The sequence below is a fragment of the Psychrobacter sp. CX97 genome (assembly GCF_057396285.1).
Genome location: NZ_JBXYJE010000001.1, coordinates 173014 through 288356 on the forward strand (window position 1 = coordinate 173014; position 115343 = coordinate 288356).

82 protein-coding genes and 2 riboswitches (2 of these 84 only partly in view) are annotated in these 115343 nt (G+C 38.9%); of the genes, 35 read left to right on the forward strand and 47 right to left on the reverse strand.

Going from position 1 to position 115343, the window contains the following annotated elements:
* Window positions 1-404, forward strand: partial view of a DEAD/DEAH box helicase gene (locus AC2SLL_RS00725; RefSeq protein ID WP_486529751.1) — the end only. It extends 748 nt beyond the left edge of the window; only the last 404 of its 1152 coding nucleotides appear in the window; its start codon lies off the left edge, out of view; it ends in the stop codon at window positions 402-404.
* Between the two features lie 47 nt (window positions 405-451).
* Here AC2SLL_RS00725 and AC2SLL_RS00730 read toward each other — a convergent pair whose 3' ends face one another.
* The 7 genes from AC2SLL_RS00730 to ilvA form a co-directional block, all read right to left on the reverse strand.
* The gene (locus AC2SLL_RS00730; RefSeq protein WP_486529752.1) at window positions 452-1279 is read right to left on the reverse strand and encodes a sulfite exporter TauE/SafE family protein; all 828 of its coding nucleotides are present in this window, start codon (window positions 1277-1279) and stop codon (window positions 452-454) included.
* A gap of 141 nt (window positions 1280-1420) precedes the next feature.
* The gene (gene ccoS, locus AC2SLL_RS00735) at window positions 1421-1678 is read right to left on the reverse strand and encodes a cbb3-type cytochrome oxidase assembly protein CcoS (RefSeq protein ID WP_486529753.1); all 258 of its coding nucleotides are present in this window, start codon (window positions 1676-1678) and stop codon (window positions 1421-1423) included.
* A 163-nt stretch (window positions 1679-1841) separates the two neighbouring features.
* Complete coding sequence (locus AC2SLL_RS00740; protein WP_486529754.1) at window positions 1842-2609, reverse strand: YdcF family protein; 768 nt, start codon at window positions 2607-2609, stop codon at window positions 1842-1844.
* A 207-nt stretch (window positions 2610-2816) separates the two neighbouring features.
* Window positions 2817-3968 (reverse strand): UDP-N-acetylmuramate dehydrogenase, encoded by a 1152-nt coding sequence (gene murB, locus AC2SLL_RS00745; protein WP_486529755.1) that lies wholly within the window; start codon window positions 3966-3968, stop codon window positions 2817-2819.
* Between the two features lie 137 nt (window positions 3969-4105).
* Complete coding sequence (locus AC2SLL_RS00750) at window positions 4106-4618, reverse strand: low molecular weight protein-tyrosine-phosphatase (protein WP_486529756.1); 513 nt, start codon at window positions 4616-4618, stop codon at window positions 4106-4108.
* Window positions 4619-4852: 234 nt separating this feature from the next.
* Entirely contained in the window at window positions 4853-5272 is a 420-nt protein-coding gene (locus AC2SLL_RS00755) for an RNA-binding S4 domain-containing protein (RefSeq protein WP_486529757.1), read from the reverse strand.
* Between the two features lie 282 nt (window positions 5273-5554).
* On the reverse strand, window positions 5555-7108 hold the full coding sequence (gene ilvA / locus AC2SLL_RS00760; protein WP_486529758.1) for a threonine ammonia-lyase, biosynthetic: 1554 nt from the start codon (window positions 7106-7108) through the stop codon (window positions 5555-5557).
* Window positions 7109-7406: 298 nt separating this feature from the next.
* Here ilvA and rpiA point away from each other — a divergent pair, with 298 nt between their 5' ends.
* The gene (gene rpiA, locus AC2SLL_RS00765) at window positions 7407-8066 is read left to right on the forward strand and encodes a ribose-5-phosphate isomerase RpiA (protein WP_486529759.1); all 660 of its coding nucleotides are present in this window, start codon (window positions 7407-7409) and stop codon (window positions 8064-8066) included.
* Between the two features lie 650 nt (window positions 8067-8716).
* The gene (locus tag AC2SLL_RS00770) at window positions 8717-9337 is read left to right on the forward strand and encodes a hypothetical protein (RefSeq protein ID WP_486529760.1); all 621 of its coding nucleotides are present in this window, start codon (window positions 8717-8719) and stop codon (window positions 9335-9337) included.
* 220 nt (window positions 9338-9557) lie between these two features.
* On the opposite strand, the gene AC2SLL_RS00775 is transcribed toward AC2SLL_RS00770, so the two are convergent.
* The 3 genes from AC2SLL_RS00775 to nirB form a co-directional block, all read right to left on the reverse strand.
* Window positions 9558-11195 carry an alkaline phosphatase D family protein gene (locus AC2SLL_RS00775; protein WP_486529761.1) on the reverse strand — a complete coding sequence of 546 codons (1638 nt, stop codon included), beginning with the start codon at window positions 11193-11195 and terminating at the stop codon, window positions 9558-9560.
* A gap of 345 nt (window positions 11196-11540) precedes the next feature.
* Window positions 11541-11918, reverse strand: a complete 378-nt coding sequence (gene nirD / locus AC2SLL_RS00780; RefSeq protein ID WP_486529762.1) for a nitrite reductase small subunit NirD — start codon at window positions 11916-11918, stop codon at window positions 11541-11543.
* A gap of 168 nt (window positions 11919-12086) precedes the next feature.
* Window positions 12087-14729 carry a nitrite reductase large subunit NirB gene (gene nirB / locus AC2SLL_RS00785; RefSeq protein ID WP_486529763.1) on the reverse strand — a complete coding sequence of 881 codons (2643 nt, stop codon included), beginning with the start codon at window positions 14727-14729 and terminating at the stop codon, window positions 12087-12089.
* Between the two features lie 952 nt (window positions 14730-15681).
* Between nirB and AC2SLL_RS00790 the strand changes: the two genes are divergently transcribed.
* The 5 genes from AC2SLL_RS00790 (at window position 15682) to cobA (ending at window position 26673) form a co-directional block, all read left to right on the forward strand.
* Window positions 15682-17187, forward strand: a complete 1506-nt coding sequence (locus tag AC2SLL_RS00790; RefSeq protein WP_486529764.1) for a NarK family nitrate/nitrite MFS transporter — start codon at window positions 15682-15684, stop codon at window positions 17185-17187.
* 385 nt (window positions 17188-17572) lie between these two features.
* Window positions 17573-19966: a bifunctional protein-serine/threonine kinase/phosphatase gene (locus tag AC2SLL_RS00795; protein ID WP_486529906.1), complete on the forward strand. Its 2394-nt coding sequence runs from the start codon at window positions 17573-17575 to the stop codon at window positions 19964-19966.
* Window positions 19967-20059: 93 nt separating this feature from the next.
* Window positions 20060-21580, forward strand: coding sequence for an NAD(P)/FAD-dependent oxidoreductase (locus AC2SLL_RS00800; RefSeq protein WP_486529765.1), 1521 nt, complete (start codon window positions 20060-20062; stop codon window positions 21578-21580).
* Window positions 21581-21851: 271 nt separating this feature from the next.
* A complete protein-coding gene (locus tag AC2SLL_RS00805; RefSeq protein WP_486529766.1) occupies window positions 21852-25352 on the forward strand; it encodes a molybdopterin-dependent oxidoreductase in 3501 nt (1166 codons plus the stop codon).
* A gap of 427 nt (window positions 25353-25779) precedes the next feature.
* A complete protein-coding gene (gene cobA / locus AC2SLL_RS00810) occupies window positions 25780-26673 on the forward strand; it encodes a uroporphyrinogen-III C-methyltransferase (RefSeq protein ID WP_486529907.1) in 894 nt (297 codons plus the stop codon).
* Between the two features lie 112 nt (window positions 26674-26785).
* On the opposite strand, the gene AC2SLL_RS00815 is transcribed toward cobA, so the two are convergent.
* Window positions 26786-28321: a M16 family metallopeptidase gene (locus tag AC2SLL_RS00815; protein ID WP_486529767.1), complete on the reverse strand. Its 1536-nt coding sequence runs from the start codon at window positions 28319-28321 to the stop codon at window positions 26786-26788.
* 163 nt (window positions 28322-28484) lie between these two features.
* Window positions 28485-29939: a M16 family metallopeptidase gene (locus AC2SLL_RS00820; protein ID WP_486529768.1), complete on the reverse strand. Its 1455-nt coding sequence runs from the start codon at window positions 29937-29939 to the stop codon at window positions 28485-28487.
* 1462 nt (window positions 29940-31401) lie between these two features.
* Here AC2SLL_RS00820 and mnmG point away from each other — a divergent pair.
* Both mnmG and AC2SLL_RS00830 read left to right on the forward strand, forming a co-directional pair.
* Complete coding sequence (mnmG, locus tag AC2SLL_RS00825; RefSeq protein ID WP_486529769.1) at window positions 31402-33297, forward strand: tRNA uridine-5-carboxymethylaminomethyl(34) synthesis enzyme MnmG; 1896 nt, start codon at window positions 31402-31404, stop codon at window positions 33295-33297.
* 73 nt (window positions 33298-33370) lie between these two features.
* Window positions 33371-34330: an AEC family transporter gene (locus AC2SLL_RS00830; RefSeq protein ID WP_486529770.1), complete on the forward strand. Its 960-nt coding sequence runs from the start codon at window positions 33371-33373 to the stop codon at window positions 34328-34330.
* A 76-nt stretch (window positions 34331-34406) separates the two neighbouring features.
* Here AC2SLL_RS00830 and AC2SLL_RS00835 read toward each other — a convergent pair whose 3' ends face one another.
* Window positions 34407-35408, reverse strand: coding sequence for an LLM class flavin-dependent oxidoreductase (locus AC2SLL_RS00835; RefSeq protein WP_486529771.1), 1002 nt, complete (start codon window positions 35406-35408; stop codon window positions 34407-34409).
* A gap of 471 nt (window positions 35409-35879) precedes the next feature.
* Window positions 35880-36770 carry a LysR substrate-binding domain-containing protein gene (locus AC2SLL_RS00840; RefSeq protein WP_486529908.1) on the reverse strand — a complete coding sequence of 297 codons (891 nt, stop codon included), beginning with the start codon at window positions 36768-36770 and terminating at the stop codon, window positions 35880-35882.
* A gap of 266 nt (window positions 36771-37036) precedes the next feature.
* Between AC2SLL_RS00840 and AC2SLL_RS00845 the strand changes: the two genes are divergently transcribed.
* From AC2SLL_RS00845 to AC2SLL_RS00855, 3 genes are read left to right on the forward strand one after another with little or no spacing between them, the layout of a single operon-like run.
* Window positions 37037-38866, forward strand: coding sequence for an AmpG family muropeptide MFS transporter (locus tag AC2SLL_RS00845; RefSeq protein ID WP_486529772.1), 1830 nt, complete (start codon window positions 37037-37039; stop codon window positions 38864-38866).
* 53 nt (window positions 38867-38919) lie between these two features.
* Window positions 38920-39804 carry a peptide chain release factor N(5)-glutamine methyltransferase gene (prmC, locus tag AC2SLL_RS00850; protein ID WP_486529773.1) on the forward strand — a complete coding sequence of 295 codons (885 nt, stop codon included), beginning with the start codon at window positions 38920-38922 and terminating at the stop codon, window positions 39802-39804.
* Between the two features lie 28 nt (window positions 39805-39832).
* On the forward strand, window positions 39833-40120 hold the full coding sequence (locus tag AC2SLL_RS00855; protein ID WP_486529774.1) for a hypothetical protein: 288 nt from the start codon (window positions 39833-39835) through the stop codon (window positions 40118-40120).
* Window positions 40121-40779: 659 nt separating this feature from the next.
* Here the strand turns inward: AC2SLL_RS00855 and rlmKL are convergent.
* From rlmKL to trmB, 10 genes are all read right to left on the reverse strand, one after another.
* Window positions 40780-43242: a bifunctional 23S rRNA (guanine(2069)-N(7))-methyltransferase RlmK/23S rRNA (guanine(2445)-N(2))-methyltransferase RlmL gene (gene rlmKL / locus AC2SLL_RS00860; protein ID WP_486529775.1), complete on the reverse strand. Its 2463-nt coding sequence runs from the start codon at window positions 43240-43242 to the stop codon at window positions 40780-40782.
* Between the two features lie 442 nt (window positions 43243-43684).
* Entirely contained in the window at window positions 43685-44860 is a 1176-nt protein-coding gene (locus AC2SLL_RS00865; protein ID WP_486529776.1) for a mechanosensitive ion channel family protein, read from the reverse strand.
* Window positions 44861-45329: 469 nt separating this feature from the next.
* A complete protein-coding gene (locus AC2SLL_RS00870; RefSeq protein ID WP_486529777.1) occupies window positions 45330-46889 on the reverse strand; it encodes a dihydrolipoyl dehydrogenase in 1560 nt (519 codons plus the stop codon).
* A gap of 244 nt (window positions 46890-47133) precedes the next feature.
* Window positions 47134-47628 carry a peroxiredoxin gene (locus AC2SLL_RS00875; RefSeq protein ID WP_486529778.1) on the reverse strand — a complete coding sequence of 165 codons (495 nt, stop codon included), beginning with the start codon at window positions 47626-47628 and terminating at the stop codon, window positions 47134-47136.
* A gap of 217 nt (window positions 47629-47845) precedes the next feature.
* Window positions 47846-48193 carry a hypothetical protein gene (locus tag AC2SLL_RS00880; protein ID WP_486529779.1) on the reverse strand — a complete coding sequence of 116 codons (348 nt, stop codon included), beginning with the start codon at window positions 48191-48193 and terminating at the stop codon, window positions 47846-47848.
* Between the two features lie 442 nt (window positions 48194-48635).
* Window positions 48636-49373: a 7-cyano-7-deazaguanine synthase QueC gene (queC, locus tag AC2SLL_RS00885; protein ID WP_486529909.1), complete on the reverse strand. Its 738-nt coding sequence runs from the start codon at window positions 49371-49373 to the stop codon at window positions 48636-48638.
* A gap of 141 nt (window positions 49374-49514) precedes the next feature.
* On the reverse strand, window positions 49515-50294 hold the full coding sequence (locus AC2SLL_RS00890; RefSeq protein ID WP_486529910.1) for a DODA-type extradiol aromatic ring-opening family dioxygenase: 780 nt from the start codon (window positions 50292-50294) through the stop codon (window positions 49515-49517).
* Window positions 50295-51295: 1001 nt separating this feature from the next.
* Window positions 51296-52375 (reverse strand): hypothetical protein, encoded by a 1080-nt coding sequence (locus AC2SLL_RS00895; RefSeq protein ID WP_486529780.1) that lies wholly within the window; start codon window positions 52373-52375, stop codon window positions 51296-51298.
* 536 nt (window positions 52376-52911) lie between these two features.
* A complete protein-coding gene (rlmH, locus tag AC2SLL_RS00900; RefSeq protein WP_486529781.1) occupies window positions 52912-53400 on the reverse strand; it encodes a 23S rRNA (pseudouridine(1915)-N(3))-methyltransferase RlmH in 489 nt (162 codons plus the stop codon).
* Window positions 53401-54032: 632 nt separating this feature from the next.
* On the reverse strand, window positions 54033-54938 hold the full coding sequence (gene trmB, locus AC2SLL_RS00905) for a tRNA (guanosine(46)-N7)-methyltransferase TrmB (protein ID WP_486529782.1): 906 nt from the start codon (window positions 54936-54938) through the stop codon (window positions 54033-54035).
* Window positions 54939-55381: 443 nt separating this feature from the next.
* On the opposite strand from trmB, the gene AC2SLL_RS00910 reads away from it, so the two are divergent.
* Window positions 55382-56356: a DUF2628 domain-containing protein gene (locus AC2SLL_RS00910; protein WP_486529783.1), complete on the forward strand. Its 975-nt coding sequence runs from the start codon at window positions 55382-55384 to the stop codon at window positions 56354-56356.
* A 129-nt stretch (window positions 56357-56485) separates the two neighbouring features.
* Here the strand turns inward: AC2SLL_RS00910 and AC2SLL_RS00915 are convergent, their stop codons facing one another.
* A complete protein-coding gene (locus AC2SLL_RS00915; protein ID WP_486529784.1) occupies window positions 56486-58336 on the reverse strand; it encodes a monovalent cation:proton antiporter-2 (CPA2) family protein in 1851 nt (616 codons plus the stop codon).
* Between the two features lie 109 nt (window positions 58337-58445).
* Window positions 58446-59153: a hypothetical protein gene (locus AC2SLL_RS00920; RefSeq protein ID WP_486529785.1), complete on the reverse strand. Its 708-nt coding sequence runs from the start codon at window positions 59151-59153 to the stop codon at window positions 58446-58448.
* A 447-nt stretch (window positions 59154-59600) separates the two neighbouring features.
* Between AC2SLL_RS00920 and der the strand changes: the two genes are divergently transcribed.
* On the forward strand, window positions 59601-60998 hold the full coding sequence (gene der / locus AC2SLL_RS00925; protein ID WP_486529786.1) for a ribosome biogenesis GTPase Der: 1398 nt from the start codon (window positions 59601-59603) through the stop codon (window positions 60996-60998).
* A gap of 198 nt (window positions 60999-61196) precedes the next feature.
* On the opposite strand, the gene AC2SLL_RS00930 is transcribed toward der, so the two are convergent.
* Window positions 61197-62393 (reverse strand): D-alanyl-D-alanine carboxypeptidase family protein, encoded by a 1197-nt coding sequence (locus tag AC2SLL_RS00930; RefSeq protein WP_486529787.1) that lies wholly within the window; start codon window positions 62391-62393, stop codon window positions 61197-61199.
* A 382-nt stretch (window positions 62394-62775) separates the two neighbouring features.
* Entirely contained in the window at window positions 62776-63207 is a 432-nt protein-coding gene (locus tag AC2SLL_RS00935) for an MCR_0457 family protein (RefSeq protein WP_486529788.1), read from the reverse strand.
* A 1087-nt stretch (window positions 63208-64294) separates the two neighbouring features.
* Here AC2SLL_RS00935 and AC2SLL_RS00940 point away from each other — a divergent pair.
* Window positions 64295-65167, forward strand: coding sequence for a peptidoglycan DD-metalloendopeptidase family protein (locus AC2SLL_RS00940; RefSeq protein ID WP_486529789.1), 873 nt, complete (start codon window positions 64295-64297; stop codon window positions 65165-65167).
* Between the two features lie 293 nt (window positions 65168-65460).
* On the opposite strand, the gene AC2SLL_RS00945 is transcribed toward AC2SLL_RS00940, so the two are convergent.
* Window positions 65461-66804, reverse strand: a complete 1344-nt coding sequence (locus AC2SLL_RS00945; RefSeq protein ID WP_486529790.1) for a peptidylprolyl isomerase — start codon at window positions 66802-66804, stop codon at window positions 65461-65463.
* Between the two features lie 199 nt (window positions 66805-67003).
* Window positions 67004-70132 (reverse strand): LPS-assembly protein LptD, encoded by a 3129-nt coding sequence (locus AC2SLL_RS00950; RefSeq protein ID WP_486529791.1) that lies wholly within the window; start codon window positions 70130-70132, stop codon window positions 67004-67006.
* A 486-nt stretch (window positions 70133-70618) separates the two neighbouring features.
* On the opposite strand from AC2SLL_RS00950, the gene AC2SLL_RS00955 reads away from it, so the two are divergent.
* Entirely contained in the window at window positions 70619-71752 is a 1134-nt protein-coding gene (locus AC2SLL_RS00955) for an aminoglycoside phosphotransferase family protein (protein ID WP_486529792.1), read from the forward strand.
* An 80-nt stretch (window positions 71753-71832) separates the two neighbouring features.
* On the forward strand, window positions 71833-72621 hold the full coding sequence (murU, locus tag AC2SLL_RS00960; protein ID WP_486529793.1) for an N-acetylmuramate alpha-1-phosphate uridylyltransferase MurU: 789 nt from the start codon (window positions 71833-71835) through the stop codon (window positions 72619-72621).
* Between the two features lie 339 nt (window positions 72622-72960).
* Here murU and AC2SLL_RS00965 read toward each other — a convergent pair whose 3' ends face one another.
* Window positions 72961-73947, reverse strand: a complete 987-nt coding sequence (locus tag AC2SLL_RS00965) for a hypothetical protein (RefSeq protein WP_486529794.1) — start codon at window positions 73945-73947, stop codon at window positions 72961-72963.
* A 497-nt stretch (window positions 73948-74444) separates the two neighbouring features.
* Between AC2SLL_RS00965 and AC2SLL_RS00970 the strand changes: the two genes are divergently transcribed.
* Complete coding sequence (locus AC2SLL_RS00970; RefSeq protein WP_486529795.1) at window positions 74445-75389, forward strand: OmpA family protein; 945 nt, start codon at window positions 74445-74447, stop codon at window positions 75387-75389.
* A gap of 245 nt (window positions 75390-75634) precedes the next feature.
* On the forward strand, window positions 75635-76753 hold the full coding sequence (gene ttcA / locus AC2SLL_RS00975) for a tRNA 2-thiocytidine(32) synthetase TtcA (protein WP_486529796.1): 1119 nt from the start codon (window positions 75635-75637) through the stop codon (window positions 76751-76753).
* 302 nt (window positions 76754-77055) lie between these two features.
* Here ttcA and AC2SLL_RS00980 read toward each other — a convergent pair whose 3' ends face one another.
* The 6 genes from AC2SLL_RS00980 to ccoN all read right to left on the reverse strand — a co-directional run bounded on the left by AC2SLL_RS00980 (window position 77056) and on the right by ccoN (window position 82823).
* Complete coding sequence (locus AC2SLL_RS00980) at window positions 77056-77640, reverse strand: FixH family protein (RefSeq protein ID WP_486529797.1); 585 nt, start codon at window positions 77638-77640, stop codon at window positions 77056-77058.
* A gap of 70 nt (window positions 77641-77710) precedes the next feature.
* Window positions 77711-79129 carry a cytochrome c oxidase accessory protein CcoG gene (gene ccoG, locus AC2SLL_RS00985; RefSeq protein ID WP_486529798.1) on the reverse strand — a complete coding sequence of 473 codons (1419 nt, stop codon included), beginning with the start codon at window positions 79127-79129 and terminating at the stop codon, window positions 77711-77713.
* Window positions 79130-79375: 246 nt separating this feature from the next.
* Window positions 79376-80482 (reverse strand): cytochrome-c oxidase, cbb3-type subunit III, encoded by a 1107-nt coding sequence (gene ccoP / locus AC2SLL_RS00990; protein ID WP_486529799.1) that lies wholly within the window; start codon window positions 80480-80482, stop codon window positions 79376-79378.
* Window positions 80479-80661 carry a cbb3-type cytochrome oxidase subunit 3 gene (locus tag AC2SLL_RS00995; RefSeq protein WP_486529800.1) on the reverse strand — a complete coding sequence of 61 codons (183 nt, stop codon included), beginning with the start codon at window positions 80659-80661 and terminating at the stop codon, window positions 80479-80481. Before AC2SLL_RS00995 ends, ccoP begins: the two co-directional genes overlap by 4 nt.
* A complete protein-coding gene (ccoO, locus tag AC2SLL_RS01000) occupies window positions 80661-81299 on the reverse strand; it encodes a cytochrome-c oxidase, cbb3-type subunit II (protein ID WP_486529801.1) in 639 nt (212 codons plus the stop codon). Before ccoO ends, AC2SLL_RS00995 begins: the two co-directional genes overlap by 1 nt.
* Window positions 81300-81329: 30 nt before the next feature.
* Window positions 81330-82823, reverse strand: a complete 1494-nt coding sequence (gene ccoN / locus AC2SLL_RS01005) for a cytochrome-c oxidase, cbb3-type subunit I (RefSeq protein WP_486529802.1) — start codon at window positions 82821-82823, stop codon at window positions 81330-81332.
* Between the two features lie 633 nt (window positions 82824-83456).
* Between ccoN and AC2SLL_RS01010 the strand changes: the two genes are divergently transcribed.
* Entirely contained in the window at window positions 83457-83846 is a 390-nt protein-coding gene (locus AC2SLL_RS01010; protein WP_486529803.1) for an SCP2 sterol-binding domain-containing protein, read from the forward strand.
* A gap of 267 nt (window positions 83847-84113) precedes the next feature.
* Here AC2SLL_RS01010 and AC2SLL_RS01015 read toward each other — a convergent pair whose 3' ends face one another.
* Entirely contained in the window at window positions 84114-84509 is a 396-nt protein-coding gene (locus AC2SLL_RS01015) for a hypothetical protein (protein ID WP_486529804.1), read from the reverse strand.
* Between the two features lie 290 nt (window positions 84510-84799).
* The gene (locus AC2SLL_RS01020) at window positions 84800-85774 is read right to left on the reverse strand and encodes a hypothetical protein (protein WP_486529805.1); all 975 of its coding nucleotides are present in this window, start codon (window positions 85772-85774) and stop codon (window positions 84800-84802) included.
* Between the two features lie 714 nt (window positions 85775-86488).
* Here AC2SLL_RS01020 and AC2SLL_RS01025 point away from each other — a divergent pair.
* The 6 genes from AC2SLL_RS01025 (at window position 86489) to AC2SLL_RS01050 (ending at window position 95360) form a co-directional block, all read left to right on the forward strand.
* The gene (locus tag AC2SLL_RS01025) at window positions 86489-87724 is read left to right on the forward strand and encodes a lipoprotein-releasing ABC transporter permease subunit (RefSeq protein WP_486529806.1); all 1236 of its coding nucleotides are present in this window, start codon (window positions 86489-86491) and stop codon (window positions 87722-87724) included.
* 132 nt (window positions 87725-87856) lie between these two features.
* Window positions 87857-88549 carry a lipoprotein-releasing ABC transporter ATP-binding protein LolD gene (gene lolD, locus AC2SLL_RS01030; protein ID WP_486529807.1) on the forward strand — a complete coding sequence of 231 codons (693 nt, stop codon included), beginning with the start codon at window positions 87857-87859 and terminating at the stop codon, window positions 88547-88549.
* A gap of 80 nt (window positions 88550-88629) precedes the next feature.
* Window positions 88630-91881 carry a ComEC/Rec2 family competence protein gene (locus tag AC2SLL_RS01035; protein ID WP_486529808.1) on the forward strand — a complete coding sequence of 1084 codons (3252 nt, stop codon included), beginning with the start codon at window positions 88630-88632 and terminating at the stop codon, window positions 91879-91881.
* Window positions 91882-92355: 474 nt separating this feature from the next.
* Window positions 92356-93432 (forward strand): signal peptide peptidase SppA, encoded by a 1077-nt coding sequence (sppA, locus tag AC2SLL_RS01040; protein WP_486529809.1) that lies wholly within the window; start codon window positions 92356-92358, stop codon window positions 93430-93432.
* Complete coding sequence (locus AC2SLL_RS01045) at window positions 93432-94325, forward strand: alpha/beta fold hydrolase (RefSeq protein WP_486529810.1); 894 nt, start codon at window positions 93432-93434, stop codon at window positions 94323-94325. The genes sppA and AC2SLL_RS01045 overlap by 1 nt, the downstream gene beginning before the upstream one ends.
* Before the next feature lie 156 nt (window positions 94326-94481).
* Window positions 94482-95360: a CPBP family intramembrane glutamic endopeptidase gene (locus AC2SLL_RS01050; protein WP_486529811.1), complete on the forward strand. Its 879-nt coding sequence runs from the start codon at window positions 94482-94484 to the stop codon at window positions 95358-95360.
* A 92-nt stretch (window positions 95361-95452) separates the two neighbouring features.
* Here the strand turns inward: AC2SLL_RS01050 and dusA are convergent, their stop codons facing one another.
* The 3 genes from dusA to AC2SLL_RS01065 form a co-directional block, all read right to left on the reverse strand.
* Window positions 95453-96433 (reverse strand): tRNA dihydrouridine(20/20a) synthase DusA, encoded by a 981-nt coding sequence (dusA, locus tag AC2SLL_RS01055; RefSeq protein WP_486529812.1) that lies wholly within the window; start codon window positions 96431-96433, stop codon window positions 95453-95455.
* 134 nt (window positions 96434-96567) lie between these two features.
* A complete protein-coding gene (locus AC2SLL_RS01060) occupies window positions 96568-97869 on the reverse strand; it encodes an MFS transporter (RefSeq protein WP_486529813.1) in 1302 nt (433 codons plus the stop codon).
* Window positions 97870-98012: 143 nt separating this feature from the next.
* Window positions 98013-99629 (reverse strand): phospholipase D family protein, encoded by a 1617-nt coding sequence (locus AC2SLL_RS01065; protein WP_486529814.1) that lies wholly within the window; start codon window positions 99627-99629, stop codon window positions 98013-98015.
* Between the two features lie 713 nt (window positions 99630-100342).
* On the opposite strand from AC2SLL_RS01065, the gene AC2SLL_RS01070 reads away from it, so the two are divergent.
* The 4 genes from AC2SLL_RS01070 to AC2SLL_RS01085 all read left to right on the forward strand — a co-directional run bounded on the left by AC2SLL_RS01070 (window position 100343) and on the right by AC2SLL_RS01085 (window position 104619).
* On the forward strand, window positions 100343-101662 hold the full coding sequence (locus tag AC2SLL_RS01070; protein WP_486529815.1) for an O-succinylhomoserine sulfhydrylase: 1320 nt from the start codon (window positions 100343-100345) through the stop codon (window positions 101660-101662).
* A 336-nt stretch (window positions 101663-101998) separates the two neighbouring features.
* Entirely contained in the window at window positions 101999-102331 is a 333-nt protein-coding gene (locus tag AC2SLL_RS01075) for a YbaB/EbfC family nucleoid-associated protein (RefSeq protein ID WP_486529816.1), read from the forward strand.
* A gap of 180 nt (window positions 102332-102511) precedes the next feature.
* The gene (recR, locus tag AC2SLL_RS01080) at window positions 102512-103105 is read left to right on the forward strand and encodes a recombination mediator RecR (protein WP_486529817.1); all 594 of its coding nucleotides are present in this window, start codon (window positions 102512-102514) and stop codon (window positions 103103-103105) included.
* A gap of 170 nt (window positions 103106-103275) precedes the next feature.
* Complete coding sequence (locus AC2SLL_RS01085) at window positions 103276-104619, forward strand: ribonuclease D (protein ID WP_486529818.1); 1344 nt, start codon at window positions 103276-103278, stop codon at window positions 104617-104619.
* 41 nt (window positions 104620-104660) lie between these two features.
* On the opposite strand, the gene AC2SLL_RS01090 is transcribed toward AC2SLL_RS01085, so the two are convergent.
* From AC2SLL_RS01090 to gcvT, 5 genes are all read right to left on the reverse strand, one after another.
* Complete coding sequence (locus AC2SLL_RS01090) at window positions 104661-105365, reverse strand: esterase/lipase family protein (protein WP_486529819.1); 705 nt, start codon at window positions 105363-105365, stop codon at window positions 104661-104663.
* A 442-nt stretch (window positions 105366-105807) separates the two neighbouring features.
* Window positions 105808-108699, reverse strand: a complete 2892-nt coding sequence (gene gcvP / locus AC2SLL_RS01095; protein WP_486529820.1) for an aminomethyl-transferring glycine dehydrogenase — start codon at window positions 108697-108699, stop codon at window positions 105808-105810.
* 245 nt (window positions 108700-108944) lie between these two features.
* Window positions 108945-109724: a nitroreductase family protein gene (locus AC2SLL_RS01100; RefSeq protein ID WP_486529821.1), complete on the reverse strand. Its 780-nt coding sequence runs from the start codon at window positions 109722-109724 to the stop codon at window positions 108945-108947.
* Window positions 109725-109849: 125 nt separating this feature from the next.
* Window positions 109850-110230, reverse strand: coding sequence for a glycine cleavage system protein GcvH (gcvH, locus tag AC2SLL_RS01105; protein ID WP_486529822.1), 381 nt, complete (start codon window positions 110228-110230; stop codon window positions 109850-109852).
* Between the two features lie 327 nt (window positions 110231-110557).
* A complete protein-coding gene (gcvT, locus tag AC2SLL_RS01110; RefSeq protein ID WP_486529823.1) occupies window positions 110558-111706 on the reverse strand; it encodes a glycine cleavage system aminomethyltransferase GcvT in 1149 nt (382 codons plus the stop codon).
* A 226-nt stretch (window positions 111707-111932) separates the two neighbouring features.
* A riboswitch (glycine riboswitch) is annotated at window positions 111933-112075 on the reverse strand.
* Between the two features lie 48 nt (window positions 112076-112123).
* Window positions 112124-112223: riboswitch (glycine riboswitch) on the reverse strand.
* Between the two features lie 362 nt (window positions 112224-112585).
* On the opposite strand from gcvT, the gene AC2SLL_RS01115 reads away from it, so the two are divergent.
* The 4 genes from AC2SLL_RS01115 to AC2SLL_RS01130 all read left to right on the forward strand — a co-directional run.
* Complete coding sequence (locus AC2SLL_RS01115) at window positions 112586-112906, forward strand: YcgL domain-containing protein (RefSeq protein ID WP_486529824.1); 321 nt, start codon at window positions 112586-112588, stop codon at window positions 112904-112906.
* Between the two features lie 287 nt (window positions 112907-113193).
* The gene (locus tag AC2SLL_RS01120) at window positions 113194-113949 is read left to right on the forward strand and encodes a hypothetical protein (protein ID WP_486529825.1); all 756 of its coding nucleotides are present in this window, start codon (window positions 113194-113196) and stop codon (window positions 113947-113949) included.
* A gap of 198 nt (window positions 113950-114147) precedes the next feature.
* Window positions 114148-115020 carry an AAA family ATPase gene (locus AC2SLL_RS01125; protein ID WP_486529826.1) on the forward strand — a complete coding sequence of 291 codons (873 nt, stop codon included), beginning with the start codon at window positions 114148-114150 and terminating at the stop codon, window positions 115018-115020.
* A 130-nt stretch (window positions 115021-115150) separates the two neighbouring features.
* Window positions 115151-115343: the start of a vWA domain-containing protein gene (locus tag AC2SLL_RS01130; RefSeq protein WP_486529827.1), read on the forward strand. It continues 1061 nt past the right edge of the window; 193 of the gene's 1254 nt are visible here — the first part of the coding sequence; it begins with the start codon at window positions 115151-115153; its stop codon lies beyond the right edge, outside the window.

Sequence of the window (115343 nt, forward strand, 5' to 3'; positions counted from 1 at the left end):
TGGACGATGAGAGTTCAGAAAAAGTGATCGTTTTTGCTAATCGAAAAGATCAAGTTAAACGACTCTATAATCGATTAAATAAAGATTATAATGTGGTTATGCTTTCTGGAGATGTTGAACAGAACAAAAGAGAGCGTTATTTAGATAGATTTAAGAATGGTGAGGCTAAAGTATTAGTAGCTACTGACGTGGCGGGGCGAGGCATTCATGTAGATGATGTCAGTCATGTGGTTAATTATACCTTACCCGATCAACCAGATGATTACGTTCATCGAATTGGTCGTACGGGACGAGCAGGCCAAACAGGTATTAGTATCAGTTTTGTTAGTGAAGACGATGCGTTTAACCTGCCAGCGTTAGAAACGCATCTTGACACAAAATTAAAGTTAGAACAATTTAATTAGACTTTCTTAGTTTGAGCTATGTGACATATCATAATGACTATCGTTAGTCATGGTATGAGGCTCGGCGTCTCAGCGTCGTGACTCATTGGTGCATGGCTTGCCATATTGGAATGATCCATACCTTCATGGTTCATAGTTGAGTGATTCATCGTTGTGTTATCACTTACCATAGCTTGATGAGAATGTTGCATATGACCATGATTCATGTTTTTCATTAACATAGGCAAGGCAATAACCGCCAAACCAGATAGAATCATAATGACGCCATTAATTTGACGCAGTCTAAACTTCCCTATTTGCTTGTGTAACCAGCCCACTGTTTCTTGCGTAGCAACTAACATGGGCACTGTGCCTAGCCCAAAAGCGAACATGATTAAAGCAGCAGTTGAGACGCTTCCGCCAACCACAGCCATCAATAATGCACCATAAACCAGACCACAGGGTAAAAATCCCCATAATAAACCAGCAGTTAAGGCTCTTGGGAAGGTGGTTAATGGAAAAACCTTTTGACGAACTGGCGCTAGCTTTTTCCAAAGTCTTGCACCAACTTTTTCCAGACTATTCAAAAATCGTAGTCCAAGCATCGATAGTCCAATAATTACCAGCACAACACCCAGCAATATTCTTGGCGTGGCGTTACCCATCATAAGGGGTTCCAGAACTTTAGTACCTATTAAACCTGCGATTACCCCTAATATTGAATAGCTAATTAAGCGGCCAAAGTGATAAGTTGCAATGAGGCCACGTTTTTTTAACGGGCTGACTTCGTTCATCGATAAACCAAACGCAGTAACAATACCACCACACATACCTAGACAGTGCGGCGAACCAAAAAAACCCATAGCGAAAGCGGCGACAAGTAATGGGGCTGACATACAATGAATCCTAATTAATCAAGTTCAGTAAAATAAGATACGAACTTTATGAGAGGTAGGCCGAGTGTTTTATACAGTGATTAATTTAATGTTTTAACTCAAAGCAATCAAAAATTAGATCTGTACAACAAAAATTGATCATCAGTTATCAAGGTTGTTATTCAGGTTCTGATCTTTATTATTTGATTGCTTGGTTTTATCTTGATCTTCTGTTGGTATTTTAATTTCGGCCTTGGCGTTTAATGCTTGGCGACGCTCTTGCCTATCGTCCAAAATAACCCGCTGGGAAGCGTTATCTAAATCTTCGAATTGATTAGATCTAACAGCAAAGCGTACTGCCCATATGCCCACGACAAATAACATCAGGCTGAGCGGTATTAATAAATACATACTTTCCATAAACTCTCCAACATTGCTTATAGCAAAGTAGATGGTACAACGGATTTTTTAAAAAATAAGACCATTAAGGCAATAGGGTATTTTAGCATCTATTGCATTCAAACTAAATTGATTGTTTAGAGTAATTCTTAAATAAAACAAATTAATCTAACACATATGCTTATTACAATGCTTCATTTGAATTAGGCTTACGACTTTTCATCAATGTATTGAGGCTAACCTCTTCAGCAGTACGGCAGTTTTTTTGAGGGATGAAAATGTCACGAACGTATGCAGCTAACTCATATATAGTACGTCGGGAATGTATTAGATTCTGCTTAGGGTTTGCCCATCCTTTTTTTGCAGGTAATGGCGCGACGAGAGGAGTTGAGCGAATACCATTCAATGCAAACTGGCGACGCGCTCGAGTCATATGGTAGGCATCAGTAATGAGATAGACATTCGATAGATTCAATCGTTTGGCGGTAAAGCGGGCGTTTTCACAAGTATTCATGCTCGCATTTTCAGTAATAATATTATGAATATTATTTTCTAATAGCCAGTCACTCATCCAGGGGGATTCTACGCCTGTTAATACAATAGGCAGTGGTAAGTGCTTATAGTTAATATATGCCGTGTGGACTCGGCTTAAGCTATACTGATTTAACACGATGGCGCTTTGTGATTGAGCTTTATCAGCCTCTAACTTCGAAGATTGGGGCTTCATATATTCATCATTATTAGGTTTTAACTCGGTTAAACCTCCACCTAAAACAACATAGGCAGAGGGAATATCCTCCAATATTAATTGACTATTATTATGAGGCGCAGGGTTTTCTATGAAATTTGTCTTAATAGTAAAATTCTTTTGATGTTTGTGTGCATCTGGAATGGGTAACTTATTGAGTAAAGATAGCCCTGCTGAGGAAAAAATGGGGGTAAATAAACTCAAGTATAATATGACAGATATCATTGCTGCGATAAAGAGACAACAAAACAGTCGCCTTATTAGACATAAAGTATATTGTTTGAGGGCAGTCCACATGGCGAGCAAGCCTTAATGCCTTATTAAATTAAGTGATTTAAAAGAAAAGTCATCATTCAACAGGAAAGTCAGGATTTGAAATGAACTTTGCAATAAATGTTTGTATGCAAGGGTCTAAGGTACTGTCTCATAACTGGCAACTCTATCTACCCATACAGGTTCACGCTCCAAGCTTATATTATATTTATCTTTAATCACTTGTTGGATGACCTGTTGAGTTACGAAAACGTCATGTTGGGTAGCGGGTTTATTTACGCTAGCCTTTGCATGGTTAACCAAAACTAAGGCTTGTTTATCATGAGTTAAGATGGGGTTTATACCCTGTCCTTTTAAGCCTGCATTATCTATTAACCAGCCAGCTGCTACTTTAGTGTGTGTATCGTCAACTGTGTGGCCCACAATACTAGTATAAACTTCTTTGAGCGCTAAAAACTGTTGAGTTGGTATGACAGGGTTTTTAAAAAAGCTGCCACAGTTAGGCAGTTGACTGGGGTCAGGAAGTTTGGATTGACGGATATGAATAATGGCCTGCATAACATCAGCTGGTGTCATGTTGCCTACTGAACTGTCTTTAGATGGACTTGTACTTCTGTCATTAGCGTAGCTTGATGCCAGTGTGGCTACATCGCCATAATCCACTTTTACTTTGTGACTATCTTTATGAAGGCGAAAACCAACCCGAGTTATGAACCACTGACCAGCCTCACGCTTAAATTTACTATCACGGTAACCAAACTCACACGCATTAGTATCAAACTCATGCCAACTTTGAGTAGGCAAATGATAAGCACGTACATGAGTTAAGCAATCCTCCAACTGCACGCCGTATGCACCAATATTTTGTACTGGAGCAGCTCCCGTTAGGCCAGGAATTAAAGCAAGATTCTCAAGGCCAAACCAGCCTCTGTTCACGGTAGAGACCACAAGCTCATGCCAAATTTCACCTGCCATTACCTCAATGTCAACATACTCTGGCGTTTCCAACAAAACGTTAATGCCCTTCATGGTTGGTTTTATAACAGTGACATCAAGTTTTGGCGGCAACAGAACATTACTACCACCAGATAAAATAAACATTGGCTTGCCAAGATTTATGAGTTGACCAATAACCAAATCGACATCGGTTTCCTCACTCAACGTTATGAACTGCTCAGCTATGCAGGCAAGACGCATGGTATTCAAAGTTAACAAATCTGCATTATGTAACTGTTTAGAGCACGCATTGTTTACATTGGTAGGAGCAGAGACTGGGATGTGTTTGGTCATAAAATATTTATACCATAAGAGGGATATATCTATAATTTAAATAAAGTATAGGCACTTTACTTTAAATGCTGCGATGTTAACCTTGTTTTCTTGCCATTTTAACGATATCAATAGTCATGTTGTTGAGCTGACATTAGTCAAACTCTCCAGCTATCAATCCAGGCATCAACAGAGGATTCAATACGAGTAATGACATCGTCAAATCCTTCAGGGACTCCTAAATATGGGTCAGGCACATTTTGTTTATAGTAGCTTTGATCAACGTCACTTAATAAAGTGAGTGTCGCGAGAGACTCCTGAGGATACAATTTGGCAGCACTGTCCTTGATAACTTCAAGATCAGCTAAGTTTTGAGCATCCATGGCTAGCACTAAATCAAAGTCGTAGAAGTCTTTAGGGCTTACTTGACGAGCCACTAGCTTGCAAATATTGTAGCCGTGTTCTTTAGCATGCTTTTGCGCACGTGGGTCAGGGTTACAGCCAATATGCCAGTCACCTGTGCCTGCTGAATCAACTTTCATTGACAGACCTGCAATGGCAGCTCGCTGACGCAGAATTTCTTCAGCAGTGGGGGAGCGACATATATTACCAAGACAAACCATTAAAACAGATTTGGGTGCTGAATTAGAAACTGATTTAGAAATAGGCATTAGCTACTCATGTTTAAAGGGAGGTGCAAAAAAAGGTTGGTGTATTATTGTCACTTAAATAATCCACTATTTTAACAAGCTTTTCATGCCAACAGTAGGGCTTAATTATTTAAGTTAGCTATTTAAGTTAGTCATTTAAGTAAGTGATGGTAAGTAAGTTATGTGAGTAAGTTAGTCATATCAGCTAAATTTTGCGGGCGGATTGTTTAAAAAGCACCTACTATAATATAAGATTTAATCGTTTTGATATCTAAAGCGTTTTAAGTCGCGGCGCTGTTTTTTGTTTGGCTTTGTATCAGGTCGAGCCAAATTAGCCAACTTGCGCTGCTCAGCGTAGAACTCACGCCGTTTGATACTTTCTTCAGTTTCTTCATAGAGTGTTTGGGCAATCGTAGCATTACCCCGCTGGGTAGATAATGCTTTTACGATGATGCTTTTTTCACTCATACTTGTGGCTGAGCCTTGACGAATGGTTAGCTCATCGCCAACGCTGATTTCTTTACTGGTTTTCACTCGGCTTCCTGCAAAGTGTACCTTACCACCTTCAATTGCTTGTTTAGCAAGATTCCGAGTACGATAAAAACGTGCTGCCCATAGCCACTTATCTAAGCGCACTTTAGCGGTAGATGCAGGCGTATTTTGTTGTTTCGACATAGTATGCTTTTAATGTTTACCTTGTATGAGTTACCTTATAAATATAAATCTGAACTTTTTTAAAGTATAGTCGGTCAAATTGTAAAACTCTACGGTGTTAACCTTTAGCCTACCATTATCGTACTATTACTCGGTTGTCTTGCATCGATTTTTAAGGGCTTTAGTTATAGCCTAACTAAGCAAGTTGGATAAAATCTTTATTCTAAAATATCAGTCCTATTATAGAATAAAGATTTTAACGTATTATCGTACTTGTTTAAACGAGTTAGTCTAGATGCTAACTTATTTTAAAAACATTTGATAACCCACGTTATCAGTCACAGGAGTACATTCATATCCAATATCTTGAAGCGTATCTTGTAGCGCGCGCGAGTTGGTATCAGAGGCTTGTAGCCCCACCAATACCCGACCATCGGCTGCCCCGTGGTTGCGGTAATGGAACAATGTGATATTAAAATCTTGACCCAGCTTTTCTAAAAAGTTTAACAATGCTCCTGGACGTTCAGGAAAACTAACCTTAAAGATTTGCTCATCCTCTACGCCAGCATGGCCACCGATTAAGTAGCGTATATGAGATTTAGCAATGTCATCATCGGTTAAGTCTTGAGCGTCATAGCCAGATTCCTCTAAAGTAGTGGCAATGATTTGACGTTCTTTTTCGCCTTCTTTTAGCGCAATGCCGACAAATATTGTGGCAGGCTGTAGAGAGTCAGGTGCTTTATTACTACGAGTGCGATAATTGAATTCAGTAATATTACGACCTTTTAAACTACGACAAAACTCCAAGAAAGCGCCTGTGCGTTCTGGAAGCGTGACAGCAAAAATAGCTTCTTTTTTCTCGCCAATTTCTGTACGTTCAGCAATATAGCGTAATCTGTCAAAGTTCATATTAGCGCCAGAGATAATGGCAACACAGTTTTTATTGGTTATATGGTGCTTCATTAGGAACTTTTTCATGCCAGCAAGTGCCAGTGCTCCAGACGGCTCAACGATGGTGCGGTTCTCTTCAAATACATCTTTAACGGCAGCACAAACTTCGTCATTGCTACAAGTAACCACCTCAGACTCAATTAATTTACCTGAGCCATCGTTTTTTTGCATATTGACCACCTGAAAGGGTAGGTCGCCAATTTGAGCAACTGCGGTACCATCAACAAATAAACTAACTTGGGGTAAGATAACCCGTTCGTTGGCGTCAAGTGCAGCCTTTAGACTCGCTGCACCCTCTGGCTCCACAGCGATGACTTTAACGTGAGGTGCCACATCTCCTAGAAAAGCAGCAATACCAGCAATGAGACCACCCCCACCCACAGGCACAAACACATAGTCCATATCTCGCCATTGCTGATTGATTTCAAGGCCAATAGTGCCTTGACCTGCGATGACCAGCTCATCATCATAAGGTGGAATATAGGTCAGCCCTTCTTTTTTTGAACGCTCAATAGCATATTGGTTAGTAATATCGAAACTATCTCCATATAGATCTACATTGCCGCCTAATGCTTTCACAGCTTCTATTTTTATCTCAGGCGTAGTGGTAGGCATCACAATAATACTATTAAGACCAAGTTTACTGGCCGAGAACGCAACCCCTTGCGCATGGTTGCCGGCTGAAGCACAGATAACGCCACTGGATTTTTGTACATCAGATAACTGGCTAATACGATTGTAGGCACCGCGTAGTTTAAATGAAAATACAGGCTGCAAATCTTCGCGCTTTAAGCGGATATCGTTGTTAAAACGAAAGGATAGTTTTGGGGCGATGTCCAAAGGGGTTTGTATAGCGGCTTCATATACAGTTGCTTGAAGAATGTTGCGAACCCAGTTTGATAACATAGATAATCCTGCGAGACTCGATTTAAAGAAATTTTAATAACTGATAAGCCTATGCTGTTTTTAACAATCGTGCAAGGTTTAGGCTCCAATTAACCTATGCCAATTGGTTATTACCCTTATAATTAAAGATTAATTACTTACCCCACTAGATTTATTAGCTATTAGACAGGTATTCATATGCTTTAAAAATAATGAAGGTTAAATCACTAAAATATAGCTGTATAATGAAGTAAGGTATTTACCAGCAAACCCAACTAAAACATGCAGAACCTTATAATTAACATTCAATGGGGCAAATATGAGTGAACAATTGAAACTGAAGCAAGAAGTCGCTAAAGCGGCACTTAAGTACATTGATGATGGTATGGTTTTAGGTGTGGGAACAGGGAGTACGGTCAACTGTCTGATTGACTTATTACCACGAGTTAGGCTAAAAGGTGCGGTTGCTAGTTCAAAAGTTACTCAAAATAAACTTGAAGCCCTAGGTATTGAGGTAATGGATTTAAATATTACAGGCGAGCTTGACTTGTATATTGATGGTGCTGATGAAGTAAATCCAAACCTACAGCTTATCAAAGGCGGAGGTGGGGCGCTCACTCGTGAAAAAATAGTGGCGGCAGCTTCAAAGAATTTTTTATGTCTTGTTGATGACAGTAAGTGGGTTACTCAACTTGGGCGTGAGTTTCCAGTACCTATTGAAGTACTGCCACAGGCCCGATCTTATGTGGCACGAGAGCTTGTTAAACTAGGGGGAGAGCCTGTTTACCGTGAAGGCTTTGTCACTGATTATGGCAACGTTATTTTAGATACTTATCACCTTAATATTCAAAGTGCCAGTGATATGGAAAAAACACTCAATAATATCGTTGGTGTCGTGTGTAATGGTATTTTTGCCGCCAATCAAGCAGACACACTATTAATAGCAAAGTCTAGCGGTGTAGAAGCAGTGACCAGATAACATTAGGGTATTACTAACTTTAGCGAACTTAGCGAACTTAGCGAATGTTGCAGAGTGAGTATTAATAAAATTCAACATATACGCTGATAAAATAACAGGGCAGAGGATGCCAATACGTTGTCACTTCTGACTATAACTCATCTATATCTTTCAATAGATTGCAAGAGATGAGTTATAAGCAGTGTTAACAACTTCAATTTGTCTTCAATAAGGCCAAGTATAAAGGTGCTTGAGTTATCTTGTGCAACCCCTTTTTTTCATCAATACATTCTTATACCGCTTATCTTATAGCTCCCATAACTCTTAACTCTCATAGCTCTCATAGCTCTTATAACTCCTATAACTCTCATAATATCGATTATCGCTAGCAAAACAATGAAACAATGAAATATTGCTAAGATGTCAGACAAGCTTAACTCACATCATGACGCCCATTTTATGGTTTTATTATGATGATTTTATATTTATACATCTCATAAAGCTGCTTAACTGCTAGATTTATTTATAATTTAAGTCAACCTATAAAATGTAACTAAACTGTATGTAATATCTTATTAGGACACCATAGATGGTATAATAAGCAATCATTTTAACAAATTAACTATATAAATTTTAGTATTAAAGATTGCTATTAAAAAAAGGGGCACTGTTTGAAATCTAAATTACCATCAGAACCTCTTGTATTGAGTTTCTTCTTGCTTACGCTCATTATAAGCGCCTGCAAACCTTTGAAGTCCGAAGAAGGGGATTGGAAGGATGCGTCTATAGTGGGTTTGCCTGAAATTTCTGAAGGGTACTTAACTCGATCAAATGCTCCCATTAGCCCAATGATCGCAGATAAAAATCACTATGATGTTAGTATGCCTCAGGTGGTTCAGCCAGTGCAGATACCCTCTACAGCAGATGAGACAAAAGAAGCATTTTCAGAATCTTTGGAGATAAGCCAAGCCCGTTTTGCTGCCCGTCGTCACGATAAATGTCCTAAGCTAATTGCCACAGAAGTGGATTCAAACAGAATTGTCAGAACTAAAGAGGTCTTAAAAAAGAACTATTGCGATTATTTTATTTTCGCTAGTAAAGGCGATCGTATTACTGTTGACGTTCAGCCAGATGACTTTGACGCTGTCTTAATATTACCGGTCACACATCACTTCTCAAACAGTAGTTTTGAGGTTGAACAAAATGACAAATATGTGGTGCGAGTAAGTTATGAAGGCAGCGAATATCGCAACGGTCCACTAACATATGATATTGTGGTAGAGCTAAACTAGCGTAGACGATAGAGGCGGGTAATTTGGTTTATTTAAGTGCTCAAATCAACTTTATCCTTCTTTAACTTTATCCTTCTTTGATGTTGTAAACCATGATTCGAAGATGAGTCCTTTTTAGGGCTCATCTTTTTTTGGGCTTGCATTAAATGTCTTAAAGTTAAAACCATGTCTGTTATAGTCAAAGTAATGCTAAACAAGCAATCCTAGACGGCTGATCATTCTAAGACAGCTGAGACTTTTTAACACCTTCTGCTCTTTTGCTCGGCGATAGGGCGGGTGGGTTAAACATCGGCGCTGTTTGCTGACCTTCGACCAGATGATTGGTATCAACCTGCGTGTACAACCCTTTGGCATAATAGCAAATGGCATTGCGGCGAATTAGGGTTCTAACAAAATACCATTCACATTGGAATTTTTGTTTGGTAATATCAAGAAGCATATAGCCGTGATCGAATTGGTTATTAAACTTTTGATGCGGGTTGAGTAGGGGGCCGGCAATTTCAGGAAAGGTGCCTGAAGTGAGGGCGGGGCAGACAAACTCTACCGCAATTGAGCCTTTACCTGTGTCTGAGTTATACGTTTGTTTATTAAAGGGATCTTGGCATATATCAAACGCGAATGAAGCGTGATAATCACCGGTTAAAACTATGGTGTTGTTAATTTTATTAATGTCAATAAAATCTAGCAGGCGCTTACGAGCGCTGGCATAACCATTCCATAAATCACTTGAAAAGGTGGCAGAACTGCCTTTGAATGGTGCAAGAATGACTTGCTGACCCAAGACTTGCCAAGTTGACCCTCGATGTTTACTCTTTAAAAGACTTAGATAAAGCCAGTTTTCTTGCTCAAGCCCTAACAGTTGTCGTTCTGGCTCGTTACTGGCTGCCGCATCAGGCTTTTGACGGCCAAAAATACGGGTGTCAAGCATGTTTAAATCAAAGAGTTTGCCGAATTCAAAGCGCCTATAGATACGCAGCTGGGGGTCGAGTTGATTGCTGGTATCACTGCGAATAGGCATCCATTCATGATAGGCGCGAACCGCTGCCATTTTACGTTCTATATAATCGCCTTCTGTTGCTTGGTGGTTTTGTGCCCCGTCTTTCCAAGCGTCATTTGCAATTTCATGATCATCCCAAACAGCAATGAAGGGGTGCTGACGGTGGCATTCTTGCAAATCAATATCGGTGCGATAACAGGCGTATCGACGACGATAATCCTCTAAGCTAATAATCTCGTGCTTAGGGTCTAAGGGTCGTTTACTAATGAGAAAAGGGTCACAGTAAAACCCTTGCTGATGTTCGTAGATATAATCGCCTAAATGTAAGACAGCGGTTATATCAGGTTGGCTGGCAATATCGGCATAGCCATTGAAGTAGCCAAAGCCATAGTTAGAGCATGAGACGACGGCCAAACGTATACGTTCAACCTCATTAGCGGGTGTATCGGGATGTGGAATTGTGCGAGTTCTACCTACAGGAGAAATATATCCTAGTGCTTCGAAGGCGTAGTAATAGGTGGTGTTCGCTTCAGGCAGAAGAGGGTCAACCTTAACTGTAAAATCAGTTTCAAGGCTGGCGGTGGTTTTACCTTTCGCGACGACCTTTTTAAATTCTGGATCGGTGGCAACCACATAACCAACTGGAATAACAGGGGCGTCAATACTGCCATCATTGGTAATTCGCGTCCATAATATCACTCTGTCATATAAGGGGTCGCCGCTAGCAACACTATGCAGAAAAGGCATAGCACCCTCATAGCCTAAGTCATCTATGTCAGGTAAGCAGGCAGTCAGTTGGGTAAGGACAGCACTTGCTAGAGTAACTTGGCCACTTAGCTTCAAAAAATCACGTCTTTTCATTATTAACGCCTTAATCTTAAAAGATATAATATTATAAGCGTATCATAATGCTTAAATATATCAGTTAGATGAAATCAAAAATGCTAATTAAAGGTAGGTAATAGAAGGTAGGTAAAAAGTTAAATTTTATCCCAAAACCCCTATCTTTCGACATTTTTGATTAATTTAATGAAATAGTAATTATACTAAGCTAACCTTAAGCTAAATCAAGGTCTATAAGTAAGTTATCGTACTTTTAAACACTCCAGCTTTGAAATAATGTGACCTTCAAATATTAGGGCTTTCAAATAAGCAAGACTTTAAAACTGAAACCTTACTTTGATTCAATATTTATTATTTAAACTTTTAAGCGGGCACCTCATTTTTTAAACTGATTAACACGCTATCTCCTTCAAGGGCAACAGGGAAGATGCTTAACTTAACGCTGTCATCATCTAAGCATTGACCCGTGGCCAAGTCAAAGCGTTGTTTATAGATGGGAGAGGCGACATAAAGGGTCTCACCCTTATCGATGCTTCCGTCTTCACGCTGTATTTTATTCATAGTGCTGCCAATTAGACCTCGAGATAGCACATTGGCTTTGCTAAAAGGATCAAAATTATCAATGGCAAACAGTTCGTCATTTTTAGTGCGAAATATAGCCACTTGTTTACCTTCTAATAGGGCGCAAACACCGCCATCTGGGATAATGTCATCAAGCTTACAAATATGTTGATAGGTCATAAGACTGTCCTTTATAGTGTGTTGTTCAATAGGAGGCGCAACTTATTACCGGATCTAATAAATGACAATAAGTTGCATGAAAATAAGTTATGTGAGAATAAGTGGCCTAAACAGTGGGATAGTTAGGCAATGTGATAAGATAACGTGACTTAACTTAGTGACGACGTATTAAACCGTTGCTTCCAGTGCTTTCTTTTCGGTTTCAGTAGCTGGGCGAATTTGCTTACGCTCAGTCACAAATACGACGTTGTCATCACCGAGTTCACTGTTTACAAAATGACGAAAGCGTTTGAGTTTCTCTTTGTCGGTAATGGTCGCCTTCCATTCGCAAACATAGTTGTCAACGAGGAGCTGCATTTGATCTTCAAGCTCTTGGGCGATGCCGAGGCTGTCGTCGATGATGACCTGTTGTAAATAATCGAGACCGCCATCCAAGCTTTCACGCCATTTTGAGGTGCGTTGCAATTTATCGGCAGTTTTGATGTAAAACATGGTAATGCGGTCGATATATTTAATTAGAGTATCTGTATCAAGGTCAGTAGCAAATAGCTCGCCATGACGGGGCACCATGCCGCCATTTCCGGCAACATAAAGATTCCAGCCATTTTCGGTAGCAATTACCCCAAAGTCTTTTGATTGGGCTTCGGCACATTCACGAGTACATCCTGATACCCCCATTTTAATTTTGTGCGGTGAGCGTACGCCTTTATATCGGTCTTCCAGCGTTAGGGCTAGGCCAACACTGTCAGCCACTCCATAACGGCACCAGTTATTACCCACGCAGGATTTAACGGTGCGTAACGATTTGCCATAGGCGTGCCCTGTTTCAAAGCCAGCATTGACTAAGCGTTCCCAGATGTCTGGCAGTTGTTCAAGACGAGCACCAAATAAGTCCACACGCTGACCGCCTGTAATTTTGGTATACAGGTTAAAGTCTTTGGCGACTTGACCTAATACTATTAGCTTGTCAGCCGTTATTTCCCCGCCAGCCACACGGGGTACAACAGAGTAGGTACCATCTTTTTGAATATTACCAAGGTAGTAATCATTAGTCTCTTGTAGAGGGGCTAGTTCTGTTTTTAATATATAGTCGTTCCAACAAGAAGATAATATAGAGGCAACAGCAGGCTTGCATATTTCACAGCCGCGGCCATGACCATGACCTGTAAGCAGCTCATCAAAGGTCTTATAGCCATGCACACGTACCAAGTTATATAAATCTTGACGAGAGTAATCAAAATGCTCACATAAGTTATTATTCACTTCAAATCCAAGTTCGGTAAGCTGATACGCTAGAATATCTTTTACCATTGGCGCGCAGCCACCACACCCTGTGCCTGCTTTAGTCTCACTTTTCACATCTATTAAAGAATACGAGCCATTATCTACGGCGTTGCATATAGCGCCTTTGCTGACATTGAAGCATGAACAAATGGTTGCGGTATCGGGTAGGTTATCAACACCCATTGCCGGTTTTTCGACATTAGGTAGAATTAAACTTTCAGGATGTAAGGGCAAGTCTATATCATTTAAGAATAGTTGTAATAGGTTGTTATAATCTTCTGTGTCGCCAACCATTACCGCACCCAGTAGCTTTTTATTATCGCTACTAGTAACCAATTTCTTATAAATGCCTTCATTGGGATTTTGATAAATATAGCTTAGGCAACCTTCAGTTTTGCCTTGAGCATCACCGATACTGCCTACGTCAACACCCATCAATTTAAGCTTGGTACTCATGTCAGCACCAGTGAAGGTTTTGTCAGTCTCTCCGGCAATTTGAGCAGCACAAATGCTTGCCATTGCGTAACCAGGCGCAACTAAACCAAATATTTTATTTTCCCAAACTGCACATTCGCCAATGGCATAAATGTCATCATTGTTAGTCTGACAATGGTTGTTAATTAATATACCGCCACGTTCGCCTATCTGCACGCCGCACTCAGGATTATTTTTCATGATGGCATCTTGTGGCCGTATACCGGCACTAAATACAATCATATCGGTATCGAGCTCAGTACCGTCGGTAAATTGCATAGTAAGACAGGTTTCTTTAACTAGGTTTACTTCGTCTTGTTTGTCTTTTTGGTGAATATCGTAGTTAAGTGACACACGGCGATTATGAATAATCTCTTTGGTGTTTTTACCTGTTAAAACGGTAACCCCTAAAGCCTCAATTTTCTTTTTAAGTATGTCGCCGCCCGCAGGGTCAAGCTGAACCCCCATCAGCTGTGGAGCAAATTCTACTACGTAGGTTTCAAGGCCAAGGGTTACCAATGCTTTAGCCGCTTCAAGACCGAGTAAACCACCCCCCACCACCACGCCTTTCTTGACATTTGGTTGCTCGGCTACTTCTAAAATGTTATTCAAGTCAGCAATGGTTCGATATACCTGACAATGTGAATGGTCTCTGCCTTCGATAGGTGGAACAAAGGGGTAGGAGCCTGTGGCTAATACCAGCTTGGCATAATCTACTTTATCACCTTGTGCGGTAGTAATGGTTTTGCGGTCACTATCAATATCGACAATGCGCTGTTGCAGATGGAGCGTAATGTTTGCTGATTCATAATCTGCTAAGTCGACTAGGTTTAGTTTACTGGCATCTTTGTGTTCAAAATAGCTTGAGAGATAAACACGATCATAGGCAGGACGATCCTCTTCTCCAAATACATGAATGTCGTATTGTTTGTTTAAGCCAAGTTCAATTGCTTTTTCAATAAAATGATGGCCGACCATTCCATTACCGACAATAATTAATTTGCCTTGTGACTCTTCATTATTTGCTGTGTTACTCATAGTTGCCTTACTCATGTTTATATCCTTTAGGTAGAGGTTAGGTGGCAGTCTCAATAACTCTTAAGGGGGAGTTTGTTGTCAGGGTTAGATTGTGATAAGGAATGGCCTGTTGTATGAATGGCTAGTGGTAAAGGGAGGCTTGCTACCTAGTGCCTATCTTAACTGCATTCAATATTCGTGCCAGTGGTTATAAAAGGCGAAATGACCGTCATGAAAGTCAGTTTGTCATAACACCGATAAATTATAAGATTAGGGAGTTGGTCAGTAGGTATTAGGCCTATTTATAAAGGGTTTTAAAGCATGAGGAAAAATGATAGTACAGTCAGAAGGTAGGGGATTATATTAATTTATGTTAGAAAGGTAAAAATGAATCGTCAATAGTTTAATTGCACTATATTGATGCTTAATTCGTATTTAGCTGTACTTTTGCGCTTTTAAAGTGCATTTTATTGAGTTGATATCAAACTATAGAGGTTATCAATAACGACTAGTAATAAATGTATTACTTATTAATATAAATAGGTGTTATCAGCAGATTGATAAAGAGCATAAATCTTGTCGAAACCTAGATACTGTATAGCAGAAATATTAAAGTTTAATCATGCACTCAGATTAGCTGCTTAGACTATATGCAATAAGTAGGAATGCATTTGCAAATAGTTTCTAGATAGGATGATTACGAAAAATTGTTTCATACGAATTAACCAGAAACAGAGGTAGGAGGCAATATAAATAAGGACTATGAGAAGGCACTATATATAGCATAAGAAGGGGTTTAGATATTGTGATTCGTCAATTAAAAAAGCGGGTGGCATAGGGATTGCAAACTTTAAAACAAGGTTACTGATTTGTTCATAAATTTTGTTTAGATTATTTTTTATTTAGATTAACTAACAAAAGGTAACTATTGTGTAGCTAAATTCAAAGCTGCATATCATAACTTCTCATCCGATTTAAGGAAGCCTGTATGTCATCAGCTAATACCGTCCCTCCAAGTAAAGGTAAGTTGAACATCTTATCTTTCGCTGGAAAAAATAAAATCCTCCACTTAGGCTGGATGGCATTTTTCTTAACCTTCTTTGTATGGTTTAACCATGCTCCTTTCTTGTCAGCCATTGGTGACACATTAAACTTATCAAAACAACAAGTTAAAACCTTATTAATTCTAAATGTTGCTTTAACGATTCCAGCAAGGGTCATTATCGGCATGTTGACCGATAGGTTCGGCCCTCGAATTGTCTACACCTGTATCTTAGCGCTAGGCGCTATACCATGTTTTACTTTCGCATTTGCGCAAGATTATACGACCTTAGCTTTATCACGCTTCATATTAGGTTTTGTTGGCGCCGGCTTCGTAGTCGGTATTCGCTTAATGAGTGATTGGTTTCCTGCTAATGAACTCGGTACTGCTGAAGGTATTTATGGCGGTTGGGGCAACTTTGGTTCGGCCGCCGCAGCAATGTTACTACCGACGATGGCAATTGGGTTTGCGGCATGGTTCGGTGGTGATGAAGGCTGGCGTTATGCTTGTGCGACTTCTGGCGCAGTAATGGCGTTATACAGTATTCTTTTCTATGCGAAGGTTCGTGATACACCAAAGGGGCATACTTACTTTAAACCTAAGAAGCATGGTGCGATGACAGTGACCTCAAAAGGTGACTTCTGGTTAATGATGGTGTTTAAGATTCCCATGTATTTTGCTCTAGCGCTGCTGGCATGGAAATTATCGCCAATAGGGGTAAACTTATTAAGCCAATTTTGGGTCAATGTTATCTATGTCGCTTTAGCATTATTATATGTCTATGAGTTTATTAGTAGCTATCGCTTTAATAAGGACGTATTTACCACCCCTATACCTGAAGCACAGCGTTACGATTTTAAACAAGTGGGTGTCCTAAACATACTTTACTTTGCTACCTTTGGTTCAGAGTTAGCGGTTGTCTCTATGCTACCTTTATTTTACCTTGAAACTTTTGAGGTATCGGTCGTCGCTGCAGGTTTATTAGCGTCATCTTATGCCTTTATGAACTTAATGTCTCGCCCAGGTGGCGGTTGGTTAAGTGATAGATTTGGTCGTAAGAGTACGCTTCTTATTTTAACGGCTGGATTAGCGATTGGTTATTTCTTGATGGGATTAGTGGATTCATCATGGCCTGTATTTTTAGCGTTAATCATTACGATGTTCTGCTCATTCTTTGTACAGGCCGGTGAAGGTGCGGTATTCGCAGTCATACCGTTAATTAAGCGAAGCATGACAGGCCAGTTTGCGGGTATGGCAGGTGCTTATGGTAATGTTGGCTCAGTGGTTTATCTCACTGTATTGAGCTTAGTAAGTTATCAAGTATTCTTTATGGTCATTGCAGCGACAGCAGTTGTCGGCTTCTTAGCTTTATTCCTCTTAAAAGAGCCCTCAGGAGTTATCTTAGAAGAAATGCCAGATGGGTCATTCGCTGAAATTAGAGTGGGCCATTGATTTATTAACAATACTAAGAACTGTATTCATAAGCCAAAGTTAGGAGATTTTTAGAATAAAATGAGTCAATACGAGGCACGATTAAGTTAAAAGCTCGGATTGAATAGTCATTCTATTTAATCCTAATTTTAACCAAGTAGTGGTGTATTTTAGCTAAAAATAGCCAATTATAGGCTTTGAATACAGGTTCTACTCTAATTAAACAGGTTTTGTTAAGTGGTTTAACACTGAGCAGACCTATTCTTAAACGTTAGGATGAATGTGTTATCAGGAGAAACAGTTGAGTATTATTAATGGCCCTGCTGAACAGAGTGAGAATCAGTCTCAAATTAAATCGAGCCACCAATTTGTCTCACATGCAAGTTGGTGGCTTGATTTTTATTCGATGGCAGGACGTAAGTCTGAGAATCAGGACAGTTTGATTATTACTACCTGTTTGACAGGATATTTTCCAAAAGCTAGTAATAAGACTGAAATTAGAGATAACGTACGGGACAATAGCTCTCTAATTGCGCCGTTAATCAAATCTGCTAATCAATATAATGTTGACTCCAGAATTACTGACAATTATCCTCGTAAGAAGGGTGACCTTAATCATGAAACCAATATTAACCAATGTTACCACTCTTTAACTGATAAAAGCCCTGCTGATAATATTCAAAAAGCTATTGATTCCAGTAAGTTACCTGTATTGGCAGTATTGTCTGATGGAGTAAGTGCCTGCCAGTTCCCTAAGCAGGCCAGTCAAATAGCAGTTGAAATAACGGTAGAGGCTATCATTGAAGGGCTACAAAAATTACAACAACAGAGTGTCATCGAATCCAGTCATTTCGGAAAAGATGCTTATAAAGTCATCTTAGATGATGATAGTGTTGCAGGGATTATTAAGTCTGCCCTGATTAAAACCAACGACTCCATGTATTTCTCTCAAGCTTATCAGCGGGTGCCGCCTTTGCTCGCCACTATATCTGGCGTGCTTTGTATTGGCGACCGTGTGCATCTGTTTCACACTGGCGATTCAAGAATTTATCGTGTTGGCGCTGATAATTTGACTGTGCTTACCGAGGATCATCGCATTCATCATGGGCAAGACAAAGGGGCATTATCGGCTGCTATTGGGGCTGATAGCCGTTTAGATTTACAGCAAATGGTATTTACGCTACATCAGAATGAATACTTGGCGCTCATGACTGATGGAGTCTATGAATTTATAGATCCCGTTGAAATGCAGTTTGAATTTAGCGCTGCAGTCTCACATTTAGAGAACACGCCAGATTGGAATCAATTAACTCACTGGCAGCTGAGTCGCCATTTATGCCATATTGCGTTGACTGAGGGCAGCAATGATAACTTAAGTATGATTATGCTAGGTATGGGGGCGCCACCTTCTCCAAACACCGAGTCTAAAGCTCAACTCAAAATAAACAGTAAAAAAACAGTGACTTCCAATAAGCCAAGTAACTTAACGGTATTTACTAATAAAAGTGATTTAACTGTGTTTAAAGATAAAGATAAAGATAAAGATAAATCAAACATAAGCGATGACATAGATGGCTTAATGTTGACCCAGAGTAGGCAAATGGACGCAGATAAGCGTAAAGAGCATGATAATGAAGATCTTAGTGATGATAAGTATAGCAATGTTCAACTGGATAGAAGTACTACCTTATCAAATGATAGGTCATTAAATGATAGTGAAGCGCGTTTATTTTCTGACTCTACTATTGCACCAACTCGCTATCAACTGCCTACTGGGCTTGAGGTAGGAGATCAAGTCGATGGTCTCATAGTGGATAGTATTATTGCAAGAACAGCCCGTAGTGAAGTCTATCTGGTGCATGATAATGTAGGGAATCAATATGCTTTAAAATCGCCTAGTCTTATGACAGTTGACGATGGCCATTATCTGCGTGATTTTTTAAAAGAACGAAAAATTGGTCTTAGTCTCTCAAAACACCGTCGTGCAGGCGAAGTCGCTTACAATCAAGCCAACCCAAATCAAAGTCCAAAAAGTAGCGAAAATAATACCCAAGTACCAGTAGGATCGGGGCTGGGCGAATCAGGATTGCTGCGCTACTATCCAGTACCAGCAAGTTCAACTTATTTATATCATTTAACCGAGTATATCGAGGGGGAGAGTTTACGGGCTTTTATGGAACGCAATGGCCCATGCGATGTATGGCAAACCTATGATTTACTGACTAAGATTGGTATGGCAGTTCGGGTTATGCATCGCAATTATCTCTTGCATCAAGATATCAAACCAGAAAACATATTACTTACAAAGTCGGGTGCGGTAAAGCTCATTGATTTTGGATCTGTCGCATCTTCTATAATAAGAGACAACACCAGACCCCCTGTTGGAGATTTACACTATGCTGCACCAGAATATTACACTGATGCACCAAAAGGGGTAAGTTCTGATTTATTTTCAATTGCAGTTATTGGTTTTGAGTTATTAACTGGAGAGCGTCCCTTTGCTTCTCAAAGGTTAATGAGTGCTCATGATGCCTTAATAGTTCCTACAGACTTGCTACAAAAAAAACGGGTGCCAGCGACCAGTCAGCAAGCGTTACTAAGAGCACTTCATCGTAATACCAATGCACGTCATCAAGCAATTGGCGAGTTTTTACAAGACTTTAATCCGGATAATAGTGCGTCATTATCTGATCCGCAACCACTGATCAAACGAAACCCATTATTGGTATGGCATGGCATTTGCTTGATACAAAGTATCATCATTATACTTTTATTAATCAAGTATTTACCAACAAGCTAGTTTTGTCATTGATATTGTTGAAGGCAGCAGCGTTGTTTATAAACTGGTTGATAATGCCTATTTCAGTCGCCGCATCAGTAGCTAAGGTCTTTTATGTCAGATCCTGTCATTGCTCATTCACAGTCATTATGTGGCACCCATTTACTAAATGGCAAATCAACTTTATCCCCCTCTCTATACCAACCTCAATCCTCATTTGAGGAGGTTGTCATTGTCGGTGCAGGGATGGCAGGCAGCCGTTTGGCTGTACAACTTGCTACTGCATGGCAATCTATCCAATCTAGACAGACACCTGTACGTATTACCTTAATCAGTAAAGAGCCAGAAGTGGGTTATAACCGTATTATGTTGTCGCCCGTATTGGCAGGAGAGACTGCGTTTGATGATACTTATTTATATGATAAAGGCGAATATGAACGTCTGGGTATTAAGGTAATGTCAGGTGTTAGTGTTGATCACATTGATACCAATTCGCAACTACTAAAACTTAATGATGGACAAGTCTTGAGTTATGCCAAATTGATATTAGCAACTGGATCTAAGGCTCGAGTGATACCGTTACCCAATCATGATGCTAAAAATGTCCACGTATTTCGTGAAGTGTCTGATATGTCTGTGCTCAGGGAGTATGCGAAACAAGGTAAGAAAGGTCTTGTTATTGGCGGTGGTGTATTGGGGGTAGAAGTAGCCTGTGCTCTGGCGTCACAAGGCGCAAAGATGAGTGTAATACATGTAGATCGCTATGTTTTAAATCGTCAGTTAGATTTAACTGCGGCGGTAATGTTACAACAAGAGCTGACTAAGCGTCAGGTAAGACTGGAACTATCAGCCATGTCTAGTGCCATTGAAATCAACAAAACACGAGAGGTCACAGGGCTAACCTTAAAAGATGGCCGTACTCTTAAGGCGGATTTTATTGTGATGGCAGTCGGTATTATACCCAATACCAAGTTGGCAAAAGATAGTGGTATTGAAGTGAATCGAGGTATCGTTGTCGATAACTATATGCGAACTAGCTGTGACAACGTATACGCCATTGGCGAGTGTGTTGAAATTAATGAAGAGCTTTTTGGCATGGTATCTTCAGTTAATCAACATGTGGAAACCTTAAAAAGTGTAATGATTCATCAAGCGAGCCCGTCGCAATGGCAACCGTTTGTTAGTGCGCCATTATCTTTAAAATTAAAAGTCTCTGGGGTAGCCGTATTTTCTGCAGGACAAATCCAGTTTAAAGATACTGAAAGGGAGGGTATCGAAAAAATTATCTATCGTCAGTTTAATAGCAATCATTATCAATGTTTGTATATACGCAATAATTTTTTAATCGGGGTGGTATTGTACGGCGAAACAAGTGATGGGAACTTTTATAGTCAGCTGATAAATGATGAAATTGACATATCTGATATTAAAGACTCGTTGATTTATGGTGCCGCTTATTGTGGATCAGTGCTAGATGCAAGCTCTCAATCTATACATGAAATAGATAATGGGGCTGCTACGGTTACCATTGAGACGGACATAATAGAGGATGGCTCAATGGATTCCATCAGCCCTTTATTACGTAGTGATTCTTCAAATCATAACAGTCTAAGCAATAGCACACTGAGCAACTAATAAACTAATAAACTAATGGCGTAAGGGACTAGGTTTTAACAGCACCTTAGAACTTAGGACATGACATTAAGAGGGAACCTTCTTTAATCCTTGTTAAAAGAGGTCTAAATAAAGAAGGTAAGAAGATAGATGGTAAAAAAGATAGAAGGTGCTAAAGGCATCGGCATTATTTTTAAATAATATACAGATTGAAAATACATACTGCAGCAAGAGTGAGAATACTATCAACATTAGCGAAAAAACAATCCACACTAATAAGCATGACAAACAGATGTACACAATGACCAATGACAGTACTAATGTAACTCAAAATAGCTTAAACAGCTTGAATACAGCCATTTCTCTAAACGAGGCTTCTGGTAAGCAGTCTACGCTTAGTCGTATGGATGTCATTCCTGTACTAACGATTAGTGAGGATAGAGTTGCAGGTAATCCAAACGATAGCGTCATAAATAAAGTACGGACAACTTGTCCGTATTGTGGGGTTGGTTGCGGTGTATTAGTGACGGTAAACACGGTTACGGGTAATATTGATGTACAAGGCGATCCAGAGCATCCTGCCAATTTTGGTAAATTGTGCTCTAAGGGCAGCAATTTAGCAGAGACTTTGAGCACTGATCGGCGCTTAACAACCCCTTATTATCAAAATAAACACCTATCTATGCCATCCTCGTTCGGTGCCATTAAAGCGGATACCATGCGTCAAGCAAAATCAAAGAAACAAGGTGTTTTTAGTCAACAGTCACAATGGGATACTGTCCTTGAAGATATTGCGGTTCGATTAACGGATACCATTGCCGAACATGGTGCTGACAGTGTGATGTTGTATGTGTCAGGTCAGTTATTAACGGAAGATTATTATGTGGCCAATAAGTTTGTTAAGGGCTTTATTGGGAGTAACAATATTGATTCAAACTCGCGTCTTTGCATGTCTTCCGCTGTGGCTGGACACAAACGTGCCTTCGGAGCAGATTTAGTACCTGGCAGTTATACTGATTTTGAAAGCTGCGATTTATTGGTGCTTGTCGGCTCAAATATGGCATGGTGTCATCCCGTTTTATTTGGACGCTTTTTAAAAGCCAAGCAGCAAAACCCCAATAAAAAACTCATCGTGATCGACCCACGTCGTACCGATTCTTGTGAATTTGCGGACTTGCATCTGCCACTTGCCCCAGGCACTGACACGCATTTATACAATGGGCTTCTTAAATACCTTAAAGAAAGTGGTTGCCGAGATGATGACTACGTCGCACAGTGCGAAAATATAGAAGCGGCATTAAGAGCGGCTGACTCATGGGATATTGAGGCAGTCGTCAAAGCAACCCAAGTAGACGCCGATACGATTAAGCAGTTTTATCAAATGGTAGCTGACACTACTAAAACGGTGACAGCCTTTAGTATGGGTGTTAATCAATCTAGCAGTGGTACGGACAAAGTCAATGCCATTATTAATACGCATCTATTCACGGGACGGATTGGCATTGAGGGTGCATCTCCTTTTTCACTGACGGGTCAGCCCAATGCTATGGGAGGGCGTGAAGTAGGGGCGCTCGCCAACCTACTTGCAGGGCATTTGGATTTAGCGAATAGTGAGCATCGTGAAGCAGTTGCTCAGTTCTGGCAAACCCCGCAAAAGATAGCTTCCAATGTAGGGGTAACCGCATGTGAGGCCGCAGATGCCATACTAGACGGACGTATTAAAGCTATTTGGATTATAGCCACTAACCCTGTCGTCAGCTTGCCAGAAGCTGAAAAATTTCGACATGCCCTTGCTAAATGTGATTTGGTCATTGTCTCAGAATGTTCAAAAGACAGTGACACCATACGGTGTGCGGATATCGTTTTGCCGGCACAAGGGTGGGGAGAAAAGTCGGGAACCGTTACCAATTCTGAGCGTTGTATTTCTCGGCAACGCAGTTTTCTACCTGCCGTAGGCGAGGCCAAGCCTGATTGGTGGATTTTATCGCAGGTTGCAAAGCGAATGGGTTTCAAAGGTTTTGATTATGAGCACCCAAGTGAAATCTTTAATGAACATGTGGCACTTACCAGTTATAAGAATAGCAAATACCCAAGACATCTTGATTTAGCCAGTGAGATAGGCCGCTTAGTAGAGAGTAACTCGTCCGATCGGTCTGATCCCGTTGAGTCTCACAAATCATCTGCAAAAACAGATTCCTCTATTAAATCTGTCATTACACCCTCCATTACACCAACCTCGACTACTTTAGCTTCCACTACAATAGCTGCAATGGCTAAATTGACGCCTAATAGCTATGAGCTGATGTCGCCGTTTCAATGGGGTGGTAAACATATTAACGTTATTGCTAAGAGTTTTAGGCATTCAGCGCCTAAATTTATTGGCATAGAGCCTCCACAAGGCGCTGGAGCAATACATCGTTACTCTAATAGAATGAATAAGCGTCAGGTTCTACCCAAAGATTATGAAGATTATCAACAATTAACAAAGCTTAAACGTCAACCTTCGCGCGATGCTATGGCTCATGATGGGTTAACTGATATTAAATGGCCACATTTTAATACTATTAATAGTCGCTCAATAAACTTGCGTTTAATTACTGGTCGACTGCGTGATCAATGGCATACCATGACTCGAACGGGTCTAGCACCAAAATTGAATCAACAAAAAACGATGCCTATGATCACCCTGCATCCTGAGGATGCTCAGGAGTTAGGGTTAACAAATGAACACTTTGTCTCTATAGTGCCGCAAGTACATTTTGAGTCGTATTCCAAAGACAAAAAGTTAACTGATGTTAATAAGGTTATCGCTCAAGTTGACATTAGCGATAATGTGCGAAAAGGCGATGCCTTTATGCCAATGCATTGGAGCGAAGCATTTGCCAATCTTTCCAGAGTAGGTGTGGTTATTCCTAATAAAATAGACCCTATTTCATCGCAACCTGAACTTAAAAACTCAGCCGTGACTGTTGAAGCGATCGCAATGCACACAGTCGGCCGTATTTTAGTGCACCCTGAGTGGTTAGACGTTGTTTTAGTACAATTGCGTTTTTTTGCTGCAAAAGGTATGTCTAATAATTCAAAAGAAGTTCAGGATAAAAAACCATTCAATGCAACGCCTCACTTTAAATACCCTAATATAGTCTGGAGTCTTAGCCGGCAGCAAGACAGTATTCTAATTAATATTGCTACGCCGCAACAAAGCATGAGCATTGCTTGGTTAAAATCTGAATTTTGGCAAGGCTTTATCAATAAAATAATATCTAGTTCTGCTCAAGCCGATGTATGTAAAGCCATGATTAAACCAAAACTATTAGATACCAGTATTATGGTTGATAGCGTTGCTAGAGAGTTACGTTTGGTGGTATGCCGGCAGGGCAATCTTGATAGTGATATAAGCAGTAGCCAGTCTTCTAATAGCCAATTAGATAGCGATGCAACTAAAGCTATAAATAACGTACAGACTACCCCCATCTCTCGGTTATTGTTTGCGGTTTATATTGCACCTGAATATAAACAGTTGCCTAGTACCCATTGGTTAAATAATTGTTTTGTTGATATGAGTGAAGTACCGTCGGTTAAATGGCTACTTGCTGGACGCCCCGCTAGCGGTTATGTCGACCCCGGTCCTATCGTATGCGCCTGTATGGGCGTTGGTAAAAATATAATCGTTAATGCCATAAAAAAAGATAAATGTACAGATGCTGTAAGTGTCGGAAAGTTATGTGCAGCAGGAACCAACTGTGGTTCTTGTGTTGGTCAAATCAATGCGCTTGTTAAACAGTATGCTTAGCACTGGCATTCTAAAATCATAGCTTTTTGATAACTTTTAACAACTATGACATATCAATTGACTTCTAATTGAACGAGCACTTCTAAATAACTAATTAGCGACCCAAAATCTATAGGTATTACAAATAAGTTTTGCGTAGGATCTGATCAGTTATAGCCAATCATGTACGATTCATCATAAACTCAGATCCGTTTACTCTGAATATTCGTAGGAGCGACCAAGCATGACCCCATTCTCTTCACTACCTTTTACATTACGTACAAAAAGTATGGCAATGATATCGAACAATGATATTAACCCTAACGATAACAATGTTAATGAGCATAAGCAGTGCTCTATGAATACGGGGGTTACTGCTCTTTTGGTCTCTAAACCTTATACTACAGATAATGTTAAAACTGAATTACTTCCCTCTCTGTACAGTGATATGCTCCCCAAACAGACTGAAAAAGGGGCCGTTTATTTGGTTGGAGCAGGTTCAGGTGATCCTGAGCTACTGACCTTAAAAGCGTATCGAGTGATGCAGCAAGCAGAAGTGGTGCTATATGATAGCTTGGTATCAGAAGACATATTAGATATGTGTGCGACAGGGGCTAGAAAAATATTTGTCGGTAAGCGTCGAGACAATCATGCGATGCCACAACAAGATATTAATCAGTTATTGGTTAAGCATGCCAAGGCTGGTAGGTGTGTGGTACGTTTAAAAGGGGGCGACCCTTTCATTTTTGGTCGGGGTGGGGAGGAGTTGCAGACAGTGGTACAGCATGGAATTTATTTTGAGTCTATTCCGGGTATTACCGCTGCTAGTGCTGCCTCTAGCAGTACTGCTATTCCTTTGACCCATCGAGATTGTGCTCAGTCGGTTAAATTTATCACTGCGTATAAAAGATCCCATAGCCCAAATGAGGATTTTAAAGAGATGTTAGACCCTACGCAAACGGTTGTACTTTATATGGGGTTACACCGCCTGCCCAGCTTAACAGAAGGCTTGATTGAAGCTGGACGTGCGCCAAGCACACCTTTCGCAATTATTAGCCATGCCAGCTTGCCAACCCAGAAAACCTTAATTGGGACACTTGAAAGTATTGTCGCGCAGCAAGCTGTTGCGAAATTGCCTACGCCAGCATTATTGGTAATGGGCGATGTGGTTAAATTACATGCACAATTATCGCCTTATAATCTTAGTGATCCCCGCAATAGCAATATTAAAAATCATATTATCGATAGCAATAATATTGCTAATACCCTTAATAATAAAGACGGTACAGAAGATAAACAACGATTGCAAAGCGTCGTTGAATTGCTCGAGCAGGTAGGTTAGCTGTTCACAAGTAGGCTACCCTATGACTAGATTCTAATGGCAATTTGCTAACATCTTAACTCAGACTCATACCGTCTTATAATTTGGCTACGCTAGCTAGTATTATCATTTATTATTTAAGTGTGTGCAGGGGGGATGACTTATCTATTTGCGGCTTGCCTACGGTCACAATGATAAATCTATCTGGGTCAATAGTCTCACTAAGCGTTTGATTAACAGAGTCAATAGTGGTGTTATCAATCCGATCAACATAGTCGCTTACATAGCTATTTGGTAAATGGTTAAAGTTCAAAAAACCTAGCATACGGTTTATACCTGCATTACTGGCAAAACCCATAGGAAAACTATTAATCAGACTTTCTTGGGTTAGATTAAACTCCTCTTTGGTTACTCCTTCTTCAAGCGTCTGATGAATGGTGTCTAAGGTAGCGGCAATCGCCTCATCCGCTTTTTCATTACGCGTTGAGAAACTAAAAGAATAAGGCCCCTCGACTTGCATAGCACTCATGTTGCCGTAAATGCCATAAGTGTAACCGAGCTCTTTTCGTACCTTACCCATCAAGCGTGAGTTGAACCCACTGCCTGCGAGTATATCGTTACCGATAGCAAAGGCAGATTGACGTTTTAAGGCGATGTCATCACTCTTAAGGGCGTAACCAATTTGACCCATCACAATACTTGTCTGATCGCTATCGTAATCTATATGTACCCACTTTGATTTATCCATAGCTTTTGGCTTTGGTAGTTTAGGTGCTGGGCTTCCAGAAGGTAGGTTCTTACTAGCAATCTCTGCTACTTTTTTTGCGTCTGATAAGCTTAAATCTCCAGTAATGCTCAACGTGGCATTTTTTGCGACAATATATTTGTTATGGAACTGTTGCAAATCTTTTGTGGTTAAAGTAGGTACGCTACTGACCGTACCGTAAGAGGAGTGAGCGTAAGGGTGATTACCATATAACACTTCGCTAAATGTGGTGCTGGCAATAAAAGAGGGGTTTTGATTCATTTGCCTAAGCCCTAGCACTTGTTGGGCTTTATTACGTTCCAAAACGTTTGCATCAAACCTAGGTTCTGTCATTACTTGGCTCAGTAGGTCAAGTGCAGGGTAAAGATTCTCGCTGTTTGACATGCTGCGTAAGCTAACAATAAGCTGGTCTTTGTAGGCAGCGGCATCCAACTCAATACCCAATTGCTCACTTGCTTCAGCATACTGAGTTTCGTCTAGTTTTATAGTGCCTTTGGTCAGCATATTAGCCACCATATTAGCCAATCCAAAACTATTATCTCGGATACTGCTATCTCTTGCACTACCGGCATTAAAGCGAATTTCAATATCCACGATAGGCAACTGATTTGTCTGAAAAAATATAACTTGAATGCCATTGCTGGTTGTGAAACGTTGAAACTCTGGCATCTGCATGTCTAAAGAATCTTCATTCTTAAGACTATCAAGATTTTTGATAGAAATAATGGGTTGCGACGTATCAACATTTGAGGTTGAGTGTTCATCACTGAGCATATCAGGGGTGGTCGCCATAGCCGCTGTGCTAGAGACGATACAGGTAAACGCTAAAGTAGCCGTCAAAATGGCTTGATTTAATTGGCTAATTTCTTTTTTTTGGGTTAAAACAGGCTTAACTGAGTTCATTTTTTTAATCCGTTGCTATCGTTTTGCATTGCCAATAGAGGGTTTAATTTTTGCTCATTTAAATACTAGATGAGAAGACTTTTATTTGTCTGGACCATATGACAATATTTTCGACATTGAGTATAAAAGGTCAACATGAGTCATCAAAATTGCTATTTTGGCTTTACTTTATATTAGCTTTTTTTTGTGGCTCAATATGCATGACGGTCAAGTTATCATTAACAAGATATTTACGGGCTATGTCATTAAGATCTTGACTGCTAATCTTCGCAAGCTTTTCGGGCAGCTGACTCATATGGCGATCATCAATTCCACGAGATTGTAGGCTACCAATCATCTGGGCTTGACCGGCCATGCTGTCTTGCGAGAAAACAAAACCTTTTAATGCGTTATTACGTGAACGTTCAATCTCATCTTGTGCAATAGTTTGTTGTTTAAACTTATCAATTTCAGCTATAATAGCATCTTGTGCCTCTTGCAAGCTAACACCTTCACGGGGTGTAGCTTGCACCAAGAATAAACCATCCCCCCGCTCGTAGATATTGTAATATGACATGACTGAGGCCAGTTTACCTTGGTCACGCACAAGATTTTTTTCAAATCTTGCGGCATGTCCACCGTCTAAGGCAAATTGAAGCATAAGAAGTTTGTAAATATCAGCTTCTTTTGACTTATCTGATATTCTTGTACTCGGTAATGTGGGTACGTTAAAAGCCATGATCAAGGTAGGGACGTTGATCGTCTCGGTTATGCTTTTTTGTTGGTAGCCGCGCATGTTTTTTTGACTAACAGAGGGACGATTTGGGAGCGGTTTACGCGGTAACCTCCCAAAATAGTGCTGAACCTTTTTCATTGCAACATCTGGTGTGATATCGCCAACGATGACCAAAGTAGCGTTATTCGGGACATACCATTTTTTGTACCATGCTTCTAAATCATCTATATTAATATTTGCAATTTCATTCATAGGCCCAATCACGGACCGACCTTTTGGACTATCAGGTAATGCCAGGACACGGAACTTCTCATAAGAACGCGCCAGTGGGTTGTCATCTGTACGCTGGCGGCGCTCCTCCATGACAACCTCACGTTCTTTGGTAAATTCATCCATAAATTCTTGACTGTCAAACTTTAAATTAGTCATTCGGTCTGCTTCTAGCTCAAGCGCTAATTCTAAGCGGTTGCTAGGAAACATCTCATAATAGCCTGTGTAATCATAGCTGGTAAACGCATTATGATTACCGCCAAACTTTGCAACTAACCGATCAAAATCTGCACCTGATACTTTCTCAGTACCTTTGAACATCATATGCTCAAGCAGGTGTGATATGCCGCCTTTATTATCAGGCTCATCGGTTGATCCTACGTTGTACCATATTTGCGTCATTACAACAGGCGCTCTATGGTCTTCTTTGATAATGACTTTGAGTCCATTATCAAGCTGATATTCATGGCGTGAGTTGTCTGAACTAATCTGGGTGTAGGGTTGTTGACTAGAATTAATGGTTGATGCTGTCGTACTTGGCGTGTGAATGGAAGAGGTTGATATATTGCTACAGGCAAATAAACAAGGTAATACAACCGATAAAAATAAGGTGTTTATTAAAGGTTTAAGCATGCGAGTTTTTTGGAACCTATAATTTTTAAATTTATAAAATGAAGGGCGGGAGGAATTTGCTTTGCTAAAATTTGAAGTTTTTATGGAGTACATACTATCCTCAAGATAGGCGATATTAATTATAAGTAAGGTTTTATTAGAGGTTACCAGTCAATGTTTTAACGAATCATGATGCTGGTTTGTATCTAACTAAGGGTTATCTAGGCATAAGCTAGGTATGCTAAGCAAGTCATTAATACTAGGGTCTGTTGAACATTCAAATATTAGGACTGCTGATAGCTACCCATTTATCAAAGTTGTGTTCCAAACTAGGTGTAAACCGACGATAACGTCTAGACCTTAGCTAGGTTTATAACAACGTTTGGGGCAATTTTAGCATCAGCCCCGCCAGTTCCACATTTGAATGTTCAACAGACCCTAATATATAGTGAATGAATTCTAAAGGGCTACTGTGTAAATCCACTTTGGTATACAACTCTACTATAAGCGCGCAGTTGGCTGGTAACTATTTTAGGTTGTTCATAAAGGTATAACATAATAAATAACTATAAAACGGTTAAAACGGTTTGGTAATACGGTAATACCCTATTCTGCCAATAGTAACAAGCCAATATTTGATTTTTAGACAGATATTGGCTTTTGGACATATTAATTTAATAGACCAAATTACTTAATGTTTCTTTAAAATAGCAAATAGTTGGTTAAATACTATGAGATGTTGTTAAGTTTGCCATAGTCTTTAATGTCAGACTCGAGATAATGTGCTGCAATATCGTTAAATAGCTCACATTCTACAGGCATTCTACGGGATTAGGATCTGAGCTGGTTTGATAGCCATCAGTTGTTTCATAGTCTGCCTCAAACACGTTGCCATCCCTTTCAACTGCACCTTTATATGTGTTAACGCACGTGTTAAATAGATAGCCCTATATTCATTGTTTTTACCTAACTTTATACTATCTTTAGCAGATAGTTTACTATCATTTTTTAATGGTTTCGCTACTTTTAATTGTTTCTCTACCTAACCTTAGAGACAGGTATCTTTAGTCGGATCATCATCGCTCACAAAAAAATACATTAAAAGTTGGATGAGTGTCTATGAAGGTGTATCTTTAATAAGATATCTCATAACATACCCTTATTAATAAGAAGTATAAATTAGGTGGATTTTACAAAATATGATGATACTTTTACATTTTAGCAAATGTCTTAATGAGCTTGAAGCTAATAATGGTTCGGGATTAATGATATAATTTAATGCGGTGTGAAATCATTCTTATAAGTCAGTTTGTAGTAGATAGGTCATTTATTTTTAACATCTGACATTGAGTTTTAAATGTCTTAAATAATTTCAAGTATTAACCGACGTTTAAGTTTTCTTATTATTCAACGCTTGGTGTGTCTAAACTGAGTCGTTATAACTATCAATAACCATCCTTAGGGCTGGAAGGTGTGGGCATTTATGCAATATCCTAAAGTTTACGATGTCATTGTTATTGGCGGTGGTCATGCCGGTACTGAAGCGGCACTTGCCTCTGCTCGTATGGGGGTGCAAACACTGTTGCTTACTCATAATATTGAGACCTTAGGGCAAATGAGTTGCAATCCTGCTATCGGGGGTATCGGTAAATCGCATCTGGTGCGTGAAATCGATGCGCTGGGCGGTGCAATGGCTTTGGCTACTGATAAAGCTGGTATTCAGTTTCGTGTCCTAAATAGCCGAAAAGGGGCAGCAGTTCGTGCCACTCGTGCTCAGGCAGATCGTATTTTGTACAAAGCGGCCATTCGTCATACGCTTGAAAATCAGCCTAACTTAGACTTGTTCCAACAAGGTGCAGACGATATTTTGGTAGAAAACGGTAAAGCTTGTGCCGTGGTTACCTCCACAGGTATTATTTTTCGTACCCAGTCGGTCGTTCTAACTTCAGGTACATTCTTAGGCGGTGTCATTCATATTGGCCTTGAAAATTCCAAAGGTGGGCGTGCAGGGGATCCACCTTCTATAAAGCTTGCTGAACGGTTACGTGAATTAAAATTACCTGTTGGTCGTTTAAAAACGGGAACGCCAGCCCGAATTGATGCTAAAACCGTTGATTTTAGCGCCATGAAAGTGCAGCCAGGTGATACGCCATTGCCCGTAATGAGCTTCATGGGCGATGTGGACATGCACCCTAAGCAAGTCAATTGTTATATTACGCATACCAACCGTAAGACACACGATATAATTCGTCAGCATTTAGATCGATCGCCATTATTTTCAGGTAAAATCGAGGGGGTCGGGCCTCGTTATTGCCCATCGATTGAGGATAAAATTCACCGCTTTGCCGATAAAGATAGCCATCAAATCTTTGTTGAACCTGAGGGTTTAACTACTCATGAGCTTTATCCAAATGGTATATCTACCAGTCTGCCATTTGATGTTCAGATTGAGTTTATCCGTACGATGGTGGGTTTTGAAAATGCTCATATTACCCGTCCAGGTTATGCTATTGAATACGATTACTTTAATCCGCAAAACTTAAAGCCAACCTTAGAAACTAAATCCATTGATGGCCTATATTTTGCTGGTCAAATTAATGGGACGACGGGGTATGAAGAAGCGGGTGCTCAAGGTTTACTCGCCGGTATCAACGCGGCGCTCTCTACCCAAGACAACCCAGTGATGGATTCTTGGACACCAAGACGTGACCAAGCGTATTTAGGGGTATTGGTCGATGACTTAATAACCCATGGTACTAAAGAGCCGTATCGTATGTTTACCAGTCGTGCAGAATATCGCCTGTTATTGCGTGAAGACAATGCCGATCAACGTCTGACCGAAGTCGGCCGTAAGCTTGGATTGATTGATGATACTCGCTGGGCAGCGTACCAAAATAAAATGGAATCAATTGCCGCTGAATCGGCACGTCTAAAAAACCTGTGGATTACTCCAACCAATGAGATGGGGAAAACTTTTAGTGCCAATACGGGCGAGCAGCTGTCAAAAGAAGCAACCGCTTACGATTTATTGAAACGCCCTAACGTAGGCTTTGATGATATCGCGGCAGTAACTGGCGGCACAGTGGCTCACGATGTTGGCGAACAAATTGAAATCTCCGTTAAATATGCAGGCTATATTGACCGTCAGCAAGAAGATATTGACCAGATGAAACGCCTTGAGAATACACAGCTGCCTGCGGAGTTTGATTATTCAGTTATTTCAGGGCTATCGACTGAGATTGTGCAAAAGTTGCAAACCGTTCGCCCTGCCACGCTTGCTCAAGCTGGGCGCATCAGTGGGGTAACACCAGCTGCAATCCAGCTGCTGGGTATGACGCTCAAAAAACAGCGCAAAGCTAAGTCAGCGTTGAGTGAGTAATGGATAACGACATTTTGATGACTGTTTACTGGATTTATGAGCGTTTAGTTGAGCCTTTATCAGCGAGCCTTTAATGACTGATGCTATTATTTTTGCCTTAACCATTGTATTGCCCAACCTCCTTTTAATGGGGTTGGGTTTTTTCATGCAACGTCAGGGGCAAGTCAGTCCTATTTTTATTGATCAAGCTTCAAAAATGGTGTTCAACTATTGTTTACCGTGTTTACTATTTTTTAGTGTTGCAGACAGCGAGGTTAATTATGCTGAGCAGTTAACCTTAATACTGGCCGGTGTGGTAGCCACTCTCATTCTCTATTTTGGTGCGGAGCTGTATGCTAAATACTTTGTAACAAGGCCTGAAGACAAAGGCGTGTTTGTACAAGGTGTGTTTCGCAGTAATATGGCAATTATAGGTTTGGCCACAGCGGCTAATGCGTATGGATCAGTAGGACTCAGCGTTGCTGCGGTTTATATGGGATTATTAACCATCTTCTTTAATGTTTTAGCGGTCATTACCTTAAGCCGAGTGTCTATAGGTAGCGGTATTCATTGGCAAGACCGTCTTTTTACAGTGTTGAAAAAGCTAGTCAGCAATCCACTTATCATTGCTTTGGTCGCCGCTTTTATCTATAAAGCAATTGGGTTGCCGAAACTAACGGGTATCATACATCAGACTGGCGACTTGCTAGCGGCAGTGGCGCTACCTCTTGCCTTAATTTGTGCAGGGGCAACCATCAATTTGAAATCAATGCTGCACCCTTCAGGGTTATCTATGCAGGCGAGTATTGGGCGCATTTTTATTGCTCCAATCGTAGCAGTATCCGTGGGTTTATGGTTTGGCTTATCAGGGGTACACATGGGTGTGCTATTTTTGATGGTGGCATCACCCACAGCAGCCGCCAGCTACGTGATGGCCAAAGCAATGGGTGGCAATGAGGTATTGGCGGCAAATATTTTGGCATTTACCACCGTTGTCTCGTTATTCGGTATGGCCATCGGTGCGGGTATTTTACGAGGAATGGGAATGATGTAATTCTGCCCATTCATTAAGACTCTTACATATCAAGACTCGTACAGCCAAAACTCGTACAGCCAAAAAGGCTAGATGGTTATGTTTTTAAATCAAAAATCCCAAGTTTAGGCACTAATTCTAATGAGCGCAGGCGTGCTTGTTGGTCATAAATATTCGTCGTGACTATCATTTCATCGGGGTTATGCTCTTCTATAAAGTGGTGGAGTAGGGGTTTTACATTGGCCACCGTACCCAAAAATGAAATGGCTAAAGCCTCTTCAACCATGGCTTGCTCGCTATCACTCCAAAAACCATCCATTGACTCAATCGGTTTTGGGACTTGCCCGCGTCCACCGCGGCGTAGGCGTACAAAGCTTTGCTGGGCTGAAGTGAAGTGATAGCGTGCCGTTGCATCATCATCCGCTAGTAATAAGTTAGCCGCAAGCATCACGTAAGGCTTATCAAGATAAACTGAGGGATTAAAGCTATCCCGATATACTCGTATGGCTTGGGTCATCATTCGGGGAGCAAAGTGTGACGCAAAGGCATAAGGCAGTCCAAGTTGGGCTGCTAATGTTGCCCCAAAAAGGGAGGAGCCTAATATCCAAATGGGCACATTACTATTTGCTCCTGGGAAAGCTTGAACTGGGCTGTTGGCAGAGTCACTGCCTAAAAAGAATAGAAGTTCTTGAACATCCTGCGGAAAATGACTTGCATCATTGATTTGACGACGCAACGCCTTGAAGGTGGCACCATCTGTACCTGGTGCTCGACCAAGTCCTAAATCAATTCTATCTCCATACAACGCTTGCAATGTGCCGAACTGTTCTGCAATCACTAGGGGAGAATGGTTTGGCAGCATGACGCCACCTGATCCAATACGTATTTTATTTGTTTGGCTACCAATATGAGAAAGTAGGACAGATGTCGCGGCGCTGGCGATACCGGGCATATTATGATGCTCTGCCATCCAGTATCGATTCATACCAATGGCTTCTGCTCTTTTTGCCATGTCCACAGTGTGTTTAACCCCTAATGCAGTCGTACTGCCTTCAGGAACAGGGGCTAAATCTAAAAAAGATAGAGGAATAGCTTTCATCGTAAATCCTAAATACTATAATCCTAAATACTATAATCCTAAATACTATAATCCTAAATACTATAATCCTAAATACTATAATCCTAAATACTATAATCCTAAATACTATATATCTAAATATATGACTGCCTTAGTATTTGCTTTCAAGGGCAATGCTATTTTTTTAATAAAACCTAACGCGTACTTTATAAAACCTAAGGTTTATAAAATTACATACCGCTTCAGTAACTAAATTTGCGCAGTTGTATAATTAACAACGGCTGCTTATTGTTTATTTGCGCTGGCTGTATGGTAGTTAAGCTGTATGGTAGTTAAAGAGCACAATAAATAACTGCTAATTTGCATAAAACCAGTCGCATAAATCCAGTCAATCTATATTTTGCTATAAGTTCAGTAAATTCAGTTTTAGTAAATAAAAAAAAGAGCCATACGGGCTCCTTTTTAGGTTGTAAATACAAAAAATCATCGTATTTACTTACTAAACTGACTTTGACACAATTTAATGAAGGCGTGTCCAAAATGGCGAATTTGTGCATCATCTCGCACAGCTATCCAGCTGGTAAAACGGCCAAAATGATCTATTGGAATAGCGGTAAGATTTTGATAATGACTGGGCTCAAATGCCATTTCGGCAATAATACCCACGCCAAGGCCGGCTCCCACATAGGTGCTAATCACATCGGCGTCTAATGCTGCTAATACTATATCTGGCTCAAGACCAGCCTCTTTAAATGCTTTATCAATCGTGCTACGCCCAGTAAAGCCTCCGTGATAGGTAATCAACGGATAACTGGCTAAAGTTGGTAAATCAACTGTTTCTGCTTTGGCCAACTCATGGTCTTTAGGAATGATAATGACATGAGACCAGTCATAATAACGGTGGCATCTAAGATACGCATTTTGCAATAATGATTCTGTCGCAATACCAATATCTGCTTGTCCTCGAATAACCATATTGGTAATGGTTTCTGGATCGGCCTGCTGTAATACTAACTGAACTTTTGGATATTGCTGCTTAAATTCTTTAATAATATCTGGTAAAACATAGCGGGCTTGTGTATGCGTGGTTGCTAAGGTTAACGTGCCTACTTGAGGGTCATTATAATCAAGGCTTAAGTTTTCAATAGTACGCATTTCGGTAAAAATGGCTTCGATATGCGGTAATAAATCTTTACCAATTTGAGTTAGCCCAGTCAATCGTTTGCCTTGACGTACGAATACATCTGCTTTGAGTTGATTCTCAAGTGCAGATATGTGTTTAGATAGGCTTGATTGGCTGGTATGTAACACAGAGGCCGCTTGGCTAAGGTTATAACCATTAATAACCGTATGCCAAACAGTCTCTAGCTGTTTTAACTGAATTTGTAGGTGTCTTTGGTTGAGGATTTCATCAATGGCCATAAAACTTTCCGTATCGCTTTGATTTAAATCACTCATGGTTTGAATGATCTCATAAGCTCTTTAATATTTAACAGATAACTTACGATTATACAATGATTTGATTGAGATAACTAACGAATAAAATCTAATAAGGTTTCTTCAGTTGCTTTTATCTCTAGTCAAAAACCCTATACTAAAGTAATATTACGCTTTTACCCACTTCTTTATGATTTAATGATAGGTTTAACATGTCCTCTGCCTCACAAGCTAGCCCTTCAAGAAATAATCCAACCAAAAAATCATGGTCAGAAGCGTTTAAATCATTTCTTGATTTAAGAGTTATGATTATGCTGTTTCTAGGATTTGCAGCTGGTATACCAATATTGCTCATATTTTCAAGCTTATCACTGTGGTTAAGTGAAGCGGGAATTGAAAAAAGTATCATAACCATGTTTGGATGGGCTGGACTTGGATATTCGTTTAAGTTTATTTGGGCACCTTTAATAGACTCGATGCCGTTACCAGTATTAACAAAATGGTTAGGTAGACGAAGGGCATGGATGATTGTCTCACAACTCTTAATAATTCTGGCTATTATTATAATGGCGAACGTTAACCCCATTGATCAAAATATTCTTTGGGTTATGGCAGCTGGAGCAGTGTTATTAGGTTTTTCATCGGCCACTCAAGATATTGTTATTGATGCCTATCGAATCGAGCTATCTACGTTTGAATTACAACCCACTCTATCATCGATTTATGTATCTGGTTATCGTATTGGCATGATTGTCGCTGGTGCTGGTCCGTTATATTTAGCAACATATTTTGGATCAACACAAGAGCACTATAGCTATGAGGCATGGCGTTACACTTATTATATAATGGCTGCCATTATGTCTATCGCGCTATTAACCACCTTTGCAGGATATGAGCCTTCCGCTGAAACATTGCAGCGTGACAAGCAAAGAAAAAACCTTAGAATATTTAGTATTTATGCAGGTTTTTTGCTGATACCTGGGTCAATTTATGGCTTACTTGTATTAATAAGTACCTTCTTTAAAAAGTTTTTAGATACTGAGTTAGTTTTAGTACCAGCTTCTATAGTACCAAATATAAATATGTACTTTTTTGCTGTTATTGCATGTGCGCCATTGTTGCTACTTTATTATATTTTTAATCAGCCTAAAATAATCAATAAAGTATCATTAGTTGTGCAATCGAATAATGATAATTTGAGAATTGTATTATTGTTTGTTATTTCTGTTCTCGCATTTATTGGGTCGTTCATTGCTATTGGGAATGTATTAGGTGAAGCTGAAGGCGTATTTTTAAAGTTCATTCATGAAGCTGTTCGCTTATTGGGGAGCTTAGCGGTAGCTCTGATTGTAGGTTATGGGCTCGTTACGGTTGGGCTGGCTAAGAAATCTGTAGCAAAAAAATTATGGGTAGATCCTATTGCCGACTTTTTTAGGCGATATGGCAAACAAGCTATATTACTCTTGTTATTAATTGGATTTTATCGGGTGTCTGATATTGTTGCTGGCGTAATATCCAATGTATTCTATGCCGAGATGGGTTTCACAAAGGTACAAATCGCAGACGCTGTTAAATTTCTTGGGTTGATAATGACCATCCTGGGTGGTTTTTTAGGTGGACTTATTGCTCAAAAGATGAAAATGATGCATGTCATGATGCTTGGTGCTATAGCGGCAAGTGCCACAAATTTATTATTTATTTTGCTCACTTATCATCCGGGTGATTTAAATTATATGTATTTTGCTGTCATTATAGATAACTTAGCTGCTGGGTTTGCTACAGCTGTCTTTGTTGCCTTCTTATCCGCATTAACCTCTATTAAATTTACTGCGGTTCAATATGCAATTTTCTCATCTTTAATGACATTGTTTCCTAAGGTTCTTGGGGGGTATTCTGGAGGGATTTCAGAAAACCTTGGCTTTGCTAATTTCTTTACTATTACATTCTGTATCGGATTGCCAGTATTGATTCTAATATATTTGGTAGATAAGCATGTGGTTATTGGCGAAAATGATGATCCTGTAGAACCGCCAAAACTATAAATAAATTCTTGATGACTTAGCTTAAGTCTAACTTATTAACAAACGAGAGTAGTGTGATAGCTAGAACGATTAAAAGCATCAAATTTAATAGCTTTCTGAATAGTTATACTGATATCCCAGCACATTGGGTAACTGACTGGCTATTACATGTTCTACATAAGCCAGCCTCATTTTTAATCACGGATGGCGATTATATATTAACCTCAGATGAACTAGCACAGTTTGACGCAGGTATAGCCAAGATGCAGGCTGGCACGCCATTGGCTTATTTGACGGGGAAACAAGAGTTTTGGTCTCTTGAATTTGAGGTCAATGAACATACGTTAATTCCACGGCCTGATACAGAGGTTTTAATTGAACAAGTTTTGGAATGGATTGGTAATAATGTCTTGGATAGTAATAAGATTCAAAGACGGCTTCTCGATTTGGGTACTGGATCAGGTTGTATAGCGATTAGTTTAGCTTTAGAGCTGACTAATCAATATCCAAATCAATGGCAAGTAACTGCGATTGACTATTCTAAAGAGGCTTTAAAAGTCGCCAAACGAAATGCACTATTAAATGAAGTCAAAAATGTAGAGTTTTTTGAAAGTGATTGGTTTTCAGTATTTACAAAAGGTTTAGATGGCAAAGCTCAGAAATTTGAAGTGATTGTTTCCAACCCCCCTTATATTGAAGGGCAAGATGCACATCTGAGTCAACTTAAAGAGGAACCTTTAACCGCCTTGGTAGCTGAGGATAAGGGATTAGCAGATATTAAATTAATATGTACTCAAGCCAAAAATTATTTGGTCAGTGGTGGCTTATTGGCCATTGAGCATGGGCATGACCAAGGCGAGGATGTCAGTGGTATTTTTGAATTAAATGGCTATACTCAAATTGAGACCGTCCCAGATTATGGGGGTAATGACAGAGTCACAATGGGCGTATATAATTGATATTACTTACAAAGTTTCGGAGATGGTGATGACATTTAAACAAGGTTCACTTCTGACTATATTCATATTCTCAACGCTAACCTTAAGTAATTGCTCAACGATTAAGTCTTGGGAGGAAGAGGCAAGAGCAAACCCAAACCCAACCCCGCAGGTAGTTAATAGCTATCCATCAGCTAGTCCTTTATATATAAAGTATATAAATAAAGAAGGAAAAATGGTAACCGAACCACAATGGATGGATCAAAACAACCCAACCTTTAATCAACAATGGTTTGATCCAAATAAAATGAAGCCAAATCAATATGAGAAATACTAGCATGATTCTGGTAATATTTTACCGTCTGTATCGCGTCATAAAGAATGATTTTTAACCTAAATTCGGAATAAGAGTTTTTGTAAGCCATTGTTTTTATTTAGGTTAAGAAATCCATCCCCAACCCTTCCTTTGGGAAAGGAAGGGAACTAACCTTTACAGAGTTAAAAGAGATGAATGACCGTTTTTTAAGAGGTAAGATGCATTGCTTTGCAACAGAGGAGTGCCTATAACCTTAATTTTTATGGGTTGATTATCCCGATTTCAGGTATTTTTAGAAAGCTACTTTGTCAATAAAATGGCCCCCATTATTATTTAATATTGGGGGTCATTTTATTGATATTAATTCAAGTATAGTCAGCGAACTACTAAACGAGGTTAACACCGTAACTCTTTATAAGTTCGCCGACTAAACTGACGTGAGTGTGAAAAGATAGAGCGGTTTAGCCCTGACATGAGCGGTATCCTACAAGTTTAGGCGCACTGCGAGGGACTTGGTTAGAGGGGGTCGCTTGGATAATGGAACGCCTCTAACCTTAGTCCCCGCTGCGCCTAATCTTATAGATACAAGCGGTTGGCAGGATTAGCTACTAATAAGAATAGCTAATACTACAGTCTTTCTAAAAATACTGGACTTATCAAAAACTGAGAGTTGGCTAAACCTACAATTTATGACGAATCTCAAAACTATGGTGAATAGGCTTTTTAGGGTTAAAGTCAAATCCAATCGTTTGATTGGTAATTTCGGTCACATCATAACGATCATATAACGCTTCATCCATTTCAAACTTGGTGAAGTTGTTGGAGAAATAGATGACCCCGCCATTTGCTAAACGATTCATCGCACGGTTAATCAATGCCGTGTGGTCACGTTGCACATCAAAGGTGCCCTGAAACTTTTTCGAGTTTGAAAAAGTTGGTGGGTCAATAAAAATAACATCAAACTGATCTGAATTGTCTTTAATCCAATCAAAAATATCTGACGCTATAAACTGATATTTACTACTGGTCACATCCAATCCATTGAGCGCAAAGTTTTGTTTGCCCCAATCAAGATAGTTCTGTGATAAATCGACACTGGTAACGGACTTTGCACCGCCAAGAGCGGCATGCACGCTGGCAGTGCAGGTATAGGCGAAGAGATTAAGCACGTCGGCACCACGACTGGCATCACGAATCATACTTCGCATATTGCGGTGGTCAATAAACAGCCCTGTGTCTAAATAATCGGTAAAATTGACGTAAAAATAAGCCCCATCTTCAACCACCACATGCATTTTACGTTTCTTTTGAGCGAGGCGCTGTGCTTCTTGCTTTTTGGCTTCTTCACGGGCTAGCTGATATTTATTGCCTTTATAGCGATTGCGATTGTCTTTATTGGGTTTGTGTTCCGTCTCTTTGCTAGATTTTGCAGTGGCTTCAGTCTTCGCAGAATCAGGGTTACCATACTGGGTATTACCTACTTGACGTGAGCGGGTTTTAATAAATATATTTTCACGATTAATACCGAACACTTCACGTATGCCCATTAAGGCTAAATTAAAACGCTTACGAGCAGTCTCAGGCGGAATGGTTTTTGGGGGTGCCCACTCTTGAACATGTACATAATCGCCATAGACGTCAATGGCAACTTTATAGTCTGGTAAGTCGGCATCATAGACACGTAGGTTAGTGACGTCTTCTTTGGCGGCAAGCTTTTTAAGGTGATTGGCATTTTTTTGTAGACGGTTAACAAAGTCTTGTGCCTCATCTACTTTAATTTCCGTTTTTTCAAAGCGCGTGATTAAATTCTCGCCTTCCTTACGTATTATCTGACCATAACGGAAATAAACCGTAATCGCACCATTATGGCAACGCAGAGTTTGAGGGTCAGCAATAGGTAATACATCGGCTTGCTCAACATGGGACGCTAATAGCCCTAGCATAGGCTGATATTTTTGCTTAGAGAAAATATCTTGTAAGGTCAAGCCTAGACCTTGATATAGCGGTTTGATGAAGTCAACGTCACCTAAACGCTCGCCATAAGGGGGGTTGGTAATGACCAGTGGACGTTTGAGTTTACGATCTATTAAGGGTTTAGCTAATGCAATTTTAAGCTGCGAGAGTGAGCGTTGCTCTAGAGTGATATGCGGAATAAGCTCTATTAGTCCAGCAGCAACTAAATTTTTGCGAGTTGCTGTGATAGCCCCCGCATCCGCATCAAAGCCCAATATGGTAGGTAGCTTATTACCATTGGCCGCTTCCTCTAAACCATCATGGAAACGCTGTTGTGCATCAGTAACGCACTGCTGCCATAGATCGCTGTCATGCTCATGCCAATGGTAGAAGCCAAATTGTGATTCTGCTTTATCAACGCCAACTGCATAATCACAGTGCATGAGTAATGCTTCAATAATAAATGTGCCTGAGCCACACATAGGGTCGATTAAGGCGCTATAACTGTTTTTCTTTTTATGCCAGCCTACGCTATATAACAGCCCAGCTGCCAAGTTTTCTTTAAGCGGTGCATCCGTCATTGCCACACGATAGCCACGGCGATGTAAGCTGGTACCTGATAAATCGAGGTATATTTCAGCATGTTTCTCATTGACGGTAGCGTAAATTGGGAAGTCTGGATTACTGCTATCGACATCAGGGCGAGCGTCTAATTTTTCAGTAAAGGTATCTGCAATGGCATCTTTAATGCGTAACATAGCAAACTGCTGGCTAACTTGGACTCGTTTATCAACACTTATGCGAATGGCAAATGTATTATCCAGCCCAAACCAAGTGGTCCAATCTACTGATTTTGCTAAACCGTTTAATTGCTCAGCGACGTCATATTCACTATTGATATTGCGTTTCTTTATTGGCAATAATACCCGAGAAGCCACACGAGACCATAGGCAAATCTGATAGATCTGCTCTAAAGTAGCGGACACTGCAAGACGACCTGTGCTCTTCATCTCGCTGGTAATATCCATGCTATCCAGCTCAGTTTGCAGCGGTGCTTCTAAACCATCGGCACAGGTAATGATAATGTCGTAGCGTTTGTTTGGTGCCAGAGTATTAAGTGATTGGATGTCGTCTTGATGATTGCTTAGCTCAGTATCACTGGTGTTGTTTTCAGATATAGGGGTGGACATATTAGGCCTTTACATTGTGTTTTATTATGACATTGAATGTTTCTATGACAGGGTATGTTGTTATTTCAGCCATTGTGGGATTTATTTTAAAACAATTGTAGCTAACAGAGTTAGAAGTATAGTTTTGAAGTGCAGCTTTAAGGATTCTTAATATAAGAATGTTAAGTCTATAGTCAAAGAAGTCTAAAATGGTTACAAGGCAACCGAGTGCAAGTACTACTAGAGTAGGCGTAACGAGGTTAACACTGTAACCGTTTAGTAGTTCGCTGACTATAAGGGTTCAAAAGCTCAAGATTCAGGATTTTATACCTAAGTGTTTTTATATAATCTGATAGGTTTGCACGCTATTTTTAGGTAATGATTTTAACATACTAACCTAAGAGAATAGAAAATTAACCCACCTAAAATGGCATAATTTAGCTGAATTAGGAGCGGTTAATAACTAATCGACATCATTACCTGCATGAGTAGTAACCTCAAAGGGTTTTGTTGCAATAGGATAGTCAACATCCTTAGGCATTAAAATCCGCATATGCGGGTATGGGATGGCAATTTCCGCTGCTTGTAGACTGTTTTTAATTTGCTCATGAAGTGCTTCTTTAATACGAGGGATACGTGCGACAGCAGCAGGTTTTACCCAAAAGCGCACAATAAAGACAGCCCCGAAGTCACTAATCTCACTAATAGTTGCAGAGGGTTCAGGACGCTCTAATATGCTATCCATACCCTCAATAACTTTCAGGATAACTTGACGTGCGGCATCTATGTCTGCCTCCAATGCTATACGCGCTTTGATATCGAAACGAATGAAGTTTTTGGAAGTTAAGTTTGTGACTTCGGATGAGGCAACTGTTGAATTTGGGATAATGACGGTTATATTATCGCGTGTTAAAATATGGGTGGTACGTAGTGAGATTAGAATAACACGGCCTTCTTTATCATCGAGGCTAATCCAATCTCCTACCTGGATGGACTGCTCAAGCAAGATGGTTATTCCAGAAATAAAGTTAGCAATGGTTTGTTGGGCGGCAAAACCGACTGCCAAGCCAACAATACCTAAACCAGCTACCAGTGAGACGATATCAAAACCAAACTGAGCCATAACGCTGGCAAGACCGAATACCACGATGAGCACTGAAAATACGTTTTTGAGTAGTTGTTCAATTGATGCATTAAGTCCGTAATGCTTTAGCACTCGGCTAATAACTTGTTCAGACGAGGTCCATAACACAAAATAAATGCCTGCCCAAATACTGGCCTTAGCAGTTGCTTTGACAGTGGAGGGTTGTATATTTATCTGACTCATGACTGCTATAAGGCAACTGACAAACCAAATGTAACGAATCGTTGAGCGGACAATATTCATTCGTTTGTCACTAAGCTTAAAACGCTCTTTATTGTGCTTAATGACATAAATAATCAGCCAGTAAAAGCAGCCTAATACGACCAGCAGAATGAGAATTTTAATCGTAGTGCTGGCAAGCTCTGCCCCACGCGATGCCCAGTCATGTGTTCCTTCTTCTAGATCGCCCCCAATAGCTAGATATAAGCTCGAATATAAATCGTGCATAATTTCTTGAAAAAATGCGCTAAGTTTTGAGCTCGTGTTACTTGCCATTGCCTGTCCTATTTCCTAATTCAACCTATTTACCCATTCAGTCTATGCATTTAACAGAAGTGTGCATTTAAGAAGAAGTGTTCAGATTTATATAATCCATAATATACATTAAATCATGCTTATACTGAGTATTCTACATCGCTTATTTTCTAAATCCACTAAAACGGATTATGCTAGTCCTCATGTGGTTATAGTAAGGGACTAATGAGAAACGGGCGTACTGAATTATAATAATCAAAGAACTTTAAATTCGCTACTAGGCAGTTGAATGCAAGTAGAGTTGTACAGCAAACGAGGTTAACAACGTAGTGGTTGATAAGTTTAGCGACTATAATCATAAAAAACACCCTGTTAATTAAATAACAGGGTGTTTTAATAGATAAATAGAGGTCTTACTTAAATATGGGTGTGGTTTAAATAGAGGTAAAACAGATAATATTTAAACGAAAGATTTAGCCCAGCTACTGATTTATAAGCTAGAGGATTGAATCTTACTTCTCGTATCACGCAGCGCAGTACGAAATCCTTCCATAATTGTTGGGTGGTAGAAAGGACTTGCCAATAAGCCATCGATAGTTATATCGTTAGTAATCGCCATTGCTAATATATGAGCAATATATTCGGCGTCAGGACCTACCATACAAGCTCCTAAAACCAGACCGCTATCGGGGCTGGCGTAAATACGCAGTAATCCACAGTTTACCCCCATGATACGGCTGCGACCTTGATTGTCAAAGCTAACCTCTCCTATGACATGCGCTAACCCTTCAGCCTCTAACTCAGATAGTGACTTACCGACATTTGCAATTTGCGGTGAGCTGAAAATAACTGACATTGGGGTAGTAGGTTTGTTGGCTTTATCCGGAGTCACGTCATTTAAAATAGTAGCATCAGAAGGACAGTCAGGGTCACTCGCAATGGCTTCACTCATACTAACGGTTTTGGCTTTATTGGTAATAAGCATAGCCACTTCTCTACCTGCAAAATATCCCTCATTACTGGTTACATGCAATACTGGCATCAATGCATTGGCATCGCCCACAATATAGACATCAGTACCATCAATGGTATCTTTAATGTTACCGGTAATGGGATCCATATTAATAGGGCGATTCTTATCATCCAGACTGACGCCTAAATGCTCAAGACCAAGTGTGTGAATCGTATTGCGTCTGCCCGTAGCGACTAAGACTTTTTGACCCCGCCATGTATGACGCTTACCGTCTTCATCAGTATAGTGAATAATAGCTATAGAACCATTTTCGCTGTCTTCTCGATCTACTTTTTCTATCGTTGTATTTAAACGCAAATCAAGTTGCTTGGACAAGCATGCAATAGCTTTCTCGTTAACTTTTTCATCGGGTAAGCTGCCCACACGCTTGGCACGGTTAAAGATAGCCACCTGAACACCGAGTCTACTCATTGCCTGTGCCAGCTCTAAACCAATAGCGCCAGTACCTATGACAGCCATTGATTTAGGTAAATCAGCGATTTCAAAAATAATGTCTGAGGTTAGTAGGGTATCGCCTAAGCTTTCTTTCCAGCCTTCAGGGATATAAGGTTTTGAGCCAGTAGCGACTATGATATGGTCAGCCTTAATATACTCCACCTTTCCCGTTGAAGTATGGGCTTCTATTAATCCTGATTCAGTAAATAGGGCTCGACCATAAATCTTATTTTTCTCATCCCAGCTTTCAGCATTTTTAAGCGGAAAGCTGGCAAAATGGTCGCGCTCACGTTGCACCCGTTGCATGACTTGCTTGCCGTTGATCGTCGCTTTACCTTCCACACCAAATTCATCAGAATGGTTAGCATGATAGGCACGCTCGGCGGCTGCAATCAATAATTTACTTGGCATACAGCCCATGGTGGTACAGGTAGTTGACCAAATACCTTCGTTAATAATGACAAGGTTGTCGGTTACTTTACTGATTTGACGGTATGCATTATGTCCTGCTGTGCCTGCGCCAATAATAGCGGCATCAACATGGCGAATAGCTTTACCTGTATCACTTGCTGTTTCGGTCATAACAAGATAATCCCTCAATTGACTATTTTTAGTTTAAGTATGGAATGTTTAAAAGCAGATCGGGCTCTTATTATGTTTGATGAGCGCATTTGACAGCCTAGTTTAGCTAGACGAATAATCTATACCAATTGCAATTACTTAACTCTAACAGCTTAGGTCTAAATTATTAAGCTTCAAAACCTAAGGCAAATAACTTAAATGATTTAGCCTTAGAGTTTAACGCTCACAGCGTAATCCTTAGAACTTAAGCCAATGTTTCTAACAGTCTATCAGCATAGCCCTTTGCTCGTAAATTACGCTGAGCATGCGTGAGTTTACCTTTACTATCATACACAAACGTAGAGCGCACCAGTCCCATTGTTTTTTTGCCATACATATTTTTTTCTTTTATCACATCAAAGTGTTGACATAACCTTTCATCGCTATCACTGATAAGCGGAATTTGCAAATTCTGCTTGTCTATAAACTTTTTGTGTGACTCAATGCTGTCTCTTGATACGCCAATGATGTCATAACCCAGTTTATCAAAATCAGAAAGCATAGATGTAAAATCAATGGCTTGAACCGTACAACCGGGAGTGTTGTCACGTGGATAAAAGTATAAAATCAGCCCTTTTTTACGGTTGTCGATTAAATCTTTTAAGCTAATATCCGCTTCAATCATGTTGTCATCAATCTTTCGTACCATAGGCACGGTAAATTCTGGAAGCGTAATTGTCTCATCGGTCGATTTGGCCATGATCAGTCCTTGTCTTAAATAGGTCGTTATATGAAATGTTTAATACTCACTCTCATAGATAGAGGCGATTAATAATTAAAACCTGCTTTTTTAGCGTTCATATTCGGTTTAAATATAAAAATAGGTTCACTGTTAAATAGTCTAACAGTCTTAATTTGACAGTCTTAAATAGCTATTTAACAGTGAATTAATAATGAAGTAAACAGTGACTGAATAACTATTTGGCTTTACTTGGGTTATTTATTTTTAACCCTTTTGAGCACTTTTGCATGTCTTGTTGCATTTTTTTAATATAAGGCAGGGTAATTGGGTTTTTACCGCTCTTAGCATAGCTTTCAGCTTCCCACATTTGACCAACAGTCATTTTGCTTTGAACATCAGCCGTGCAGCTACATAGTTTAGAGGCATTTTCTTTATCGGCAATTTTATCATTAACGGCCTGTTTAACGCAGCTATTGACCATCTCTTGTTTAATGTCTAAAGCATTCGCTGACGACATCATCAACATAGCAGAAGTGCCTAGTGAAAGAATGGGCAGTAAATTAAGTTTTGAAGTAAATGTCATAAATAGTCCTAAATAATATGTGGAGGTAAAAAAATAGCTATTACATTTCAAGCGTTATTAACTGTTGAGAATTAGTAGAACCTGTATTCACAAACTTTAATTGGCTATTTTCGTCTTACACAAGCCACTCGTTCGTTAAAATTAGGATTAAATAGAATGCAACCCGCGCTTTTAACTTAAGACTGCCTTGTATTTAACTTAAAAGTGCCTTGTATTGGTTCATTTTATTCTAAAAATATCCTAACTTTAGCTGATGAATACAGGTTCTTAATTTCGAGTATCAAACAACTAAAAATAGCAGAACTAAACCATAGCAAGCAAATGCCTATAAAAATACTGCTTTTTGCTATTAAAATGAAAAAGTATGTTAAGCATCGGTAACAGCCTACCAGATTCCATGATTTTATCTGACTATCGTTGCCTACTTTAGATATATTGCTATTTAAGCCTGATATGGAGTTGGGTCGGGAACACCCGCATCTTTAAAGCCTCTTTTACGTAGGGTGCAGCTGTCGCAAATGCCGCAAGCTTTGCCTTCGCTATCTGCTTTATAGCAAGAAACGGTTTGTGAGTAGTCCACGCCAAGAGAAGTGCCAAGCTTTATAGTTTCTGCCTTGGTCAGTGTTTGTAGAGGCGTTTGAATGTGTAGCTTATGACCTGTCACGCCAGCTTTAGTTGCTAGATTTGCCATAATTTCAAACGCATGGATATATTCAGGCCGACAATCTGGATAGCCAGAGTAATCTACTGAACTCACACCAATCACAATGTGATTAGAGTCAGTAACTTCCGCTACCGCTAACGCATAAGATAAAAAAATGGTATTACGTGCTGGCACATAGGTGTTAGGAATGGCATCGTTATCAATGACGTCTGTGTGGGTAGGGAACTTATCAGTATCGCCATCAGGAACCGTCATATCATAATCTGTTAATGAAGAACCACCAAGTTGGGCGATATCAATATCAATAATTTTATGATCCACTGCGGCTTGTTTAGCGATACGTTTAGCGGCTATCAGCTCACTGTTATGGCGTTGACCATAATTAAAACTGACAGCGGTTACCTTAGCATAACGTTGTTTTGCCCAATACAGACAAGTAACGGAGTCTAAACCACCAGAGAGCAATACCACTGCATTTTGATTTGTAGTTTCTAGCTTATTGTTTCCCAAGTTAATGGCCTCGCTTGAAGTTGGGTTAAAATGATATAGGGTTAAAATGAAGTTGAGTTCTAATAAAAATAGATTTTAACAAAGTTAAAGCTTTAGTCGCTCACTTTGTGTAGCGAATTGGTTATGGGCTTTTAGGTCGTATTCTAGTTAGTCAAAGCGATACACATCCATACCTAAACTGTGATGAGCCATACTCTCGTGAATTACCGAAACCCGTTGACCACACCCAAGTGCAAAAAATAACGGTAGTAAATGTTCTGGGGTAGGGTGGACTTTATTAACTTCAGTAAATTGTTGCCAGTCTAAGGCAGTAGCAATATCTGTTTTGAGCATATGAAGCAGCCAATATTTAAAGGCCAGTGCATTTTCCTCTTCGCTTTTGGCATCCCACTTTATGGTCGCTAAGTTATGAGTAATGCTGCCCGAACCAATGATTAGTACTTGTTCGCGGCGCAGTTGGGTAAATAAGTTGCCCAATTGATAACAGGCATAGGCATCAAAATTTTTGGGTAAAGATATCTGAACAATGGGGATGTTTGCGTCTGGATATAGATGAAGAAGAGGAGCCCAGACACCGTGATCTAAAGGTCGCAGTGGGTTCACGCTGTTGGGCATCCCCATTTTATTCAGTTGTGACGATAACGACTCTGCTAAAGCAGGATGGCCGCTAGCGGGATAGTTTAAGGTATATAGCTTTTGGGTAAATCCAGAAAAATCATGCCACGTTTGGGGTTTGGGGTTACTGGCAATTTCTAAAGAATGCGATACCCAGTGTGCTGACATGATGATGATGGCTTTAGGAGACGGCAAATTTTGCCCTGTTCGAGCCAGTGCATTGGTAGTGGCATTTTTTTCAAGGGCAAAAGTAGGCGCACCGTGTGAGATAAACAGGCTAGGCAGAGTCGCATAAGGTTCAGAAATAGCCATCGCCTCCAGACTGGTCAATTGCCTAGCCTGTGATTTACGATTCAGTAAGTTGCGTGCGGGGTTACTTGTTGCCATACTAAGATACTGTGAACCTAAAGATTGTGAACCTAAAGACTGTGCAGAATATGAATGTGTCATGGTCTAGTTATGGGGGCAGGGCTGTATTTTTAAAGCAGCCATTGAGTTTGACAAAGAAATTGTGATCGGCTCTAGTGGCAGTATTTTTTACTAAGATATTAGTCTAATTTTTATTATAGCGTTATGGGTTATGACGTTGTTTGTTGAATTGTACCAAGTCACTTGTCTCTACTTTCAATGTATCTATCCCTTAATTGCTCCGATGATAAGGATGGTTGTTATTACTACTCATTGCTCGGTATAACTTATAACCGCTTCATTAACATTACCCCGCTAAAGGGTCTGGTAAACGTAGACTAGACGTTTTAGCCCAGTATCCGTGAAAAAACAAGCTACGTGAAAATATACGCCCAATTAAACCAAAAGCAAATATTATTTATTAACGCCAATCCTCTATCTAATAAACAATCAATCTATCTATTGGTCAATTATCTTGTTGAATCAGTTTATACCTGATTTAGTGGGTGTAGCATCTTAGGGAGTCTTTTTGACTTCGAGGGCTAATACGCTCTGTCCTTGTCCAATTCTAACTATAGTTAAAGAATTCTAAAATGGTTACAAGGCAACCGAGTGCAAGTACTACTGGAGTAGGCTTAAAGAGGTTAACGCCGTAACCGTTCAGTAGTTCGCTGACTATATAATAATCATTATAAATAGGTGGAATATAGATATTAAGAGAATAATATAATGTTAAAGATTAATATAATGAATAAAAGAAAAGCACCCTGAAAATTCAGGATGCTTTTCAAAATCTTAGGGCAATGTTTAAATTAAAGGTATGTCCTTTATTTTAATAGGATTGAAATAGACAGTTTCTATCAAGCAGTAAACGACCTACTTACTCAATTAACCCATCTAATCAATTAACGGATGTTATCTCCCATTCTAACAATGGGTTTATCTAATCGGTAATTAGCGGCCGCACTACGAGCACCCATAGTACTAGCAATGAAAGTCAATAGCGTACTAATCAACCAGAATAGGCCTGAATACAAGGCTGTTTTACGTGCTACATCTTCAGCGGTATTAAGCGCTTGATCCACTTTTTGTAAGCCTTGATCTGCTTTTTGTTGGGCAGTTGCTACCATTTGCTCAGTGTCAGTTTTGTACTCATTGTATGAAGCAACCACTTCATTACGGACTTCTTGCGCTTCGCTTTCACTTAGACCTTCCGCTTGAAGACGAGTGATGATTTCATCACTTTTAAGCGTTTGTTCAATATCGGCTAAACGGTTCTTAGCCACTTCATCGATATTTTTCCAAGTTTCAAGGCTAGTCAAGTCAAGCTCTTGTACCTCAGCTTTTTGTTCGTTTACCATCTCTTCAACCACATCAGCCGTGGCACTAATTTGATCTTGGTTAAGACCTTGAGTATTTTTAGCTATCCAACCTTCAATATCACTACGGCTAATATCGCCAGTCACTTTGTCATAAATCTGTTTTGCTTCTTGTTGCACGTTCACATCTGACTGCTCAACGGCGCTACCAACAGCACCAGAAGTGGCTTTCGCTACACCACCAGCAGCAGTAGCAGCAGTGCTGGCTACGGTACTAACCGTACTACTTACTGCACTTGTGGCAGTCGATAAAATGCTAGTTGCCCCATTGATTGCCATTATAGTCGTTAAAGCAACCATTGAAGCCGCTGTTAACATACCTGTTAAAGTGGCATCTTTAGGGTCAATTTCAGTACCATCACCAAAAAGAGTTTCAGGCGCTGAATATTTAACGGCAAAGAAGCCTGCGACATAGGCACTAACTAAAGCGGTAATCGCAGTATAAATACCAGCAGCTATGCTTGTACCTTGTAAACTAAACGGTAGGAAAGAACTTAATACCAGTGCTAAAGCAATCATGGCCATGACCACAATTAGACCCATTAGAAGTCCTGCTAATACACCACGCCATGATGGACGTCGCTGTGGGGTATATGTTGGAATCATTTTAGTATCCTCGTCAATATTACTAAACTATTAATGAATGGTTGGAGTGTGTTGGAGTGTAGTGTAACGAAAGTGATATTAAAGATTTAAATTAGGACCAAATACACAGTCTGTCGTTTAAACTATTGTTTTCGTTAAACTATAGTTACAGTTATATTTACAGTATCGAATTTACTAGTAGCTGATTTTTCGGATAATAGCACCATAAAAATAAAGATTAGGTTGAGTTTGGTAAGGAAATGACACGGAATGTATACTTGAATCGTAAACTGTAAATAGAGTGTTTAGTAATGTAAATTTATACACTAAAGTTTGTTTTTATGTATGTGATACGTTGGGCTAGGCATTTAATATTAATTGGGAACTACCGGCTTAAATACATCAAAGCATGCAAAATTAATTCAGAGTATGCCGATAAGTCCTTTAATATATTATTAATTGTAGTAACAACTAGAGATACTAGGTATAACCGACCATGCAGAATTCTACATTAAAACCCTATGATGCGTATGACAACAACACAACCTCCCACTGTGTTAATTCCCCCGGTGGTAAGGATGATTGTTATTAATACTCATTGCACGATATAACTGCTCCATCAACACCACACGCACTAAAGGGTGGGGGAGAGTAAGTGGAGATAAAGACCATTTAAAATCTGCTGCTCTCAGCACTTCAGGCGATACCCCATCAGCGCCACCAATAACCAGTGCCACATCGTCCCCAAGCTGCATGGTGTCACTCAAGTTTGTCGCTAACTGCTCAGTAGACAACATTTTGCCTTTAACATCCAATACCCACAGCTTCTCACGAGCATTACTTTGATGCGCCGCCAAAATACTTCTTCCTTCTTGTTCTCGATACTGAGCAAGGTTAGCCTCAGAAGGGTTCTTAGTTCTTTTAGCAGCAGGTAGTTCTACCATCTCAGTAATAAGCATGGGCTGGATACGTTTATGATACTCATCAAATCCATTAATGACCCATTCGGGCATTTTACTACCCACTGTTAAAATACGTAATTTCATTTAATTTTTCTCTTATCTATCTAAAACATATTAATTTTATAGGAGGTTAGAATATATAAAATTTATTGGTTTAGTTTTTGGGTTAAAAGGGGATAAGTTACGTAAAATTCTCTCTGACGTGACAGGTGTATAAAAGTTAAAAAGTCAACACTAAATACGATATGTTTATAACTTATCCACAGATTAATTAAAACTAAAGGGTCAATTCGTGGAACATATAATGAATATAAAATAATTTTAAAAAATATTATTATTTTATAATCTAAAAGACTGTTAGTGCATAACTAATTGATTTTAAAGGAATAAATAATTGTATGAAAAATGAACAATTTTATGTCATGCATGGTTTTATCAGGGGTGTATCTTGTCAAGTAGTGGCTTATCCACAAAGTTATCCACAGTTAATGGGGAAAACTCTTGTGAGCTTTATAATCCGTGCATTAACGACCTAGTTCTATTCTGCATAATGAATCAATGAGTTAAATATAAAATTTATTTCATGACTAAAACATGGCTAAAAAAGGAGGGATTAACCAGCTTACAACAGCGATGTTTCACAATAAAGACACTACTCATTAATTCTTTAAATTGTCGTTAGATTGTTGCTTGGTCTAGGTCATAGCCAGATGCCGTTAATCTTTACTAAATATTAAGTCCCAAACCCCATGTCCTCGATCTATGCCTCTTTGCTCAAACTTTGTTAAAGGTCGAAAGTCTGGTCTGGGTGTAAAGTTACCTTGGCCTGCTGTATTGGTTAATCCATCAAAATTATCGAGGACGTCTAGCATCCAAAAAGCATAATGTTCCCAGTCGGTTGCGGTATGGAACCAGCCTCCAGATTTAAGCACACGTGTCACAATCTCCATACGTTTGGGACTGACAAAGCGGCGTTTGTAATGTCGCTTCTTTTGCCAAGGGTCAGGAAAGTAGAGCTGTATACGATCTATATGATTTTCTGGTAGCTGCTGCATGAGCTGAATGGCGTCGCCGTTTATAATTTTAAGATTGTTGAGATTATTTTCTCCCGCCAAAAAAGCACATTTACCAATACCAGGTTCATGGACTTCAATACCGACAAAATTTCGGGAAGGGTCGGCTATCGCCATTTCAATGAGCGAGCCACCCATACCAAAGCCAATTTCAAAAGTTAAAGGGGCATCAGCACCATTCGGTGTCTCACTTATATCGGCAAATAGAGCACGCAAATCAGTAATATCTTTTAATAAACCGTTCCCCCGCTCATCTACCGAGTTAATGATGTACTTTTTGTAAGCCGGATCGGTCAAAGCGTGTTCGGCATTTTTACTGACATGCGTACGGCGCTTCATAAAGGTGTTTATAAAACGGTGGTGTCTTGTTGTGTCTTGTCCCGAATTAGTTTGGCTGAGGTCACTGTGGCTAGCGGTATCATCATTAATATTTGAGCTATCAGCTTTAAGGTTATGCGACTGGTTATTTACAGCGTCAATAAGCTGTTCTTTGTTAAGGCTTTCAATTGAACTAGGGGTTTTAGAGTGGGATCTATTATCGGTGCTCATATTTAAATTATCGTCCATTATTAACGTTATTAAATTATATTTTGCAGTTGCCTAGATTTTTAAAGCTACTTTTATTTTAAAACTATCTTATTTTTTGAAGTTAACTACATTTTAAAAGCTAGCTTTGTGTTTAACTTTATTAGGTAGCTTTAAACCTATTAGTAACTATAAATCAGTAAGCAAAAAATGCGTAAGCAACTTTGATGCTTTTAATAATTCTTAACACAAAATAGCAAGCAGTGAGCAACTTACACAGTCAAAGATGATCTTAGGTTTAGCCGTGAGCTGTGCTAACTTGTTATGGTTTAACGTGAGTTAGAACAAAGTTAATTGCGATGGCAAAAAGATACTAAAAAAAGGATAAATTTTGGCGTATTATAGCGTGTATTGTTATACAAAACGATGCGCAACCAGTAATAGCTGCTGGTATAAGCACAATGTGTATGTTTTATGTCTGCAAAAAAGGTTTCGCCGACATGCTTTTTATTGAAGAGAGTTCCCCGCCACCCTTTTATCAAGAGCAGCTCACGCCAGCTCAGCGAGAACAGCTTGATAAGTGGTTTATTGGTAATCGGTCACAGGCGTATTATCTGAAACGTTTTGCAGAGTTTGATAAGCAAGGATATTTATCGGCCAAATGGCACTGGGCTTCTTTCTTTACCACTTTTGGTTGGCTGCTATACCGTAAGCGTTATTTGGACTCAATCGTGTATACAGTGGCTGGCTGGTCATTTATCCAGTTGAATATCGCTATCATTTTAAGTGCAGTTGAATTTGCGTTGATCCCATTTATACCAAGCGCATATCACATGATGACTCGGTTTAGTATCGCTGGGGTAATATGGATCTTTTGGGCGGTCATGGTAGCGAGATGGACAGATGCCTATTATTATCGTATGGCCCGCCGAGAGATTGCAGATGCGATTACAGAATATCCTAAAGATTTAGAACAACAAAAATCCCATTTGCAGCGTGAAGGGGGGGTCAGTCAACTTGGACTCGGTATTGCCTTTGGATTGTTTGCCTTTCTACTAACCGTCATACAAGTGCAGTTTCTGCCGCTTTATGCGAAACCTAAAGAAAACGGCATTATTCAAAATACGTTTTTAACAACTCGTACAGTCACGAGTCACATCGAAGACATGTATCGTGTACAGGGTAAATGCCCTGTAGGGATAACGCTAAATACATCTGGTAAAAATATGACGTTGCAGGTGGTAGAACATACGGATGCACTTGGTAAAAAGCAGAGCAGTTGTGCGCTGATCGCCACCATACACGATGTTCCTTTTCCAAACCGTAACCTAAATGGGCAGACGTTTATTATGTATCGTCCATCAAGTGATAAGGATGTGCAGTGGCAATGCATTACCTCTCTAAGCGAGAGGAAGAAGCCTAAGAGTTGCGCAGAAGAATGACCAAAATGATGTACTGCTCTAATCAAGGGCTGTTGCCAGTCATTCTTCTAAAATGCATTTAACTTTGTGTAAGGGCTATATGTCAGTATTTGAAAGGCAGCCCGTTAATAACCCGCAGTTAAAACCAAATTAATTTGAAGGGTTATGTAGCCCAACAGCGGTTTCAATCTCCTCTAAATCCAACTTTTTGCCTTCATCATGATCTGCATCAAATAAGCTTTCCAACTCTTGCAACGAGGACTGTACAGACTCAATGAGTTTGGCTTCATCTTCATATATTGCCTGTTGTTGATTAAGCAATTTATCATCATAGTCACGGAAGGCAGTAATTGTTTCGCGTGCTTTTTCAGGAGATAACCCTAATAATTCTAAAGATTCACGTGACATATCTAGTGAAGATAAATAGGTTTCACGCCAAATTTGAGTAATACCAATTTCACGTAGGCGATAAAAGTGAGCACGGTTACGCGCACGAACCAATACCTTTAGATGAGGGTAGTGATTATGTACAAAGCGAGCGGTAGCGATAGATTGCTCAATATCGTCGATTGCTATGATAAATAGTCTTGCTTTATCCACGCCCGCTGTACGTAAAATTTGTGGGTTTTGTGGATTACCATAATAGACTTGGTTACCGAATTTGCGCACAAAATCGACTTGGTTTGCTGAGCTTTCAATCGCCGTAAATTCGATATTCTGCATACGCAGGACTCGGCCGATAATTTGACCCACTCTACCAAATCCTACAATGATAACAGGATGTTCATGATCAGGAATACTGTCGTACTCTCGACTTGGCTGCCGTTTTTGAAAGATAGGTTCGCCAATTTTATCCAATAATACAAAGGCTAATGGGGTTAGCGCCATAGATACAGTTACGATAAGCGTGAGCATATTCGCAAGTTCAGGGCGGAGTACATTTTGTGTGGCTGCTGTACCAAATAAGACAAATGCGAATTCGCCACCTTGTGCCAGCGTTACTCCGAGGCGGATACTGGTCGGTACGCGGTTTCCTAACAGCCGCGCAATAATAGAGATAATTCCAAACTTAATTAGCATTAGCACAATGGCAGAACCGATAATGACGAAGGGATGGCTGAGAACAAGTTTCACATCTGTCAGCATACCTACTGACATAAAGAAAAGACCAAGCAACAATCCTTTGAAAGGTTCGATACTAGATTCAAGTTCATGACGATACTCAGAGTCAGCTAGCAGTACGCCGGTCAGAAATGCGCCTAATGCCATTGATAGACCAATTTGACCCATCAACATTGAGACACCCATAACGATAAATAAAGCAACTGCGGTAAGCAGTTCAGTGGCACCGCTTGACGCCACAAATTTAAAGAATGGACGAACAACGTAACGACTGACTAAAAATAATCCGCCGAATACTGCCACTACTTTGCCAAAATACATTAAGTCGTAAGTTTGCTGGCGCACCCCTGATAAAAAAGGTATGGCGGCTAGTAGAGGAATAACAGCAATATCTTGAAAGAGTAAGATGGTAAACGCTTCACGGCCATGCGTACTAGAAAGTTGCTCTTTTTCACTCAATACTTGCAACACAAAGGCGGTTGAAGAGAGCGCCAAGCCGAATCCGACAATGAAAGCAGTATCGAGCTTAAGGCCAGCAAACTGATAGACAAGGGCCATCAGGATAATTCCGGTAACTCCGACTTGCAGCCCACCGAACACAAATATTGAACGCCGTAGAGCCCACAGTCGTGATGGTTGTAATTCTAGACCGATAACAAACAGCAGCATTACCACGCCGAATTCAGAGAAGTGCATCAGACTTTCCGCATCACCTGCTACATCTAGTACGCTAGGGCCCAGTATAAGGCCCGTGATTAAATAGCCTAGTACGGTTGAGATATGCAACCGCTTGCCTAAAGGTACCAACAATAATGCTGCACCTAAAAATATAATGGCTTGCAGCATCAAATTTGGTTGAATAGTTATGGCTGAAAGCATTAACTGTCCTTAAGTTAAAACGTAGGTGGTAGGGGCTTTGTAACCAAATAGTATGTCCAAAAGGTATGTTTAAGAACCCGTAAAATAGAAAATGACAAAGCGTTTTATTTTATCTCTTTTTATAAATCTTCCAGACCCCGTTATTTGCCAATAGGTTGGTATATGCATCATTTCGACGTTTACGAGGCTTTTGTCTGCTGTCGACCACCTTAAAATCAGGTAGGACATGAATAATCAGTCCAGTACGATAGAAACGCAACCGTTCGGGTTCAAGTAACTCGCCTTTGTGATTCCGACAAAATACATAAGCTCTTAAATCAATAAACTCTCGATGCGCAACGAGTCTTGCTGTATCATCGTGTTCAAAGACGCTTTCCAGCCGTCTATATTCCTCATCTGAGAAAGGACCACATTTATTTACTAAAGCACCTATAGATCCAAAGTTTTTAGATTCCTTAGCCCGTGTCTTGGTTAAATGTAGACGTTGAACATGATAAATAAATTGTGGAATCTCTAGACTTGCAGGCAGTGGCAGATGATCAGGAGGCAGATATGCTGACGGATAAAAAGCCAATGCGCGATCAATAAGCGGCTGCCATTGCTGTTGGTAGAGTTTAACCTCATCGTGATTGCCTTGGTAAATAGGCATATCACGTATTTGCCTTAAAATTTGCGGTGGGAAATGGCCATGACGGAATTTAGCAATATCCACTTGCAAGGTAGAAAGCAACGCTTTAGCTTGTTTTATGCCATCTTTGCTGTTTGGGTCATCAATAAGATGATTTGGGGCTTCAAATGGTGCAGAACGTCTTGACATAGTTAGAGTGTGGCTCATTATAAGTGCGATAAAACCATGTTATCATAACAAAGCAGTTTCAAAATTAATTAATAAGCGGTTACCAGTATATTCTAAATGGTATAAATATAGGTCATGATGCTTTGATTACCAAATAGCTGCTAATAATTATCAATGATTGCTAAAACAAGGTTAATTCTAGTTAAAATTCAAATGAATTCAAATAGCTACTAAGTAACAAAGTCAAATGTGGATCAGATTATATATGCTTAACATACTTATCGATGTTTATTAAAGCCTATTGATGCATTGTGTACCTATGTGATATATATCGTGATGTATATCAATGAATAAGCATCAATAAATAACTACGCATCAATAAATAACAATGTGTATGAATAAATAATAATGCCAGATCCAAATGACAACTTAGTGGTTATAGCTTCATCAAATCAAGTGAGATAAAAGATGTCCATGAAACCTGTCGTTGCCCTAATTGGTCGCCCGAATGTTGGCAAATCGACAATATTTAATCAAATGACCAAGACACGTCAAGCCCTAGTTGCTGACTTATCTGGTTTAACTAGAGATCGCCAATATGGCGATGCTACTTATGATAATAAATCCTTTATTGTCATTGATACTGGCGGTATAGGTGAAGCTGACGATGTAAAAGGCAGTATTGACGATTACATGTCCGCACAGTCGCATACAGCAATCCATGAGGCAGACATTATTGTGTTTGTGGTCGATGCGCGAGTAGGCATGCTGGGTGCTGATGCAGAAATTGCAAAACAACTGCATACCTTAGGTAAGCCTGTTTATCTGATTGCAAATAAAGTAGATGGTGTTCATGATGCCGCCCCAGCAGAGTTTTATGCGTTAGGCTTAGGCGAACCTTATCCCATGGCTGCAAGTCATGGCCGAGGCCTTATGAACTTCTTAGATGACCTAACCGCAGACATGCCCGAAGATGTGGAAGAGCAGCCACAAGAGGGTTTGAAGCTTGCTGTGATTGGCCGCCCAAATGTTGGGAAGTCGACCTTGGTTAATCGTATGTTAGGCGAAGATAGAGTTGTTGTATACGACATGCCAGGCACCACGCGAGATAGTATTTATATTCCTTATGAGCGTAATGGGAAAAACTATATATTAATTGACACAGCTGGCGTGCGCCGACGGGGTCGTATTGACGAAAAAGTAGAGAAGTTCTCTGTTATTAAAGCACTTCAGGCGATTAAAGATGCTAACGTAGTTATCGCTGTTATTGATGCGCAAGAAGGTATTGTTGATCAAGATTTACATATGCTTGGCTATGCCTTGGATGCAGGACGAGCCATCGTTATTGCCATTAATAAATGGGATGGGTTGTCAGACGATAAAAAAGAAATGATACGTATAGAGTTAGATCGTCGCTTTGATTTCTTATCTTATGTTAAAGTGCATTTTATCTCAGCGCTTCATGGTACTAATGTGGGTAACTTATACCCATCGATTCATAAAGCTTACCAATCTTCTATGTTCAAAGTATCTACGAATAGATTGACCCAGATATTAGAAGATGCAGTTGCTGCTCATCAACCGCCTATGGTTGGCGGCAGAAGAATTAAGCTACGCTATGCACATTTAGGCGGTCATAATCCACCAGTCATTGTTATTCATGGCAATCAAACTGGCTCATTGCCAAAAAGCTATCAGCGTTATCTTGAAAACGAATTTAGGAAAGTATTTAAGCTTGAAGGAACACCGCTCAAGGTTGAATTCAAGATGAATAAAAACCCCTACATAGGCAAAAAACCAGCGGCGGTTAAGGCTAAATCGTTAAAGAAACGTCAGCAAAAGTTCAGAGGTTCTAAGAACAAATGATTGATATGGCCTCGTTTTTTTATTCTCCTCAAGTCCTAGCTGCTTAGTTTAATGCCACTGCGCAAGATACGCCTAGGTTTCACATGAGGATTTGTAATAATAAAAAAATGGCTGATTTGCAACGATTACTCGCAAATCAGCCACCAAATATACGTATATATGACGTAAAAGAAACCCTAAGTACTTAAGACAATCTGTTTAGAATAAATCGCCAAACCATTTGGTAATGTGTTGCCAAATGCTTTTTATAAAACCAGACTTTCCGACATCCTCAGTAGCCACTACAGGAACAGAGGCAACAGTTTTTCCGTCGACGACAGCCAGCATCTTGCCAACTTCTTGACCTTTTTGAATCGGTGCTTCAATATTATCTGAAATATTAACGACTGTATTCACTTTATCTTTTTGTGTTTTCTCAATCAACACCTTTAAGGCTTCGCCAGTCGCTAATTTCACACTATCAGATTTACCGAAATAGACAGGTACAGTCTCAACATATTGATTGGCAGGAGCGCCAACATAGGTGTCAAAGTGTCCAAAACCCCAATTTATCAAGGTACGAGATTGATCAGCACGCTCTTGCATGCTACCAGCACCCATAATGACAGAAATCAACCGCATGTTATTGCGCTTACTCGAAGCAACTAAACAATAGCCAGCAGCACTGGTATGGCCTGTTTTTAGACCATCAACGGTTGAGTCGGTTAATAAAAGTGCGTTGCGGTTACCTTGAGTAATATTGTTATAGGTAAACTCTTTTTCAGAATAAATATTATAGTAATCGCCACCTTCTTTAATAATAGCACGTGCAAGTTTCGCAAGATCACGTGCTGAGGCTACATGACCTTCAGCTGGCATACCTGTGGCATTCACAAAATTTGTGTTCTCCATGCCAAGTTGCTTCGCTTCTTCATTCATCATGGTTGCAAAAGCAGCCTCGCTACCTGCAATATGTTCGGCCATTGCTTTTGAAGCGTCATTACCAGATTGGATGATAATACCGCGTAACATATCAATGACTGATGCCGATTTATTAACAGGGACATACATACAAGATTGGCTACTACTCCCGCGGCACCACGCATTTTCACTCATTAGCACGGGTTCGTCTTCCTTAAGATCTCCAGCCAGTAGCTTTTTTTCAATAATATGGCTGGTCATCATCTTGGTAAGTGAAGCAGGCGGGAGGGGCTGGTCTGCATTTTTTTCAGCTAAAACGACGCCTGTGTCATAGTCCATTAATACATAAGAGGCGTTATCCATCTCAGGCGCAGTTACGGCAGCTAGACTTGTAGTAGAAAGCAATGCTAAACCTGCCCCAGTAATCCATGAGCGGATAGGTGCAGAATTTGCGATATAGCTTATTAAAGAGGTTTTATTAGTTGAAGCAGTCATATTACGAATACCATGTTTATATCAGTTAGGTGCAGATCTTTAAGTAATGCAATTCTAATGAATTAATTTTAAAGTTCTCAAAGGTTAAAATACTGTGTTTGCTTAGTATAATTGGTAGTCAAAAAGGAGGCCATTTTATCAAATTGTAAAGTAGTGTGATACATTTAAATATAAAATCAGCTCACTAAATACCGCCGATAGATTTTGTTTTATGCTGTAATGATATCTTAAAAAGGCCTCAAAAAAATTTTATAACAGTTAAAAACTCCATAAAATTATAAATACTTGGCAGTAGCTGAGTTTAAGCAAACACGTTACGCTTCTAACTGCTTAGAATAAAAAAAGACCGACTCAAAATGAGTCGGTCTTTTAGTGTATGGATCTAAAAAGAAGCGTTAGCGAGATCTGTACAAAGTGCTTTATTATCTTCTTGAGGAAAGCCCATTGTCCAACTACGCATACTGGTTAGAATACTCTTATAATCCTGCTGTGTGGATAGGTATTGTATCGCTGCTTTAGGGTTATCAATTGTAGGCAGTTGTTTTTTTAATTCGTAGTCATAAGCTTTAAAAAACCCACTACGTTGATTTTGATCTAATATTGGTGGACAAATCTCGGACAATACTTGCAAAACGGCAATTTCATATTTTGACGTGTTAGCCCCAGCCAAATCTACCGGTATGGTGGTGGTACTATCAGCATATGAAAGTGTAGAAGCGGCTAATGCAACGGTGGAGATAATAGTAGACACCATTGCCAATCGCAAAGAACTTGAAATACGATTCATTAAACTTCTCTCTTTTTGTTTATACATAATGCCAACCATTTGTTTATGTGCTATTAAAATCAAACTAAATTAAGTATGTTCTACACGGGCAAACAGAGACCTAAACCCTAAAAGCAGCTAACCTGTAAAACAACTTAATGTTATACAGAGTAGCTTTTTATATGTAGCTTTATGCAGTCAACTTCGTGAATGTTCAAACTACACACTTGCCTCATAACCCTCAATCATTTTATATGTTAATCGTTGTATATAAATAAAGTAAAAATATAAAATTTGGTTTGCTGACTATTGGGATATATTATTACATAAAACCATACACAAGATGTTTAGCTAATGTGACCCATAAATTATAATCAGTAACTAACTTTACTGAAATGAATACATTAAGCTTTATTGGCACTATAAAAATAAATCAAAAAACGCATTTATTAACTGTCTTTTTATTCTTCAGTTTCATCAGTACCACTTAATTTGATAACTACCAATAATAAAGCATAAACTCTAATATTATTGTTGCAAAGACATTTTCGTTTCTATCTAGCGCACTAATGCAATATACTCTAAGAACCTGTATTCATAACCTATAACTTGCTATTTTCGCCTAAAATAAGCAATGACTTTTTTTGTTGAAATTATGCTTAAATATAATGACTATTCAACTCAATTTTGCCCTGTATGGTCTTATTTTTTATAAAACTTTTCTAGCTTTAGCTTATGAATGAAGGTTCTAAGACTTAACTAGCTGAAATATTTTATATTAAAAATAAGCTGGGTTGTATGTAAAGAATCGTTATAGTAGATAAATAGTTATTGACTTAATAAATCGAGCCATTAGGATTAATAATTTAAACATATGTCTGAGCTTTAAACCCTTTCATATAATTTAAATTCATAATTAAAGTTGTTATGATGTCATGTGTTAGGCTTTCAATAAATATCTTTTAATAACTATATAGAGAATAGAGACAGATTCAATGCCAGTACCAAATTCATTGCTAATGACCACTTATTGTCAGATCGCTTTGATTCTTTCAATCTAATTAATGAGTTAATACGTTTAATAGATAAGAAAATATTACCACTTGAGTCAATTGATTACATAAGGAATAAGCCCATGTTCAGTACTTTACCAGTATCTGACACTGTAAAAGATAACCCACAATTAACACAATTAAATAGTAAAAAAACCGGTGCATTAAAAGCTAACGTATTATTAATGGCTTTGATCGGTGGTGTCCTTACTTTGTCAGGTTGTGCCACTAAGCCTTCTTATCAAGTTAATAGAGGGCCTACGGTCATTGTTGACGCCCGTGGTGTACCTAACTACTATAAGGTTAAATCTGGGGATACAGTGAGTCAGATTGCAAATCGCTATGGGTTGAATTACCGTCGTATTGGTGCAATGAATAGATTAGACAGCCGATACACAATCTATTCAGGTCAATGGCTAAAGCTTTGGGAAGGAAAATCAACCCCTTCAAACCGTAATAATGTTACAACAGCTCAGCCTAGACGCACTTATCCTAGTAATCAGTCACCAGTTACCGGTACAGCCTCTAACCCAAATACTTATAATGGCACTTATAGTAACGGCACTAATAATAGCTCTATCAGTTCTGCAAAAGGATATGGTTACCCTACTACCAGCCCTGTCTTCAAAAACTTTGATGCCAATGCCGGTATTAATAGTATGTGGTTTGGTGGACGCTTAGGCGATCCCATCGTTGCCAGTAAAGAGGGGCAAGTTTTATATTCTGGGAATGGATTACCTGAGTACGGCAATCTGATTATGATTCGACACGATGAGAAATATATTACCGTATATGCCCATAATGATAAGTTATTAGTTAAAGAGGGCGATCAAGTGCGGGCAGGTCAGCAAATTGCCACTATGGGCAATACTGGACAAACAAGCCGAATAGCCCTTGAGTTCCAAGTTCGAGAAGATGGTAATCCAATTGACCCAAGAGCGATTCTTGGATTATAACTCTAAATATTTTAGAAATATTATTGGACTGATGTCGGATTTTAAAGGGTCGTTATTAAGTTCTATACTTAAATAGCCTATACTAAAATAGCCATACTATAAAATTAAACCCCGCTTTGTAACAGAGCGGGGTTTAATTTTATCTAGTTATAATGGGGGTCAATTGTTGTTTGCCTAGGTTAATTTATTCACAGTTTAAGCTTCAAGCGTTAAGACACTCAAAATTTGCTTAATTACGTATTGCTTATATAGCCAAGCCTAGCATTAATATGAGATAGGTTTGGCCTACCTATTTAATCAAAGATTTGAATATATGCGTTGGCTTTAAGCTCTTGTAACCAGTCTTCTTGCGCTTGCGGCGCTAAGCGTTGATATAAAGCCTCTCGGGCCATATTGCGTTTTACAGTATCGCTGACATCTTTTTGACGCTGGTCTTCAACTTTTAAAATATGCCAACCAAACTGGGACTTAAAGGGAATAGAGTAGTCGCCTACTGGGGTACGCTTTATCATTTGGTCGAACTCGGGCACCATTTGACCTTCAGATACCCAGTCTAAATCTCCACCCCGACCTGCAGAGCCAGGATCATCAGAATAGGTAGAAGCTAAGGAGGCAAAATTAGCGTCTTTACGTAATTGTTCATATAGGTCATTTATTTTCTGCTCAGCTAAAGCATCATTAACTTGATCATCGGTTTTTACCAATAAATGACGTACTTTCCACTGCGGAACAATCATGTTTTCATTTCCACGCTTATCAATCAGCTTAACAATATCAATGCCTTCTGATGCGAGCTGTGGTTCAGTGACATCGCCAATGTCGAGCGGAAGAATTTTATTTGTAATTTCAGTTGGCAAACCTGCAGCGGCATGATAGCCCATATCTCCACCTTGTAGAGGAACAGGATAGTTTTTAGCAACGCCTTGGCTCAATTGATCTAATACTGATTGGGCATCATCAGAGGTTTCCAAATATGCTTTTGCTTGGCGCGCGATGAGTAAAGCCTGATTTTTCTGACTCTCAGAAATCCGGCTGATATCATCTGTAAATGGAATGCGTATGTGAATGGTACGATATTCAGCATCTTCCAAACGACTGGCTTCGGGTGAGGATAAAAATGCCTCTATGTCTTGATCCGTAATGCGCACCCGTTTTGCTATTTGACTCTGTTGCAATATTTTCAACGATTCTTCTTCAATTATTTGAGCGCGTAGTGCTGCATAGCTACCTGGACGCCTTGAGTCTAATTTCTGTTGCAACTCTGATAAAGAAGACACACCTTGCGATTGAGCAAATTGAGCTAGTCTTTGATTTACGACATTCGGATCTGGCTGAATACCAGAGCGATTAACTAACTCCAATTGCAGTTCACGTAATATTAAACTGTTTAATACATCGTTTTGCAATCGTTTTGAAGGTGGTAGATTTTGTTTATCAGCTTTAAGACGGGCTGCGGTCGTATTGACGGCAGATTGAAGATCACTTTTTAAGATTGCTGTATTGTTTACTAATGCAATGATACCGTCTTTACTATTTATATCAGTACTATTTATATCAGTGGCAGCTGGTTGCAAAGTAGCGTCACTGTTTAGGGCATTTGGATTTGCGTCTGCAGTATCAGCATAAGTAAAATTCATAGGCAGAGCCAAACTACCAATAATTACGATGGTTTTTAGTCTATGTGTCACGTTTTTGTTACTTAATTCAAGAGATTTTCTAGCCATTGTCATATTTATCCTGCGTATTGTAATAAAGTAAAGGAAGCCAATATAGTAAAAATAAAATCTTTAGCGTTTATAAAATCTAAAGGAAGTAATGTAAGGTATCAGTCATTGGTTATTTATTCCATAGGGTGTCAACAGGTTCGAAGCCTGGCACCCTATCAATAAATAGCTTACTTAAACGGCTTCTACTTTCCCCCAAACCGTTTATTCTAAACTCTGCCATAACCGCTCTTGTAGGCTCAAGGTCTAAGTTTAAGTCATTGTAATAACTGCGACCATATATAGAAAATCCATAGCAACAATCCTCATAATTTAATCCAACAGTCGAATCTATGAATTTGTGACTTCTATTATCAAACTGACCTTGCGCCATGACCCTCCAATTATTATTAATTGGAAACAGGGCTGAGGCAGTTATAGCGGATAAAGCATCTTGATTGGTATTAGGATCTTGTTTACGTTTTACAAGTCCAAGATTTATTAGACTTAAAGGAGTAGGCTGATAGCGTATCTGACTATTTATGAAATTTAGACGATTTTTATCATTTAGCGCACCATTAAAATCAAACCAAATATTTCGATAAGGTTGAACGCTTGAGTTCCATGCCACGCCAGATGAGCTTTGATCGCTTAATTTTGTAGCATTGTCTAAAGCCACTTGTGGTTCGTCTAAATAAAACTGATCGCCAATACTACCATCAAAACGTGTCACACCCATTGCGTCGATGTAACGATAGTTCAAACCGACAGAAATATTATTATTATCAGCGATACGGTCGTAGCCCAAAAACCTAGAGTCTGAAAATAGTTGATCATAATCAACAGAAGCGACACGGGTATTGAAGTTGGGTATTTTGCTATGGTCTCTAAATTTTGAGTAAGTATATTTTAGGCGAGGACTCAATAATTGATACCCACCTAGGTTATGATCAAATAAGCCAAAAGGTGTGCCTGCTTGATAAAAATTCAGACCAGAATCGATACTAACTTTAGGTGCAAAAGCGGTCTGAGTGTTATCCGTCTCACTGACATTATTAACGATTCTACTCTCTTCATCATACGCAGTAAAAAGATGCTGTAGACTTAATTTAGGTACGATATAACCCCATGTGGATTCAAATGGATAACTGGCGCCAATCTCATTATAGATACGTAACCCGCTTTTTTCATTTTCCGACCCATCATTAATTGATTTCTTGAAGTAGGCAGAGTCATGGACGCCTGTTATTTCTATATTGGTTCTATTAGTGGGTAGGCGATAATCAATAGACAGTTGGGGCAGGCGTGAGTAAGGTTTATCTTTATCTTGAATCACATTGCCGTCTGCATCTGTTGCTTTGAGGCTTTGAAAAGTTTCAACTTTTAACTGCCCGTTTACATAGTCATTTATATAATTTACTTGCGCACGTCGGGGTAAATTAAGAGAGTTATTGGTTAGACCAAAATCTTCAAAATCTGTTATGTACTGCGCGTCTGATACATAGTTATAAACAGCACTTGCTGACAAGTTTTTGATATCTTTAGACTGCCATTGGTGTTGGAAATAAAGCCCTTTACGATCTTTGTCATCATACTGTTTATCGTTCGCTAAATAACCCGCTCTTAGTTCGCCATTACCGTACTTGCCTAGTAAATAACGTAACTCCCCCGTTAGCATTGGGTTTCGATTGGTGTAAATATCGGTAGTGACGGTGGAGTCTAAATTTGGCGCCAAATTTAGATAGTATGGAATACTAACTTTAAGCCCGCTTTCGCTGTCTATACTAGCGCTAGGTGTCAATAACCCAGTACTGCGGCGATCGTCGATTGGGAAGTTAAAGTAAGGTAAATAAAAGACTGGTACCTTTCCTAAGCGGAATGTCGTGTTGTAGGATTCTCCACGCCCAGTTTCGGTATCAATATCGATTTGTTCAGCCTCTAACTGCCACTTTCGATTGGTCGGGGGGCAGGTGGAGAACATTACCTTATCAAGCTGATAATGGGTGTCATCAGGTTTATTAAGCTTGTGGGCATAACCATGCGCCTGCATAGGGATACTTGCAAAGGCAACATTAGTAGCAGTAGCAGCATTGCTGTTAGTATCATAGGCAATCTCATCTGCTACGGTAATTAACCCACTACCGGCGAGTTTGCTGGATGAAGAAGTCGGGTTGACGCGATTGACGGAGGATGTAGTTGCTCCAGCTGCTTCAGTTGCTGCGTTTGGAGGAGATGTTTCGGCCAGTAAAACGTCTCCAGTGGCGCCAACCACACCGCTGTCAAGGTCGAGTGAGAGTTGATCTGCTGTAATTAGCTGCCCATTTTGTACTACTTCTACATTACCGGATAGCTCTACACGAGACACACTGTCATAATAGCCATAATCAGCCTGAGCATATAAAGGTAGACCTTCAGTAGCATTAAGCCCATCTTTGGCCACAGCGCGGTTTACAGCTTGATGATAAGACGAGTCTCCATCAAGATTACTGGGAGTAACCCATACTCCTTCACAGCGATATGAGGAGGCATCATTGAGTTTACGTTTAAAAACATTTGGTGCGGCAATAGGTGCTGAGTCAGTTGCATTGATAGTGGTCTCAGTAGAATTAAACCAATCGTTATCGCTCAACCCGCCATCAATTGATTCTTTATCATTCAAATTATGACCATTATCAGTAGTAATCGAACCTACTTCAGGGTCATGATTGGTTTGTGCGGGATTTGAGGTTTGGTAAAACTGTAACAGTCTGTCTAAGCTTTTTTTAGCGCTTTGCGTATTAAATGTTGTCGCCAGCTCGGTTGAACTCTTTCCGTTGCTGTTTACCTGACTCGCTAAATTAGTTTTTTTTCCAGACGTTTTATTTATTGGCGAGTTATTGATTGGCTGGTTATTTACGAAAGCAGCAGATGATGTTTGTACTGAATAACGTTTATCGTGATTTAATAGCGTGGATTCTACATCAACGGTATTTGGCTCAGTCAGTTCTAAGCCGGCTTTCTTTGACCCATTTGGTGCAGGATTTTGTATGTCAGTGCCGTTTATAGCCAAATTAAGTTCTGGTTGATACGGTTCTGGCAGATTATCCTGTGCACCAGATGTATTAGGAACATTATTAAGATTTGCCAAGTCGCTCACGGCATTGGCATAAGCTGAGGGTAAGCACATCAAAAGAGGCATACTTGCAACGAGAGCAGAGCGGGGCTGCTGTAGCAAGCCACGATATGCAAACCGAATACTGCGATATAGTTGAGAATAGAGCAATGGGAAACCTTATTTGTTTTGATGCTTTGATAATACTACGATTAATCTAGCATTTGTAAATTAGTACGGTATTAACGTGGTTAGGTGCTGAATTTACATCACAAATGTGAAATATTGAATTAAATATATATTGAATTAAATACCTGTCCAGTTTGCAAACGATCAAAGTTTGGCAAATTTGAGCCATCTTATAATAGTCAAAAAAATGTAAATCAGCTACACTACAGGCTTTAAAATAACGAATAATTACGCAAGCTCATACAATTTTCAAAATTGAAATGTCAAATATGGTATCTAGCGGTATTATACAAGGTAAAAAAACTATTTAGTAATGGGTTAGAGTGTCCCTAATACTAAGTTATTTTTTAGCACATATCATTTTACCTCAAGTTTAGCGATGTGCCTCGTTAATTAAATGATTTCCATAAAAAAAGCCCAAAAATCAAACTTGAGTCCATTTTTCCCTATATCTAAAAGTATTTTATTATGACCTATGTTCAAAAAACTGAGAATTTAAGTTCTGTTAACGTGTCTTATCATACGGATGCAAGATATGAGCAATTACTTGCTTTTATAGATAATGCATTAAACGGACAAACCTATAAGCTAGAAAGCTTACCAGGTGATGCCAGTTTCAGACGGTATCACAGAATATATCTTGATTTACCCCAGCATAATCAGTACCCAAGCTATATTGTCATGGATGCACCACCGCAACTTGAATCTATTGAAAGCTTTGTGCGTGTTGATCGGTTATTAGCATCTAAAATAAACGTACCAACACTGATTGCAGTAGATATTGATAGTGGGTTTTTACTATTACAAGATTTTGGTAAGACCGAATTTTCGCATTTATTAGAGTCTCATAAAGTAAACAATGATTTCGATACAATTGATAGACTCTATAAGTTAGCCATTGATAGCCTAATTGACTTGCAGAGCATTCCAGTTGAATTAGCAATACAGTCCTTTAGCTTGCCCCCCTACGACGCATCAATGCTACATCGTGAAATAGCTTTATTTAATGACTGGTTTTTACCTTTTATAGATTGCAGAATCGAAGATAAAGATCAGAAGATGTGGCAAAAATTTACTCAAGAACTCACAAACCAGATTTTAAAGCAGCCGCAAGTTGTTGTGCATAGAGACTACCACAGTCGAAACCTCATGCAAGATCAGTTTCAGCCAAGCGCACTTGGTATTATAGACTTTCAGGATGCTGTCATTGGTGCCTATACCTATGATTTGGTTTCTTTAGTACGAGATGCTTATGTTGAGTGGGATGAGAGTCATATTAATAACTGGATTGAATACTTTTGGCATCGAATTAAAGATCAGCATCCAAATGGCGCACACAGTCTCAAACAGTTTAAATCTCAATTGAACCTAATAGGCGTGCAACGTCATTTAAAAGTGCTGGGTATATTTGTGAGACTATCTGAGCGAGATGGAAAGTCACGTTATTTAGCGGATATACCAAAGGTATGGCGTGACTTACTGCGTGAAATGCAATGGCTACATGATAATAGCGATGAAGAGATTAACGTTTTTATAACGCCAGTTTATCAGTGGTTGGTACAAAAAGTTGAACCAAACTTTTTTAAGTCATTTAATCACTAATCTTTATTAATAGGCTATCTGACAGATATTTAACTGACTAATATTGAAAACACTATCTAACTGAGGGGTAAAGGGTAATTATGGACCATAAAGCGGTTTCTGAACAGACAAAAAAAACCTGTGCTAAGCAATCACTTCCTATTACCCAAGCCATGATATTAGCAGCGGGTAAAGGAACCAGATTGCGTCCTTTTACATTAGAAACTCCTAAGCCATTGATAAAAGTTGGTGGTCAGCCACTCATAGTGTGGCACATCAAAGCTCTAAAAGCTGCGGGTATTACAGATATCACTATTAATACATCTTGGCTTTCAAGTAAATTGATGGCTGCTCTGGGTAATGGTAGCGACTATGGTGTGGCAATCCACTGGTCAGTTGAAGATGATGAACCCCTTGAAACTGCTGGAGGCATTGCAAAAGCCTTAAGGGAAGGATGTTTGAGGCAAGAGCCATTTTTACTTATTAATGGTGATGTGTGGACAGAATTTGATTTTGCCTCCATAAAAAATTATAAGCTGAAAGATTTAGCGACAACGCATTTATTGCTGATTGATAATCCAGAACATAACCCTAATGGCGACTTTGCTATCAATAATGGTTTTGCAAGTGACACTGCAATGTCAGGGAAAAAATATACTTTTGCTGGTATCAGCATTATGACTCCATCATTAGTGGCAGGCGTGGCAGAGGGCCAAGTTGTTGCTCTCGCACCTCTATTAAAGGAGTCTATGCAACAGATGAAAGTGACCGCGGAAGTTATAGATTGTAAATGGGTGGATGTGGGTACGCCTCAGCGATTAGACGCTGTGAATCAATATATTTTAGAGCAGGGTAGAGATATTACTCATTCGGGTAGACCCATATCGTAGATCACTTTTGCAGTCATTACGGTATATATAATTAACTGATAAGTAATTAACTGATAAGTAATTAAGTGGTTCATTTGTGCAGAGTTAGAACGTTTATTCATAAGATAAAGTTATGAATTTTTTAGAATAGAATGAGATAATACAACGTACCCTTAAGTTAAATGTGCGGGTTGAATAGTCATGTTATTTAATCCTAATGTTAACAAAATAGTGGCTTATTTTAGGCGAAAATAGCTAATTTTAGGTTACAGATCTTTAAATGATAAAAGGACACGAATAAGTAATAAAAAACACTTAAGCTCCGACTCGACTACCAAACTATTTCAAGGGGCATAACGTTTAAGGGATTTGAACATTATTAGGGTTAGGTTCAGGGTTTATTTCAAGCGCAACACTTGATTTCTGCTCTGAGATTTCAGGCGTTATTGTATCCACTGAGGGTTGCTTTTCAGTATCAACATTACTTTGAGAAGTAACTGACGCATCTACCACGATCTTACCAACAGGCTTTTGGGTCTGTGATTTAATGGTAGAGGGTGCAATGTCCCGCTTACTTGCCTCAATATTTTGAATATTTTTTTGTTTTACAGCTTGTATGGCGTCACTTATCTTATCATTTATACTCTCAATTTCTTTCGCTTTCTCAGCATATTCTTGGTCTTGAGTAGTAGCCTCACGTTTTGATGAAGGAAGATCCCTAGATAGAAGCACAGCATCATTTGGATTAATAGAGCGTACACTATCTGTCTGGATAGCGGTTATACGCTCATTACTATCTGCCTGATTACCCATTGGATTCAATTGAGTTTGTTTATTGGTTAAAGAGGTTACTGTTTCCGCTTTAACAGCTCGTTCCTTTCCAAACGGTTTATTACCACTGTTTTTAATAGGATTATCTTGATCTATAGAGTATTTATTAGCGTTTGAATCTATAGCTAATTTGTTTTGAGCTACGGTTTCGTCGCTATATGGATCTTCTTCATGACTTTTATTGACAACATTCACTTCCGATTTAGTAACAGTTTTAACACCGTTCAAACCGTCTTTTTCAGCTGCTTTTTCAATGGAACTATCGGCACTTATATGACTATCTGTTGATATTTTATTCTGATTGTGAAGAAATAATGCCAGTAAGGCAGCATGTAGTAATACGGCAAATATAATGGCTGGAAGCCATTTTTTTAAACCCCTGCTACTATTTAAACCCTTGCTACTACTAGTAGAACGGTTATGTTTATTTTTTAAAGGGTCAAAGGCCCGGTTCAGTTCGTCTTTAGGTAACTTTGCAGATGCTTGTTTTTTAGGCTTTTTATTTTGAGATAACATGCTAAATATTTCCCTTACGAAAGTGCAAATATAGTACCTACTATTATATTATAGTGCATAGTCTATACTATAGGCTTAACAATAAATCTTGCACCTGTCTGAGCACTATTTAAAAAAGTCTCTTATCTAGCAGCCTTATTACTGATCTCTTAACTAGCCTCCTAAGAAAATTTTAAGTTTCCTTAAATCCTCATTACAAAATTTAATACCTTTCATATCAGACTTTAAGAAATATTCATTATAAATTTACCGTCGAATATCTATTTAGCAAGGTTTAACCATCAATACCAACCATTTATCATTTTTAAATACTTGAGCATCGGACAGCAAAGGCATTCTAAAAATGCTTGTGATAGCATTGGTAATTAAATAATAATTTCAGGCTATTGAGACCTATAAGTTTTAGATTTTATTAATCACTTGCTAAGCCCTTTACACACAGGTCTCATTTAGAAAAAATAATGAGTAGTTTACTAATGAGAATTAAGGAAATATTTATGATAGACACCAAGTCTAAAGTTTTAAAAACGTCAATTCTGGCAGCCTTAGTAGGTTTCAGTCAGATGGCAATTGCGGATGACGTTAAAGATGATGGTTATCGACAAATTAATCAAGTGGTGTGGGATAAAACAGGCGAGAAGCCATTTCTTTTAGTAAATAATAGCGAGATTCCTCAAAATGAAGGTAACCTTGTTTTTATTCGTCCAGCTGATAACGATGAGTTAGAAACCAGTACAAATATTGGTGTGGATGGAAAGTTTCAAGTCAGCCTTCAGCCGGGTCATTTTTCACAAGTCTTGTATTGTAGCGGCTCTCAAAACATTAGCTTAACGACAACAAGTTTAAAAACTAATGATTTAGTTGAAAGCAACCTTCAAATCATTGATGTCGCGCCTCAACAGAATAACTTTTTTTATGTTGATGTAGACGATGTGACTCAGATACCGTCAATGCGTAAGATTGATACTGAAACAGCAAACTCTCTTTTAAAAGATATGCCGCAACAAACGCATCAAATTAGCCGCGTGTATGGAGATTGTCCAGAACCGCAAGTAGTCGTTGCCGCGCCAGAACCTGAACGTGAAAAAGTAGAGTTATTTAAGCCATTCCGTTTGAATGTCTTATTTAAATTTGATAAAGATGAAGTGCAACCCATGTATAACCAGCGGATTCAAGATTTGGCGAACTTTATGGTAGAGAATCCTAATACCATCGCTGTTATTGAAGGGCATACGGATAGTATTGGTACTGTGCCCTATAATCAAAATTTATCTGAAAGACGGGCGGTAGCTGTAAAAAATGAACTCGTTAAACGCTATGGTGCAGATGCAAATAGATTAACCACAGCTGGATATGGCGAAAGTAAACCAGTGGATACTAACAAGACAGCTCAAGGGCGTCAAAATAACCGTCGAGTGGTTGCGATAGTCACACCGAAATAACCCTTGTTACTAATTTTTTAGTTAAGGATTATTCCATCAGTGGGATAATCCTTTTTTATAGGTGTTAATTTGTATGAATTAAAGTTTTTCGTAATGGATTGCGTGCTAAAAATATTGCGTGCTAAAAATATTGGTATTGACTTACAATCAAGATTTTTGCTGATAAGTTAGGCTCGTAATTATTCATTCTATAATTGATATTTTGCTATAATTAAGCTTTAAAATTTAATCATAAGCCAGTTATTATGCCAATAAAAAATATACAAGCTATGTTATATGATCCTTCTGTTACAACAGACAATAGTGGAAGTGTTCAAGATGAAAAAGCTACCCCGATAGAGGCGAATGCCAAAATAGTAACGGAAATTTCTGATAAAAGAGTGCAGAGCGATAGCCATATTGAGCATAAAGGTACTGAGTCTACTAGATTTAAGAAGCTGCAAAAGAAAATCAAAAAACAAGTATCATGGGCCATTAAAGATTTCAATATGATTGAGGATGGCGATATAGTAATGGTATGTGTATCTGGTGGAAAGGACAGCTACACACTGTTAGATATACTGTTATTATTAAAGCGAATTGCCCCAATTAATTTTGATGTGGTTGCCGTTAATCTAGACCAAAAACAACCTGGATATCCCGAGGATATTTTACCGAACTACCTACAAGAACAAGGTATACCTCATTATATTTTAGAAAAAGATACTTATAGCGTGGTCAAAAGTGTTGTGCCTGAAGGAAAAACGTATTGTTCTGCTTGTTCACGTTTGAGACGTGGCTCACTTTATGGTTTCGCTAAGCAAATAGGCGCTACTAAAATAGCCCTAGGTCATCATAGAGATGATATCTTGGCAACTTTTTTTCTAAATCTTTTTCATGGGGGTACTTTAAAAGCTATGCCTCCCAAACTATTAAGTGATGACAAGCAGAATATACTTATCAGACCTCTGGCGTATGTAGAGGAAAAAGATATTATCAAGTATGCGCGTTATAAGGCATTTCCGATTATTCCATGTAATTTATGTGGCAGTCAAGAAAACCTACAACGGGCATTAATTAACGATATGCTAAGAGACTGGGATGATGCCCATCCGCAAAGATTGGCTTCGATATTTAAGGCAATGCAGAATGTGGCACCTTCACAATTAGCAGATAGGGATTTATTTGATTTTGAAAGCTTAGAGTTGGAACGAGATGAAAATCAACGTTTTTTTGAAGGGGTCAATATACAGGTTGGTGGACAAGCTGATTTGGCTAATATAGGTTTACCCGTGCAGCCTAATATCAATCCCTATGATGTGGTAAAACAAAAGAAGACTGCAGCGATCCAAAAAATTCCAACGGTCAACCCAAGCGTGGATTAATAAATGATGAATGACTTATAAAATAAGTGTTGGTAATGAAGGTATGTTCTAGATATTTTATCTTTCACGACACTTAATTTAATTAAGAATCAGCAATCAGTATTTAATTAGCCTTCAAGCTTAAAATGAAAATAAAGTTTCATTACGATATCAATCATTCTAACCTATTTAAAATCGCACTACCTTTGTTCATCTAAGTATTAATTAAATTGGCTAGTGAGTAACTTAGTTTAGGTTAAAGATAAAAAAGGTAATCTTTACAGATTACCTTCGAATAAAAGAGGGACATATATAGTTGCACGTTATTTATCAAAAATAGCTAGAGGTTCAAAGCTTATTTTAGACTGAGGTAGCTTCCCGACCTTTTTCAATCGCCAATTCAACTTACCTTCATTACTGACTTCGACATAATATTTTGATTCTAAATCGTCAAGTTGTAAAGTTGCTTTATACTTATTATCGTTGACATGTATTAGGGTTGTATCTCTATCTTTTTCTTTTTCAGTGGCATGTGAGATAGACAATCGCAGTTCGTCAGGATAATAAACGGGTGTACCATCATTTAGTTTGCCAGTTGCTAAACTATGGCTGGGATAGTTAAGAATGAATGTAATCTGATCATCATCATCAAATAACATCTCGCCTTTTATATCTAAATCATGCGCAAGTTCATCCCTCGATAAATCTTGATATAAAGTTTTACCATCCATATACCAATCATCACGTACTACAGTATCTCCAATTTGGATGGAGTAGTATACAAACCATAAACAAGCGACTACTACAAATAAAGGCAATCCAATAACAAATATAACCACCATGTAATTTTTATACCATGGTTGTTTATCTTTATGCCCAAAATTTGAGGTGGGCTTTGATGTTTTCATAGTAAAGCCTTAATGAAACTTAATGGTTTCTATAAAGAGCCAGCCCTATATTAGAGCAGACTCTTCTAGATTAATCTTGTCCTTGAGAAGTAAAGATATTTCGTTTAGACACATGGAATTTACCATCTTTACTATCGACATTAAACTCAACAGGTATCTCACTTTGATGAAGCACTTTAGGATTTCCGACAACGCTTACTGGCATGTCATAGCTTTGTCCCGCATCTAGAGGTAAAGATTTAAATCGAGTACGTAATGACAAACCTTCTTGAGGAGTTATGCTTAACTTATAATCATGCGGGTTTTGCGTTTTATTGGTAATCTTAACAATATAGCTATTCTCAATTAATCCTTCGGAGTTTAGGGAAGATAGCTCATTCCTATCACGCCGAATATCAATCTCAAGAGGAACTCTATCCACTAAAGTATAGAGTAATCCACTAATAAGTACGCTCAAGAGGATAAGATAGGCGAATAATCTTGGGCGCAGTACCTTACTTTTCTCTTTCTCAACTAACTGCCGTTCAGTAGTGTAACGTATTAGGCCGCGTGGGTAACCCACTTTGTCCATAATTTCGTTACAAGCATCTAAACATGCGGCACATTGTATACATTCAACTTGAAGACCATCACGAATATCTATACCTGTCGGGCAAACTTGTACGCACATTGTACATTGTACACAGTCGCCAAGCTCTTCAGGATGAGTCCCTGTCTTTCGAGGGCCACGAGGTTCCCCACGATTATAATCATAAGAGACAATTAGTGTATCTTTATCAAACATTACACTTTGGAAGCGGCCATAGGGGCAAATATGAGTACACATATGTTCGCGCATGTAGCCTGCATTTGCATAAGTTGCCACAGTAAAAATAAACATGGCTATCCATATCCATTTCGGCCAATCAGGAAATGGAACACCAGCAATAAACTGCCAACTTCCATATAAGGAGTCTGTGCCTGAAACATAACTGACAAATGTGGCAGCGGTAATTACTGCAATAACAAACCATACAAAGTAGATAAGGACTTTTTTAGCAACTTTTGAGGCGTTATTAGGCGCTTTGTCGAATTTAATGCGCTTATTACGATCACCAATAACCCACTTCTCAACGTGCTGATATAAATGGGTCCAGATAGTTTGTGGACATGCATATCCACACCACACTCTACCAGCATATACAGTGACCATAAATAAGGTAAAGGCAGCGATGATTAAAAATGCGGCAAAGAAAAAAAAGTCTTGCGGAAATAAAGTCAGTCCAAAAACGTAATAATGCTGTGTGACAACATCAAACCAAATCGCTTGCCTGCCATCATACTTTAACCATGGTAATATCAGAAACAGAGCAAATAACCCATACATTGTAAATAGACGAATACGTTGATAATGTCCGCTAGTGAAGCGAGGATGGATTCTTTTTTTAGTAGCATCCATATCGTGGCCCATATCATGGACGGGGATTTTATTGCTAGTAGGTGCTGACATTAATGTACCTCTAATGTTTAGAATCATTAAGCTGGCTATAGGAGGAGGGGTATTCAAACTATCAGTATTTATGTAATATATTTTAGCATTGAAGGTAATATTGTCGCTACGACAATAACACCATGAGTATGACTTGTATTTGGTACCTTAAATGGCTAAATCAATATCTTTTAAAAAAATAGAGGAGGTTGTATCAACAACCCCCTCTATATAAGACAACTTTATACAAATTGCTAATTAAGTTAATTATTCAGCAGCCGTAGCGACTACATTATCATTACTTGTAGAGCTGGCTTGTAGATTACTGTTAGATAATGAGTAGACATAAGCTGCTAAAAGCATAATACGCTCGTTACCTAATTTAGTTTGCCATTCAGGCATCACACCAGCGCGTCCATTACGTATTGTCTCACGAACAGTCTCTCTATCTCCACCAAACAACCAAATATTATCTGTTAAATTGGCAGAACCAGTTTCAATCATTCCTTTGGCATTTTCGCCATGACATATCACACATTGTTCATTAAAAATTGCTTTACCTTGGGCAACTTTAACCTCATCAAGTTCATAGTCATTTTGATTTCCAGAGAGAGATAAAACATATTCTGCAGCAGCTTTGACGCCATTCTCTCCAATAGTATCTCTAAATTCAGGCATACCGCCTACACGACCATTATGTAGGGTTAACAAAATATTCTCAGGTTCACCACCATGTAACCAGTCGTTATCGGTCAAATTAGGGTAACCAGTTGCCCCTTTAGCGTTTGAACCATGACATACAGCACAGTTCTGAAGGAACAAACTTTCGCCTGCCATCAGTGCTCGCGTATTTGTAGAGAGCTCTTTTACGTAAGGGGCGAGCTGTTGAATTTGCTCGTTCACACTACTTTTCATCTCAGAAGATGGCTCAGCAGAATTCTTCATATCATGTTGAAGAGTGGCTAAAACAGTTAATGCTTCGTTGGCTTTAGGATTGGGCAAGTATTCATTCTGAAAGTTTGCCGTAAAGACTGCATTATTGTCCTCTAGGTCACTATATAATTCATTTTTAGAAGACCATGGTACTGTTTTACCATCTACTTCAACGGTAGCAATACCATTGAACGCATGAGGCATCAAAGCAGGGAAGAATACCCAATAACCTAGAGCCCAAACAATAGTACCGTAAAAAATACCTAGCCACCATTTTGGCAAAGGTTTGTCATATTCTTTAATACCATCATAGGAATGACCTGTTGTTCCATCATCCTCTAGCTCTGTTTTACTGCGAACCATATAAACAAGTACGCCAGCGATTAATAACCAGCAGCCTAAACTGAGTATGGTAATCCAAGAACTCCAAAATATGCTCATGTCTTATCCTTATTGCGTGAATCGGGAGATGACGAATCAATCATATCGTCATCTAACGCAAGTTGCGCATCTTCTTCAAATCGCTGTTTGTTTTTAGGCGAATATGCCCACCAAGCGATACCTATGAAAGCTATAAATGCCGCTACTGTTGCAAATGTGTGTAAATCACTTATGCTCATTAGCGTTGACCTTCCATAGCCGTCCCAAGCTGTTGTAGATACGCAACCACGGCATCAAGTTCAGTAGCGCCCAAGACTTGGTCTGGAGCTGCTTCGATATCTTCGTCAGTATACGGTACGCCAAAACGATCACGGAAAAGACGTAATTTTTCTTGAACCTTAGCACCATTTACTTCTCTTTCAGCTAGCCAAGGGTAACTTGGCATAACAGATTCAGGCACAACTGAACGAGGATTAATTAAATGTTTCTCGTGCCAATCATTAGAATAGCGCTCGCCAACACGCGCTAAATCTGGACCAGTACGCTTAGAACCCCATAAAAACGGATGATCCCAAACAGATTCGGCAGCTCGTGAGTAAGGCCCGTAACGTTCAACCTCAGCACGAAGTGGACGAATCATTTGTGTATGACATACATGACAACCTTCACGAATATAGATATCGCGCCCTTCAAACTCCAAAGCTGTCCATGGTTCCATAGTAGGTAAAGGTTTATTTACTCCACCTTCTTCCGGAGACTTGCTGTCAAATATTAATGGGACAATCTCTACTAATGTTGCAAAACTAATTGCAATAACAATAAAGATGACCAGCAAGCCTGTATTTTTTTCAATTATTTCATGAGCTGAACCTGCCATGATGAATGACTCCTTAATGGTTTGCTGGTTTTATACTTTAGCTTGCTGAGTTTCAGCACCGTCTTCGGTAACGATTGAACGATGATCAATAGGGTCTTCACTAGGTAGTGGTCTAGCATCTGGCATTTTAACCGTTTTATAACAGTTATAAGCCATGACAAACATACCACTTACATATAACAATCCACCGAACGCCCGTCCGATATAGGGGTAATGTGAGAATTGAACCGTTTCAATGAAGTTATAAGCAAGGGTACCATCTGGATTAGTCTGACGCCACATCATGCCTTGGCCTATACCTGAGATCCACATAGAAACGATGTAGAAAATCGTACCAGCCGTTGCTAACCAAAAATGAGTAGTAATTAGGCTAATTGAATACATTTTCGGTTTGTTATAAATACGCGGCAATAGCACATATAGTGAGCCTATAGTAATCATACCTACCCAGCCAAGTGCCCCTGAGTGTACGTGTCCAACTGTCCAGTCAGTATTATGCGATAACGCATTAACTGTTTTGATAGACATCATTGGACCTTCGAACGTTGACATAGCATAGAATGACAAAGAGACGATTAAAAATCTAATGATAGGGTCAGTACGTAATTTATCCCAGCTTCCAGATAGGGTTAAAACACCATTAATCATACCGCCCCAAGATGGTGCGAATAGAATGATAGAGAATACCATTGCTAATGATTGAGCCCAATCAGGTAGTGCTGAGTAATGAAGATGGTGCCCACCAGCCCACATATATGAAGCAATTAATGCCCAAAAGTGGATGATTGATAAACGATAAGAGTAGACTGGACGACCAATCTGAACAGGTACGAAGTAGTACATCATACCTAAGAAAGCAGCGGTTAAATAAAAGCCTACAGCATTATGACCGTACCACCACTGCACCATGGCATCAGTTGCGCCACCAAATAGCGAATATGATTTAAAAAGCCCTACTGGTACAGCCAAACTGTTAACAATATGCAGAAGTGCAATAGTGATAATAAATGCCGCAAAGAACCAGTTTGCCACATAAATATGTGAGGTTCTACGCTTAATGAGAGTACCAAAGAATACGATAGCATAGGACACCCATACAACAGCAATTAAGATGTCAATAGGCCATTCAAGCTCAGCATATTCCTTAGAGGTGGTAATACCAAGCGGAAGGGTAATAACAGCGGATACAATGACTGCTTGCCATCCCCAGAAGGTAAACCATGCCAGATATGGAGCAAATAAACGTGTTTTACAAGTACGCTGCACAATGTAATATGATGTGGCAAATAATGCAGACCCGCCAAACGCGAAGATTACCGCGTTAGTATGCAGGGGTCTTAATCGACCAAAACTAAGCCAAGCAATATCGAAATTAAGGGCAGGCCATGCTAATTGAGAGGCTATAAAAACCCCAACACCCATGCCAATAATTCCCCAGATGACAGCCATCGTTGTAAAGAATTTTACAATGGTGATTTCATAATCTTGATCAACTGGCGAGACTGCTGTGTTATGTATACTCATTTGAATATTTCCTATACAGCCTTAAGTATCTAGTTTCCAACTCTAAATAAGTCCTTCAAAAACTAAACTAGCTGAATAAGTTGATAATCTAATATCAAACTTAAGAGTATGACAATACAGCAAATTAAGTTAGCGATGGCTCACTTATAAACAACGTTAAGAGTGACAAATTAACGATGTTGAGAGTTGGGTTGATATACCCGATGTTATAAATATGTTGCCATTGTAACTCAAAGTCTGCAAAATATCATCTGACGTAATGGTAAAAAATGTAAAAACCCTTAAAGAATTTGTGGATAAACTAAGTATAAGTAGTTACTCATCAGTCAATATTTACAATGGCAATGATTAAGGTATGTAATAGCAGACGTTAAATTATGATCGAGAACCCTTAAAACTCATAATGCATTCTGCTAACATCCAGTTTAATTGTACAGATTTGATCTCATGCCTAAATAAAATGTGCTTTTATTTAATATATATAAAATTTGCTTTTGTTATAGAGAGTTGGTTAATATCTAGTAAGTGCAGGGATAATTGAAGTATTTTATCAAACATATATTTAAACTGAAATGTATGTTACTTTTTATCCAATATTTTAACGTTTTTTTTATTCAAAAAATAGGAAATTTTATGGCAGTTTTTTTATCTGACGAGTGGTTTAATGAAGTTGATCGTTTAACAAAAGAGGCAGGTAATTTAAATGCCTCACCGTCATTAGCTAATATGCAAATGAATTTAAATGTTACTGAGTCTACAGACGGTAATGTTGAAGCACATCTTGCAGATGGCATTCTAAAAAAAGGATATGTAGATGCTGATACTACCGTCATCATTGATGAATCAACCCTTAAAAATGTATTATTTGATGGCAATATGAACAAAGCTATGGAAGCTTTTATGTCAGGTAAGATCCGTATTGAAGGCGATATGAGTCAGATGATGGCATTACAAAGTGTTAAACCAAGTATTGAGCAAAAAGAATTGTTCAAAAAGATATATGCGATGACTGATCACGCTTAGTAATTGCAGTTGCCTTATGGTAATGAATTCTACAGACTCATAAAAATAGCACCCCAACAATGGCGGTGCTATTTTTATACGTAGAAAATTATTAAGACATGTCTATTGAACAAATAACAGTTTTTTTCGTTTAAGCACTAAATTCATAAAAGTTCATTAGCACTAGTAAAATAAATACTGATACTTTTAATACCGTATCAAAGTCTTTAACTAACCTGTCTAAAATACTTTATTGTTTATCAAGATTTTATAAAAAAGTGGATTTATTTAAGAGAAATGCACCATATAAAACATTAATAGCATGCCTGACATAAAAAATGCTGCACTCATGACGCTTTTAAGATTAATATACTTAGTGTTTGCTAGTAATGGAAAGTCAGGTAATAGCAATTTATCTACAGTGACAAAAAACTTTGGCTTACCTTTTATTGATGCACCCACATTCTTGACTGAGTAATTATTGGAAGAAGCAGGGTTGGTTTGATTTTTTACAGAGCTAAAGGCGGCAACAGAAAGATAGCCAGTCTCATTTGAGATGCTAGCATGCTTTGAAATAGACTTTGGGTTATTTACTAAAACATCAGAACTTTGATCATGGTTCTTCAATACGTTATCAGTTAGATACGTAGATTTAGTAAAAACAATAGTGTTAGGTACTTTCATAATGGCACTTTGTAGAAACTTACGGTCACTTAAAATTTCGATTCATTCAATCAACAAATTAAGTAGACTTTTATTTCTATTTAAAGAAGTTGGTTAATATTAACCTGAACACCTAACCCTTGTAAATACAGTAATTGGCAAAAAGTCAACTATTTTTATAAAAAATGATAAATTATCACCATTTAGGTCATTCTATTAAGCTCTAAAGCTTAAAAAACTAATTTTTATACTAAAACGGGTAAATACGTTAGCAAAAAGTTAAATGTTTAAGAGAATAAATTTATAAATATTTAACTGGATTGGTTTTCATGATAAATGGCAGCTTGTAACCAGATATTAGCTTGAATATAATCGTTCACTTCAATTTTTTGGATATATTCAGTAGTGGGTGTAGCTATACGTACCACAAATGGGGTGGCATCTGGTTCACGTAAAATTGCCACGTCTAAAACGGTCAAAGCGTTGTCAAAGAAAACAGTACTTTGTTTACCTAATACTTGCCCCTGACACCATGCTTCATCTTCTTGCCCCAATGTTTCACCAAACAAATACGCACACATATGACCAAGGTTTATCTCTACAGGCGCTAGGGGCGTATCAGATTCCGGCTTCCACTCTCTAATTCTTTTTTCGATATCATTAGGCGGCACACCATTATTTTTAGCCACTACGTCATTAAAGGCTCTATGATATCTTATCGCTTCAGGATCTTCGACTAATATAATCTCGTCCTGTGCGCTTGGCTGGATGCCATATGCCCAAGCACTAAAATTAACAAAATAAGGTTGGTGCTGACGATACAACTCACTATTTACTGAATAAAGTTGGTCGTAAGCATAGATAACACTACCATCCTCACTTATCAATCGTAAAACAGCATCTTTATTCTCATCATTAACAATAACCCGATCAATAGTACAGGTTAAACCATAAGGGCTATTGACGCAGGGGTAAGCATTAATGAAGTTTTGAATATTGCCATCTTTCATAGCCAATACTTGATTGATATGACACTGCTCATTACCAGATAAAATTAAATGCGCTAACTCTTCTTTTTTTAACGCCGTCTGTAATCCAGAAGCAATTACCGCATTATCAATAGATCGTTGCAGCCAGTTTGGCACCACACCCTCAATGTCATTGGTTAAAATATTCCAGTGGTCTCCATGACCAGCCGTTTGATCTGCACTTAAATTAATTTTGGTAGGATTAGTGCTTGAATGAGAGTTACTGATGGGCGTGTATTTGTATTGTTGAGTGCTCATAATTGTCTTATTTATTAGTTGTTTTATAGGTTAACCGAGATGAGTTTTTTATTTATTACAAATTATTGACATTTAGTGTGCAAGGTTCAATCGAGAGCTACTAAATTATATTAAAAATAGAGTTCTACTAATTTTATAAAGTTGCCACTTTAAGGATGCTTTTAATATTTTTTTAAGCGACGCTATCCAATTTAAACTACTCATTTATGATCAGTTTTTATCTGGTATTTATAAGGTTAGCTAACAACGACCAAATTAAACGATCTTCTACTTATTTACTTATCATAAGGGCAAGTTATTTGATTACAAGTTTCTAAGCAAAATAACCCTTATTTAACATGTTGATTTAAGGGGTATGTTAATAATCATGCTATGAGTACATTCAATATAATATAATTCTAGCAAATGGCATAGCCAAGTCAGCGTTATTTATGTCAAACTATGCCTCTTTATGAACTCGTCATAGTTGGGCGTCTCCTCATTTACAGTAACTTAGATTTACAATTTATACAGGTTATGGGCTAAAAGTAGCTATATGCTCGTCACACTGGGTCTGATTTATAGCGAATATACTGATATTTTATTTGAAATCTTTCATGTTTGACGATGCTCCATCTTATTTTAAGCCTAGTAATCTAAATGCAGACACGCCCTAAAATAGTTTTCCCCGTTTACAATTGCTACTCTTCATTTAATTGAGTAAGAGCTTACATTATGTTTCGTCCTTTAGCCTTGTTTTTAGGGTTACGATATACTCGCGCAGAGCGCAGCAATCGTTTCATCTCATTTATCTCACTTATTTCAATCATTGGTCTAACATTGGGTGTTGCCGTCCTTATTACTGTCTTATCAGTGATGAATGGATTTGATAGAGAAATAAAAAGCCGTATTTTAGGTATGGTTCCACAAGCCACTGTTACCTCAGGTCATATCATTTCAGATTGGGAGCCTCTTTTAACGGAAATTAAAAAAGATCCTGACGTTAGTGAAGCTGCACCATTTATCAACTTACAAGGTATGTTGACTGCTAATGGTCAAGTTGCTGGGGTTATGGTCGCAGGCGTAGTACCAGAATACGAAACTAAGGTGTCCATTGTCGGTGAGCATATGACCGAGGGAGCGTTTAATGCGCTTAAAGAAGGCGATTTTGGTATTATTCTAGGCATCGATTTAGCTCAGTCTCTGGGGGTTTCGATGGGGGATAAAGTAACTTTAGTGTTGCCTGAAGCCTCGCCGTCACCTGCAGGTATTATCCCGAGATTCAAACGTTTTACCTTAGTGGGCACTTATGATATTAGTAAAGAGGTCAATAATATTGTGACTTATATTCCTATGAATGATGCCGCAAAGTTACTGCGTTTACCGGGTGGTGCTCAAGGGATTCGGATGAAAGTGGATGATATTTTTGCCGCACCTGGCGTTGCTCAGAGGGCAACACAACATGACCCAGAAATGCTTTATCCAAATGACTGGACACAAACGCATGGCAATTTATTTAGTGCGATTCAAATGGAGAAGGCCATGATTGGCTTGCTCTTATTCTTAATTGTCATTGTTGCGGCGTTCAATATTGTATCTAGCCTAATTATGATGGTCACAGATAAAAAATCTGACATTGCCATTCTTAAAACATTTGGTGCTACGCCCAAACTTATATTGCAGGTATTTATTGTTCAGGGAATGTTTATCGGAGTAATTGGTACGGTAATAGGTACAGCCATAGGACTCGCCATTGCCTTTTCAATCAGTGATATATTCGGTTATATCATTCAAATCTTTGATTTACATATGCCTGATGCTTACCCTGTTAATTTCCTGCCTTCCTATGTTAAAGCAACCGATGTATTTATCATTACGTCAGCATCATTTTTATTGAGTTTCTTGATGACGATTTATCCCGCAATGCGCGCGTCAAAAATTCAACCTGCACAAACGTTGCGTTATGAATAAATTTTACTGGTTACCTTTATTAATTAGCACTTAGTAGTAAAAAAGTTAGCAGTAAAAAACTGAGGCTAGAGTTTGAAGGGTATAGGAATAACCCTATTAAAATACATGAAAAACACAGTAATTGAGAAAATTATGTCTGAGATATTAATCGCTAAAAATATTAATAAAATTTATGATGAAGGTAGTATTCGCACGCAAGTCCTCACTGGATTAGACATTTCGGTTAAGCAAGGCGAACGTGTGGCTATCGTTGGCGCAAGTGGTTCGGGTAAAAGTACGTTATTACATTTATTAGGTGGGCTGGATATTCCAACTTCTGGCGAAGTTTGGTTGCATGGCGATTGCTTAAATAAAATGAACGAAACAGAGCGCGGTAACATGCGTAATAAACATCTGGGGTTTATTTATCAATTTCATCATCTCCTACCTGAATTTACTGCGATTGAAAATGTGGCTATGCCATTACTGTTACGTAAACATGTACCAATTTCAGAAGCTCGTACACAGGCTATTGATTTGTTAGAACGAGTGGGTCTTGGTCATAGATTAGAGCACCGTCCAGGGGAGTTATCGGGTGGCGAGCGTCAACGAGTATCTATTGCGCGCGCCTTAGTGACAAAACCTTCATTAGTGCTAGCGGATGAACCAACGGGTAATTTAGATTACGATAATGCCCAAAGTGTTTTTGCCTTGTTAGCAGAGCTACAAGAAACGTTGCAAATGGCTCTATTGATGGTTACCCATGACCGAAGCTTGGCAGCCAAGGCAGATAGGCAGTTATTACTTAAAAATGGCCAATGGTCCCAGTTTGAGGAAGGGTTTTAAAGCCTTTTCGCAAGCTATATTTTAAGCCAACGAAAAGGGAACATATTGGTTTATTTAAGACATCTATCAAGGATTGAATAGTGATATGGCTAACAGGAATTGTTTCTATAGCTTTCATGCTGGCTATCTTATCAATTCATCCACAAGAACTTGCTGTAATAAGTACTTCTGTCACTAGTGAACAGTGGCAAGTAACAAGCTATGTTTTACTTGGCTTTGTCTTATTGCTTTGCATCATAATCCAGCTATTTAAAAGAAGGCTGGTTCCTCAAAATAAAGTCCTTTTACCATCCATATGTGCTAAGCCGCAACTCCTAACGCCGAAACGTATGATCTTAAAGCAAGGTGTAATAATACCGCTTGTTAGGGTATTAGGCTTGCTTGTATTTTTATTGGCAGTTATAACAAGCACCTTAGCACAGCGTGTGAATTTACTAGAAAAATCTCCTAAACAATCGCTTTATGTTGAAGCGGTCGTGACTCCGATAGGTCTAAGTGACCGCCTCCTAACAGTAAATATCGTAGAAGATGCAAACGCAGAGGCAACTGCTGTGGTGCAAGGGTATCGTCAATTAGTGAGATTAACAAATATCAAGCCTTATGCGCACTTTCAAGATAGAGGTAATACAGCAGGGGTAAATACCGCAAGTGTAAATCCATTTTATATACCAGATAATCGTCTGAATAGACAAGATAACCGTTTAAGTATCGACTCAGATTCAATCATAGCCAGCGATAACGAGGGTGTGACTACTGCTAAGAGCGATGCACAAAAGAAAGTTAAAAATGAGGCTAAAAGCAATCTTGCAGAACGTTTGAATGTGATGAGTGACATAACCGATATTGAGAGCTATAGTAATGACAGGGCCGCAAATAGGGTAATGCAACAGAAGCCTGTAGTAAATGCTAATGCTATAGAATATGATAAAAAAATAGATATCGGCATATCTGACTATCATGAATTACCAAGTAGCATGACAGTCCTACTAAGCTCATACAATATTGATGACCAGTGGTTAAATGAGTTTTCTCCGGATAAGGTAATAACCTTACGGCTTAAATTAGAGCCGATAGAGTTTACAGATGCAGGTAATGGCTTTAATGAATATCGCTGGTTGAGTACGCGCCATGCTACTGCGCTAGCGCATATAATCAGAACAGATTTGCAAGAGTTCGACCAGATTAAAAACCTAACGACAATACAAAAAATTGCTAACATGCGTTATCAGTTTCGCCAACACTTTTTATCTTTGATTAAAGTTCGAGAAACAAAAATTCAAGAAATGGCTCTACCAGATAATCAGGTAAATAGCCCTTACGTAGCAATTCAACACAACATCAATAACCATGACCATATTGCGGTTACTTTAAGCCTGCTGACGGGAGACAGAAGTTTAATTAGCTCTGAGATGACTGGACGTTATCGATTTGCTGGAATATCGCACTTATTAGCCATATCGGGTGCTCACGTACTTTTCTTAGCAGTATTATCAGCCACTATAGCAACAACTGCAGTCAATTACTTGTATCCCAGTCTCTATCGCATACTGCCTCGCTGGCAGCTGAGCTTTGTTATCGCAGTGGCGGTGGCTTTTATGTATGCCCTATTTGCAGGGTTTGATATACCAGCGATTAGAACGGCATTAATGTTGGTAGTAATTGGCGTTGCACGTTACTCATTGGCAGCCTCCTCTATATTTAAAGTGCTTTTGGTCATTGCTTTAGCTATGGCATGGCAGGATATTTATGTTCTATGGCAAGCAGGTTTTTGGTTGTCTTTTATAGCGGTTGTTGTATTGATTATCTACACTCAGCGATGGGGATATGTCAAAGAGATAAACACTGGATTAACCCCGTTATCATTAGCTGATAATCAGCAAGAAACGTCTAAAATAAGCACATTTAAAGCCTTACTTGTCAGCTATTTGAAGTTGCAATTGTGGATGTCTATTGCATTATTGCCAATCAGTTTATGGTTATTTGGCAAAGTCTCATTGTGGGGTCTGTTGGTCAATATTTTTGCCATTGGTTTATTCGGTTGGTTAATTGTACCACTCAATTTATTGGCAGGATTGGTGTACACAATTTGGGCAGATGTCGCAGACATGCTATGGCGTTTTATATTCCAGATATTAGACACCTTTCATCATTTTTTATTTTTATTACAAAGTTCAGCAAGTCAAACAGGATGGCTATATACTGACATAAGCTTGCCTTTATTATTTTTAATTATTATGGCTGTATTGCCTTGGATCATATCGAAAGGCGTGTTAAGCCATTTGTATTCAATACCACCGATCACTGTGCTCATGTTTTTGCCATTTATAGCCAAAGAGCAATCAGAACAGCTTACTCGTATTATTCCCATAGAAATGAGCAGCAACCAGTTTTCTGCTACATTGGTAACTAACACTAATTATAATTGGTTGCTGTTATCCGCTTATCCAAATAGTTACGATACCGATGTGATTTTACTTGAAACGCAATTGCTTGAGGCATCGAAGTCTGTCTATGATTCTTTGAAAAACCATCAGGTAAGGCGTTTGACAGGAGTAGTGGTACAGACGGCAACACCAGAGTTAGCTTTTTTAGTGGCAAAGATTAGACAGGATATGCCAATTTCTTATTATTGGCAGGCAGGGCTCGAACACAGTCGGGAAGAAGTGGATGGATACTTAAAAAAAGTGCCTTTAACTCCTCAAAGTTGCAAAAAAGGCAGTTTGTGGCAATTGAATCATAACACTTCCAATAATTTGATAGGGAAGTTTGATAAGGTCAGCTTAATGGCAATAAGTGGTTGGCCTGAAATTGACGATAGTCAAGTATGGGACTGCACGTTACAAATGGACAGTAAATTGACGGTAGGCATAGAACAAAATAATGGGTTAAAATTATTATCGAACCAAGAGACAGAAGTTAGCGATGTCGTCAATGCCAATAATATCAACAACATCAATAAAAATCTCGGCATAGACAATGCTAGGATTAATCAGTCAGCTTTAGAGGCTAAAAAGAATACTAAAGGCAACAATCAATCGACGAGCTTTATTTTTTATACTAGTCCACAACCACGACATGCTAAATTATGGCAGTCCATGTGCCATGATCCAGTATTCGCTACAACCAATACCATTTCAGATCGCTTTTATGGTTCTTTAGAAAATAAGCCCTGGCTTTTAACGGCTAAATCTTATGCTGATGTTGATTTAATCGACTCAATGCAGCCAATATCATTGGATATTGTTGATGAAACTGACCAGTCAGTACCCTCAACAATGAAAGAAGTTGAGTTGTACTGGCAACAAAATTATTTAAAAATCAAACCACGCTAAATAAACGTCTATGATAGTTATCATTCGTTTAAATACAAAGTGATGGTAAGTGTTATAAAACCGTTTATTACGTTAAAATCATACTCTGGTTTAAATGTCGCACTCAAGCCATCAATTTGAGCGTAATAAACTTTAATATAAACAATATAAAGCTATAAGCAATATAAAGCATTCTTTAACAAATATAAAAATTTATCGAAATATAACCAAAGGTATATTGAATCTTATTACCGCTATCGTCATACTGCTACCCGTAGCATTTTCCGAGTCTTTTTTTTGTCATATTTGCAGCAATAGAGAGTTATTGAAAGAAAGGAATAAAGTCCAATTAAATCAGTTTGCGTTGTGTCTTTAACGATGCTGATACTTTATCGAATTGATATTTTAACTGTTTTTTATAAGCGTAATATATGGAACAGACCTTAGTTTAATCTGTTTTAACTCATGCATTCATTACTAGGATTTATATTTTCTATGTCTAACTGGCCACCTGATCCAAACAAAGCTCCTGATAATAATTCAGCTCCAAACCCTGAAAAAAACCGTTTAAATAATCCTCCTAGTGGCCTACCAGCTAACACGAGAGGGCGAGAGTGGCATTTGCTTGAAAAAACCTTGATGGCAAGCATTGAAGAACAGCGCCGTGCGAGACGATGGCGTGTAATATCCAAACTGTTAACCCTTGGTGTCTTTCTGCTAATATTTTTTATGATGGCTCGAGGCTGTACCCCTACAGAAACTGGTCTGAGCGGTGTTGATACCAGCAGGACTCATATTGCTGTTGTTGATGTGGAAGGTGTTATTAGTGCAAATGATATGGCAAATGCAGATGATATCAGCGCCGCACTCACGGAAGCTTTTGAGGCACCTAAGGCTAGGGCGGTAGTCCTGAATATTAATTCGCCTGGTGGTTCACCTGTCCAATCTGATGAAATTTGGCAGACGATGATGGATTTGCGTACCGAATATCCTGACAAGAAGCTCTATGCTATTATTGGCGATGTTGGCGCATCGGGTGCTTATTATATCGCATCTGCTGCGGATGAAATCTACGTTAATCCTTCAAGTCTTGTCGGTTCAATCGGTGTTATTATGCCTAGTTACAACGTTGAAGGATTAATGGATAAAATGGGCATAAAAGATGGTACGCTTACCGCAGGCGAATACAAAGATATCTTAAGTATGAGCCGTCCTTTAACAGACTTTGAAAGACAGCATGTTGAAAATGTCTTAGATAATACACACAAACACTTCATTAAGGCAGTCCAAAAAGGGCGTGGAGATAGACTGAAAAATACCGAAGAAAATAATATATTCTCAGGTTTATTTTGGACAGGCGAGCAATCCATTGCATTAGGCCTTGCTGATAAAACAGGTAATATCCGCACTCTTGAAAATGAGCTGGACATTGATAACGTAGTTAATTATACGCCCATTGACCCTATGCAAGAGCTATTTGGTAATTTTGCGATTAAGCTTGGTGCTGGCATTGGATCGACCATAGATATGAAGCTGCTTCCTCAAGATAAGAATACTGGCGAGATGCGCTAATGGACGTTAATAATTCCAAAAAAAATAAAAGCCATCCTTATGATTTTTCCAATTTATCTGTCTCTAAAGTGACAGGTAAACCAGTTATACATTTTGCGCATGCTAATGGTATGCCAAGCCGAGTTTATCAGCCGATATTTGATATTCTTGAGCAACACTTTACCCTTGAGTATATTCCTACGTTGGGTTTTGATGAGTCTGGTAAGTCGACTTATGCCATCGATAATCATTGGAAGGATCTAACTAAGCAAGTTATTGATAGTGTGGCTAAACTAAAAAGAAAGCATAAGGTGCCTATTATTGGTATTGGTCATTCGCTTGGCGCATTGTGTACGCTTCAAGCAATTTATCGTAAACCCAAGCTTTTCAGTCAAGCTGTATTAATGGATCCACCTTTAATTTATGGTAGCAGTAGTTTGCTTTGGCATTTGGCTAAGTTGACGTCTGCAAAGAGAGTAGATAAGGTATCTCCTGCGGGTATTTCAAAAAAACGCCGTGATGTATGGGAGAGTAGGGATGAAGCTAGAGACTTACTTCAGCCGAAAGGTTTTTTCAAAAATTTTGATCCGCGTTGTTTTGATGCCTATATTCAATATGGGTTGCGTGAGCGTCAAGATGGTAAGGTAACGTTGACCATTCCAAAACAGGCTGAGGTTGCTGTATTTCGCACAAATCCATCCCTATACTGGCTTAAACCTAATAGGCCCCCAAAACGCAAAGTCACATTAATCGTGGGCAGTGATAGTCAATTTCAACATCGAGGTTTTCCAAAGAAGGTAACAAAGCGCTTATCTATTCCTTACACATTGCATAAGGGGGGACATATGTTTCCTCTTGAGCACCCTGACTCTGTTGCCGAATTGATTATGAATACAATCTCTGAGCAATCATAACCTTTAGATGTGGATCTTGAGAAGAAAGTTCTATAGAAAGGCTCAATATTTCTATCATATTTGGATTACAAGAGTTAGCTTGTTATTGGTCTAATAATGGATTGAGCAAGGTCTTTTTGAAACTCCTGAATATGTTCATTTTAAAGTTCATTAATTATGCCGCCAAATTTGACGAAACGCTCAGACAGTTCACAACGTAGCAGGGAGTATAGTAAATCTGGCTCGATAACTCAGCCCAAGATTTTTACAAAAATAGGCGTGGGTTGTCTGATTGTTTGGATGATAGGGCTGTTTGTGCTAGTGCAGCTGCTTGGGATTTATCTATTTACGCCAATAGTCTTGAATGACGCAAAGATGCTTCCTGCACAAAGGTTTGGTATTGGTAGCTATAATGGTACTGTTATAAGCTACACAATGCTTTTAACATTCATTGTGTTATTGGCCTCTATTTATGGCGTTGTAAAATGGCGTATATATTGTACGCAAAAGAAGAGAACGCAGAACCAACAAGTATACGCTACTCGCCTAGAACTGCATCAAACGACCCGTCATAAATATACGGTGGCAGATTATTTAGCAATTCAACCTTTTTTACCACGAATAGCACTGGCTGTATTGAGTTTGTGGGTGGTTTTTTTGATAATCAGTGAATCTATCACTTATTTACTCGACAAAAATCCCAGTGCATTTGTTGATAGCTTATATTTTACAGCTGAACCGAAATGGCTACTTATATTAGTCATGGTTATTATAGTGCCTATCTATGAAGAGTTTGTATTTCGTGGGGTTATTTGGTCAGCTTTAAGAGAGCAATTGGTTGGTAAGAGAGGCGTATTACTGGCAAGCGTGGTCACAAGCTTACTTTTTGCGATTATCCATTTGCAATACGACTATTATGAAATGAGTGTCATTTTTATATTGGCCTTATTGTTTAGTTATGCTCGCTACAAATCAGGGTCAATAATAGTGCCAATTATCATCCATATTATTAACAACGGCATGGCAATGTGGCAATATCTATACGTTCTCGACTAATACTCTCGAATAAAGGTTGATTTCTGCATTCAGTAAACCTGTAGCCGTCCAGAATCACTGCAATTATGTGTAAATGCTGAGCTAGCAATACTTTAAATAATATGAGTGTCTTTATGAGATTCTATGAATGCTAAGGTGTGGTCTCCAGCTTCCCTAATTTGTGACACGGTAAGTTGCTGTTTGCCACTTAACGCCTGTCGCCATTTACGTGCGCCTGGCAAGCCTTGGAATAACCCTAAAAAGTGCCGAGCGATTGAGGGTAAATGTTCTCCTTTCGCAACTTGCTCTTCAAGATAAGGGTATAGGTTTGCTAAAATATCCTCTCGACTGGGCGGTACCTCTCCCCATAACTGCATGGCTTCAGCTAGGATATAGGGGTTTTGGTAAGCGGCACGACCTATCATTACGCCATCAACTTGTTCAAGATGGGCTTTAACGTGTTCAATAGATTTAATACCGCCGTTTATTTCAATCTTAAGCTCTGGATAGTCTTGTTTTAAACGGTACACATCATCATATCGTAAAGGCGGAATGTTACGGTTTTCTTTTGGGCTAAGGCCTTCAAGTAAAGCAATACGCGCATGCACAATGAATCGTTTGCAACCTGCATTGGCACTCGCATCAACAAAATCTCTCATAAATTCATAGCTGTCAAAGTCATCAATGCCAATTCGATGTTTAACTGTTATGGGGATATCAACCTCTGCTCGCATGGCACGCACTAGATTTGCTACCGTATTGGGCTCTGACATAAGACAGGCACCGATTTTATTATGCTGAACCCGGTCTGAGGGGCAACCAACATTGATATTAACTTCATCATAACCACGCTTTTGAGCCTCAATCGTACAGTGGGTCATCTCGGCGACATTAGCGCCACCAAGTTGTAACACGATAGGATGTTCGGTTGCATCGAAGCGTAAAAGCCGATCTTTATTACCGTAAATGATGGCCCCAGTGGATATCATTTCAGTATATAAGTAAATATAAGGATTAAACAGACGTGCAAAATACCTGTAATCAGTAGTAGTCCAGTCGATCATCGGTGCAACTGATAGTCGCTTATCTTTCATTATGTGCTTAATATCCATTAGGTGTTTGTTATCCATTGCAGATTTTTTATGTACTATATTAATGGCTATACCGTCCGTTAAGAGTTTTGTTCAAAGCCAGAGAATAGTTGATTTTTATAGGTTTGATTGATAGGTCATTTAATCGTTTCATCAAGTGCTCTAAACTTAGGGGATCGATAAAGGTAAAGGCCGATAAGAAAAGCTACTAGCCCAATAAATGTTAGATATAGTGCGGGAGAGAAGCTGATATGATTGGTTGCATAAGCTAAGCCAAAAGGTAGGATGCCGCCAACAGCGCCATAGGTAATATTATAGGTTAGGCCAACAGCCGTTAAGCGCTGGCTAGTTGGGAATAACTGTACTAGAACTGAAGCGCTAAGGCCAACAATACCAATACTAAAGCCTAAAACTGCATACATTACCAGTATGTATTGACCGCCATTGGCGATATGATAATAAAATGCAAGTGCACTAATAACAAGCGCTAAAGATCCAATCATCATTGTTTTGCCCGTACTATTTTTGTCTGCAAGCAGCCCATAAAAGATACAGCCTAACAAAATAAATAGTAAGCCCACATCGTTAGAGAACATCAGAAGTGATTCGTCGACGCTAAATCTGAGTAATACTAAGTCAGGTAATATAAGGGCAACTACGATGACCGAGCTTGAGAGAATAAATGTCAGTATACAGGCTAAAAAAATAGCATTAAAACGTCTAAATGATGATCTAATCGTGGGATGCTCATTAATATGGGCAGTTTGATTTTTTTGCTCTAAAAATATAGGTGTTTCATCTAATGCATGCCAAAATAAAAGAGCTATAAAACTGAACATTGCACCTAAAATAAAGGGGATTCGCCACCCATAGTTAATAAGTTCTCCCTGAGTATAGGTATTCGATAGTATTTCGAAAAAAATACTTGATACGATACCGCCCATCATAAAGCTACCTGCTACCATGCTACAGTAGGTTGCCAAATTGCTTCTATGAACATGTTCTGCGATATAAACCCAGCCGAGTGGTGCATGGGCGCCAAAAGCCATACCTTGAAGCAAACGAGCTGCAAAAAAGATGATAGGGGCAAGTATACCAACTTGAGCATAGGTTGGGAGACATGCTGTTATTAGTGTGGTTAATGCGATGAGTGATAAACTGATAAGTAACGCAGGTTTACGTCCATGGGTATCTCCATATCGACCAATAATAAACCCCCCAATAGGGCGTGCTATATACCCAGCTGTAAATAAGCTAAGTGCTTGAAGTTTAGACAGTATAACGTCATCACTAACGGGGAAAAAAGCAGCACTAATAATGTCTGCCATATATAGATAAATTAAAAAATCAAAGTAGGCAACTGCATTAGCAAAGCAAATGATCAGGATTTGCTTAGCATCAATGGATCTCGATGTACTAGATAGATCGTTAAATGGCATGGGTATCTGCTATTAAAAATTAAAGTTAACTATCTAAAGAATATGATGCTAATTGATGGCTCCGCTATTGTTATGGCAGAGGTTCATAGCAATGATGCACTTAAATAATAGGACTATATATTTACGTCTATTATACTTTTATATTATAACAACCAATCTATTGGCAGTAGCGACATCAGTTTTATCCAAATAAGATCAGCCAAGCCCATGTTTGGCTCTTTATGCGACTCTATTATTTCATTATTTTCTAGGGTCTGCCATTGTAGATTATTATCATCAGTAAGAATAACCTTATAGGCTTGTGAAAACAGTTCATCGCTGACTGTTTGATGGAGTGTATTGGCAAGAGAACTGTCTTCAATGATTACTCCCATTTCAGTATTCATATCGGCAGACCTAGGGTCCACATTATATGAGCCGATAAAAACACTCCGATCGTCGACGGCAAACATTTTAGCATGTAAGCTCGTTGAAGATTGACTACGACCTCGCCAAAGTTTGTTGTCGACATCATTCGTTACTGTGGCTTTAATTTCATATAATTCAACACCAGACTTTAAAAGAGTTTTGCGCCACTCTGAGTAGCCTGCATGAACTGCTGAGACATCAGTTGCATGGTAAGAGTTTGTGAGTATCCTAATTTTAACCCCTTGTTTAGATAGCTTTGTTAACGTATCTACCCCCTCTTTCGTAGGTACAAAATAAGAAGAAACAATGGTTAAGTTTTTGTTTGGTTTACCCAATAAGTTACGCAGCTTATGGACAAGAAGATCATTTGGATTGGCGTTTCTGGATATTTTTTCTACATTATCACTAACAAACGTTATTGGCGCCCAGCGAAAAGATAATGTCTTATTTATTAAGTCAATATCAATTGTAGATTCATTTAGCGCATGTTTGTAGGTTTCAGCGATTGATAGCACTGTACTGGTGTTGTTTGGTTCAAGTTTATCTAGATTAGAAAAAAAAGTGTGTTGTTGCCCCCTGTTCTCTGCTAATTCAAGGTCTGGATTGACAAGTGTTTGCACATCGTAAGATAGAGATGAATTCCAATATTCATCAAAACTATTACTGATACTTTTGACAACAGGACCAACTAAAAGAACATCAATATCAGCGAATTGATTTGATTCATTGTCACTCAGATATTCATTGCCAATGTTTCTCCCACCCACAATACTGAGTTGGCGGTCAAAAGTAATGCTTTTATTGTGCATACGTCGATTAATTCGCTTCAAACTGGTTAAGTAGTTCAATGCCTTAAATTTTCGGTAGGTCATTGGGTTAACAAGACGCACAGCGATATTTGGATGGCTTGCAAATTGGAGTAAGTGCTGATCAAGCTGACTATTACTATTAAAATCGTCTAATAAAAAACGTACAATCACCCCATTATCAGCGGCTTTCCATAACTCTTTAAGCATAAGTCGGCCAGTTTCATCGTTATGCCAGATGTAATATTGAATATCAATGCTTTTTACTGCCATAGACGTTAATATATTTCTATAGACAAAAGCATCTGTGCCACTAATTATTGGGTGATATCCTGATAATCCTGAATGGAGGTTGTTTAAATGATTAATAGACTGAGTTAATGCCAGTCGTTTCTCATCAATATCCTCTGGCTTTACTTCTGAGCTGTATCGCTGCTGAATCCTTTCATTGAGTTTTAAACTTGCTTGGGTATGTGGGTTTTTCGGTAAGGTATTGCACGCTGTCACAGTTAGGCAGAACAGTACTAACGCTATAGTTTTAGTCATGAATCTACTTATAGGGTAAATACTTAAAGCACGATATAGAGGGTAAAAAAACACAAGTACCACCATCAAATCTATCCTACTAATAAGAATGAAAGAAAAGTAATTTACAACTTTATAGTCACTTGCATTTATAGTCACTCGTAATCTTGTGATCATTCACGATTGTGTTTAGAGACGGGCACTATAAGCAAACTAACATTGCATCTAAAAACGATTACAAGTTAAAACATCTTCTCAGCAAAGCAACGCTGCTTTGAATGAATTATTAATCTGCAAAAATGAGGCATTATAGTACACTTATTTTTTATATTTTAAACTTTTGTTTTACCGAACTTTTGTTTAACAGTTAGGGTAACAGAATCAAAGATGACCTCTAAAGCTTGTGATTCCCTATAAACATGGTTTTTCTATTAAAGTAGGGACAGACTAATTCGGTAGTTTATCCATACTTATTTATTATTTAATCAACTCATATTGAATACATGTCAGTAAATGGTTATCTATAGTAGATAGGAATAGCGTTAATAATAAAAAGAAAATGGAAGTAAGATAAATTTTGTCTATACTTGAGCTAATAATTCTATCCACAAATAGTTGGATAAGAATTTAACCCCTAAATTTATTTTAATTATCTATTCATTTATTTTAGTTATCTATTCAAAATAACTCACATACTAACCACTCCCTTATCAATTATTAATAACGAACTTACTATGAATGAGATACTGTCTAATCAAAACGCTCAACACTTTGTTGATCCAAGTGCGGCATCAGATGTTACAAAGCCAGAGAACACTGGACTTGACCCAAATTGGGATAACGATGCTCTAGATTTATCCGAAGATTATGGTATGCAAACCATAGCGGTTAGAGCTGGACATTACCGTACAGAGGAGGGCGAACATAGTGAAGCTATCTTTGCGACAAGCTCTTATGTTTATAAGTCTGCTGCTGATGCAGCAGCACATTTTAATGGGGATAAAAAGGGTAACGTATATTCTCGGCATACTAATCCAACGGTACGCACTTTTGAGCGCCGTTTAGCGGCTTTAGAGGGCGGCGAGCGGGCGGTTGCCACTGCTTCAGGAATGGGGGCAATCTTAACTATGTGTCTGGCATACTTAGAGGAGGGTGATCATTTACTGGCAGCAAAGCAGTTGTTTGGTTCTTCAGTAGGATTGTTTAATAATTTTATTAGTAAATTTGGTGTTGAGGTCACTTACGTTGATTGCTTTGATAATACGGCTTGGCAAAATGCCATAAAACCAAATACTAAAGTTTTGTATTGCGAGACGCCAAGTAATCCACTAGGACAAATTGCTGATTTACAAGGTATAAGTAAAATTGCTAAAGCTCAGGGTGCCTTGTTTATTGTTGATAACTGTTTTGCCACTCCAGCTATTCAAAGGCCTTTAGATTTTGGGGCAGATGTGGTTATCCATTCAGCTACTAAGTATATTGATGGTCAAGGAAGGGTGCTTGGCGGTGCTTTAGTAGGGAGTGATGAGCTTATGCAAAAGGCCTTTACCGTGGTGCGCAGTGGTGGTATTAGCATGAGTCCTTTTAATGCGTGGATATTTATTAAAGGCTTAGAAACACTGAGCTTACGCATGAAGGTGCATTGTGAAAATGCCAATAAGATCGCACAATTTTTAGAGCAACATCACAACGTTGCGAAAGTTCATTTTTCAGGATTAACCAGTCATCCAATGCATACATTGGCCGCGGCTCAGCATCATCGTGCTAATTGTTTTGGGGCTATTATGGGATTTGAAGTTAAGTCTGATAAGTTTGATGAGCAAGCAGCCGCTTGGCATGTTATTGATAGCACCAAGATGATATCGATCACTAATAATCTAGGCGATGCTAAAACTACAGTTACCCACCCTGCCACCACCACCCACTTTCGTTTGGGTTCGGAGGTAAGGCGGGCAGCTGGCGTGAGTGACGCTTTGATTCGATTGTCTGTTGGGCTTGAAGATGTGGATGATATTATTAAGGATTTGGCACGTGGACTTGACAGTCTAAGCTAAGCTGACATCTAAATTGATTATTTAGTTTATAAAGAGCTTTTTGCGGTTTTAAACTTTATAATAGGTTATTGCACTTATATTTAGATAATCTTATATTTAAATAATAAAGTTGCGACACTAGAATTTAGACACAGGCGCATTGAATCAGTATAATGGCTTGATTGTGGACAATTGCGCACATAAGGTATTAAGTTACGACTCATTAATAGTTGACTGAATATTTAACTGCTTTTTTCATCATTATTGTTTTTAATATATAATTTTAAATAGCTATCATTTATTTGATTCCATTAACAGGATTCTTATTTAAACGGATTCTTATTTAAAGAGGTTACTATGAATATTCAAGCACTCATGCAGCAAGCTCAAACAATGCAAAAGCAAGTGGAAGCCAATGTTGAAAAAGCTAAAAAAGAACTGGCTGAAAAAGAAGTTCAAGCTGAAGCAGGGAGTGGATTAGTTAAAGTTACTATGACCGGCCGTCACGTAGTTAAACGTTTGAGCATTGATCCTAGTTTATTGGAAGATGAACCAGATATAATTGAAGATCTTATTGCTGCGGCTATTAATGCTGCAGTGGCTAAAGTTGATGAACTATCTGAAGCCACTCTTTCGAAAGCAACTAGCGGTATGGGCTTACCACCTGGCATGCAGGGGCTATTTGGCTAATAAGACTTTTAGTGGGTCTTTATTTATGATGGATAAGTCAGCAGATCTTCAAGATGCTGTATAAAGAGATGGGGTTGTAATATGGGTATTACACCTCATTTTTTTTATACGACATACAGAGTTTTGATGGGTTAACGTTGTTTATTAGAATAGTTATATAAATTATTTAAAGGTGATTATTTGTTAACCGAAAAATTCGATAATTTGGTTAAACAGTTGCGTGTTCTGCCCGGTGTTGGTCAAAAGACGGCGCAGCGCATGGCTTTGCATTTGTTAAGCAAGAAACGACCACAAGGCATAGCACTCGCCCAAGCCTTGGAGGTGGCAATGCACGATATTATTGAGTGTGAACGGTGTCATTCGTTTAGTGATGATCCTGTCTGTCCTATATGCCTAGATTCTAGGCGTGATGACTCGATACTTTGTGTGGTAGAAACCGCAGCGGATGTGATGGCGATTGAGCAAACCTCTGGTTTTCGTGGGCGATATTTTGTATTGGGCGGACACTTATCGCCTTTAGATGGTATTAATGCTGATGATTTAAATATTGATCAATTGGTTAAGAGAGTTAAAGCCAAAAGAGTGGAAGAAATAATTTTGGCTACCAGTACGACAGTTGAAGGTCAAACCACAGCACATTTTATCTCTGAAGCAGTGCGGCGACATGTTGGTCAAGTTACTCGCATTGCTCAAGGTATACCAATGGGCGGTGAACTTGAATATTTAGACAGTATGACTCTGTCGCAAGCGTTGCAAAACCGTTCATTTATCTGATAATTTCTAGATTAAATATCCTGAAATCGGCAGTTAATGAATCTATTAAAGGCTAGTAACACAAATCTCAGTAACAAAATTTTAGTAACATAAATCCTAGCAACATAACGAATAGTAGCTTAAATTATATCAACTTACCTAATAGTCACTTTAAAAAGTAGAAGGCAGAGATGACTCAGCATGCCAGCAATAATACTCACAAAGATAACCTAAGCCATCCTAATAGTGTAACTAACACGGTTAACACTAACGAGGTTATAGACAATGACGCAGGCAACATTGCCACCATTTTGCAACCAGAAAAGCTTATCGATACGGCGAGTATACAGCAAACACTTCAAGCTGCTGCGGACTTACCTATATATTGGGTAACCGACTTGGATGAGCTAGAAGCCTGTTTAGATGAGCTTGAGACCTGTGAACGTATTGCCCTTGATACCGAATTTATCAAGCGTGACACTTATTACCCTAAGCTTGCTTTAGTGCAAATTAATACAGGTAAGCGAATATATTTATTGGATGCACCAAAGCTTGATTTAACCCAGTTTTGGGTTGTATTAGAAGAGATGCCACTTATGATATGGCATGCTTGCGGTGAAGATTTGGGTATTTTTTATCTCTTATCCGAATGTCCAGCTTTGACCAATGTCTTTGATACGCAAATTGCACTGTCCTATCTTACAGGTCAGTTGCAAATGGGATATCAACAAGCCTTAGCGAATGAATTGGATATTAAAGTAGATAAAGGAGAAAGTCAGTCCGATTGGTTGGCTCGTCCACTGACGGATAAGCAAGAAAGCTACGCAATTGATGATGTTCGATACTTAATGAGTCTGTATGATATTGTGCAGCAGCAGCTTACTAAAAAGGGTCTTTATGATAAGGTTGTAGAGGATTGTCAGCTTTATGCTAGGGAGCTGTATGAAGCAGCTAATATTGAAGATGATGCTACCTATTTAGCAATGGCAGACTTTAGATATACCGGTGAACAGCTTTCTGTATTACAAGCAGTATCAAGCTGGCGTGAAGCCTTGGCGAGATCGACAAATCAGCCCAAGACATTTATTTTAAAAAAACAAGCAGTACGTGACATTGTTGTTGAGTTGCCTTCCAACTTGAAGCAGTTGACTCATAAGACCACCATGCATCGAAGTACAGTTCGCCTCTATGGTGAAGAGCTTTTATCCATTATAAATCAGGCACGCTCATTGAGCATACAGGAGCAGCCAGCCCGTGTTTTTGCGCCGTATCGATCAAAAGATAAAACCATCTCAAAAGCGGTAAACAAAGCAGTAAAACAATATGAAGCCGAAACAGGTGTGCCAGCAAACGTGCTGATGCGCAAAAAGTGGCTTTCTCGGCTTTATGAGGTAGTGGCTTATGATTTGCCGATTGACCAATTACCTGAAGGTCTTAAAGGCTGGCGTTATAATTGGGTAATAAAGACACTAATACCCATCCTTGAAACCCATAAAGAAGCATTGCAGTCAGGTATGAATATCGATTTGGAATGAGCTGCTTTGCATTGTATTTATCCCTATAGGGTGTCATACATTTACCTTTTAAACTTACCATGTTTTAAAAAGTAGACTGTTTGATCCGCTACTTTTTGATTAATCAACATACCGGTATGTGATACTGGCATCACGATATGATCAGTTGCGTTAGGCAGTTGGGTTTCAAAAACATATACCGTACCATCATGGTCGCACTGAGATTTTGCAAGCTTAGCTTTACGTTTATGGTAATCCAAAACAATTTGACCTAGCCCATACGGCGAGTTACCCGCTATCACACCCAAGCAGGTTCCTTCTTTAAGGGGTGCTGCCTGACCATCAAGTCCTTGATGATAGGCTTTTCCAACCAAAGGCGACATTAGCTTTTTTATATATTCAGCTGCCACACTACCGATATGCGGGGTTCCTAATGTCACACAGCGCGCGATTTTCCACTGTGGATAACGGGAAATAAAATCCCTAATAACCAGCCCACCCAGACTATGGCCAACTAAATAAATAGGTATGCTAGGATCATGGTGTTTAGTCAGCCATATATTTAAACGATGACTATGCCGGTCTATACTATCAATGACACTATGGTAATTATGTTCATGAGTTTTAAACCCTTTGTCCTGTAGTCTCTTAGCCAAAGGGCGCATAATCCATGCATGTTGGTGCAGCCCATGAATTAATATTACAAAAGGTTGAGACGGAACAGTTATGGTATTTGAGTTATCTTGATCAGAGGTTTGAGTTACCACAATAATTTATTCCATAATGATGAGCATTAGAGTTGAATGGGTATAACAAGTTAGCTATATTCAGAGCAATCCTTAACGCTTGACTTCCAATGTATAACAATTTGGGTATGAACCATAGAGGCAGGTAATGTCTGTTTTATTCATTAAACTATCCTTGTATCGGGTTGTTTGTTAACCCTTCTAGACGACTTAAACTATAGCATAAAAATGATTTAACTGAGTTAACTGTATAATCCAAAACTGTATAATCCAAAAAAAATGGATAAGCTAAAAAACCTTCAAATCTAAGACTTGAAGGTTTTTGCCAATTTGAGTTACTGATTAGACCTATAACCCTAAATTTATACCAAGTGCAAAATTAAACTAGCAAGGATAACGACTGTCAGCATTATAAATAGATACTGAACGTGTTATATACTGCAGATTATTTTTTGAAAAGGTATTACATATAGTTTTCAATACTTGGACAACTGCACATTAAGTTTTTATCGCCATAAACGTCATCTATACGACCGACCGAAGGCCAGAATTTGTGTTCACGGATATAGTCTAATGGGAATGCAGCAGTATCACGGCTATAAGGATGCGACCAATTTTCGCAGGTTATAACAAAAGCGGTATGCGGTGCATTAACTATCGGGTTATCTTCTAACGTCCAACCTTCCTCGCCTGATTTTACTTTCATCGCCTCCTGTTTAATCGACTTTAGTGCGGCAATAAAGCGATCAAGCTCATGTTTCGCTTCTGATTCTGTCGGTTCAATCATTAGCGTACCTGCAACAGGGAAGCTCATTGTTGGTGCATGGAAACCATAGTCCATTAGACGTTTAGCGATATCAGACTCACTAATCCCTGTTTCTTCCTTAAGTGGACGAATATCAATAATACATTCATGCGCAACGCGGCCATTTGAACCGGTATAAAGCACTGGGTAATCATCTTTAAGTTGATTAGCGATATAATTTGCGCTTAGTAACGCAAGTCTAGTGGCATCGAGTAAACCATTGCGTCCCATCATCGTAATGTACATCCATGATATGGGCAAAATACTTGCCGAACCATAGGGTGCAGCCGATACGGCATACATATCTTTAGAGGCATTATGTACAGGGCTAACCACGTGATTTGCTTTAAAAGGTGCAAGGTGAGACTTCATACCAATAGGGCCCATACCGGGACCGCCGCCACCATGAGGAATACAAAATGTTTTGTGCAGATTCATATGTAAGACATCTGCGCCAACCTCAGCGGGTTGCATGATACCGACTTGAGCATTCATGTTTGCGCCGTCCATATATACCTGACCACCATGCTTGTGGATTAGATCACATATATCTCGGATGCCTGCTTCAAACACGCCATGTGTAGATGGGTAGGTAATCATTAATGCGCCCAAGTTTTCACTGTGCAATTCACACTTCTTGGTTAAATCATCAATATTGACGTTACCGTTTTCGTCGGTATCAACGACCACAACCTTCATGCCCATCATTTGAGCAGTGGCTGGATTGGTGCCGTGTGCTGATTTTGGAATCAAGCAAATGTCACGATTTGGTTGACCTAAAGACTCATGATAGCGTCGAATGGCCAGTAAACCTGCGTACTCACCTGATGCACCTGAATTTGGCTGCATAGAGATATCATCAAATCCAGTAATGGCTTTGAGCTGATCTTGAAGACTATCAATCATTTGAATATAGCCAGAAACTTGTTCACGTGGTGCAAAAGGATGCACATTAGCAAATTCGTTCCAAGTAATGGGTAGCATTTCGCTGGTAGCATTTAACTTCATCGTACAGCTTCCAAGCGAAATCATACTGCGATTCATTGCTAAATCTTTATCTTCAAGACGCTTTAAATAGCGCAACATTTCGTGTTCTGTATGATAAGAGTTGAATACTGGATGCGTTAAAATTTCATCAGTGCGTAATAACTCAATATTTAATGATATTTTTGCATCATTTGGCAGTGAATGCGCTTTATTAGCAAATAGTTGAGTCAGTACTTCAAAATCAGTATTATCGCTGGTTTCTGAAAATGATACGGATAGCTTTGTTTTGCCCACTCGCCATAGGTTATAGCCTACGTTTTCCGCATTTTCAAAGATTTGTGTTGCCAGTTTTTCTGAACCACATTCCACCAATACAGTGTCAAAGAAGTTGTCGTGTATGACACTTAAATCACCGTCAAGCTGTCTAATGACATCGCTAAAGGCAGTTGCCATAGCGTGGATACGTGTGGCAATGCGTTTTAGACCTTTAGGACCATGATATACAGCATACATACCAGCAAGGTTGGCGAGTAATACCTGTGAGGTACAAATGTTAGAATTGGCTTTTTCACGGCGGATATGCTGTTCACGAGTTTGCAGTGCCATACGCAGGGCGGTATTACCTTGAGCATCTTTTGACACACCGATAATTCGACCAGGTGCCGCACGTTTTGCTTTATCTGTGAAGGCAAAGTAAGCGGCATGCGGTCCACCAAAGCCCATTGGAATACCAAAACGCTGGGTACTTCCTAACGCCACATCTGCACCCATATCAGCTGGCGACTTCAATAAGACCAAGCTCATAATGTCACTGACTACCAAAGCGTAGGTTTTGTTTTCTTTAACCGCCGCAATCACATCCGTTAAGTCTACAACATCGCCATCTTTACCGACATACTGGAATAGGGCACCGAAGAAATCGCCTGATTTAGCCGTTTCAAAATCTCCAACCACAACTTCCCAGCCAAAGTATTTTGCCCGGGTATGGATAACGTCTAAAGTTTGCGGATATACACGGTTATCGACGAAAAATTGATTTGATTTACTTTTGCTGACCCGTTTGGCCATGGCCATGCCTTCAGCTGCTGCTGTGGCTTCATCTAGCAATGATGCACCAGCCAGCTCTAAACCCGTTAAATCAATACACACTTGTTGAAAGTTTAATAATGCTTCAAGACGGCCTTGAGCAATCTCAGCTTGATAAGGCGTATAAGCGGTGTACCAACCTGGATTTTCTAAAACATTTCGCTGAATAACTGCTGGCATGCGTACTGGCGAATAACCTTGACCAATGTAGCTTTTGTTAACGATGATGTCATCGGCCATAGCGCGTAATTTTGCGATGGCATTGTGCTCACTGATGGCAAGCGGTAATTCAAGCTCACGATTCATGAGTACGGGTGCTGGCACAGTATCAGCAATAAAGCTTTCCATGTCCTCATAACCAATGGCTTTTAGCATCTCAAGTTGCTCAGCTTCAGCAACACCTAAGTGTCTTGAGACAAACTGAGATTCATTGAATAAACCATCAAAAGTATTGTTTTGAGAGTTATCTATAGTCATGGTAATCCTTAGTGTTTAGTCCGCCTTCAGGCAGTTATTAATGGGTGTAGATAGTGGAAATGTTATAAGTAACGAATTGATTATATTGAACCCAATAAATTCTATCCCTAATTCATTAAAAGTTTCCAATTCGTTAAAAGTTTAATGCTGTATCAGCTCATGGACGTACTATTTACAATTGGCTATTGGTATAACTGGCTGTTTGTCTTGAAGTGACATGGTATACACTATTTAACTTTTTAACTTTAGACATGTTTTACAAACTTGGTATAGTCAAACCTAAACTGAGTGTTATAAATACCCCTTTCATCACGCTCGCCCGCCCCAATCATCATAACGACATGATGATGTTCACTTAGATTTAATAGTTTTTTGAGAGCAGGCTCATCAAAACCGCCCATTGGACAGCTGTCAAAACCATATGCTCTCAAAGCCAACATTAAATTCTCTGCAGCAAGGGCTGTATTATTGGTTGCCCAATTTTTGATATCTTCTTTGGTATAATAGGGTGATTTGATCGGCCCTTTAATGTGCCTAAATACTTGGGTAATACCCCACTTCGCAGCAGATGCGCTATTTATAGGACCACGAATAAAATCAAAGGGGACAATTTTACTATAGTAGTTTATAACTTTTTTTGGCACCGGCGTTTCCGGAAACTCTTCAATATTTTGTTTGGCATGTGCACGCCATGTATCCGTACGTGCGACAATAGCGATTAATCGGTTAGCCGTTGTCGCTGCATTTTGGTTCATGCAAATTTTATTAGCTTTTTGACGCTTGCTATCGGAGTCAATAACATAAAACTCCCAAGGCTGTAAGTTACTAGAATTAGGTGCCAACATGGCCAGACGTAAACAGTCTTGCAAGACTTCATCGGGGATAGGGGTATCGGTAAACTTTCTGACCGAACGACGTGACTCAACAATCTGTTTAAAGCTATCGAGGGTTTCTAACGTGTTAAAGGTTTTTCCATCTATATTGTTAGCTTTATTGGACGTACTGTATTTTTGGTTCATAGACATAACAGGGTTATCCTGATTGATGAAGCAAAATGAAATATAAATAGGCTAAAAGGTTAGCGTTGCTCCAATGAATAAAACAACGCTTAGAGAAAAGGATATTAGTAACCTTAAAAGTTGCAGGTTAGTTACAACTCACTTTCATACTCTTCCGCTGACATTAAATCATTATAGTCATCAGCATTATCAGGCTTAATACGGAAAAACCAACCATCGCCATAAGGGTCTGAGTTGATCGTCTCAGGGGTTTCTTCTAATGCTTCATTGATGGCGACGATTTCGCCAGTTAAAGGCGCGTAAACATCTGAAGCCGCTTTTACTGATTCAACAACTGATATCTCATCATCGACTGCCACAGTATCACCAACATCTGGTAGCTCAACATATACAATATCGCCTAATAAGTCTTGGGCATGGTCTGTAATACCAACCGTTACCGTACCATCTTCTTCAAGACGCAACCATTCATGGCTGGCCACATATTTTAGCTCGCTAGGTACATTACTCATATTATTCTCCATAAGGTAAGAGTAGGGTTAAAAAGACAATGGTTATAATGACTATACACAATTAAAATGACAAGCCAATAAATGATTAATGTGTCATTTGCTTAATTTAAGTGACAAACACTTAACTTAAAACGCTTAACTTAGGTAGTGCTTTATATGAGGGCGTGTCCTAAATTCGTACAATTGCATTTAAATGGGCTAAAAATAGCTAAATCTTGTCATACCACGTCAAATAACGGGTAAATATCTCGATATTTACCTATTATTTTCCTTGTCTGACTTCGATTTATCTTATTTTTATCTCCATTTTCAAAATGAGGACACGGCCTAGTCAAACTGTTTTTCGCCGTTGCGAACGAATGGCAGCTTGATGACACGTAAATCAACAAACTTACCTTTACCACGCAAGTCTACTTGTACGTTATCTTTATCACTGACATCAGCTGGTATACGTGCAATGGCAATCGAATACTTTAAAGTAGGTGAGAAGGTGCCACTGGTAATAATGCCGGTTTGTTCATTATCCGTGCCTTGGTTAATTGACACGGTCATACCTTCGCGTAATACACCACGGGACTCAAGAAGTAATCCAACTTGCTGCATTGCCGTACCCGCTGCTTTAGTTTGCTGCCGCTTTTGAATCAATGCGTCACGACCGACAAAGTCACGTTCGTCTTTTAAAGCAAGGGTCCATCCCATATTGCACTCGTATGGGCTGATGTCTTCATTCATGTCATGACCATAAAGGTTCATGCCAGCTTCCATGCGTAGCGTGTCACGCGCCCCAAGCCCCGCTGGTTTAATACCATGTTCTTTTAATAAACTAAAAAAATCAGCAGCATCTTGACCGTTTAAGATAACCTCAACACCATCTTCACCTGTGTAGCCGGTACGAGCAACAAACCAGTCGTTACCTTCAATATCAGTCAAATCAGCGCCAACAAATGGCTTTAGCTCATTAAGTGTCTCTGCCCAACTAGGCTTAGCGTCTTTAAGTTTAGCAATAGCATTTGGCCCTTGAATAGCTAACATTCCAAGCTCAGGACGTTCTGTTAATTCCACGTCAAAATTTTTGGCGACTTGTTCAAAGTGCGCTAAGTCTTTATCACGAGTCGCAGCGTTAGAGACGATACGGTATTCAGTTTCAGCCTCATTCATGCGATAAACAATAAGATCATCAAGAATTCCGCCATGTTCATTTAACATTCCTGAATATAAGGCTTTGCCGACGGCTTTTAATTTTGCCACATCATTGGCAAGAAGCTTCTGTAGCCATGCCTTAGCTTCTAAACCTTTAACATCGGTAATAACCATATGCGACACATCGAACATGCCCGCATCAGTACGTACTGCCTCATGCTCATCCAGTTGTGACCCGTAATGAATGGGTAATTCCCAGCCAGAGAAATCAACAATTTTGCCGTTAGAGTCAACGTGAGACTGATAAAAAGGGGTTCGTTTTAAAGAAGGGGTCATGGCAAATCCTTATGTAAGTAATATTTTCAGTAATCTTGATATAAAAGTATGCTTGATAACATCAAAAATCTTAAAAAGTTATTTAGATAGTTGTTTAAATACTGGTTTAAAATAGTATTAAATGAAGCCATAAAAAAGGGCAAACAAGTCTACAGATAACATAGACAAGTTTGCAAAGCAATTTAATAAGCCATGCCACTCATTTCTATGAAATCTTATAATCTTGTTTGCCCCATCTGTCCTGTGACCTGAGATTTTCGACGTCATCAATAATTCTACTAACTTAATAAGCTATGTAGTGACAACTTCTTTTCCCCTTCGGTGGGTATTTGAATCAATCATCAAATACCACTCTCCAGATTTATCATTGCAATATCATTATGATATTAGCGATCATCAATCAATAGATCGATGAAAATGAGATTTTCAGTCCGGTTACCTGAGCGATTGGCAGGGTGCTTACGCCTTCGGTGGCAGATCAATTCATTAAATGACTGCGCTCTCCTGAAAAACAGGTCTATTATGAAAGGTGTGCATAGATTTTACAAGCCTCAATTCAGATAGCTTAATTTTTGCTACTGAGTAACGAGTAATAAAGAACCGACCATAACCAGTAGATAATAAGTAATCAACAAGATTATATCCCTTGATAGTAAAGGCTAATTTTCAAATTAATAGCGGATAGATCAAAGAGGGTAAATAACATAGATTATAAACAGAACCTTACTTTATAGAGACAGAAAAATGTCTTTATAAGATTACCAATGTGGTTTTATCGATAAATTGATCTATGTGAACCTAACGTTGCATTGAATTTATGTTGATATCAGTTAATATAGAGGCACAAAACCATTGATTAAATATTAAGGTAATGACTATATGCATTGTGATGTTTATAAGTTTGCGAAACATAACGAGATGTACGTTTATATAGCCCGCCCAGATTTCCCTGATGACACTGACGAGATTAAAGATTGGCTGGGAGTATTACCAAAAGAGCTACGTCAAACTTTAGGCGAAGGTAAGTTTTTGATGCATTTAGATTTATCTGAGACTAAAAAATTGGCTCGGGTTAATAAAGATGAAGTGGTTGATAAGCTTGAGTCTCAAGGGTATTTTGTTCAAAGACCACCAAGTGATGTATTCGCAGCTCAGGCACAAATGCGCATGAAAGAAGAACAAGATAAGAAATATGATTAAATACAATTTTGCTAAAGATCATTTTAATACTGACAAAAAATTTAGGTTGGTTGTTTACTGGGATTACACAGTTTAAATATAATTTTTTTTATAAACTTGTTAAGTTGTTTAAACAACATTTGACCAGTGAGTTGAATAACTGCTGAAATAATGAAGACGTGATAGAATAGTCGCTAACTTTATTGAATTTTTTTATCTCCATAAAGTAGTTTTATATAGTAGCATAGACTCTAAACGAGTAGCAGTGAATGCTTAAATTACACAGATTGTTTTGGATTTATCATTGAATGGATTGGTTAGCCGATATAATTTCTAAATTGCCACTAGATAGCATTAGCGAAACCATAAGCGAAATTACCTTATGGTGGAGTGATTTAGTTGCAGATGTGCCGCCTGATATGCTGCCAATATATGCGTATGTGGGTTTCTCTTGTATCGTGCTAATTTTGTGGTTATTTATAGTGCGCATATTGCCAAAACCTATTGGGGGTATGAGCTGGCTTGCTGTATTTTCTATATTACTGACGCCTGGCGTTACCTCGGCGGAAACAGGTGATATAGCCCCAGCAAGTATCGGCGTTATTTACGGTATCTTAATGAAAGATCCCGGACTGGCATTGCGTAATTTATTGCCGATATTAGTGGTTTTTACCTTAGGATTAGTACTGGGGTTTATTTGGCAATTAATTAGAAATGCCATAACCTCTAGTATTGACAAATCAGTTGAAAGCACGCACTTAGCCGAAAAAGAATCAACTACTAATATGTCTAGCGAAGTAGCTGTTGAATCAATCGATCCGCAGGAAGTTACAGGTAAAATGTCATCCGATATGGTCAATCGTGACCATTCTGTGAGTTTGCCAAAAACCCCTACGAAGCATGATGGATTGACAAAAAAACCTGTTAATTCGATAAAAAAAACGGTTAATAGCCACGTTGTACCCGTGCAAGAGCCTATTGAAGTAGATGATCCTTTTGTTAAAAATGCGTCGAGCAATTATGCAAAAATAGTTGATAGGGATGATGTCAAAAAAAGTGATTAGTACTCTTCTCCTTATTGTCATCTAAAACCATCTTATTTGCATTTTTTCAGAAGGGTTAAAGTATTTAACCCTTTTTTGATATATTCAATAAGGTCTTTTCCTATGTTACACAGATAAACATAATCTGATAATAAATAGCTAAACATCTTTTACTGAGCCAATAACAATTAATTTAATGATATCCAAAAGAGTTTAAAAATGACTGACTTAAATACTTCTCAAAATTCTTCAAATCAATTTACGAGTACGCAAAGCTATATTGCGACTGAGGACCTTCAGTTGGCGGTTAATGCGGCAATAACTTTACAAAAGCCTCTGCTAATTAAAGGAGAGCCTGGTACGGGTAAGACTTTACTAGCAGAAGAGGTGGCGCAAAGTTTGGGCATGCCACTCATTACTTGGCACATTAAATCAACGACTAAAGCCGAGCAGGGTTTATATGAATATGATGCGGTGTCACGCCTACGCGATTCTCAGTTAGGTGATGACAAAGTATATGATATTAATAATTACATTAAGCCGGGTAAACTTTGGGAAGCTTTTACCTCTGATCAGCGAAGTGTGCTGTTGATTGATGAAGTAGATAAAGCAGATATTGAGTTTCCGAATGACTTATTACATGAACTCGACAAAATGTCATTTTATGTCTATGAGACGGGAGAGACTATTACAGCAGACAAACGTCCAGTGGTCATTATCACTTCTAATAATGAAAAAGAGCTACCAGATGCATTTTTGCGTCGTTGCTTCTTCCACTATATTGATTTCCCTGATGAGAGTACTATGCGTCAGATAGTCGATGTTCATTTTCCGAATATCCAAGAAAAACTAGTCAATGATGCTCTAAATATATTTTATAAATTACGCAATATTCAAGGTTTAAAAAAACCACCATCAACGTCTGAGTTAGTGGACTGGTTAACCCTTTTACTTGCGGATGATATGGCACAACAAGAGCTTGAGGAAAACCTGCGTGGCGAGAAGTCAATACCGCCACTTTATGGTGCTTTACTTAAGAACGAGGCGGACATTACGCTGTTACAGCGTTTTGCAAATATGATGAGTCGTTAAATAGCAAATAGATACTGTATTTATATACTGTGAGTAGTTATCTACAAAGTTATTAAGAAAACATTTTATTAACCTTTGGTAAAGGTCGAGATTATCATTAGGTGTCGTAACATCAAAGGGCAAGGCTGATATGTTTGTAAAATTGTTTTATACCTTGAGGACTTATGGAGTGCCAGTAAGCACTCGTGAGTTGCTAGATTTAAATGCCGCTCTAGATAAAGGATTAATGCGTCAGCCACATCCTGAGTTATCAAAAGATGACCCTGATGTTGTTAATGAGAATGACGTATGGACGTTTGCCAGTCGTGACGATATGTATCGGT

What these genes read in the sequence shown, in the direction of transcription:
- AC2SLL_RS00995 (WP_486529800.1), bottom strand. Translation starts at nt 80,661, where the DNA reads ATGAGCATAAGTGATTTACACACATTTGCAACAGTAGCGGCATTTATA.
- AC2SLL_RS00845 (WP_486529772.1), top strand. Translation starts at nt 37,037, where the DNA reads ATGTCCTCTGCCTCACAAGCTAGCCCTTCAAGAAATAATCCAACCAAA.
- AC2SLL_RS00820 (WP_486529768.1), bottom strand. Translation starts at nt 29,939, where the DNA reads ATGCTTAAACCTTTAATAAACACCTTATTTTTATCGGTTGTATTACCT.
- AC2SLL_RS00940 (WP_486529789.1), top strand. Translation starts at nt 64,295, where the DNA reads ATGTTCAGTACTTTACCAGTATCTGACACTGTAAAAGATAACCCACAA.
- AC2SLL_RS00790 (WP_486529764.1), top strand. Translation starts at nt 15,682, where the DNA reads ATGTCATCAGCTAATACCGTCCCTCCAAGTAAAGGTAAGTTGAACATC.
- ccoP (WP_486529799.1), bottom strand. Translation starts at nt 80,482, where the DNA reads ATGAGCATATTTTGGAGTTCTTGGATTACCATACTCAGTTTAGGCTGC.
- AC2SLL_RS00830 (WP_486529770.1), top strand. Translation starts at nt 33,371, where the DNA reads ATGACTGATGCTATTATTTTTGCCTTAACCATTGTATTGCCCAACCTC.
- AC2SLL_RS00935 (WP_486529788.1), bottom strand. Translation starts at nt 63,207, where the DNA reads ATGTATAAACAAAAAGAGAGAAGTTTAATGAATCGTATTTCAAGTTCT.
- AC2SLL_RS00800 (WP_486529765.1), top strand. Translation starts at nt 20,060, where the DNA reads ATGTCAGATCCTGTCATTGCTCATTCACAGTCATTATGTGGCACCCAT.
- AC2SLL_RS01120 (WP_486529825.1), top strand. Translation starts at nt 113,194, where the DNA reads ATGGATTGGTTAGCCGATATAATTTCTAAATTGCCACTAGATAGCATT.
- rlmKL (WP_486529775.1), bottom strand. Translation starts at nt 43,242, where the DNA reads ATGTCCACCCCTATATCTGAAAACAACACCAGTGATACTGAGCTAAGC.
- ilvA (WP_486529758.1), bottom strand. Translation starts at nt 7,108, where the DNA reads ATGTTATCAAACTGGGTTCGCAACATTCTTCAAGCAACTGTATATGAA.
- AC2SLL_RS00870 (WP_486529777.1), bottom strand. Translation starts at nt 46,889, where the DNA reads ATGACCGAAACAGCAAGTGATACAGGTAAAGCTATTCGCCATGTTGAT.
- AC2SLL_RS01015 (WP_486529804.1), bottom strand. Translation starts at nt 84,509, where the DNA reads ATGAAAGTACCTAACACTATTGTTTTTACTAAATCTACGTATCTAACT.
- ccoN (WP_486529802.1), bottom strand. Translation starts at nt 82,823, where the DNA reads ATGAGTATACATAACACAGCAGTCTCGCCAGTTGATCAAGATTATGAA.
- AC2SLL_RS00895 (WP_486529780.1), bottom strand. Translation starts at nt 52,375, where the DNA reads ATGATTCCAACATATACCCCACAGCGACGTCCATCATGGCGTGGTGTA.
- murU (WP_486529793.1), top strand. Translation starts at nt 71,833, where the DNA reads ATGGACCATAAAGCGGTTTCTGAACAGACAAAAAAAACCTGTGCTAAG.
- AC2SLL_RS01115 (WP_486529824.1), top strand. Translation starts at nt 112,586, where the DNA reads ATGCATTGTGATGTTTATAAGTTTGCGAAACATAACGAGATGTACGTT.
- AC2SLL_RS00970 (WP_486529795.1), top strand. Translation starts at nt 74,445, where the DNA reads ATGATAGACACCAAGTCTAAAGTTTTAAAAACGTCAATTCTGGCAGCC.
- AC2SLL_RS00865 (WP_486529776.1), bottom strand. Translation starts at nt 44,860, where the DNA reads ATGGCAAGTAACACGAGCTCAAAACTTAGCGCATTTTTTCAAGAAATT.
- nirB (WP_486529763.1), bottom strand. Translation starts at nt 14,729, where the DNA reads ATGAGTAAGGCAACTATGAGTAACACAGCAAATAATGAAGAGTCACAA.
- AC2SLL_RS00910 (WP_486529783.1), top strand. Translation starts at nt 55,382, where the DNA reads ATGTTTTATGTCTGCAAAAAAGGTTTCGCCGACATGCTTTTTATTGAA.
- AC2SLL_RS01050 (WP_486529811.1), top strand. Translation starts at nt 94,482, where the DNA reads ATGCCGCCAAATTTGACGAAACGCTCAGACAGTTCACAACGTAGCAGG.
- cobA (WP_486529907.1), top strand. Translation starts at nt 25,780, where the DNA reads ATGCTCCCCAAACAGACTGAAAAAGGGGCCGTTTATTTGGTTGGAGCA.
- ccoG (WP_486529798.1), bottom strand. Translation starts at nt 79,129, where the DNA reads ATGTCAGCACCTACTAGCAATAAAATCCCCGTCCATGATATGGGCCAC.
- AC2SLL_RS00890 (WP_486529910.1), bottom strand. Translation starts at nt 50,294, where the DNA reads ATGGCTATTTCTGAACCTTATGCGACTCTGCCTAGCCTGTTTATCTCA.
- AC2SLL_RS00815 (WP_486529767.1), bottom strand. Translation starts at nt 28,321, where the DNA reads ATGAACTCAGTTAAGCCTGTTTTAACCCAAAAAAAAGAAATTAGCCAA.
- AC2SLL_RS01010 (WP_486529803.1), top strand. Translation starts at nt 83,457, where the DNA reads ATGGCAGTTTTTTTATCTGACGAGTGGTTTAATGAAGTTGATCGTTTA.
- AC2SLL_RS00880 (WP_486529779.1), bottom strand. Translation starts at nt 48,193, where the DNA reads ATGACATTTACTTCAAAACTTAATTTACTGCCCATTCTTTCACTAGGC.
- trmB (WP_486529782.1), bottom strand. Translation starts at nt 54,938, where the DNA reads ATGAGCACCGATAATAGATCCCACTCTAAAACCCCTAGTTCAATTGAA.
- AC2SLL_RS00915 (WP_486529784.1), bottom strand. Translation starts at nt 58,336, where the DNA reads ATGCTTTCAGCCATAACTATTCAACCAAATTTGATGCTGCAAGCCATT.
- AC2SLL_RS00730 (WP_486529752.1), bottom strand. Translation starts at nt 1,279, where the DNA reads ATGTCAGCCCCATTACTTGTCGCCGCTTTCGCTATGGGTTTTTTTGGT.
- mnmG (WP_486529769.1), top strand. Translation starts at nt 31,402, where the DNA reads ATGCAATATCCTAAAGTTTACGATGTCATTGTTATTGGCGGTGGTCAT.
- ccoO (WP_486529801.1), bottom strand. Translation starts at nt 81,299, where the DNA reads ATGGCAGGTTCAGCTCATGAAATAATTGAAAAAAATACAGGCTTGCTG.
- AC2SLL_RS01020 (WP_486529805.1), bottom strand. Translation starts at nt 85,774, where the DNA reads ATGAGCACTCAACAATACAAATACACGCCCATCAGTAACTCTCATTCA.
- lolD (WP_486529807.1), top strand. Translation starts at nt 87,857, where the DNA reads ATGTCTGAGATATTAATCGCTAAAAATATTAATAAAATTTATGATGAA.
- AC2SLL_RS00965 (WP_486529794.1), bottom strand. Translation starts at nt 73,947, where the DNA reads ATGTTATCTCAAAATAAAAAGCCTAAAAAACAAGCATCTGCAAAGTTA.
- AC2SLL_RS00750 (WP_486529756.1), bottom strand. Translation starts at nt 4,618, where the DNA reads ATGCCTATTTCTAAATCAGTTTCTAATTCAGCACCCAAATCTGTTTTA.
- AC2SLL_RS00835 (WP_486529771.1), bottom strand. Translation starts at nt 35,408, where the DNA reads ATGAAAGCTATTCCTCTATCTTTTTTAGATTTAGCCCCTGTTCCTGAA.
- AC2SLL_RS00795 (WP_486529906.1), top strand. Translation starts at nt 17,573, where the DNA reads ATGGCAGGACGTAAGTCTGAGAATCAGGACAGTTTGATTATTACTACC.
- AC2SLL_RS01065 (WP_486529814.1), bottom strand. Translation starts at nt 99,629, where the DNA reads ATGACTAAAACTATAGCGTTAGTACTGTTCTGCCTAACTGTGACAGCG.
- nirD (WP_486529762.1), bottom strand. Translation starts at nt 11,918, where the DNA reads ATGACCTATCAACATATTTGTAAGCTTGATGACATTATCCCAGATGGC.
- AC2SLL_RS00755 (WP_486529757.1), bottom strand. Translation starts at nt 5,272, where the DNA reads ATGTCGAAACAACAAAATACGCCTGCATCTACCGCTAAAGTGCGCTTA.
- rpiA (WP_486529759.1), top strand. Translation starts at nt 7,407, where the DNA reads ATGAGTGAACAATTGAAACTGAAGCAAGAAGTCGCTAAAGCGGCACTT.
- AC2SLL_RS01125 (WP_486529826.1), top strand. Translation starts at nt 114,148, where the DNA reads ATGACTGACTTAAATACTTCTCAAAATTCTTCAAATCAATTTACGAGT.
- AC2SLL_RS00775 (WP_486529761.1), bottom strand. Translation starts at nt 11,195, where the DNA reads ATGAAAAGACGTGATTTTTTGAAGCTAAGTGGCCAAGTTACTCTAGCA.
- ccoS (WP_486529753.1), bottom strand. Translation starts at nt 1,678, where the DNA reads ATGGAAAGTATGTATTTATTAATACCGCTCAGCCTGATGTTATTTGTC.
- AC2SLL_RS01085 (WP_486529818.1), top strand. Translation starts at nt 103,276, where the DNA reads ATGACTCAGCATGCCAGCAATAATACTCACAAAGATAACCTAAGCCAT.
- dusA (WP_486529812.1), bottom strand. Translation starts at nt 96,433, where the DNA reads ATGAAAGATAAGCGACTATCAGTTGCACCGATGATCGACTGGACTACT.
- AC2SLL_RS01060 (WP_486529813.1), bottom strand. Translation starts at nt 97,869, where the DNA reads ATGCCATTTAACGATCTATCTAGTACATCGAGATCCATTGATGCTAAG.
- gcvP (WP_486529820.1), bottom strand. Translation starts at nt 108,699, where the DNA reads ATGACTATAGATAACTCTCAAAACAATACTTTTGATGGTTTATTCAAT.
- ttcA (WP_486529796.1), top strand. Translation starts at nt 75,635, where the DNA reads ATGCCAATAAAAAATATACAAGCTATGTTATATGATCCTTCTGTTACA.
- gcvT (WP_486529823.1), bottom strand. Translation starts at nt 111,706, where the DNA reads ATGACCCCTTCTTTAAAACGAACCCCTTTTTATCAGTCTCACGTTGAC.
- AC2SLL_RS01075 (WP_486529816.1), top strand. Translation starts at nt 101,999, where the DNA reads ATGAATATTCAAGCACTCATGCAGCAAGCTCAAACAATGCAAAAGCAA.
- AC2SLL_RS01100 (WP_486529821.1), bottom strand. Translation starts at nt 109,724, where the DNA reads ATGTCTATGAACCAAAAATACAGTACGTCCAATAAAGCTAACAATATA.
- murB (WP_486529755.1), bottom strand. Translation starts at nt 3,968, where the DNA reads ATGACCAAACACATCCCAGTCTCTGCTCCTACCAATGTAAACAATGCG.
- sppA (WP_486529809.1), top strand. Translation starts at nt 92,356, where the DNA reads ATGTCTAACTGGCCACCTGATCCAAACAAAGCTCCTGATAATAATTCA.
- AC2SLL_RS00855 (WP_486529774.1), top strand. Translation starts at nt 39,833, where the DNA reads ATGACATTTAAACAAGGTTCACTTCTGACTATATTCATATTCTCAACG.
- AC2SLL_RS00955 (WP_486529792.1), top strand. Translation starts at nt 70,619, where the DNA reads ATGACCTATGTTCAAAAAACTGAGAATTTAAGTTCTGTTAACGTGTCT.
- AC2SLL_RS00945 (WP_486529790.1), bottom strand. Translation starts at nt 66,804, where the DNA reads ATGAATTTTACTTATGCTGATACTGCAGACGCAAATCCAAATGCCCTA.
- AC2SLL_RS01045 (WP_486529810.1), top strand. Translation starts at nt 93,432, where the DNA reads ATGGACGTTAATAATTCCAAAAAAAATAAAAGCCATCCTTATGATTTT.
- AC2SLL_RS00930 (WP_486529787.1), bottom strand. Translation starts at nt 62,393, where the DNA reads ATGACTGCTTCAACTAATAAAACCTCTTTAATAAGCTATATCGCAAAT.
- AC2SLL_RS01070 (WP_486529815.1), top strand. Translation starts at nt 100,343, where the DNA reads ATGAATGAGATACTGTCTAATCAAAACGCTCAACACTTTGTTGATCCA.
- AC2SLL_RS00980 (WP_486529797.1), bottom strand. Translation starts at nt 77,640, where the DNA reads ATGAAAACATCAAAGCCCACCTCAAATTTTGGGCATAAAGATAAACAA.
- AC2SLL_RS01025 (WP_486529806.1), top strand. Translation starts at nt 86,489, where the DNA reads ATGTTTCGTCCTTTAGCCTTGTTTTTAGGGTTACGATATACTCGCGCA.
- gcvH (WP_486529822.1), bottom strand. Translation starts at nt 110,230, where the DNA reads ATGAGTAATGTACCTAGCGAGCTAAAATATGTGGCCAGCCATGAATGG.
- rlmH (WP_486529781.1), bottom strand. Translation starts at nt 53,400, where the DNA reads ATGAAATTACGTATTTTAACAGTGGGTAGTAAAATGCCCGAATGGGTC.
- AC2SLL_RS00920 (WP_486529785.1), bottom strand. Translation starts at nt 59,153, where the DNA reads ATGTCAAGACGTTCTGCACCATTTGAAGCCCCAAATCATCTTATTGAT.
- AC2SLL_RS00805 (WP_486529766.1), top strand. Translation starts at nt 21,852, where the DNA reads ATGTACACAATGACCAATGACAGTACTAATGTAACTCAAAATAGCTTA.
- AC2SLL_RS00875 (WP_486529778.1), bottom strand. Translation starts at nt 47,628, where the DNA reads ATGGCCAAATCGACCGATGAGACAATTACGCTTCCAGAATTTACCGTG.
- der (WP_486529786.1), top strand. Translation starts at nt 59,601, where the DNA reads ATGTCCATGAAACCTGTCGTTGCCCTAATTGGTCGCCCGAATGTTGGC.